Consider the following 85,618-nt stretch of genomic DNA (forward strand, 5'->3'; position numbering starts at 1 on the left):
AGAAAAACCTAATTTACCAGAACAAGGACAAGGTTCTTCTAATAATCAACAACTCCCAGCTACAGGACACAATACGAATTACGTTCCATTCATCGGTTTTATGCTTCTGTTACTAGGAATACGTTTAAGATTTATGGCTAAAAATAGCTAACAGATGTATAAAAGGCATCAGAGATATATAATCTCTGATGCCTTTTAAGTGAATACAGATAAAATAAAAATATCTATATGGAATGATAAATATGTTAAGCTTCAATTACGCTAAGCATTCTGTTTATAAATGCAGCTGCGTGAGCACGTTGTGATGGTCCTTTTGGTACGAATTGATTCAATTCATTACCTTTTACAATTCCATATCCATACACTCTTTGTACTTCTTCTTTAGCGTAAATTAAGTTTTGGTCTACGAATGGTAGTTCAACTTGTTTTGCAAAAATACCAGCGTGTTTTAGAGAACGATCGATCATAATAACAGCTTCTTCGCGTGTAATTGTAGTATTTGGGTCAAATGTATTATCACCACGTCCGCGGATTATGCCTGCGCTTGCTGCACGATTAATACCGTCTCGTAACGATGGGTGTACTTGTTCTAAGTCTGTGAAATTAGCATTTCCACTTGGTAATTGTAAAGCACGAGTAATTAATGTAGCAAATTCAGCACGCGTTACAAGACGTTCTGGGAAGTACTTGCCGTTTCCTTCTCCTTGCATAATGCCTCTAGCTGCTAATTGACGAATGTCTTGTTCATACCAGCCACCTGTAATGTCATCAGTTACTGGATTTTTTTGATTTTCTTTATAGTATGTTTCAGTTCCTTTTAAGAAAGCATCCCATTGTCCGCGTTGAATCATAAACGCAGGGCAGTTTTTTCCTGACCAAAATTGGTGTTTTTGGACCTTATCTAGAGAAATATTTAAGTCGTTCATTAAATAAGCTGCCAATTTACGGGCATTTTCTACCGCTTTTTCATAGTTTCCATCTTGATTAACGGCAATTTCAATTCCGATAGATTCATAGTTTCCAGTTTTATTTCCAGCATGCCATCCAACTTCATTTACCGGAAGATGTTGATAAATTTCTTTATCATCTACTGTGAAATGCCAAGATGCGGCGCGATCAGCTGTTCCGCGTGCTTGATTATCTAAGAATTTTGCATGATTTAGAGCATTGGCACCTTTCGCTGTATTAGCCGTTTCGTGAATCGTAATATATTTAGGCACCATCGGGTAGCCAGGTCGAATATCGTCATTTCCTTTTGGGACAATCATTTCTTTAAATGTAACGCCATAAATATTGTTTGTTTGTAGAGCTTCTGGCGATCTCAATAAACTGTTTTTAGCAGTACGACTGTTTTTTAATAATGAAGCTTTTGTACCTTCAAATGTAGCAGAAGGTGCATAAATCCATTTTGCTGTTTCGTTTATTTGGACTTTAAACCAATTTCCAGCTTGTTCAGTAGGAGTAATGACTTGTGGCTCTAGTTTCCCTTCTTCTTTAAACGATTGGAACGGAAGTGCATGTATGGAAGCTTCTTCTTTTACGATTAATTTTTGGTTAGATAGTTTATGAATCTCTTGAACTTCTAAGCTATTATCATTGTTATCTATCCATCCAGCGCCAGTTGGCGTCGTTATGTAGTAAGCATTTCCTTTTTTCTTTGTCGCCGTTACGACTTGTTCTGTAATCTCGATATTCGATTTGTTTTTTAAATCATTCGCGGTATATAATGAATGTTTTTTTGAAGTGTATAGTAGGAATTGGCCAGTAACCTCGATATCTTCTTCATGAGTACTATGCTCATTAACATGCTCCTTAATACTTTTAAAAACTTGATCCTCCGTATATACTTCGGCGGATTTTTCAGCACTCTCTGCAAATGAATAAGTAGGTGCAAGAACAGTTTGTAATGCAAGAGAGAGAGTTAATACACTATAAAATTTCTTTTTCATATTTGTTTTTAACACATTAGATTGTGGAATCTAGTGTTAACAGTCCTCCTTTTCATATTGTATTTTCACTATGTATCGATTTTAACACTAATAAATTTTAACAAGAGAAAATCATGATGTCTATATACATGAGCAATATTCATAAAAAGAATTATTTGAAAAAATGTAAGAGAAACAGGTAAAACCTTCTGTATTGACCTGCAAACGCCCTTCAAGTAAACTAAAGAGAGTTTGCAAATGAAAAGGTGATAATGTTGTTAATTTCAATTAAAACGTTACAAGATGATCGTTTTTTACGTCCGCTACAAAATATTGGCGGCTTATTTTTTGAAGAGAGTACGATTGGATTTGAACAAGAGGAAGCAAATCTTATCGTTGATATACACATTGAAGAGAATGTGAAAGCATCTGCTCGTTTAACAGATGTTGCGACTGGAAATGTGTATGAAGAAACATTCGCAAAAGATTTATCTGCTTTTACAGATGAAAAAGAGCGTATGAAGCAAGTGAAACACGTTGTTTCTTATGTATATCTTTCTGTTCTTCAGCAGTTAACTGGTATTGAACAAAGCTGGGGTATTTTAACGGGAGTACGTCCGACGAAACTTCTTCACAAAATGCTTCAAAATGGTATGTCAAAAGAAGAAGCGCATCAAGAACTTCGTGAAAGTTATTTAATTCATGAAGAGAAAATTGAACTTCTTCAGCGCATTGTTGATTGCCAATTAGCAGTTGTTCCGGATTTATACCGTTTGAAAGAAGAAGTAAGTATTTATATCGGTATTCCGTTCTGCCCAACGAAATGTGCATATTGTACATTCCCGGCTTATGCAATTAATGGACGCCAAGGATCTGTTGATTCGTTCTTAGGTGGTTTACATTATGAAGTTCGTGAAATTGGTAAGTTTTTAAAAGAAAAAGGTGTAAAAGTTACGACGATTTATTACGGCGGCGGTACACCTACAAGTATTACAGCAGAAGAGATGGATATGCTGTATGAAGAAATGTATGAAGCGTTCCCAGATGTGAAAAATGTGCGTGAAGTAACAGTTGAGGCAGGTCGCCCAGATACAATTACGCCAGCAAAGCTAGAAGTGTTAAATAAATGGAATATTGACCGTATTAGTATTAATCCGCAGTCATACCATCAAGAGACACTAAAAGCAATTGGACGTCATCATACTGTAGAAGAAACAATTGAGAAATACCATTTAGCTCGTGAAATGGGAATGAACAATATTAATATGGACTTAATTATTGGTCTTCCTGGTGAAGGGTTAGATATCTTCAAGCATACGTTAGATGAAACAGAAAAATTAATGCCAGAATCATTAACAGTTCATACGTTATCATTTAAACGTGCTTCTGAAATGACGCAAAACAAACGTAAATATAAAGTAGCAGGTCGCGAAGAAATTACAGCGATGATGCATGAAGCAGAAGAGTGGACGCAAAAGCATAATTACGTACCATATTACCTATATCGTCAAAAGAATATTTTAGGTAACTTAGAGAACGTTGGTTATGCAATGCCGACGCAAGAAAGTATTTACAACATTGTCATTATGGAAGAAGTACAATCAATTATCGGACTTGGTTGTGGTGCATCAAGTAAATTTGTTCACCCGAAGACGGGAGCAATTACGCACTTTGCGAATCCGAAAGATCCAAAATCATATAATGATGGCTTTGTGAAATATACAGAAGATAAACTGAAAATTTTAGAAGAGCTATTTGCATAAGAAGAAAGAGGTTGTTCCGAGTCGGAACAACCTCTTTTTTATCCTGCAGTAACGGACGGTCCGATTATATCTTATCAGTTTTTGTCGGTAAGTCGATATATTCGAAAAATCGCTGATATAAATTGAGTTGTGGTTGATATATTTCAAGTTACGGTCGATATATCTGGAAAATCGCCGATATAATTTCATTTACCGTTTAGCGGTACCGTATGTAAAACTATGTCGATAATAATCAGAAAAATTAGTCAAATCATTAGAGGACAATGTCTACTTATGGACGAAATGATAGATTTATGAAAGAGAAAAGGGGGAAATTGTTGGCATGTATATGACGATAGGGAGAATTTTTGATTTATCAGTTGGTAAGTATCCAAATAAAGAGGCGTTAGTGGAACCTGAAAAAAATATTCGCTGGACGTATAAACAGTGGGATGAACAAATAAATAAAACAGCGCACGCTCTATTAGAAGAAGGGGTAAGAAAGGGAGATACGGTATCTGTTTACTTATATAATTGCCATGAATTTGTAAACGTTTACTTAGCCTGTGCGAAAATTGGAGCGATCTTTAACCCGATTAATTTCCGCTTAAAAGCAAAAGAAGTATCTTATATTCTTCAGGACGCATCCTCGAAAGTCGTTGTCTTTGAAAAAGCAGTTGAGTCAACTGTTGCTATAATTGAAAGAGATTTTCCAAATACATCTTTTTGGTCTATAGAAAACGATAAACCTTCCTATGCAAGTTCCTACCATGAAAAAGTGAATGAAGCATCTTCTGAGAAAGTAAATATCGAAATTGATGAAATGGATTATTGTTCAATGCTTTATACGAGCGGTACGACAGGTCATCCGAAAGGCGTATTACATCGTCATCGCGAAATGACTGAGCATAGTATGATTTGTACGTATTTCCTTAAATATAATAGAGATAGTGTTGGGCTTGTCGTTGCGCCTTTATATCACTGTGGTGAATTAAATGCTGGAATCATACCACGCATTCAAGTTGGCGGAAAGAATGTTATTTTGCATCATTTTGATACAGAAACAGTATTACATACGATTCAAGAAGAAAAGATTACGACGTTCTTTGCAGCGCCGACGATGTGGAATATGTTGTTGCAAAAAGATTTAGCTCAGTATGATTTAACGTCAATGAAAATCGGTATATATGGCGGAGCAGCAATGGCACCGGCGTTAGTGAAGGAATGTAAAGAACGTCTTTATATTGATCTTGTTCAAATATACGGAATGACAGAAATGGGGCCAGTTGTTGCATTTCTCGTAGAGGAGGATCAAATTACGAAAGCTGGTTCAGCAGGCACGCCATGTTTTAGCCATGAAGTTCGTATTGTGAAACCGAACGAGGATGCACCGGCAGAACCAGATGATGTATTACCTCCTTATGAAGTGGGAGAAATTATTTTACGCGGCCCAACTATGATGGCTGGCTATCATAATCGTGAAGAAGCGAATAAAAAATCGATGTATAAAGGATGGTATCATTCTGGTGATCTAGGCTATTTTGATAAAGACGGTTATTTATTCGTTGCTGATCGTGTTGATGATATGGTAATTAGCGGTGGCGTAAATATTTATCCTCGTGAAATTGAAGATTTCCTTCATAGTCATCCAGGTATATTAGATGTGGCGGTACTTGGCGAGCCAGATGAATTATGGGGAGAGCGTGTTGTGGCAGTTATTGTGAAGAAAGATGAAACAATAACAGAAGCTGATTTAGAAACGTATTGCAAAGAAAGTGATGAACTAGCAGATTATAAACGTCCGCGTCATTATTTATTTGTAGATGAACTCCCTCGTAATGCGAGCGGGAAGTTGCAGAAGTTTGTACTGAGGGAGTCGTTGAAAGGTGCGAAAAAATAGAAAATGAAGGATGCCCCATATCTATGGGGTATCCTTCATTTTTCTGTATTAAACAGAAGAAACAATATCTTTGTTAATTCTCATTTTTTCTTGGTGAAGGTTAATTAGCGAATTTGAAATAAGGTGGAAACACAAAGTGGATGTAATACAAAAAGAAAAGACACCCTAAGGTGCCTTTCTCCGACTTGAACCATTTCATTTCATACGAATCGGAATCTATCCGTATTACCATTACCCCTTTGTTATGAGTGTAAACACACACTATAAAGCAGAATCGTCTATATACACTAGATTGTTAGTTCACAAAAGACAAGAGATTTGAGATCAATATCGAAGTGACGCCACATCCCCTATAATAATTGATATGTTACGCCTTTTAAAAGAATCTGCTTTATAGAACGTGCCCACAAGTTATATTTTACTACATGTAATATTCATTCAGTGTATTTTTTGATGAATATGTATAATTACATAAACTGTATGAAAAAAAGAGAGTATACTCTGATGTTGTGTAATAAAGATAAAGCCCGCCTATGGAATAGGGGGCTTTTCTTACTTTTTATAAATATTTATTCCAATTATATTATCAGATGAGTCTAAACGAATATAAACGTCAGCTGATAAAAGGTGTGCATTATATATTCGTTGTTTATATGTTGATATCTCGAAGCGTTTTCCATTTAATTCACATTCTAGAATAATCATATCGCCATGTTCTTTCCAAGTTATTAATTTAGCAGTTGTATTCATATAAACCTCCTCTGAATCATTTTATGAAAATTAATAGAGATAGTGTGAGAAAGGAGTTTATATAACAAAAAAAGACACCTTAAGTGTCTTCTTTGATTACTATAAAAGTCGTTGAATAAAATAGGTTTCTATTTTTATTTGCGTGAAAAGCCTTCTTCATCAAGGTATTCCGCAGCTTCTGGATAAGAGTTGAATGTACCGTCTAAGTTTACACCAGCGTACACGTTCCACATGTCATCCTCTGAAATAAGAGTAAGAATATGACCATCTTCGTTCTGCCATTCTTCTTCTTTCGCAGGTTCTACAGGTGCTACTACTTCTTCTTGTGATAGAAGGTCAATTGATTTCTCAATTACTGAACGTAACTCCTCTGCTGAAAACTCACGGATGTTAACCATGCCTTTATCATCTGTTTTATAACCTTTAATACCGCTTGCATATACAAATCCATTTCCATTTGGGTGTAAATGAAATACAACGTTCTTTTTATCTAAACGACTTTCTTCAAAGTGGAAGTTTACACGTTTTAATGATACGTTCTTTCTTTCTAGTTCTGGGAAAGATTCAATAATCGATAATTTTTCTTCAAAAGTTAGCATAGTGCCTCCAAGTATATAGTAAAAGATTTAATTTGTTCATTATAGCATAGTTGCAATTGTTTCCAAAGATAAGGGGAAAACTTTTCGTTGAATACGTTTACGTCACGAGAATGTAAAAAGTGAGCTAACGAATGTATCTTTTTAGGTGTACAATGGAACATGGACTTTATACAAAGGTGGTTTTTTTATGTTTCAAAAAATAGCAAAGGAATGTTTAGCAGGATTTACTGTTGCAATTGTTGCGTTACCACTTGCGATTGCATTTGGTATTGCCGCGACAGGAACGTCTGAGGGAGCGCTTGTTGGATTGTATGGTGCGATTTTTGCAGGTTTATTCGCAGCGTTATTTGGCGGGACACCTGGGCAAGTAACAGGGCCAACTGGACCAATTACCGTTATTGCAACAGGAGTTATTGCGACGCACGGGTTAGAGGCAAGTTTTATTGCCTTTATGATGGCAGGGTTATTTCAAATTTTATTCGGTGTATGTAAGCTCGGTTCTTACGTTCGATATATTCCGTATCCTGTCGTTTCGGGATTTATGAATGGTATTGCATTAATCATTATTTTAGGCGAAATAAAGCACGTACAAAATAGTTTTTTACTTGTTGTGTTAACGATTATTGTAATGATTGTTTCTGGTAAATGGATTAAGGCGATTCCGTCTAGTTTAGTAGCACTAGTCGGTGTGACAGCTTTGCTTCCTTTATTTTCTTCCTTACTCGAAGGACTTACAGTAAAGTTACCGATTATCGGAAATCTTTCACTAAATAAAGTAATTGAAAAGATTGGAACCATTCCAGAAGCGATGCCTACGCTTCATATTCCATCTTTAAGTGGAACAGGAATAGCAGCACTTATTTTGCCAGCGCTTAGTATTGCTTTATTAGGATCGATTGACTCGTTGTTAACATCGGTCGTAATGGATAATGTGACAGGTACACGTCATAAAAGTAATAAAGAACTGGTCGGACAAGGTATCGGTAATATGATGAGCGGATTGTTTGGCGGATTAGCAGGTGCAGGTGCGACTGTAAGGTCTATCGTGAATATAAGAAGTGGCGGTAAAACGGCACTTTCGGCATGTATGCATAGTGTTATCTTATTTATTTTTATTATGGGTCTTGGTTCGGTCGTACAATATATTCCACTTGCTGTATTATCAGGTATTTTAATTTTAACTGGTATTGGAATGTTCGATTGGGGAAGCATGAAAAAGATGCATGTCGCTCCTAAAGGTGATGCCGTTGTTATGCTCGTAACGATGATTGTAACGGTGAAGTTCGATTTAATGATTGCTGTTGCATTCGGTATTATTCTTTCGTTCATCATATATATGGTGAAATGTAAAGAACGCAAAACTTCTATCGTAAAAGAAAAAGAAGAAACGTACACAATTCAAGGACCGCTCTCTTTCCTATCAGTAGATCGTATTTTCTCTACTTTACAAGATGTGAAGTCACCGGTTGTTTTACGTATGAAAGATGTGCGTTATATGGATGTATCAGGAGCTATGGCATTATTAAATTTTGTTGAGCAATCAAATAAAGTAGGAGCAAGTGTAAAGCTTGAGCAAGTACATCCGAGTATTGAAAAAACAATCGCAGTAATGGCAAGCAATGAACAGAAAGAGCAATTGAAAATTTTAAGTGTTTAGATGGTAATTAGAATATCTCACAATCTTACATAAATTATAATGTAGAGTTGTGGGATATTTTTATAATGTTTTTAGTAATATGTATCGCAGTGATAGAGAGGAAGGGCTCTTTTGAGTAATAGAAACGGTTATAGTGTGTACATATATAATGGAAGGAATTAGAAAAAATATTGTGAAGAGACAGGCTTAAATGGGTTCTCTTTTCTATTTTGAAAAAAAAACCAAGTATTCAACCTATAATAAATTTGTTATGATAACCAATGGGATAAAGTGAATTCCTATCGTTTAAAACAATATGTTTGAGAGTATATGTATAAAAGAAAAGAGAAAAAATATGAATAAAACATTTGTAAAAGGAGCAGCAATTTTAACCATTACAACTTTTTTGTCGAAATTGCTGGGTAGTTTTTTTCAAATTCCATTACAAAATATTGCAGGAGATGAAGTGCTCGGTATTTTCCGCCTTGTTTTTCCTGTATATATGATTGCTCTTACATTATCGGTAGCCGGAGTTCCACTTGCAATTTCGAAACTAATTGCAGAGTTGAACGAAAAAAATAAGCAAAAGGAAATTGCGAAATTATTTAAATCAGCGTCAATTATTGGGATAGCATTTGGCGTTTTCGGCTGTTTAGTCATTGTATTATTTTCTATTGAAATTGCAAATATGCTTGGTGGACAAGAAACTAGAATGCCGTTGCTTATTACTTCATTAGCGTTACTCATTGCGCCATACATGGCGGTGTATAGAGGGTATTTTCAAGGTTTCGGTGATATGAAACCAACAGGGGTATCACAGGTCATTGAGCAATTTGTACGTGTGTTTTTTATGTTAATAATTGCTTACATACTAGTATCATGGGATAAGAGTAATACTGTTATTACTAGTGGTGCGATGGTTGGCTCTTTTCTTGGAGTCATTAGTTCGCTTATATATTTGCGTATAAAATATAATAGAAGTCCATACTACAATAAAAGCAATTCCTATTCGCTCCGAGATTTAAGAGAAAACGGCAAAAAGATATTGCGGGTATCGATCCCAATCGCTATTGGAGCTTTATCAATGCCACTTTTAAATTTAGTAGACTCGCTTACAATACCGCATGTATTACAAGGATCATCAACAGAAATTCAAGAACAATTTGGAATATACAGTCGCGGTTTTGCATTCACGCAAATAATTGTTATTTTTGCAAGCGCAATTGTATTTCCGTTAATACCACTCTTAACTTCCGCATTGGCCAAAAGAGATATAAATTTGGCGAAAATAACAATTCAAAATACAAATCGACTAGCGCATGTTTTGACAGCACCGTTAACAATATGGTTGATGGCATTAACAGTACCGTTAAATGTCGGATTGTTCACAGATGTAAAAGGCAGTAGTATGTTAACAGTTATGATTGGCAGTTCGTATTTTACTGCGGTTATGGTATTATCAATAGGTGTTTTACAGGGCATTAACCGTTCTGCACAAGCTGCATGGATTGTTATTGGTGCGAGTTGTGTGAAAGTCGTGTTAAACATAATGTTCGTGCAGAAGTTTGGCATAGATGGAGCGGCGTATAGTACATTCATTACTTACGTATTGGTTTGTATTGTAAATCATTTGTATATTCGAAGCTATATTGCCTATTCTATTCATTTAAAAAGCTTTTTTGGTGTGCTAGCAATAGCATGTATTTTGGGACTAGGATTGTATGAACTATGTAATGTGATAAATATTACATCTTCAAGAATTATGACGTTATTATTCAGTGGTATAGCATTAAGTATTACAACCATTTTGTATGGTGTATGTGCTTTGAAATTAAAATGGATATCAATAAACAAAATACCATTTTTGAAAAGATAAATATAGAAATTTAATTTTTTATTATAATTCATATGAACTGATAAAGAGGAAACTATGTAGGGTATCAAGTGTTTAGGTAAGGAATGGGTACTAGTTTATGTTAGATGAAATAAACGGTTACCTAGTTTTGGAGGAGATTTAGGGTGCGTTTAGTCTTATCAGGATATTATGGTTTTTATAATGTTGGAGACGAGGCGATTCTACAATCAATTATTGAATCGTTAAGTAAAGAGAACCCGGATATAGAACTAGTAGTACTATCAAATGATTCTAAATATACAAAGGAAATGTATGGTGTAGAATCGGTAGATCGCTGGGATATAAAAGCTGTTTATCATGCAATCAAAAACAGTGATGGAGTTATTAGCGGTGGCGGGAGCCTTCTTCAAGATCAGACAAGTACGAAGAGTATTCTATATTATACGGGTATTATGGGACTCGCTCGATTATTAAAAAAGCCGTATTATATTTATTCACAAGGAATAGGTCCAATTACAAAAGGATATAATCGTCTATTAGTAAAATGGAACTTGTCAAAAGCTTCCTATGTATCAGTTCGAGATGAGGATTCGTTTTTATATTTAAAAGAACTTGGCATAAAAAACGATATTGAAATTGTTCCAGACCCTGTTTTAACATGGAAACGGACAAAACAATCGGATTGGTTGCAAAAGCATTCGATACATGGAAAAGTAATTGCGGTTAGTGTGCGTTATTGGAATGCAAAAGAAGATTATATAAAAAAATTAGCTGCGGCATTAAAAAAATTAAAGCAAGAAGGATACCAAATTCTATTTGTTCCAATGCATGAGCCATTTGATCAAAAAGCTTCGCGTGAAGTAGTAGACTTAATGGGAGAAGAGACGTATATGCTTCCATATAAAATGGATATCGACGAGAAAATATTCATTTTATCACAATGTTCATTACTAATTGGTATGCGTCTTCATGCACTAGTTTTTTCTGCTGTAGCCAAAACTCCAATGGTCGGGATTTCATACGATCCGAAAATTGATTCGTTTTTAAGTCAAGTGAATCAGCCAGTTATAGGAAGTGTGGATGGCGAATGGAGTGCTGAATATTTATATGAGATTGCGAAAAAGCAATTAATGCAACAAGGAACTGTGCAGCAAGAGTTACAATTGACAATAGATGAGCTTCGGTTGCAAGGCAAACAGGCAACAAAGAAACTCATTGATCATATGGAAAAAGGCACTTTATTAAAAAAGTAAAGTGCCTTTTATTTTGTTTTGAATGTAATGAAAATTCTAATTAAAAAACGTTTTATTTTAATTCCTATTTATTATGCTAAAATGATTGTGATTATTATATAATCAAATTTGTGATAATAAATTCGTAGATTACGAGGAGGATAACCTTGAAGACTTTTTCAAAAGGTATAACAGCAGTGGCATTAACGGGATCATTACTTTTAACTCCTATTTCAAGTTATGCGGCAAATGATGATATTACAGGACATATGTTTGAGACGCATATGCGCTCACTTATTACTAAAGGAGTTTTAATGGGGTATGGAGACAATGTATATGCGCCTGATAAATTAGTAACAAGAGCAGAGTTTGCTACATTCATAGCAAGGGCTTTAAATTTACCGAAAGCTGATTCGAATTTCGAGGATGTGCCGAAGACTTACGGTTTATATGATGGTGTAAGTAGAGCATATGGAGCGAAAATTATTAATGGTCGTACGAACGAGACGTTCTCACCAAATGATGTGATTACACGTGAAGAAATGTCGATCATGGTAAAGCGAGCGTTAGACTATAAAAATATTAAAGTAGCTGTAAGTCCGCTTACCTTTACTGATAAAGATAGTATTAACTATAAAGAGCATGTGCAAGTTATGGTGGCTACTCAAATTATTAAAGGGTATCCAGAAGATAATACATTTAGACCACATTTATCAGCTACAAGAGGGATGGCTTCAGCTATGTTGGATCGCATGCTTCAGACGATTGAAAAAAACGGAAATACCAATCCTGTAGAAACTAAGAAATATGTTGTGACAAATGTAAGAGAAAACGGAACAGAGCAAGAAGTAGAGCGCTATAATACGTATAAAGAAGCGGTTACGGCTGCTCAAAATAAAGGTATGAATGCGGTAAAATATGAGAACGAATTTTTATGGATTAAAGATGGTTTTGCAAGTGCGAAAAGAATAACTGGGCAAAACATCATTAATATTTATGATGAGAATTTAGCAACAGTATATACGTATATTCAGTATGGAACAGAATTGAAAGTGTTAGAAGTTGGCGAAGATCGTGTGAAAGTTCAACTTTCTGGTTTGACAGGTTATGTGAAGAAGAATGAAATCACTTTAATTCCTACAAATGAAATGAAACAGTCTTCTTATTATGTGAAAACAGATGGATATTTATACCATAAATATTATACATATAATACAAGTTCACCTGGATATACAGAATTTAGATATGGTGTGGCACCTTCTTTCATGAAGCAAGGACAGCAAATGTATAGTGTAGATGGAAAGACATTCGGAGACGAAACTTTCTATCAATATTTCAATTATTTATCACTACGTTCGAAAACAGATTATACAGCTGAACAACTAGATAGTTATGTGAAATCGATTAAGCCAGACTCTCCATTAATTGGTTTAGGAAAGAAATTTAAAGAAGTAGAAAGCAAGTATAATGTAAATGCATTATTCTTATATTCATTAGCAATTCATGAAAGTTATTATGGAACAAGCGCTCTTGCAAAAGACAAAAATAATTTATTTGGTTTAAAAGCAACAGACGATAGTCCATATGGTAACGGAGAAGCATTCAATTCAAAAGAAGATTGTATTGAACATGCAGCAAAATTATACATGAATGAAGGATATTTAAATCCAGGACATTGGCGTTATACAGCAACATATACAGGTGATAAAGCTGCTGGTTTAAATGCGAAATATGCATCTGATGCGAACTGGGGTAAAAAAGTAGCGGGGCATATGAACCGTTTTGATTCTTATTTAGGTAAAAAAGAATACAACAAGTACAAACTTGCACGTGTGATGAATAACGTGGAAGTGAAAAAGAATCCTAGTATATCAAATGAGCGACTGTATCGTTTAAATACAAATGTAGTTGTCACAGTTACTGGTGAAGAAATAATAAATGGAAAAGCGTGGGTTAAAGTTATTTCAGATAATCCTACTGTAACAGAAGCGTATATTGCAAAAGAAAGCTTAGAGTACGTAAAACATTAATTAAATAAAAAAGAAGGTGCTACTAATATTTCGTAGCACCTTCTTTTTATCCCTCTATTTGCCGGGCAGTAATCCCCCACCTCAAAATTCAGTGGAAGCAAGGAAGTTAGGTGGGGGATGAACTGCCCGTAAAAGCCCGATTGGTTCAACTAATAATCAGTGGGGGATGAACAAAATCCCCACTGATTAAAGTTTCACTTTATTCAATTTCAAAATCAACAATGATATAGGCGAGTATAACAACGAAGAAAATGCTAACGGCTGGCGCTGTTAATACGTGGCCAGACATAAAGCCAATGCCAAGTGATAGAATGAGTGTGCTCGCTAATAGCATATACTTTACGGTCATGATTTTCTTAAAGTTTGTGATCATGCGGATGAATAATTTAATACCAAAGTATAGAAGTGGTATTAAGTAAATAAGGAAACCGACAATGCCAAATGCGAAAAATAGGTCATGGAAGTCCATTTCAATTAATTTAATTTTATCTGTGTAGTTACCAGCGTAACCCATTCCGAATAGTTTTTGTGAAAGCGGTGCGTCTTTATAGTACTGTTTGTATGTTTTTAAGAATTTGTCGCGATCGCTGTAAATTAAACTTTTTACTTCAGAATCTGTAAGTTCACCTTTTGCATGTTTTTTTGCATCTTCTGGATCTTCTTTAATTACTTTTCCTTCTTTTCGATCTTTTTCTTCTTGTACTGATTTTTTGTATTCGTATATTTGCATGTGAATGCCCATATTTTTTGCGATAGGAGTATGCGGTGTAAGAACAATTAAACCTCCTAGTATAACAGCGGCAACAACGGTATTTACAATATGTGTGAATCCTTTTCCTTCTTTTTTACGATTTATCATGTACTCAATGAATGAGAAGAAAAGTGCTACGCCTAATGTAATAACAATTGCGCCATATCCGACTTTCGTTCCGACCATAATACTTGCATACATCGCAAGTATTGTTGGAATCCAGTAATATATTTTCGAGAAAGAAGTTGTTTTATGAATCGAATATAAGACAATGATTGGGAACATAATGGCGAAAAGAGAACTTAAATCATTTCCAGCGAAGAACCAACCTCTTGAACCGATTTTTGAATGAGGATAGCTTGGGAAATCCGTTCCAGTTTGCATTGCGACAATCATTGTGATGCTTAAAATTAAAGTTGCATATAAGAAATATGTAATGATTTTATGAAATACATACTCTTTATTTTTTAGCTCTTTAAAGGCGATAATATATCCAAACAGTAGCACAATTGGATATATGCTCTTTAAAATGAATTTAACTTCTTCTCCAAATGAAACTGGAGATTTAACCATCATATTATTTACAAGACCGATTGCGAGTGCGATTCCGAGTAAACATAAATAGAGGATGTACTTTTTCGCATCTTGTTGTTTGTGATGAAGAAGTAGGTATCCTAATGCAAGAAGCATAAAGGCGAAACGGACTACAACTCCAACTGTTGCGCTCATGTGTAGTATATAGATTGAAAAAGATGTTAATAAATCTAAAATTGGTTGAAACACAATGAATAGCAATAGGAAATGTGGGAAGTAGTTATCCGTTTGTTTCAACTTATTAACCATATGTTCCTCCAGTTCTTCATTCCTTTATTACAACACCCAAAAGATGGGTATAAAGCCTTTTTTACATAGTAAGGCGAATGAATTTCAATATTTGTTTTTTTATCCCGCATTAACGGGCAGTAAGATCCCGCCTCAAAATACAATACAGCGGAAGCAAAGAAGTTAGGTGGGGATGAACTGCCCGTAAAAGCCCGATTGGTGAGGACTAATAATCAGTGGGGGATGAACACCCCCCACTGATTAAAGTCTCACTTTATCAAACTTAAGAATACACCATTTCATTGTAATGGTAAATAGATGAAAAGCATGGATAAACCGACTTTAATTTCTATATTTTTCAACGGAATTGTATGTTTTATACGGTATATGTACAAATTGCGAGATTATTAGACAGAAAATTGAGAAAAAAGAAGGATTTTTCAGTGGTTTTCTATAATTATATAAGTATAATCTTTATGGAGAAAAGAGGGGTATATATAATGGAAATAACAAGTAAAACAGAATCTGTCGTTGTGAAATATGAAGGCCACGTTGCAACGGTTATGGTCAACCGCCCAGAGGTGTTAAATGCGTTAGATGAGCCAACCTTAAAAGAGTTATTACAAAAGTTGAAAGAAGTAGCGGAAAGTTCTGCGCATATCGTTGTGTTATGCGGGAACGGCCGTGGTTTTTCTGCGGGTGGGGATATTAAATCGATGCTTTCAAGTAATGATGAAAGTAAGTTTGATGGTATTATGAATACCATTTCTGAAGTTGTCGTGACATTATATACGATGCCAAAGCTTGTTATTAGTGCAATTCATGGACCAACTGCAGGTCTTGGATTAAGTATTGCGTTAACAGCTGATTATGTAATGGCGGATATATCATCTGTTATTGCAATGAACTTTATTGGAATCGCTTTAATTCCAGATGGAGGCGGTCATTTCTTCCTTCAAAAGCGTGTCGGTGAAAATATGACGAAGCAAATTATTTGGGAAGGTAAGAAATTATCAGCGACAGAAGCGCTGGATATCGGCTTAATTGATGAAGTAATCGGCGAAGATTTCCAAACGGCTGTGAAGCAGAAGATTAATGAATGGTCACAAAAACCGATTAAAGCAATGATTCAAACGAAGCAAATTTTGTGTGAAGTAAATCGCTCTAATTTAGAGCAAACATTGCAATTAGAAAAGCGTGGTCAATATGCAATGAGACAAACAGCGGATCATAAAGAAGGTATTGCTGCGTTTTTAGAGAAACGTTTACCAGCATTTAAAGGGGAATAAAGTTTGTCCATTCCTCACTGATTATTAGCTCGTTAATTCGGGATAAAGGGGAGAAAGTGCTAACACATTTTAGTATAATTGTGTTAGCACTTTTTTTTAGGAGTAATACATGAAGAAAATGATCGGTGTTATCACTATTATTTTGCTTACATATTCTGCTTTGCATAGTACACCATCTTTGGCAGTTCGGACTGCGTTATTTTTTGAGGGACATCCAAGTGTTGCATTTTCTGACGGGGTGACGAAAGAAAAAGATGTGAAAAAAGAAGCGATTCCAGATGAGTATCAAACTCTATATGGTAAGGACGAAGACTTAGAGCACTATTTCTTTCCACATGTAAGAGCACATGGATCAGGAATTGATATGTTAAGTGCATGCGTGAAGAAAAAATGGTTTTTCTATAAAGCAGAGCTCGGATGTTATTAAATATAGGAGGATGAATGATGTCAGCATATAACAAGTTAGTAAGAGATCGTGTTCCAGAGAAGATTTTAATGTCTGGAAAAACGTATACAGCACAAAAATTAACAGGTCAAGCATACATACAAGCTTTAGCGAAAATTGGAACGGAAGAAATTCGTGAATTTGCTTCTATGAAAGAACGCGAACATGCACTAGATTCTCTTGCAGATGCGCTAGAGGTTATCATTTCATTAGCACGTGCAGAAGGTGCATCGATTGAAGATGTGGAACGCCTTCGTAAGCAAAAAGAGATAGAACGCGGTGGATTTGAAAGAGGGATTTATTTATTAGATGTTTCAGAAGAATAGTTTTATAGGAAAAGCATAGCGTTACTGAGTAACGCTATGCTTTCTTGTTGCAATGAAGCTAATAATGAAGAAGATAGCTGTTAATATCCAGCCGATTGTAATAGAAGTAGTAGTATGAATGGCATAAGAGATTTGTAAACAAAATAATGATGCTAAAAACCAAATGAGTGCAATGTGTATATGTTTTTTTGATATATTCATATTTCAGGACTCCTTTTGTATACTAAAAAGAATTTTACTACAATTTAGAAAATTAAGCTATATAAGTAGAGGTTTTCTGGCGAATTTTGTATACTGAATAGTAGAGAAAATGAGGAGGAAACGACAATGGCACATCATACGAAAGAAACGATGGAACTGATTAAGGAGCTTGTCTCTATTCCGAGTCCATCTGGAAATACAGCAAAAATTATTAATTTCATTGAAAACTATGTCAGTGAGTGGAACGTAGAAACGAAACGTAATAATAAGGGAGCTCTTATTTTAACGGTAAAAGGGAAGAATGATGCGCAGCACCGTTTATTAACGGCACACGTTGATACGTTAGGTGCGATGGTGAAAGAAATTAAGCCTGATGGTCGCCTGAGTCTTTCTATGATTGGTGGATTTCGCTGGAACTCTGTAGAAGGGGAATATTGCGAAATTGAAACAGCAAGTGGCAAGACATATACAGGAACGATTTTAATGCATCAAACATCTGTACATGTATATAAAGATGCAGGTGAAGCAAAACGCGATGAGAAAAATATTGAAGTTCGTATTGATGAGCGCGTATTTTCAGCTGATGAAGTACGCGAATTAGGAATTGAAGTAGGAGACTTCGTTTCATTTGATCCGCGCGTTCAAATTACAGAGAGTGGATACATAAAATCACGTCATTTAGATGACAAAGTAAGTGTTGCGATTTTATTAAAATTAATTAAAAGATTACAAGATGAAAACGTAACATTACCATATACGACGCATTTCTTAATTTCTAATAATGAAGAGATTGGATACGGTGGTAACTCTAACATTCCAGAAGAAACTGTTGAATACTTAGCAGTTGATATGGGAGCGTTAGGTGATGGACAAACATCTGATGAATATACAGTATCTATTTGTGCAAAAGACTCTAGCGGCCCGTATCATTACGCACTGCGTAAACATTTAGTAGAGCTTGCGAAAACGAATCATATTGAATATAAAGTAGATATTTATCCATACTACGGATCTGATGCATCAGCTGCGATTCGCGCGGGATTTGATGTGAAACACGCTTTAATTGGAGCAGGTATTGATTCTTCTCACGCATTTGAACGTACACATGAAAGTTCTATTGCACATACAGAAGCATTAGTGTATGCATATGTAATGTCTAATTTAATTGAAGAATAATTTCATAGATAATAGAGAGCTGATTAAAAATATTATTTTTAATCAGCTTTTTATTTGGCGAAGCGATTAGGAGACATGTCCTAATCGTTTTTTTATCCCGCTATTTGTGGGCTGATTAAAGTTTTATTTTATATACATTCATTATAAGTTATATATATGCGATTTTTGTTATAAGGCCGGAAACGTATTTACTATAGATATATAATGTTATACACTATGAAAGGAATTAATTAATAGTTAATATTTTTTAGTTAGCTTGATTAAAAAAATGTATGAATATGAAGTTTTGAGAGGAGATTTATTTTTCATGAAGTACAAAGCAATAGCCGCAGGTTTATTAGCAGCAAATTTACTAGCACATCCAATTAGTAGTTTAGCAGAAACGAAGAAATTTCCTGATGTTTCAGATAGTGCGTGGTCGAAAGACGCAATTTATTATTTAGTAGAGAGAAATGTAATTAACGGTATGCCAGATGGTAACTTTATGCCATACGGAAATTTAACACGTGCCCAGGCAGCAAAGATTATCGCAACAGCAATTGGTGCTAAAGTAGATCCGAATGCAAAGCCGTCTTATAATGATGCAAAAAATAATTGGGCAGCTTCATTTATTGCAGCCATGGAAAAAGAGAATATTATTAAAGGGCGAGAACCAGGAGTATTTGATCCTGAAGGAAAAGTAACTCGTGCTGAAATGGCAGCTATGCTTGTAAGAGCATATAATCTGAAAAGCAAAGTAACAGGACCAGTTCCTACAAAATTCGCTGATTTAGAGAATCATTGGGGTAAAGAAGAAGTTAATATTTTAGTAGAATTAAAACTTTCTTTAGGTACAGAGAATGGCTGGAAACCGAATGATTCTATTACGCGTGAACAAGCAGCTCAGCTTACTGCGCAAACAGATAAATTTAGCAAGAATAGTGATCGTCCAGTAAAAACTAAGAAAATGTACATAGATAGAAAATTCATTACATATCACGCACCATCATTAAGTTCTGGGATTAGTGCGAATCAGCATAATCCACAAACGGTAGAAATTAAAGAAGAACGAGATGGATGGATCAAAATTGCAACAAGTAACGGTGATAAATGGACACCTTTAGTAGAGAAAACAGAAGTTATTAATGAAGGATTCACTACTTATGCAGAAGCTTCTTCTTCGTCAAAAGTAATGGGAACACATAACGCACAGCAAGTAACTGTTATTGAAGAGAGCGGCAGTTGGATTCGTATCCGCATGGGCGCTGGTTTCCAATGGGTTAATAAAAATCAATTAAATCCAGTGAAGCAAGGTAACTTCTTAGAAGGAAAAGCGATTATCATTGATCCAGGTCATGGTGGAGTTGATTCAGGTAATCCAGGTTATTATGAGAAAGAAAGTGAAACTGTATTAGATGTATCATTGCGATTACAGAAAATATTTGAGAAAAAGACACCATTTACTGTGTTATTCACTCGTACAGATGATACACGTCCAGGAACAAGTGGTCCGGATTCTTTAAAGAAACGTGTAGAATTTGCTCAAAAAAATAATGGGGATATTTTTGTAAGTATTCATGGTAATGGTACGGAAAAGAAAAATGGACAAGGTACAGAAACATTCTACTATGAATCAGCGACAGCAAGAGGAACAAATCCTAACGTATCAGAAAGTCGTTTATTAGCAGAAAAAATTCAAGAGCGTCTTGTAGATGCACTGGGGACAAAAGATCGTGGTGTGAAAAAAGGCGATTTATACGTAATTAGAGAAAATACAATGCCAGCTGTATTAGCAGAATTAGCATTTGTAGATAATAAAAGTGATGCAGATAAAATAGCTACACCAGCGCAGAGACAAAGTGCAGCGGAAGCTATTTATCAAGGTATTTTAGATTACTATGAAGAAATGGGTAACAACGTGTCTTCTTTCCGTTAATAAATAATAAGAGATTGCCATTGGCAGTCTCTTTTATTTATTAACGTTTCTCTTTATTTCCGGCATATGATATCATTTAATTTTATATACAAAAGAAAAGTATTTGAGTAATTGTAATCATAACAATTTTAAACGATAGAGGATGATAATAGATTGAATAATTATAGAAAAACACCTGCCTGTATATATACGTATGCATTTCGTGAGGAGGAGCGTGCTTTATGTTACTTGGAAATGCGCTCGTTCTTTGGAATGGAGTCCCACGTTAATATTTTAAAAAGTGATGTCAAAATTGACCCGAGTAGAAGTGCGTTTATGAAAGAGCGAATTGAAGTTATGTATGAAGGAGACGACTTAGAAAGTATCTTAAAACAAGTGGAACAAATTGACTTGGCAGGAGCGACGTTCAAAGTCATCTTCGTTAAAATTAATGACCTTGTTGGAGAGAATAAAATTGAATATGGAGAAAGACGTCTTATTGAACGAGACCTCGGCATGCATATTGAAGGAGAAGCGGATGTTCGTAATCCAGAGCGTGTATTCGGGATTGTTCCTCTTGGAGGACGCTGGTACTTCGGGCACTATGTAGAAAGCGAACCAGTTTGGTATCATCACATAAAAAAACCGCATAGTTATTCGACATCTCTTAGCACACGTGTTGCGAGATCAGTTGCAAATATCGCTGTACCAAATCCAGAGGGAGTACGAGCAATTGACCCGTGCTGCGGTATTGGAACAGTAGTAGTAGAAGCACTTTCTATGGGGATTAACATCGTTGGTAGAGATATAAATCCACTTGTAGTTCTTGGAACGAGAAAAAATATCGCACATTTCGGATTTGAAGGAACAGTAACAAAAGGTCCGATCGAGGAAATTACTGAGAACTATGACGTTGCCATTATCGATATGCCGTACGACTTATTTACGCATGCCACACCAGAAGACCAGCTCTCCATTCTTTCAAGTGCGCGCCGCATCGCTAAAAAGGTAGTCGTTGTAACGATGGAGACAATGGACGACATGATCCATGAAGCAGGATTTGAAATTACAGATCGCTGTATTACCAGAAAAGGGTCATTTACTAGACAAATTCTTGTTTGTGAATAAGAAAGGAAGGTCACCCGTTTGGGTGACCTTTTTAGTGTAGTTTGATGTGTGATTGATTGGCAGTTTGTAGGCGGCGATAAGTTGATATTGTGATAGGAGAATCTATTACTGTTCTTTTAATTTTTCTTGTTGTGCGATTAATAAATTGCGTAATACGTGTCCGCGGTAACTTTCTAATTTTCGTCCTTCATGATAGCGTACGCCTAATTTTTTTAGTTCAGCTACGTACCAGCCCTTTGTTCCGTAATACATGGGATCACTTCCTTTTTGCTTTTGAACAGTATATGTTGGGGGACGAAGTAACTTTACATTGAAAATAATAATGGTAAAAGGAATTTTGCATGTGTGTACCAGTGAAATTGCAAAGTTATCGAGGTGTTTTATAACGTAACGTCCAAGCCGTGTATAAAAAAGTAGACAGTTGTATATGAATTTGTTGAAAAAAGAATACACATTGCTGAGGGGATTTGAAAAAAGTAATGCTATACGCTTTGGCATGATACTTGCGTTGGAAATAGTATCAACGTATAGGGGAGAGATTGAAATGAAGGTTAGTAAAATATATACAACGATTGATGCACACGTAGCTGGGGAGCCGCTTCGAATTATTACGGGTGGTGTGCCAGAAATAAAAGGAGAAACGCAGCTGGAAAGACGCGCCTACTGCATGGAACATTTGGATTACCTTCGTGAAGTTCTGATGTATGAACCGAGGGGGCATCACGGGATGTATGGTTGTATTATTACCCCGCCTGCAAGTGCTCACGCTGATTTTGGCGTATTGTTTATGCACAATGAAGGCTGGAGTACGATGTGTGGTCACGGCATTATCGCCGTTATTACAGTCGGAATTGAAACAGGCATGTTTGAAGTAAAGGGTGAAAAACAAAAGTTCATTATTGATAGCCCAGCCGGAGAAGTTATTGCGTATGCAACATATAACGGGAGTGAAGTAGAATCTGTATCATTTGAAAATGTTCCTTCCTTTGTATACAAAAAAGACGTTCCTATTAGAATAGATAACTATGAATTTCAAGTAGATATCGCGTTTGGAGGAGCATTTTACTCTGTAGTAGACTGTAAAGAATTTGGTCTGAAAGTTGATTTTAAAGACTTGCCTGCTATTCAAACGTGGGGAGGTAAAATTAAACATTATATAGAGAGCAAAATGGAAGTGAAGCATCCACTTGAAGAAGGTTTAAAAGGAATATACGGCGTTATTTTTTCAGATGAACCGAAAGACAAAGGTGCTACGCTACGAAATGTAACGATTTTTGCTGATGGGCAAGTAGACCGTTCTCCTTGCGGTACAGGAACTTCTGCGAGAATCGCAACTCTTTTTGAAAAAGCTGCCTTGCAAAAAGGAGAAACATTCATTCATGAATGCATCACTGACGGGAAATTCCAGGGAGAAGTATTATCCGTAACAGCGGTAGGTACATATGAAGCTGTCGTTCCGAAAGTAACGGGGCATGCATTTATTACAGGGTTTCATCAGTTCGTTGTAGATCCGAGAGATGATTTGAAACGGGGATTTTTGTTAGGATAAAGTGAAACTTTAATCAGTGGAGGGGTTCCCCACTGATTATTAGTTGAACCAATCGGGTTTTTACGGGCAGTTGATCTCCCGTGTAACTTCTTTGTCCAACCGAATTTTTAGATGGGAGTCTTACTGCCCGTTAATACGGGATAGAAGGAGGAGGTGGAAAGATATGCTAGTTATAAGCGCGAACGAACAAAGAAACTTAGTAAATATGAATGAAGTTATTGAATACGCGGCGCTTGCTTTAAAAGAATTTTCCGCAGAAAGAACGATTACACCAATAAGAGGCTCATTACCATTTGCGAACGAGCAAAATACGGCATTAATTATGCCTTCAGTAGCGGAAGGACTTGAGGCACTTGGAGTAAAAATAGTAACGGTAGTCCCGCAAAATAAACAGATAGGAAAGAAAACGATCAACGGGATTGTGATGCTATTAGACTTTCAAACGGGAGAACCGCTCGCACTTTTAGAAGGATCGTACTTAACGATGATCCGAACAGGCGCCTTATCAGGAGTAGCGACAAAATATTTAGCTCGTCATAACGCAAAAACTTTATGCATTATCGGAACGGGTGAACAAGCGAAGGGAATGGCCGAAGCAATATTTGCGGTTAGAGATATCGAAAAATTCATTTTATACAATCGCACAGAAGAAAAAGCATATGCATTTGCGCAATATATACAAGAGAAATTAGGCAAACCAGCTTACGTCTACAGAGATTCAAATGAAGCAATACGTGAAGCAGACATCATCGTCACAACTACGAACGCAACCACACCAGTCTTCTCAGAAACACTACAAAAAGGCGTCCACGTAAACGCCGTCGGCTCATTCAGACCAAGCATGCAAGAACTACCCTCACATGCCATAGCGAAAGCAAACAAAGTAGTAGTCGAATCAAAAGAAGCAGCACTAGACGAAACAGGAGACCTTCAAGTTCCGATAAAAGAAGGTCTATTCAAAGCAAACGCCATTCACGCTGAACTTGGTCAAATTATAAGCGGAGAAAAAGCTGGGCGCGAAAATGATGAAGAGATTACTATTTTCAAATCAGTTGGTTTGGCGGTAGTAGATATTATCGTTGCGAAGTATTTGTATGAGAAAGCGTTGGAGCAAGGAGTAGGGAATAAGATTGAGTTTTGAGACTGCCTTTTGGTGGTCTTTTTTTCAATTCATCAAATGTCATGATAACCTCCTAAATGTGTTTTTTGTCTTTAATTTCATTCTACATTTTCGGTCATATATAACAATCATTTTAGAGTTTTTTTGTAAGCTACTAGTTTTTTAACTCATTTTACGAGGTAACCTATTCGTGGTTTTCTTTTTTAATCCTCCTTATAAATATATTTTATGGCAAGAATGTATTAGTAGATTTCAAACTTTCCACATTTACAAAAAAGTTTGACTTTACATACAGGTAGTGGTAATTTAAAACTTATAAGAAAACTCGGGATTAATTCCGAGTTTTCTTATGGGTATAACTAGTTTGAGGGGGCCGAAAGATGAAACAGAAGTTATTTGCATTACCATTTGTTCTAATACTACTTATTGCATTAGCGGCTTGTTCTGGGGAAAAAGATTCTTCAAAGCAAGCGGGCACTAGTAAATCAGGGACTCCGAAAGATGGAGGAACGTTAACGATTGGTGTTAGCGATAATCCAGATACGATGAATCCGCTTTATGCGAATGATCGTGTGTCATTAACTGTGCAGCAAGCTTTATATGCGCCGCTATATCATATGGAAGATGGTAAGAAAAAGTTTGTTCTTGCTGAGAGCTTTACGCCTTCAGAAGATCAATTAACGTGGACATTGAAATTAAAAGATAATTTGAAATGGCATGATGGTAAGAAAATTACATCAGACGATATAGCATTTACATTCCAATCTATTTTAGATGAGAAGCAAAATAGCTCAAGTCGTGAAAACTTTATTTTTAAAGGAAAGCCGCTTGAGGTGAAAAAGGTAGATGAGTTAACAACTCAATTCGTTTTACCACAAGTAAGTGCATCTTTTGAAGGTGTGATGAATGATTTCTTCCCAATTCCGAAACATGTATTTGAAGGGGAAGCAGATTTAGCGAAGAGTAAGAAAAACTTACAGCCTGTAGGGTCAGGTCCGTTTAAGTTTAAAGAATATAAATCAGATGAGTACGTTGCATTAGATCGATTCGATGATTATGTAGGTGGGAAAGCTAAATTAGACTCTATCGTATACCGAGTTGTAAAAGACCGTAATACAGCAAATGTTTCACTGCAAAATGGTCAAATCAACATGAAGATGATTGAGCCGCAAGACTTTAAGAAATTGGATAGCACTGGGAACTTCTCAATGGTGACATTCCCTGAAGGTAGATTATTCTACTTATCTTATAACATGAATACAGATTTGATGAAGAAAAAAGAAGTGCGCCAAGCAATTGCGCATGCGTTAGATAAAAAAGAAATGATTAACTCAGCATTCGTTTCGGGTGAATTTGCAGAACCAGCAAATTCAATCTTAACGCCAGACGCTATGTATTATGCGAAAGATATTAAAGACTATAAGTATGATAAAAAAGAAGCGAAAGATTTATTAGCAAAAGCTGGCGTGAAAGATAAAGAAAAAGTACGTGTGATGTATGTAACGAATAACAAAATCATGGAAAGCTTAGCGCTTTATACACAACAAAAATTAAAAGAAGTTGGCTTAGAAGTTGAACTAAATGCATTAGATGCTAGTGCAGCAAGTGAAAAAGGCTTAGATAAAGAGAATAAAGAATATGACATTACATTTGGTGGTTACATAATGGGACCTGAGCCAGATTCATATAAGAGCTTATTCCTAAGTAATGCTGAATACAATTATGCACGATATAAAAACGCTGATTTCGATAAGTTATGGGAAGAAGCTGCAGTTGAAACAGATAAAACAAAACGTGCAGAGCTATACCATAAAATTCAAGAGACAGCGAGAGAAGACGTACCTTATCTACCAATCGCGTATCCGAAAGCAGTTATTGCAGTAGATAAAAAGTTTGATGGATTAAAAGAAGCGAAAGCAATTCCTGTCACAATGTTTGAAGATCTATCTAAGATTTATGAAGTGAAATAAGAAACAATAAAGAAGCTGGTGGAAATCAGCTTCTTTAGCTTGAGGGGGGAAGTTTGTGTATAAAGTAATTGCGAAGAGGCTTTTAAATGCAATTCCGCTTTTATTTGTTATTTCTATTATTTCTTTTCTATTAATAAAACTAGCACCGGGGGATCCGGTTCGAAACTTTGTAACGCCAAACATGAATCCAATTGATGTGGAGCGTATTCGCAAAAGTTTAGGACTAGATCAACCAATTTACGTGCAGTATTTTTTATGGTTAAAAAACATTTTAACAGGAAACTTTGGTTACTCACTTCAAAATCATCGTCCTGTTTTGGAACTTATCACAGAAAGATTACCTGCAACAATTGGATTAATGGGATCATCTTTACTCGTCTCATTCGTAATCGCAATACCGCTTGGACTATTTACAGGTGTGAAAAAGAATTCATTCTTTGACCGCATTGTAAACTTTATTTCATACGTTGGTATTTCTATGCCGGTTTTCTGGTTTGCACTACTATTAGTCTACTTATTCTCTTTAAAATTGAACCTACTTCCGAGTATGGGTATGCGCACAGTAGGTAAAGACTCTGTCTGGGATATTGTGCAACACGGCATTTTACCTTGCATGGTGTTAGCGTTCCAAAACGTATCTGTTTATATGAGATATATTCGTTCAAGTACGATTCAGCAATTAGAAGAAGAATATGTACAAATTCAATATGCGTACGGCGCTTCAAAGAAAACAGTGTTATTTAATCACGTACTTCGAAATGTATTAATACCGATCATTACAATTTTCGGATTATCGATTCCAAGTTTAGTAGGCGGAGCGTTTATTACGGAAACAGTATTTTCATGGCCGGGTCTTGGTTCACTTGGGGTAAATGCTATTTTTAGATTTGATTATCCGATTATCATGGCAATTACATTACTATCATCATTCATGTTAATTCTCGGTAACTTAATTGCTGATATTTTATATGGCGTAGTAGATCCGCGCATTCGAATGAGGGGGTGATTTGGAATGAATAATAGGAGATTTCAAACGATAAAACATAGCTTTACGAAAAATAAGTTTGTTGCAATGGGAGTTATTATACTTGCGATTTTAACGGTCGCATCAATTTTCGCATTCGTGTCGCCGTACGATCCTAGCAAAATGTCGATTCCAGATCGCTTACAAGAACCGAGTATGAGTCATCCTTTCGGAACGGATGATTACGGAAGGGATTACTTAACGAGAGCGTTATATGGCGGACGAGTTTCACTTGCGGTCGGTTTCCTTGCGATGGTTGTTTCTATTACAATCGGTACTGCAGTTGGAACAATTAGCGGGTATTTTGGCGGAAAGTTAGACAACTTTTTAATGCGAGTTGTTGAAGTGCTTATGTCAATTCCATCATTCTTTTTAATGCTACTATTAAATGCGTATTTAAAACCAGGAATTACGACGTTAGTTCTTATTATCGGATTACTAACATGGATGGACACCGCCCGTATCGTAAGGGCAGAAACGTTATCTGTAAAAGAGCGTGAGTACGTTTTATACGCAAAAGTATCAGGACAAAAATCACTTATGATTATTGTAAGACATATCATTCCTAACATTGTATCAACCATTATTATCGCCGCGACATTAACAATTGCGACATCGATTTTAATGGAATCATCACTTAGTTTCCTAGGTTTAGGTATTAGAGAACCAGATTCTTCTTGGGGCAGCATGCTAAACAATGCGCAAGGATATATTGGTGAAGCTTGGTATTTAACGCTCTTCCCAGGATTCCTTATCCTTTTAACGGTACTTAGTTTTAACGTAATTGGTGAAGCATTGAAGAAAGCTTTCGCACCAAAAGGAGCTGGACATGAAAACTAAAGTATTAAGTGAAAGGAGTGAGAAGCGTGTCTGAAAAACTACTAGAAGTGAAAAATTTAAAGACTTCTTTTTTCATAGAAAGTGGCGAAGTTGAAGCAGTTCGCGGCGTTACATTTCGCTTAAATAAAGGAGAAGTAGTCGGTATCGTTGGGGAATCTGGAAGCGGGAAGAGTGTAATGGCGAAGTCTGTTATGTCTCTCGTTACGTCACCAGGAAAAGTGAAAGAAGGGGAAATCTTTTTTCATAATGAAAACATACTTTCTAAATCTGAAAAAGAATTACGTTCTATTAGAGGAAATCAAATTTCACTTATCTCTCAAGACCCAATGTCAGCGCTAAATCCGGTCGTGAAAATTGGGAAACAAATGATGGAAATAATTATACGTCATCAAAAAGTGAAAAAGAAAGAAGCAGAGCAGATCGCGATTAACTTGTTAAAACAAGTCGGTCTTTCGTCACCAGAAGAAAGGGTAAAACAATATCCGCATGAACTAAGCGGTGGTATGAAGCAGCGGGTTATGATCGCAATGGCGATGTCTTGTAACCCAGACCTTCTTATTGCTGACGAACCGACGACTGCACTTGATGTAACGATACAGGCGCAAATACTAGATTTAATGAAAAACTTAAAGAACGAAACGAATATGGCGTTACTTCTTATTACGCATGACTTAGGAATTGTCGCGCAAAACTGTACGCGCGTCATCGTTATGTACGGCGGGCTTATTATGGAAGAAGGACCTGTACTTGATATTTTCCAATCGCCGAATCATCCATATACGAAAGGGCTATTAAACTCTCTGCCAAAAATATCGAACGGCGTAAAAGAAAGACTCGCTCCTATTCAAGGTGTAACGCCAAACTTATTAAATCCACCACAAGGTTGCCCATTCGCAGAGCGTTGCCCGCATGCGATGGACATTTGTGAAAAAGAACGTCCGCCATATTTTGAAATCGGAGACGGAAGGCGTTCCATGTGCTGGTTAAATGATAGGGCGGTAGGTGATTCCCATGCATGAAGAAAACTTAATTGAAGTTCGGAACTTAAAAAAGTATTTTCCTATTAAAAAAGGACTATTCGGTAGAAAAACAGAGCAATTAAAAGCAGTCGATGACTTAAGCTTTACAATTAAAAAAGGTGAAACATTCGGGTTAGTAGGAGAATCTGGCTGCGGAAAATCAACGACAGGAAGAAGCATCATTCGTTTACACGACGTCACTTCAGGTAACGTTTTATTCGACGGAAAAGATATCGCAAGTTTAAAGGAAAGTGAACTAAAAGAATATCGAAAAAGAATGCAAATCATTTTCCAAGATCCATACGCATCATTAAACCCGGCAATGAACGTATTCCAAATTATTAGTGAGCCAATGAACATTCATGGATCTTATGAAAAAGAAGAACAAAAAGAAATCATATTAGACCTGCTTAAAAAGGTAGGCCTAAAAGAAGAACATTTATATCGCTACCCGCACGAATTTAGCGGGGGCCAGCGCCAGCGCATTAGCATCGCGCGCGCACTATCTGTAAAACCAGACTTTATCCTATGTGACGAACCAATCTCAGCACTAGATGTCTCAGTCCAAGCGCAAGTCGTAAACATGCTGCAAGACATTCAAGAAGAAACAGGCGTCACATATTTATTCATCGCACATGACCTATCGATGGTAAGACACATATCAGATCGAATCGGAGTCATGTACTTAGGAAACATAGTAGAAATTGCCGACAGCGAAGACTTATACACAAAACCGGCACATCCATACACACAAGCACTACTCTCATCTATGCCAGAACTAGATCCAACAAACACAGGCAAAGAACGGATCATCCTAGAGGGGGAAGTTCCAAGCCCGCTCAACTCACCGTCCGGCTGCAAATTTAGAACGCGCTGCAAATTCGCCACTGAAAAATGCGCACAGGAAGTACCGAAGATGGTTGAGATTGCGAAAGGGCATGAAGTGGCTTGTCATTTGTTTTAGAGGGAGAGCACTAGGGGGGACCTGGTGCTTTTTTCTTTTGTGCTGGGGTGTGGGATTGGTTGTAGACTAATGGTCAGTGATTGTTTATAGTTGCATTTCCTGTTATATAATTTTCCTTATTTTTCAACTATAATTGTAATGATATGTTAGATTGTATATTTTATCCTTAATATATTTAATGGAAGGGGGACTCTCTATGAAATTGCTTCGTTCATTTCTCATTTTCACTCTTGTTGTATTGTTAAGCGCATGTAATACAGCAACAAAAGTCACAAAGGTTCAAAAAAATGGCGAAACGACTTTAACAATTGGTTCTTTGCAGGGGTATTACGATGTACAAACGCTTAAAGCTGAAAAAGGAAATGTGGAAATTCCTTATGAGGCAGCAGTTGAAGAAGGTACGATTTTATTGCAAGTCACAAAAGATGATAAGGTCATTTATGAAGAAGAAGTCACTTCTCAAAAAGAAGGTTTGCTTTCTTTTGAAGCGCCAAAATCCGGATCATATGATTTAATTGTACGTGTGAAGGGTGAAGAAGAGAAAGCGAAAGGAATTCAAATACATACGAAGCTATGAAAAAACGGCAAGCGGAGTATACTCGCTTGCCGTTTCCATTTCCAGTTGGTTCTAGCATAACAAATGCTCATCAATTCCAAGAAGTGAACGTAAAGTAATTCCGAAGTATACAATATTTTACTTTCAGCGATGTAATCCCTAATAAAAGATTCAATAAATTTTATAATATAAATATTTAATTCTAATCATTAAAAATCCTACTTTTTCTTACTTTAATTGTTTCTAAAATATAAAGAAGAATACCTAAACCAAATATTTTTTCAGCATTAGAAATATTATTACCTAATCTAATAATCGGTACATTTAAGCCAAATCTTTCACTCCATTCTAAAGGCATATATCCCCTCTTGCAGTTTATTAATATACGATCATCCATTGTACGAAAAGACGTTTCGAAAAAATCAAATTCCACTTCTATCTCAGAAATTTTTATCTCTTTTTCATTCATCAAAGAACCACGTACCATTCCAAATCCTTGTATCATATTTTCTTTAAACATACCTACACAATTATAATTCGAATCATAAATAGCCCAATCATAATTTTCAACTTCACTTTGAAAATATGCAAGGATTTCTCCATCACTTGCTTCCAATCCAAAAACTTCTTTATTTTTTAAAATAGGTAATGTTGAAGAAATCATCTTTGTTCCTGCTACATATCTTCCATCAGGAGTATATAAACCTAAATGTTTATTATTGCCGGGTAATTCTAACAAAACATAAGTATCAATATCCCAAAATGTTAAATCATTTTTAATTATATTTTTTTCTAGTAAATTTCCTTTTCTTAATTGCCAAAATCCAATACTAAAAAATACAAGAGAAGCTATAATAATTAAGATTACTGGTCCCCAATTAATATTACCCCAAGTATTATACATACCAATTAATCCATAAAGAAAAAGCCCAGTTCCAATTAAACACTTCAACTTTCCCTTTTTTTTATAATACTCAAATAATTCCACATAAACACCTCTATCAGTTGGTCTTAATATTTCAATTACCTTTCAAATAGGGGGCACATTACCGAAAGTGAAAAATTGTATGCTAAGGGTGTAAAAACCTATTATAGCAGGTTTTATAGACGTTATATTTACCTTTATAATAAAAGAGGACGTGGAGTAACTTGATTATTCTTAATCATTCGACAAGATACAACAATTTAAGATCATATTTTTTGCTATGATAAGTAAGAAATTTACATATCGTGTTATTGGGGGATAAAAAGAGATGTTGAAAAAATTTACTACATGTATTTTAGGTGGCGCTTTAGTATTCAATTTATCTGGTTGCGGCAATACATCCGACAAAACTTCTTCAGAATCTAAAGAAACCAATTCTAAACAAGAAGAAAAGAAAGTGCAAACAACTGATGAGGCGAAAACGAAAGAGAATACAAAGCAGAAAAATACAGAACAAACAAAAGAGAAATCAAAAATAAAAGAAAAAGAGTATGCTGTAAACAAGGATTTTCATACACCTAAATTTGATGTAACTGTAAAAAGAGTTGTAGAAAGAGATAAGGTTGGTAAAGAGAGTATAGGATTCCAAAAACCTGAAGATGGACATGTCTTTATTGTTGTAGAAGCAGAAGGGAAAAATATCACAAACGAACCGATGAAATTAGCCGTTTTACCATCAGTGGATTTAGTGGATGAAAATGATAATGCTTATCAAAGTGATGTGTTAGCAGCTAGTAGTTATGCGGTTGAAAAAGGTGAGACCTCTAGTATTACTAAGGAATTAAAACCAGGGGAGGTAAAGAGACAAAATAAAGTTTACGTGATTAATAAAGAAAAATTTGATACAGGAAAGTGGTATGTAGTTGTTAACCATGAGTATAAGGAACAAATTAAATAGTGTTTATTTATGAAGAGGAGATGGCTCCTCTTTTTTTTTTACAAGTTAACACAGAATTTCGTTATAATGTAGAAATTTAATGTTTTCGAAAAAAAGAATTGACTTCTATATTAGTTGTAACTAAAATAGTTACATAAAGATGTAATCAATTTAGTTACAACTAATATCTGCTAAAAATATGATTTATATATTTAATTAAGGATGGTGGTCCATACGTTGCCACCCGGTGTAGAAAGTTACTAACACATTCAAATCGATGCATATTCTAAGCTTTAGTATTTTCTGTTACGGGGCAATAAGGTGAAACGTTATCTTTTGTTAAAAACCTTGGTGGATCTTTCTTTGGAAATATTAGTTTTGGGGAAATATAGTAAGGTATCTAAAAAAGAATAAGGTATAAAAAGATGTACCTATATAAACCAAAAATTTAGTTGAGCTGGATAATAAAAAAAAGGTAGGAGATTTAAATGGAGACGAAACAAGATAATCTTATTTACGTATGGGATGCATATTGTGGATGGTGCTATGGTTTTTCAGAAAGTATTAAAGGATTTTACAAAAAACACACTGAAGTGCCATTAACGGTTTTATGTGGAGGGTTATTTTTAGATAATTTACCAATGAAAAACTTTTCATATATAGAAGAAGGAAATAAAAGAATTAATCAACTTACAGGTGCTGAATTTGGTCCTTCCTATCAAAAATTGGTGGAGGAAGGGACTTTTAAAATGAATTCGAAAGATGCTGCAATTGGTTTTTCAGCTTTACGCTCATTAGCGCCAGACCGTTTATTAGAATTCACTTCGGCTATGCAAAAAGCGTTTTATTATGAGGGCCAAAGTCTGAGTGATCCTGAAACATATCGTAAAATTGCAATCGAGCATGGTTTGGACCCTGAACAAGTATTAGAACGTTTAAACGCTCAAGAAACAATAATAGATGTCCAAAATGATTTCAATAAAGTTCGACAGCTTGGTGTTAATAGCTATCCTTCCTTACTTTTACAAAAGGATAATCAAATTATTCCTATTGGTGGTGGCGTAATGACGCCGGATAAAATTGAAGCACGTTTTAAAAATTTATATTAAGAAAATTTAGGATATAGTAGCAAACATGTTATCTTAGGGCACCTAACATTTATCTCCGGAATATTCGCCAGTACTATTACACTTTCAGATAAATGGGAGTGGGAGATTTTATCCCGCTTTAACGGGTAGTAAGCCCCCCACCTCAAAATTCAGTGGAAGCAAAGAAGTTAGGTGGGGGATCAACTGTCCGTAAAAGTCCGATTGGTGTGGGCTAATAATCAGTGGGGGATGAACAAAACCCCCACTGATTAAAGTTTCACTTTATCGGAACAAGATAAAAATATGATAATTAGTTCATAACTTTAACAAAAGGAGAATAACATACTATGTTTAAAACAATCGATACAAATCAAAAAGATGTGAAATTAACGGTGTTTAGTTCGGACGAAAAAAGCTTTATGGTCACAGCAACATTAGTTGAGAAAGCAGGACATGCATTTTTAATAAACTCAAAATTTACTCAATCTGATTCGAAAGAAATTGTTGAGTATCTGAAAAAAAATGACTTATCTTTAGATAAAATCTTTATTATTCATGGGGATCCAGACTACTACTTTGGATTAGAGAGCATTAAAGCCGTTTACCCAGAAGCTATAGCGTATGCAACAGAGTCTACTGTTGAACATATCGTTCATTCTGTCTTAGGGAAATTAAAAGTTTGGAAAGACATCCTTGGAGAAAATGCACCAAATAACGTGATATTACCTCAAGTGTTTAAAGAAAAAGCGATTGATTTTCAGGGGTTAACATTTGAACTAGTAGGCTTAGATCATTACAGAACTAGCCTATTTAATAAAGAACTAAAAGTATTAATTGGTGGTATTGATGTCTTTAACGAAATACATGTATTCTTAGCGGATACTAGCTCAAAAGCGGCTATGGAGGCGTGGATTGAGAACTTGAAAGTATTACAAGCATTACATGCTGACATAATTGTACCTAGCCATGGATCAATCGAAAAATCCCTAAATAATCAAGCACTTACTGCGACAATGGATTATCTAAGAAATGCGGTTCAAGCTTCTGAGGAAAGTGGAACTTCAAAAGATTTTGTGGCAAAACTTGAAGCAGCATATCCAGGCTATGCAAATAAAGGTGTATTAGAATTAAGCGCAAAAGTTGTAACAAAAGAAATGCCTTGGGGTTAATGATATGAATAAATATCAAAAACTATTACATGAAACGTATGTGTTAACTGGCGAAGGGAAATTGGATGCGTTCAAAACGTATTTAAGTGAAAATGTATCTTGGACAGAAGCTGCTGGGTTTCCATATGCAGGTACTTATATAGGTCCAGATGAAGTAGTGAAAAACGTACATGAACGTCTTGGCACAGAATGGGATGACTATAGCGCTAAAGATGAAATTTACGCTTTTAATAACAATACTGTTATCGTGTATGGAAAATATAGTGGAACATATAAAGCTACAGGGAAATCGTTCATAGCAGATTTTTGTCACCTTTATAAGTTTGATGAGAACGATAAGGTTAAGAAGTTTATTCAAATTGTGGACAGTGCAACTGTTAATGAGGTATTAAGTTAGAATTAATCGTTTTTAATATGCCTTGTATAGGGGGAGGTTAGGATAAATGAAATTCCTAACATTACCCCTGACATTACATTTTGGGGAAGGTTTCTCCTTCTTCAAGCTTTTTATAGAAGAGAACTTATTTAAGTAGAAGAGGTAGGTATATATGAAATTAGAGAAAAGTTTAATCATAACAATTATTTCTGTGTTTATTTTAGGAATTGTATCGACTTTGATATTTCAAGCTTCCACCGGTAATAACAAAGGTAACTCAATAAAGAGCGAAAATGTCACTTCTGTATCAAAAGAAGTGAAAGAAAATGAAAAGAATAAAAAGATGGTAGTTGATTTCTATAATGAAGTTTTTAACAAACATAATATCGATATTATCCCTAAATATGTTAGCGAAGATTATAAGCAACATAATCCTTTTGTTGCTGATGGACGAAAAGCCTTCATGGATTTCTTTAAGGATGATTTTGTTAAAAATCCTAATTCCTCTGCAGAGATTAAACGTGTAGTAGCTGAAGGGGATACAGTTGCTCTTCATGTACATTCTCGTACTAATTCTCAAGATAAGGGAGTTGCTATAGTGGATATATTTCGTATCAAGGATGGAAAGATTGTCGAACACTGGGATGTAATTCAAGAGATTCCAAGTGAAGCAGCTAATGATAATACGATGTTTTAGATAGAAGATATATTTAATAATTGTTTAATTGATAGTGCTGTATAGAATTTAGAAATTTAGATAATAAGTTATCAAATTTGGAAAACATTTAAAAATAGCATATTAAATGATGGCATAAATTAATACGAAATAGCTCTTTAATAAAAAATCCTATCCATTAAAAAATGAGTAGGATTTTTTATTAAAGAATAGTGCTAATTTTGTGGTTCGGCACCATCTAAATTTGGAAACCATGAAAGTATAGGTACTCTATATCCACGTAAAGTAAAATCGTAATTTTTTCCTTCTTTTATGTTTGCTTGCAGATCCACTGAATGAAACTTCATCATAAGAAGGCTATCTTCATTAGAAATAATTTTTTCGGTTCCATTTTTTTGCTCAACCTAGTACAATCTCACCAGTTTAAAAAAGACCACCATTACTGGCAGTCCTTTTTTGGTAGTTTTAGAAATTAAATTATAACATATTAATATACAAATTATAAATATACTTTTACAAAAGATACTATAAGTTTTTTATAATTCTTGATTTCTCAATTTTCATTGCATAATGAATTTTTCTATGGGTATTAACAACTAACATTAAAATTATCAATTCACTAGATTATTAGAAAAAACTGGTTATCTATATAATTATTTGGTAAAATATAGATATAATTTAAGAGGGTAAAGTTAATATAGATCAACTAAGTAATGCTAAGAAAATGTTTTATTGCATAAAAAAAGGCTCCATTGCTGGAGCACTCAAAATAAACAAACGAATTAAAACAAGAAACAGACAATTTAACTATATAGATAAAACATAAATAAATCTATATATATGTAAAAATGCATATAAAAACTCTATTTATTGATGCTATAATAGGTTTACTCGATGATTGTTATATTTTTTTATGGTTTTTAAGCAATAAATACCTTCTTAACACCAAGTGTACAAGTAAAAGAAGACATCTTAAGCGATGTCTTCTTTTCTTGTATAATAACAACACAATAAAATTAAGATGGTTCAAGTGGGAGGAGATCGCATTAGTAGAATATTCTTCCAAATCGAAGGAAGCAATGGTGGTAAAAAAGGCGTCTTTGAGTGGATTGTTGAACCAAATGGAAATGTAAGTCATAGAAGATTTATTGAAAATGGTACTGTTACAGGGAAACCAAATCAAGTTCCAAAAAAGTAAAAGGAGAATTATATGGATTTAATAGATTTTAAGAACAAAGGTCTTAAGTATGATTGGAAAACTATTTATGCCGGTGTAAATAAAAAATATTTCGAACCGAATGTCATTTCTGATTATGCGGTGGAACTAATGGAAGCCGGTGATGATGAAGCTTTTGTTAATGAACTAGCTTGGGGAATAGATTCTAGTGATTTAGATAAAATTTTGTTTGAAATTAAAGATTTCCACTTTCCTAATCTAGAAGAAAATAGTGAAGAATTACAGAATGAGATAAGTAAACTCAGATTCGTTTACTTATCTAAGTTAAAAGAAAAGATTACTGATGAGGATGAACTATTAAATAGAATTGCAGAGTTTTATGATAGACATGATTATCCTGAAGATATGACAAGTTTTATTACTTATATGCCCCAAGATACCCCAACTACGAAGGAAGATTTGTTAAATAGGTTTTATAAATTTTTGGATTCAGAGAAAAAATTTATTGAATAGCTACTTTGCTAGATTCTGAGGGCAAGAAATGAATTTTTTGAAGAACAAGCCTTCTTTAAGGTTGAATATTTCAATGAACCATGTTATCTAGCTTGGAGTAAGTGAAGAGAAAGTTACATATGGAGAATGATCAACAAAAGAGACCTAACATTTGCGGTCTCTTTTGTTGATTTAAATTAAAAAGTATCATTTAAGTGGATGCCCTTTTGTACCTCTTACTTTACATATAAATAGGCTTCAATTGCTGATACATAGTATCTTTTATCCTTGCTGTTATGTACTTTGTATTGTGGTGCTCCATTCACAGTTACCTTTACATCAATGGTAAATCCTAATTTCACCTCTAAAGCACCAACAACATCTTTATCCTGCCAAGAAAGAGATTCATCGAGTTCAGATTAACGAAAAACATAGAATACATAATTTTAACTAGACTTATTATTAACTAATGTATCCCCACCACCAAGCTCCGCCTCGATCTGCGAAGTCTTCGATGACTCATCCATACGCCAATACGTAATAAAGCTGATCGCGATACATCCAGCTACGTAGAAGTAGAATAGTGATTCCATTCCGATACTTTTTAGCCACAATGCGATGAACTCGGCTGTTCCGCCAAATATCGCAACTGTTAGAGCATATGGTAAACCTACGCCGAGTGCACGAATTTCAGTTGGGAAGAGTTCTGCTTTTACAATTGCGTTAATTGATGTGTAACCAGTAACGATAATGAGACCGACCATCATGAGTAAAAATGCTACGATTGGTTCTGTCGTTTTTTCCATGAAGAAGAAGATCGGTGCTGTTAGTAACGTTCCGAGAATACCGAATGCCATTAATAGTGGGCGGCGTCCAATTTTATCGGATAGTAGCCCTGCAATCGGTTGAAGTACGACGAAAATAAGTAGTGCGACAAAGTTAATCCAGCTTACAACTTCTTTCGGAAGGCCGACTGTGTTTACCATGAACTTTTGTAAATATGTTGTGTACGTATAAAATGCAACAGTGCCTCCTAATGTTAGGCCGACTACTGTTAATACAGCTTTCGGATGTTTCATAAGAGCGCGAACGGTTCCTGCACTTTCGCGTTTTTGTGATTTTATGTTTGCAAATTGCTCCGATTCATCCATCGTGCGGCGAAGCCATAATACAGCTACTGCGCCCATCGCTCCGATAATAAACGGAATACGCCATCCCCAAGCTTTCATATCTGGTTCGCTTAGTAATTGCTGAAGAACAATTTGAACGCCTAACGCAACCATCTGTCCCGCAACGAGCGTTACATATTGGAAACTTGAATAAAAACCACGGCGTCCACTACTAGCCATTTCAGATAAATACGTTGCGGAAGTTCCGTACTCTCCGCCGAGTGACAACCCTTGAAGTAAACGAGCAAGAACTAAAATAATTGGTGCCATAATACCGATGCTTTCGTAACTCGGTGTACAGGCGATAATTAAAGAACCACCGGCCATAACCGTAATGGAAAGGGTTAATGCCGCCCGGCGTCCGTGCCGATCTGCATAGCGTCCCATTAATAAACTTCCGATAGGGCGCATTAAAAATCCAACTGCGAAAATAGCTGCTGTGTTCAGTAACTGACTCGTTGGATCACCTTTAGGAAAGAACTCTGCTGAAAAATAAACAGCGAAAGCAGAGTAAACGTACCAGTCGTACCATTCAATTAAATTACCGACAGAACCTTTGAAAATATTGCCGGCGACTCGATTAGATTTTGCTTGAGCCATACTAATTCCTCCTCTTGCTTAGTAATAAAAGGTATATATGAAAGCGTGTTCATTATAGTTGAATTGTAATGTCTACGGAATGGAATCTCAATATTATGACAATTTTATTCTTTTTGTACTTTATGTACATGGAGAGTTTTAATAGTTGCTTCATTATTAGTTTTGTCATAATAATAGAAAAAGGAGATTGATAGTTTAGAATATTTTATCAAAGGGTATGAAGCATGAAGAAATCACACAAAGTGTCATTGCAAACGAAAATAGTAAGCTTAATTATCGCGTTAATTTTATTTGTCGTTCTCCTATTAGCGGGAATATTTGTGTACATTCAGTCCGTTGATACGAAGCGCCAAGTGGAGCAACTAGCACTGCAAACAGCGAAGTCGCTTTCTTTTATGCCTGCTATAAAAGAAGCTTTTCAAAATAACGAGCATAAAAGTACGATTCAATCTATTGCGGAACAAGTTCGTGAGCAAGCTGGTGCAGATTATGTCATTATAGAAGATCGCTTTGGGGTTATGTATTCCCATTCTAATTCGGAGTTAATTGGCACAAAGAGTAACAACCCGTATAACTATGAAGCGCTCACTTTTGGCGGATACTATACGCTCGAAGGGAAGGGTTCAAGTGGCCCGGCTTTAATGGCGAAGGCACCTATTATTGTTCATAACGGAGATTACGATCAAGTAGTAGGCGTTGTGACAGTAGAGTTTTTAATAAAAGGTATTGAATCTAACATATTGAGTAGAACGAAAGAAATTATCCTCTTTTCATTAGCAGTATTATTAGCCGGCATTGTTGGTGGCATTCTTTTAGCGCGTAGCATCAGGAAAGATACACTCGGTTTAGAGCCGAATGAAATCGCAGCGTTATACCGGGAACGAAGCGCAATACTACTATCTATAAAAGAAGGGATTATCGCCATTGATCAAAATGGTTTTATTACGATGATGAACACCTCAGCAGAAGAAATGCTTCATGTAAATGATGATTATATGCAGCAGCACATTTCAAAAGTTTTACCGAATTTTAATATGGAAAGAGTGCTAGAAAACGATCAAGAAATCGCGTTTCAAGATAAAGTGTTTATTTTAAACATGACACCGATACTCGAAAATAATAGTACGGTAGGCGTTGTATGTAGTTTTAGAGATAAAACAGAACTGCAAAACTTAGTGAATACGATATCTGAGGTAAGAAAGTATTCAGAGGACTTACGTGCTCAAACGCATGAATTTACAAATAAACTTTTCGTCTTATCAGGATTACTTCAGTTAGGACATTACAAGGAAGCGATTGAATTTATCCAACAAGAATCTAACATTCATCAAAGCCAAAACCATATTTTATTCCATCAAATTCATGATGCAAAAGTACAAGCAATTTTATTAGGAAAAATCGGAACAGCATCTGAGAAGAAAATCGATTTTCATATTGAAGGAGATAGTGCGCTGCATCCGTTACCAGACCATATAAAAGTTTCGCACCTTATTACGATTCTTGGAAACATAATCGACAATGCATTTGATGCGGTGAGTGAACGAGAGGAAAAGAGTGTTTCCTTCTTCGTTACGGATATTGGACACGATATTGTGTTTGAAGTGATAGATAGTGGAGCAGGGATACTGGCACAAAAAATCACGTCCATTTTTCAAAAAGGATTTTCAACGAAAGGAAATAATCGTGGTTACGGACTAGCAAACGTGAAAGAAATGGTAGATCTACTAGGGGGAACAATTGAAATTCAAAACGAGAAAAACGGGGGAGCTATTTTTACAATTTACCTTCCGAAAACATTGAGAGAAAGTACATAACAAACAGGGGGATGAACATATGTTGAAGGTTGCAATTGCAGAAGATGATTTCCGCGTCGCGCAAATTCAAGAAGAGTTTTTATCGAAAATAAAGAACGTAAAAGTGATTGGAAAAGCATTGAATGCGAAAGAAACGATGGAATTACTACAAAGAGAAGAAATCGATTTGCTTCTATTAGATAATTACTTACCAGATGGGATCGGAACCGACTTATTACCAAAAATCCATGCTGACTTTCCAAGTGTTGACGTCATTATGGTAACGGCGGCGAATGAAAACTATATGCTAGAAAAAGCAATTCGAAACGGCGTAAGCAACTACCTTATAAAACCAGTCACGTTAGAAAAATTTGTTCGCACAATTGAAGACTATAAAAGAAAGAAGCAACTATTACATAGTAACAATGAAGTAAATCAAGCACTCATCGATAATTTCTTCGGGACTTCGCAAACACAAGACATAAAAAACTTACCGACAGGTGTTGATCCGTTAACATTGCAAAAAGTGAAAGGAATTATAAAAGGATTCGACGAGGGCATTACAATAGAAGAAATGGGAGAACAAATGGGTGCCTCCAGAACAACCGCAAGAAGATATTTAGAATACTTAGTAGCGACCGGCGAATGCACAGTAGAGTACACATACGGCATTATTGGACGACCAGAACGAAAGTACCGAATAGGACGAGGACTATGAAAAAACGATTATTACTATGTATATGGATCATGACAGGAGTAATAGCTGGTTGTTCCTCGGAAAAATCCAATACGAATACAGTGAACATAGACAAAGTAGAAATCATTGCGCCAAACGTTCCAGGAGCCGGATGGGACTTAACAGCGCGGGCGATGCAAAAAACGCTGACAGAAGAAAAAATCTTCACAAAACCAATCACAGTCACAAACAAAGTAGGTGGCAGTGGTGACGTCGGATGGAAATATACGAAACAAAAAGGCGGTCACGTACTGGCGATTAACTCAAGCTTACTCATAACGAACAACCTACTAGGCCACAGTAAACTAACATATAAAGACTTTACGCCGCTCGCAACTCTCGCATCGGACTGGGAAGTCGTTGTCGTATCAAAAGACTCTAGCGTAGAAACCGCAAACCAACTAATGAAACAACTAAAACAAAACAAGAAAAACTTCAAAATCGGTGTTGCCCCAGGCCTAGGAAACGACGATCACCTATCCTTCGTACAAGTAAGCAAAGCATTCGGCATAAACCCTGCCGAACTACAATTCTTCGTCTACGAAAACAAAGAAAAAATCATAAACGCCCTAACGAACAAACAAATAGGCGCCGCAACCATGACCCTATCCGAAGCCGAAAAACAATACAAAGCCGGCAAAATAAAAATACTAGCCGTATCCGCATCAAAACGACTAGACCGACTACCAGAAATCCCAACATGGAAAGAACAAGGAATCGACGTCATATTCCAGCATTGGAAAGGAATTATGGGCCCAAAAGATATGACGGAGGAAGAGGTTGCTTATTGGGATGGTGTGATTAAGAGGATGGTTGAGAGTGATAGTTGGAAGGGGATTTTGAGGGAGCGGGGTTGGGAGGGGGTTTATAAGGATAGTGGGGAGAGTAGGGGGTTTTTGGAGGAGAGTTATGAGTGGTATGGAGAGATGGTGAAAGTTAGTGATTAATACTCTTCTATTGGTTTAGTTGTAAGTAATGATATATGTGACGTAAATAGTACTGGATTTCGGTTTATAATTTTGTAATAACAAGTTATAAAAGGTCATTATTGCTACAAATTTTATTAAAATACAAAAATAATAATATATGTATAGGAGATTTATCAATAATGAAATTAGCAAAAACACAGTTAAAACAATTGAAAGTCTGCGAGTTGAAAGAAATAAACGTCGAGTTCGCAGTACGAGGGCTGGATTTTGATCCGAACATGTTTATTCGTGCGGGAGAGATGGGATTAGAAATAGGGTTCCATAGATTAGTATGGAATAGTCCCGCTGTACCAGATATGACACGGTTTACGCATCATATATTATTATGGGAACATCTAGAGGAATTAAGTAACAGTGAGAAAGCGGTAGAAGTTCAAGAGAGTATTAGTATGGTTGCTGATTTTAGGAAGAGGCGGTATCAGGAGTGTGAGTTTTGTAATACAAAGACTTTGCCAGAACATCTTGATTGGGATGGTGTATGTCAGGGGTGTGCTACTGTGCATTTTGGGGTAATATATTGATTTTTTTAGAAGTAATTATAGAAATAATTTAAAAGATAGTTCTATTCTTTTATACTTGAATGAGGATGGATGAATAGAAACGAGGAGTTATATGAGTAAATTAAGTAATTGTCTATATATGATCGAGCTCCTGCATGCGAGAGGGAAAATGAGAATTGGTGAATTGGCAGAGTTATTAGAAGTAAAAGAGCGAATGGTCCGCATTTATCGTGATGATATCGAAATGGCAGGTATTAAAATTGAAACAACGAAAGGAAGATATGGTGGCTACTCCCTTTCAAATACATCGTTATTTCCTATTAAAAATATGTCCCAACAAGAGCTGGATGCGCTAACGTTCTCTATTCAAAAACTAGTTTCAAAGGGTAATGACATTTATGCAAGGGACGCACAAGTAGCGTTAGATAAATTGAATGCCGTTCGGAAAGTGGAAACGAATAAAGATCGTCATATTTATTTTGTGCAAAGATCGAAGCCGAATCATGCGTTTTCGAATGAAAACCAAAAATATGTACAACTACAAGAAGCGTTATTTACAAGAAGCAAGGTGAAAATACAGTATGAGAAACGGTCTGGTGAAAGATCAGAACGAATTATCGATCCATACGGCTTTGTACACTACAACGAATTCTTTTATTGCCTAGCCCTGTGTAATGATAAAAAGGAAAAACGTATGTTTAAACTATCTCGAATAAAAGATATTAAAACTTTGTATGATACATATAAAATACCCGCTGATTTTGATATTCGAGAAGAATTTCCGAAATTCGGCATTATGAAAGAACCGTTAGAAGTAGAGTTACTCATCTATCCACCATTCGCCGTATCCGTACCAGAATCTATTTGGGGAGAGAATCAAAAGATAGAACATAATGATGATGGTAGCATCCTTTTCCGCGCGATGATGAGCGGGAAAGAGTCGATTAAGAAGTGGATTTTGGGGATGGGTGCTTCGGTTAGGGTGTTGGAGCCTAGGGAGTTGAGGGAAGAGGTTGTTGAGGAAGGTAGGAAGTTGTTGGAGATGTATGGTTTATTTTAAATGAATGGATTGGATATACGAATTAAAATTAAAAGTGACGTTATAAGTACCGGTTTTAATGTTACAATTAATGTATATTAAGATTTACATATATTTTTAAAAATTTCTTATAAAATATATATAGTAACTGGGAGTATGGTTGTATATTTGGATATTTTATGTAATTCGCACACGGTTATTAATTAATTATAAAAGAATATGATAAAATATTATTAAAATACTAATGAGATGGCGTGAGGGATAGTAAATATGTCTGAAGAAAAATATTTTTTAAGTTTTATAGAGCATATTAACCAAGTTGCAGCGGTTAATGCGAAAAAAATGGAAGAGTTAATATATGAAGACCCAGCAAGTGCAATTGTGAAGGCTAGGTTATTTGCTGAGGCTATATTGAATGAGGTATTTGCTCAAGAAGATATAAAGGTGCCATATATTTCATCACTTTATGATAAAATTTCCTATCTTGCAAAAGAAGGTTATATAACAGCGGAAGTACAGAGGGACTTTGATACAGTTCGTTTTACCGGTAATAAAGCAGCGCATGATGGCTCGTTTAATGATATTAGTGCAGCTTTTAAATTGCATAAAGTCATGCATAATATTGCGGTTTGGTTATATGAAGTATATTCACCTGAACAATTAAAAATACCTGCATATGAGCATCCAAGACCAGCACAAAGCAATGAAGCAGATATACAAGAAATGGTGAAAGCGCAAGTAATGCAATTAATAGGTATTACTAATAAGGATGATGTAAAAAAAGAAGAAACTATTATTGAAGACTTAGCGGAAGAGAGCATCCTTTGTAAAGACCTTCCTGAGGGAGAAAGTTATTTATTGAGAGAGCTAAAAAGGTTACAAGATTCATCACAAGAGGCTATTGAAAACGCAAATGCATTTAGCCAATTTAAAAAATATATGCACGTAGAGAGAAAGATTCAAACTGACCTAGAGCGTATTTTGGTGAAAAATAAGGAACTTAATTCCTCTAGCTTAATTCTCCTTTGTGGTAGTGTTGGAGATGGGAAATCCCATTTATTAGCGTATTTAAAAGAGAATAAACCAGAATTATTAGAAGGGTATCAAATTTTTAATGATGCTACAGAAAGTTTTTCTCCTAACAAAAATGCAATGGAGACTTTAGAAGAAATACTTCAAGATTTCTCCGACCAATCGATTGGGCAATCAAATAAAAAAGTTATTTTAGCAATCAATATGGGAGTTCTTCACAACTTTATAACGTTAAACCATGAAGAATATACATACGAAGCTTTAAATAGATTTGTTGACGGCAGTGGTCTATTTTCTTCAAGCATCACTACTTGTTATAGCGAAGATCATTTTGACCTAATTAGTTTCGGTGACTATCACTCGTATGAACTAACAGAAAAAGGGCCACAATCAACTTTCTTTTTAACTTTATTAAATAAAATATTTAATAAAGAAGAGGGAAATCCTTTTTATTTGGCTTATCAAGAGGATACAAAAAACAATATTCGAACGATGGTTCATGAGAATTATAAATTTATCCAGGAACCTTACGTGCAAAAACAAATTGTTAATTTAATTATTCAAACGTTAGTGAAATATAAATTAGTTATATCTGCTCGTGCATTTTTAAATTTTGTAGCTGACATTATTATTCCAGATAAATTAGAAGTAATTGAAGTTCTCTCAGAATTTGAAGTGTTAGAACAAGCGGTTCCTAATCTTATGTTTAAACGTAAAGAGCGTTCTCCTATCCTAAAGACTTTACATGAATTAGACCCAGTTCATAGAAGATCCTCACACATCGATCAAATTATTATTGATTTAAGTACTTTAAATGAATGGGATACTATATTAAATCATTGTGTAACATCTGATCAAGGTAGGGGGTGGTTAAATCCTTTTATTAGTGAAGAGAAAGTAGATGGCCCATCATTTATTGGTTTCTCGGAAACTGTTATTCGAATTACATATTTAACGAATGAAGACTTCTCTCAAAAGATTGAGGATGAGACGTATCATAAATATGTAAACAAATTGTTTGATTTCAATTCGGGTAATAAAAAAGAAATTAAAGTCTTTTATGAAGAAATAAAAGAGGCGTTATTTAAATGGAAGGGAAGTCCGAAAAAAGGATATATTTATCTTAACAAGCCAAGTGATAAGTATAGATTAGCCCAACAACTTAATTTAAAGCCATCAATCGATCATTTGAAATTTAATCAAAATGATGTACTAGACTCGTTTAAATCATCGCTTGTGTTAGCATATCATGATGGAGATATAAAAAATATTATTGAATTGGATATTGATTATCAACTATACAATTTATTAGTAAAAGTTTGTCAGGGATATTGTCCAAATAAAAAAGATGAAGAAGATGCAATTAAATTTACAGAGTTTGTAGAGAAAATCATGAAATTTGGAGAGAAAGAGAATGAGTTATTGATACATTTTCCTAATGATTCTCGTTTCTATAAATTAAATCGAGATGATTTTGGTGCGTTTGTGTTTGAAAGGGAGTAGTGATTAATGGATACACTATTAAAAATAGATAAATTAGAACAGTTATTGGGGAATAACAAGCATGATGTTGGTAAAGTTGTAGATATTTTACCATTTGTTACAAAAAGAACGAAATCAATACGTGGAAATTTTAATGAAGTTTTAGGTGAGTACGTCCGAAATGTTTGTGGTTTACGCCTAGTTGATAAGAAGAGTAGTGAAGAAGAGGACTTGTTTTCCTCTAGAAACCCTTTTGTAGATCAAATTATGGAAGAAATTGAGTATACGCAGGAAGCGGAATATGATTTAGAACGATTTTTAAATCAATATTTATTTGGTCAAGATAATAAAATTAAACCTATCCATCCATATTTATTTAACTATATGGCTACACCTAAAGAGAAGAAAGATTTACCGAAATATGGGCAATTTATAAAAGATACGCTAGTTCATGATGAAGTAAGTATTAGTTCTATATTTAAGAATAAGGAAAGTGAAGATATATTAACAGAACTCATATTAAATAAATTAGATATTCCAGCTAAAGATCCGGTCAAACAATATCAACCTTTAATGGGATTTTTAGCGAATTTCTACCAGGAAGACTTGCTATTTTTAAGTCAATACAAAGATTACTTCTTGAAATCTTTCCCATTACTTACGCATTTTTATAGCTTTATGTATGTTTGTCAATTAGTTGTGAAGTTTGAACAATTTGATGAAGCGGATTATACGCATTCTAATCCTTTATATTTCGCTTTAGAATGGGAATCTATTAGTAAGAGAAGAAAAGCTGCGGATGAACTAGAAGGATTTAGAAGAATAAAAGATAAAGCACCAAATTTATTTGTGCATATACACACGATGTCTCAATTAAGTTATAACGAGCTTCAAGATGAAGAAGCGGATGAAAAGCAAAGTTTTCAATTTATGAATTATAGATACTTAAAAGATTTAATAAATGAAAAAGGATTGGATGTTTCAGAGCAATTTTTAACAGATAGTAAACAATGGATTAATAAATATAGTGAGCTTTGGGCAAAGCGAGTAACACCTAAAGATGCACCAGAAGATATATCTGAGGTTTTTAAAACATTGTTTAGTTGTCTAAAAGAGGGAATGAATACAGATGCATGTAAAAAGTTTGGAGAGAACATTGAAGATTTAGGGGCAGATGTTTTTCTGAAAAATCGAGGCAGCATAGGGGCTGTTTTTAATATGAGTCATGAAATGCTGTTACTCTTAACAGCTGTATGTGTAAAAGAAGAGAGAATGCCGTTAAATCGTTTGTTTGAGGAATTTTCAAAAAGGGGAGTAGCTTTTGATCGTCATTCGAAAAAGATGATTATCGAACTATTTGATTCTCATAATATTCTAGATAAAAAAAGTGATAGTGGTGATGCACAGTATGTCAAACGAATTTTATAATTATATATGTGAGTTGTTATTGGGGGATTTTAAAAATCGTTCAATAAAAGCCGGTGATAGATTTTATTTACAGCTAGATAAAGTAGAGGATGTAGAGAATTTAGTAGAAGCATTCCAAGAGCAGAAAAATGTTAAGCAATTTGTATATAAGCATGAATTAGGTGAGCCGTATAAAACATTTTCAGTTGAAATACAAAATATTCAACTTGTTATTGCCTATACAAATGAAAATGTTAAACCAGATTTCTTAGTTACTTTACGAAATCAAGTTGGTGAACAAAAAGGTGTATGGAAAGATACAGCTTTATTGAGTATAGTTTCAGAGCAGTTGGATTCAATTCAAGGTGGAAGTAGTGATCTTCAAAAGGATGGAATGCCGTTACACCCTAATTCTATAGTAAAGGGATTAAGACAAGAAATTGAAAGCAGTATGTTAGATAAAACTGCTCAAATTATCCTTATAGAAAACATGGAGATGATTAAGCAAGAACAGGCACATCAACAAGTTACTTTTTTTGAGTTTGAAGAAATCTTTTCTACTCTTGCAAAGGGTACGATAGAAGATAAAGACTATCAAAAATTTGCAGTTTTTAAAGATGAAGAATTAGCTACTTTTAAAGGGAATAAGCAAAAAGAACGTTTAATTGCAAATAGAGAATTATATGAATTTGTTAGGAAAATTCATGATTTCGGTTTAGGAGCAGAAGAATTAGAAAAGAAATTCACCCCTGAGGGAGCTAGTAAATTAAAACGTGAAGAGTGGCAAGAAATTAATTTTGCCGATGTTAATCGATTTCATCAGGATTATTTAGATCTTAATAAAAAGGCATCAATCAATTTAAAAGAGTTAACAGTTAAAGAAGGATTACAATTTTGGGATAAACCTCAAAAGGAAACCGCAGCAGGGGAAAGAAAAAGACACTTAGTTATATTTAATCCAGAAGGTAAGGAAGAAGTACATTTAAATGTGGCATTTTCAATTCAAGGTGGAAATGTTAAAAGTTTATCGAATAAATACGTAAAAGTACCTCCGAAGTTTAAGAAAAATGTAGAAGTATCGGTAGGGAAAATAAACCTTAGTGCGGTTATAAAAACAGAGGGTAATCAACCTACATTTGTTAGGTTGGCTTATAAGCATGATGATAAATCAACTTTAGGTGTAGAACTATTTATTGTGGTACTACCAATTGACCCATATGTATTAGATGCTTTTAAAACAACATATTTGATAGCTCCTAATAAGTGCCTGATTGAACTTCAGCATGAAGATAATGAGCTTTCATTTGGACAAGGCTATAACAAAAAATCAATGGAAGTCTATGAGGAAAATGCAACTATTGATTGTAGCGTAGATGATGAACTTACTATTCTCCCTCAACCAGAAGCGTATAATGATGAAGAAGAGATGCGAGTTAACATTCGCTTGACGGAGAATGGAACAATCATTCCATTTATATTGAAAAATGAGTTACCGGAATCTACCCCCATTAATGGCGCGCGAATTTGGAAATTAAAGCGTGAGCAGCAAAGAGATTTTGAATGGATAAATAATCGATTGCGTTTTGGAAATAGAGAATTCTATTTAAGCCCGGAATATAAAAACTTATTCGAGTGGGAGTACCAATGGATTGAAAATGGACTTAGATGTGCCGTAGTAGAGTCCGATGCATTGGTCCCTGAAGAGGTGTCCATTAGCGATGAATTAAGAGAAGCTTATAGTAGATTTTTAACTTACTTTAAAATTAAAAGAGGTATACCAAGCTTATGTTATTACAGTGAAGAGTTAGTTAAAAGGGCAGAAGAATATTTGAATGCTTTTATACAAGAGATTAAAAGTTTTGAAGAAGGGCATGAGGCCGGCAAACGTGGACGAGATTTATTTAAGTTAGGGACAGTTATGGGGAATAATGTAATTAAATTTACACCATTCCATCCAGTTATGGTCGCTTTCCAATTAAAATTGAATAATTTACTTTTAAATGAAGAAGTAGATAATAGTATTTTACAGCGATTAAAACCAGATGGACTAGTTCCATATATTTATAATGAGCGAGATCAATTGTATAGACCAGATAATCAGAATATAGCATTAGAGTGGATGGACTTTAAACCAGTTAATCAAGTTTCAGTATCGGATGCTAATCAATATTTAGCAAAAGTAATTGAGGATAAAATTCAGCAGTTTGAAGGACACTTTGGTTATTTATTTAGTGAGTACTCTAAGGCACCGTTGCAAATTAATTTAATCAATATTGAAAACGATTATGAAACCTTTAGAGGTATCGTAAATTGGATGCTTGAAAGAATTAGATCAAAAGGGCCTGAAGGTTTAAAAGCTGTTGAAGTTACACTTTATAAAGAAGAAAGCCAGGACAGTGCATTTGATAATTTCTCAAGAATAGAATCGGTAGAGGAGTTTCAAACAAAATTTAATATTAATTTAGGCGCAAAACAGCAGCATGAACCTCAGGATATATTGCGATTTATTCGTGAAAAGCTATTTTATTATAAAAAAGAAATGGGCGAAGAATATAAGTATGCTCATATTTCTTTCTATAAAATGCAAGCGCAAGAGCGATATGCATTACAATCTATGGATGAAATGTTATCAGGTTTAGCAATTGATGGGTTATACACTACAGTACCTTCAATGAAGAGTAATGAAAACTATAAGAGTGGTTTCGGTGTTAAAGCATATGCTGTAGAGGAAGAGAATCTTTTAACACAAACAACGTATTATTTTAATGAATTATGCGCAAACCTTCATAATGGTGGAAATAATACGTATCGAAAAGGTGAAGCGATTTTTTCTAGAACAACGAGTGCTGATGAAGAAACTCTAGAAGAAATTTTCAAATCATCTTATTGGGTAACATTTGTAGACCCAAGTTTTGATCTGGAGTTCTTTAATGATTACGAGCAAAATCTAGTCGTTATTCATTATAGTGATCAATATTCATCTTCAAGTAGATATGATGCTATTACTGTAACGGACAAATCGCAACAATATCATTTTGTTATTGAAGAATTTTTAAAGGAAAAACAAGTAGAGAGTAAAAAAGAAAATGTAGAAAGTACTATTAAAGCATTTAATACTTTTAATGGTGAATGGTTACTTCGTGTTATTGGTAGTAAGGGCCATTATTCTAGAGAGAAGTTAAGTATTATTTCTGCTATAAAATTCTCTTTAGCATATTTTGAACATCACGACATTTTATGGGTGCCAATTTCTCTAGAAGAAGTTTTAAGAGTTGCAGGTGCTGTTAATTTAAAGAAAGCAGATGGCATATTTACAGCTAAAAACTTAGGAGTAAAAGGTGTTCATAGTGATGATTTACTGTTAATAGGTTTGGAACAAGTAGAGAATGATGTAATGATGCATTTTTATCCTGTCGAAGTAAAAATCGGAGCTAATAAAAACGATGTATTAGAAAAGGCGAGAAAACAAGTTAAACATACGAAGAAATTAATCAATGATGCATTAACAACTAATTCTTTTGCTAGCCGTTTCTATCGTAATTTCTTTGCTCAACTTTATATTTCTAATGCTAATAAAATATTGAAAAGTAAATTCTGGGAAGAGAAAAATTATGAATTGAATAATAAAGTGGTTGAAAAACTGTTGAAAGATCAATTTATAATTTCCAACGGAATAGAATCATCGATTGGTGAAGGAGCTATTTTATCCTTCCAGCGAGACGCTTATCATAGAAGTGCTAAACTGGATGAAGGGATTACGCTATTAAACCTTCCAGAGTTTGATGGATATAGTGGCCTTATACAACCAATGGAAGATATGAAGAATTGGATTCAAGAAACAGAAGGCGATTTTATTAAGGAAGAATTACTTTCTCATAAATATACAGGTGCCTGTAGCGAAGTAGAAAGTGCGTCATCTTTCAGCTCAGAAAAAAATGAATTAGAGGTTGATGTAGAGGTAGAAGTAAAGCCTGAAATTATTGATTCTAATGAGGTTACTAAAGAGAAAATCGATAATACAATAGAAGTTCTTGAAGAAACAAAAGAAAGAGAGTCACAAAAATTAGAAGAATCCCGAATTCTAATTGGGAAGGCAGAAAACTCGAATAGAAAGATTTATTGGGAGTATGGTAATAAAGGATTGGCGAATAGACATTTGTTGATCTCAGGTAAATCCGGACAAGGTAAGACATATTTCATGCAGTGCTTATTATTAGAAAAGTCGAAGCAAGGTATTCCAAGTATTGTTATTGACTATACAGAAGGATTTTTACCAAACCAATTAGAAGATGAATTTGTACAAGCAATGGGTACAAAGTTAAAACAAAAGATTGTATATAGTGAGCAGCTTCCGATTAATCCGTTTCAAAAGAATGAAAGGGATATTGGAGGAATTACGCTTCCAGAATCTAATACGGATGTTGCTGAAAGAATTAAGAGTGTATTTGCTGCTGTATATAGCACGTTAGGTGTGCAACAATTAAATGCGATTTATGAAGGTACTCTTAATGGATTGGATAAGTATGGGGAAGATATGAGCTTAATAAAGCTTAGAGAATGTTTAGAAGAAGATGGTTCTAGCTATGCTAAGACGGCTTTATCACAAATAAGACCGCTAATCGATCGTAATCCATTTAGCCATGAAAATACAATAAATTGGAAAGATGTTGTAGATAGTGATGGTGAGATTTTTATTATTCAGTTGACTGGATACCCTCGAGATGTTCAATTAATGATTACAGAATTTATTTTATGGGACCTTTGGAATTATTCCGTAAGGTTTGGAAATAAAAATAATCCAATGCCTGTCATAATGGATGAAGCGCAAAACCTTGATCATACGGAAAAATCACCTTCTGCACGAATTTTACAAGAAGGACGTAAATTTGGATGGTCAGCATGGTATGCAACTCAATTTTTAAAATCTCAATTGGCTACTGATGAATTAGCAAGGCTACAAAATGCTTCACAGAAGGTTTATTTTGCGCCGCCAGAACAAGAGATTTCTACAATTGCTACTAGTCTATCTAACGATTCTTCAGAGAAAAAAGAATGGGAGAATAGACTTTCAACATTGAAAAAAGGTCAATGTATTGTACATGGACCTGTGTTACAAGTAAATGGTGAATTGTCTCAACCAACTGTAACGGTGGTTGATATTATATCTTTATCTGAGAGAATATAAAAAGGAACCACCTTGGTGGTTCCTTTTACTTTTAGTTTAATACAATAATACGGTAATCTTCTAATGAAGATAAATTGTCTATTTCTTGTTTGATGACCTTTAGCCCATATTCTATATACAAAAGCATGCTATGTGTGATTTCATCTTCATTTAAAGCAACTTGCATTTCATTAATAATTAAATGTTTAAAGAGTAAAAACTCTTTATCTTTAATTATATTATCTGGGATTGTCCATTTGGTTTTTCCGTCTTTAAAGTCATCATTTATTTTTCCTGTAGCGTTAGCAATACCTTTTGCTAACGCTATTTTTATCCCCTGTGGTCGATCAATCTCAAGTACTTCACAGAGTAGGTCAAGGGTTTCTTTACCTGTTCCTGAGAGGTTCATTCTTCTATTTGCCATAATATCACACCTTTATAAAATCAAAATATCCATCGCGGATAACTGTATATTTCTTTGATTGGTCATAATCAAGCATGTATTGCTTATATGAATGCTCTTGCATGAAATTAATATAGTCTTGGGTAATTTCTGTATCTGTAGATAAGATAATTACTTGTTCACTAAGCTCTTTATAGTAATGGTTAATTAAATGATTTCGATGATAACTGTCTAAGCGTCCTAGTGGTGTATCGATTACCATAGGAAGAGCTAAATCAGAGGCTTTTGTTAGGGCCCAAATTAGTGACGAGGAAATCATTTGCATTTCACCAGCAGATCGGTCTTGAATACTAATTTCTTGATTACGATCGTTGTATAATCTAACAGTATACGTTGAAATATCGAATTCAATTTTTCCAAATTCATCTTGTTTACGGAATAATCGACTTAACATTGAAGAAAATTCTTCGCGAATAAAGCTTGCTTTTAACTTTGTCATTTCATGTACATATGAATTCATAGTATGAATCAACTTTTTGACATAAATTAATCGTTTATTTAGAGCATCATAATCTGCACCTTGATCAGAAAGACGGGTTAACTGGTTTACAACGGCTGTTCTTTGTTCTTTAATTTTATTTAACTTTGCCATAATTGATTTATATTTTAAGTTCAGTTCTCCTAATTTTTTAGTTAGGATATCAATACGTTCATTTTCTGCGCTAATATCAATCGTTTCAGGTGCATTTCTAATTTCAATTTCTAATGCCTCTAATTCAAGGTTCAGCTTCTCAATTTTATTTATTAAATCTATAACATAACTATTATTTCTAGCAGGGAGATTTACAAGGTAGTTATAGTCTTTATTTGAAATGTCGTGAATATCTACGTGATCTTCGGATATATCTTTTTCGATATTATTTTCTTTAACCCAAATTTCTCTCCCGATTTCCTTAAGTTGATTTAATTGCTCATTTGAAAGGGGAGGAGTGAATGATTGGTTTAATAATTCATCCATAAATTTTTCATAAGGCATTAAAGAAGCGTCTTGTATCATTTTCTTTTGACGAATATCATACTCTAATTTTAATCTGTTCTGTAGTACTTTAGTTTTTTCTTTTAGAATGATGTTTATAGCATTATTGTTGAAATAGTTTTCAAATTGCTCTTTAGCTAGACGTAACTCAGTTGCTAGCCCTGATTGTTTTTTTACAATAACCTCTCTTGATTTGGAGTTAGTTGTAATTTTTTCATTACGTTCATTTTTTACTTCATTGATTAGACCGTCGAATTTCTTTCGTTCAGAAGAAATAAGTTCTTTTCGTTTTTCTAGATGTTGAATTTGCTCTTCGTATTCTTTTAAATTGGCATCTAAACTTTTTAGTTTGTTTTGATCAACCGCTTTGGCTAAATTCTTCTCTATGCCAGTCTTAATAGAAGAGAGGTCAGATAGTAATAATTTATAGGTTTCCATCCCAGTAATTTTGTGAATAGCTTCTTTCATTTCTTCACTATTTTGTCGTAAAATGATATCTTTAATTTCTTCACCATCAAAAATGAAAAAGGGTGCAGCATGATATGGAATCATTTTATCCATAAAGCGATTAAAAGTATCTATATTATCAATACGTACAGTTTTACCAATCATTGCACCAGGCTTTTTCACAGTTAAATCACGGTTTTCACTAATTAACCTTTTGTTGTGATCAAAGCCCCATTTAACTTTAAGAGTCCATTCTTCATTTTTATCCGTTTCAATAGCAAGAGTTACAGAACAATCTCTCCCACCTTCGTCAAAGAAGGTATTGTTAATAACATTAGAAAATACACGTTTATGCTCAGCAGGTGAGAACCCTCTTTTTCCGAATAAAACATATAAAATTGCTTTTAAAATTGTAGTCTTTCCAGCCCCGTTTAGGCCGCCTAATAAAATAATATTTTTTTCGCCTTCTGCACGTACCTCTTTTGGGATATAGAAGTCAACTTCTTGATGTCCATAATACGTTTTATAATTATCAAAAATAAGTTTTTTAAATAACATTATGTAGTCACCTTTACTTTATTTTGCATAAAAATCAATTAAATCTAGGTAATCTTTTTTTCTGTGATTTTCACTTGTGTTTTCATATGAAAATTTTTCAGCCGAACGCAATAAGTCATATGCTAGTTTTGTTGATAGTTCATTTTCTTTACAAATTTTTGCTAGTAATTCTAGCTCTTGTTCTTTTAATTTATTCATTTTTACCACCTTTAATATGAGCATGAAGTATAGGGATACCCTGTATGTAATTGTAACATATTTCAATAAGAGTGAAGTGATATACCACCTAACTTTTATTGGAAAAGAGGTGATTGAACAGATAGTGGAGAAGGATAATTTTTGATAAAATATATTAGAGAACATAAAGCATATTATAATTCTGCATTTAAATAAATTTAGTACACTATTCCGTTTGGAATTTAGTAAGTAAAATTCTTCTTTAGAAGGGAGGAGAAATATGGATTTCAAAGATTTAGATATTAGTTATCAATATAGATCTGGTGATGAGGAACAAAATATTGTAAATGATTTTTATATACCTACGTTAGCTCAGACAAAGGTATATAAGCGTGCAGTAGGTTATTTTACGAGTGCTTCCTTAGCTATTGTAGGAAAAGGGTTAAATGAGATGATTAGTAATAACGGGAAAATGTACTTGATTGCATCACCTTATCTTGAAAAGGCAGATATTGAAGCGATCGAATCTGGATATAAAGCACGTAATGAAGTGATAGAGGAATCCTTATTAAGAGCTTTAAATCAGCCAGCAGATTTAGTTGTTAAAGAACGACTAAATTATTTAGCATGGTTAATAGCAAATGGAAGGTTAGAGATAAAAATTGCTACTCTATCAAATAGCGCTACCTATGGTTTATATCATGAAAAAATCGGTATTATGGAGGATGGAAAAGGAAATAAAATAGCCTTTTCTGGATCTGCTAATGAAACAGAGGGAGGTCTATATAATAATTTTGAATCTATTGATGTATTTTGCTCGTGGAACAAAAACGAGTTGATAAGAGTAGAGAGAAAAGATAGGGACTTTGATTTGTTATGGCAGAATAAAACAAATAAAGTTCAGGTTATCGATTTTCCTCAAGCTGCTAAGGAGAAATTATTAAGCTTTAAAGAATATACAATTAAGAAGGTTGATCCAGAAATCCAGTCTAATATTGTTATTAAAGAAGATAATCAACGTTGCTACTTTCCGGATATTCCTAAAGAGTATACAATCAGAGATTATCAAAAGGAAGCTATAAAGAGTTGGTTTGAAAATGAATGTAAAGGTCTACTCGAGATGGCAACGGGCACAGGAAAAACTATTACGGCATTGTCAGCGGTATCATTCTTATGGAAAGCGTTATCAAGCAGATTAGCGGTTATTATAGTTTGTCCGTATACACATTTAGTAGATCAATGGGTAAAAGACATTAAAAAATTTAATATGAACCCATTGGTAGCGAAACAATCTCGAAATTTATGGGAAGAGGATTTGAGGTTCAATATTAGTGCGTTTAAAAATGGTATTATTAATCATTTTTGTTTAATAACCACAAATAAGACTTTTTCAAGCAAGACGATGCAAGATTTATTATCTCAATTAAAAGGAGAAGTTGTATTTGTAGCGGATGAAGCCCATCATCTAGGTGCTATTAATAATAGAATGAATCTTATGGAGCATTTCCCATATCGCTTAGCTTTATCTGCAACACCTAATCGTTGGTATGATGAGGAAGGCACTGAAGCGTTGCTAAAATATTTTGGAGGAAAAGTAGTTTTTGAGTTTGGTTTAAAAAAAGCTATAGGAGAATTTTTAACAGAATATTATTATTATCCTCATGTGGTTTATCTAGATATAGATGAAAATGAAAAATACTATGAAATTACAAGAAAACTATCGAATTTTTATAGTCCTAATGGAGAATTAGACTTAAAGGGGAATGAGGGATTACAAAAATTATTGATTGAAAGAGCGAGGATTTTAAATAGTGCAAGAAATAAACTTATTAAATTAAAAGAGTTGATAGAGAAAAATAAAGAATCTAAATATAACATTATATACTGTGGAGATAGCTCAATAGATAACGAAAAACAGGTTAGTGCAGTTGTGAAATTGTTGGGGAATGAATTAAATATGAGAGCTCATACATTTACATCTAATGAAAGTAGTTTACAGAGACAAGAGTTATTAAAAAGATTTGAATTAGGAGAGCTCCAAGCGCTTGTAGCTATAAAATGTTTAGATGAAGGTGTAGATGTACCAGCTACCCAGAATGCTTATATTCTTGCTAGTAGTACTAATCCAAGAGAGTTTATTCAAAGGAGAGGAAGGGTATTAAGGAAACACCCTAATAAGCGGTATTCATATATTCATGATTTTATTGTTATTCCAAGAGAGATTGATGAGATTGAATATTTGGAGCCCAGCGTTTTTAATATAGAACGAAAAATGGTGAAACGTGAATTAATAAGGTTTGTAGAATTTGCAGATTTAGCACGTAATAATTCACAGGCACATGAGCAATTAGTAGAGATAAAAAAATCATACAATTTATTAGATATATAATAGGGAGGATACTATGGTTAAAGAAAAAGAACAGGTGGATGTAATTCTGAGTAAATTATCGCAAGAACGTGTACTAATTTTAAGTGAAATTTTGCAGGCAGAAAAGAGTATTTTGCACCGGAAAAATTTACAGGGAACTGGAATTATTAATAGTATAGTAGACATTGTTAAAGAGAGGGTGAAGTAAAACATGATTTTAGATTCTATTACTTTAAGGAACTTTAGACAGTATTATGACTCACAAACTATTGAATTTTCACAATCTAATACTCGAAATGTAACAGTTATTCATGGAGAAAATGGTGCAGGTAAAACAGCTCTCCTTAATGCATTCAGTTGGTGCTTATACGGGAAACTTAATTTGCCTAATTCGAGTAACGTTATTAATGAGCATGCTTTAAATGAATTAAAAGTAAATGAAGAAGTGAATGCCTATGTCATTATTAAATTTAAAGAGAAAGTGAAGGACTTAGGTGGATATGAAAAACACTATTCACTTACTAGAAGTGTAAAAGCAAAAAGAGTTAGTGCCGATAATATTAGTTATTTCGAACCAGAAGTAAAGTTAGAGTATAAAGATGGTGGACAATCAAAACTTGAAATTGCTAATATCGGGATCGAGATTAATAGAATTTTACCTGAACAACTTTCGTCTTATTTTTTCTTTGACGGGGAACGAATTGATAATTTATCAAAAGAATCTGGAACTGAAGAGGTAAAAGAAGCTATAAAAACCATGATGGGATTAGAGATTTTAGAACGTTCTATTTCGCATACAGAAGGAGCAAAGAAAAAGTTTTTGGGGGAATTAAAAAAATATGGAGATATAGAAACTGTAAATCTAGTTGAAGAAATTGAAAAATTGCATAAAGAAAAGGAAGGTTTAAGTGAAGAAGAGAAAGAATTTCAGGAGTATTGTAAATTAATAGAAAAACAAATAAAGGAACTGGAAGAAAGACTAAGGCAGATAGAAGATTCAAAACATCTACAGGAACAACGTGATTTGAAAAATAAAGAATTACATACTACGGAAGAGTTGCTTATGAGTACACGTAAAAAGTTAGCGGAGTTGATGAGTAAACAGGGGTATTTAGCATTTAGTTTTTTAGCAATAGAAAAAGCTAAAGATTTGCTAGCTAATAAAAAATTAACTACAGATACTTATACAGGAATTAATGCGTCATTTATCGATCAGTTGATTGAGCAAAAGGAATGTATTTGTGGTACACATTTAAATGAAGGAGCTGTGGAATATAATAAGGTTATTGGCACAAAAAATTATTTAGCACCAGTAAGTTTGGAACATGCTATTGCAGAATTTCAAAGTGATATTAAAGTAACTCGAGATCGGAAACGACAATTATTTGAAGGCATGGATGAATTACGATTACAAGAATATAATGCAAAACAGAGAGCAAGGTTGTTAAATGAAGAAATTGAAGAAATTGGGAAGAAAATTTCGGATAAAGACTCTGAAGAAATTGTGAGTCTTGAAAATAAAAGAGAACAACTAATTGTAAAGAAAGAGGATACGTATAAGAAATTAGGTGTTATCTTGCATCAGTTGAATGAAGCAAGTGAAAAACTAGAGCAGAAAAATAATGAGCGAGAAAAGCTAAACCAAAAAGCAGAAAAGGCAGCATTAACAGAAAGAAGAATTAAAGCGTGTGATGAATTAATTGTTACAATGATGGAGATTTACAAGCTACGCGAGAAAATTGTAAAAGAGCAGCTACAAGAACGAGTTTCAAAAGTTTACTCCAACTTTTTAAGAAAAGGTTATAACATAAAATTATCTGATGATTATAAGTTAGATGTTATAAATAATAATGGAAATAAAGTTGGTATGTCTCAAGGAGAGCGACAAATTACTAGTTTATCTTTTATAGGAGCTATTGTGGATATTGCTAGAGAACAGTTTAATCAAAATGGTGTAAGTAAATTTGAAGAGGGTGGGATTTATCCGATTGTAATGGATTCACCCTTTGGAGCATTAGACTCTGACCATCGCGAAAGAATAGCAAAGGGAATACCAGATTTATCGAATCAGGTAATTGTTATTGTTTCTACTTCTCAATGGAAAGGAGAAGTAGAGGAAAGAATGGGTGGGAAAATAGGAAAAGAGTATAAATTAGTCTATAATGATCCACGTACTAATAAGGAACAACAGTATGAGTTTACTGAGGTTGAGGAGGTTGCAAATAGATGAGCCGTAGGAGAATTAGAAGGCCTAAAGATCAAGAAGAGATGTATAAAGTATTGACAGATCGAGATGAACTAGGAGGAATATTCTCCAGTTTTAAAGATATATTTATGTTAGCTGGTATAGTAGGATTTATGAATAAGAAAAGAAAAACATTCACTAGTTCTCTGGAGCAAATACATTGGAATGTTTTTAATTCGGAAACGGATGAAACGGTTATTAATGCTGTTGCTTTAGCAGAAACAGGGGATCTTACAATTATTAATACAGATGATGAGGCTTTTGATCGGAAAATTACAATTTATGAAGAATATGCAGCCGGTGGGCTTGAATATTTATATGATAAAATAATGGAGAATCCAAGGTATGCTTTAGATAATTATTTCGATTTCCTAAAAAGCATGGAAAAAGAAGTGTCGATAGAAAAGAAAAACTTAAAAGATATTTACAATATTTTATCCATATAAATATCTTTTAGGAAAGGGCACTGATATATAGATGAAATTAATTATGTGTTAGCTTGTTAAAATCTGTTTAGCAATGATTAAAAAGAAGCGATTCGTTAAGAGAATCGCTTCTTTTTATGTGGAATATTATAGATTGTTAAAAACATCCAACTCTTCTAAACTAGTAGTAGAAGAAAGTGAGAACCTAATAGTAGAACGTAAATCATCCATAGATAATCCGATAGCTTGTAATACATGACTTGGTTTACTTGAGCTACAAGCCGATCCAGTAGACACGGCAGCTACTGGAGCAAGAGTCCTCACAAGCGTTTCGTTGTTTACACCTTTAAATATAACACTTAATATTCCAGGTATTTTATCTTTAATATCATTGTTAAACTCAATATGATTTTGAAATTTGGTTTTTAGAATATCAGCTAATTTGTTCTCTAGTTGCTCTAATTTATAAATATTTTGTTCCAAATTAATATATGCGATTTCAGCAGCTTTTCCCATTCCAACAATATTATGGACGGGTAGTGTGCCACTACGTATATCAAGTTCTTGTCCACCGCCGTGAAGTAGAGGAGTAATTTGGATTGGTAATCCTAAATTATCTTTACCTATTATGGTTACCCCAACACCTTTTGGACCATGAAACTTATGAGAAGAGCAGGATAAAAAGTTTATACCGTCTATATCTGAAAGAGAGAATGGTACTTTTCCAACTACTTGTGTAGCATCTGTATGGAAGAATACTTCATTCTCTTTACAGATTTTTGCGATCTCGTTCATTTGGTTTAGAGAACCAAGTTCGTTGTTTCCCCACATAATTGAAACGAGAAGAGTTTTTTCTTGTTGAATAGCTTTAGTTAGTTCTTCCAAATTGATTCTGCCATATTGATCTACATCAAGATATGTGACCGTATAGCCATTCGCTTCTAAAAATTTACAAGTTTCTATGATAGAAGGGTGTTCTACTTTAGAAGTAATAATGTGATTCCCTTTATCTTTATGGTAATGAGCGATGCCTTTCAAAATAAAGTTGTTACTTTCTGTAGCACCACTAGTAAAGATTACTTCATCAGTTTCACAGCCTAATAATTGAGCTACATGTTTTCTTGCTGTTTCAACAGCGTCTTTAGCATTTTGGGCTAATCCGTAATATTTACTTGAAGGATTTCCGAATTCTTCAAGTAAATATGGCAACATTGCTTCTTTAACTTCAGGTAATAATTGTGTTGTTGCACTATTATCAAGATAAAGCATAGAGATCACTCCTTACCGTATTTTAGCAAGTTCATTGTGAATTTCTCGTTGTTTCCAGCATGTTTATATTCGCTGTCTAATAAGTTAATTCCGCGTTCTAAGTGAGCGTTGAATAGGGTAGGGAAGTATTCATTATCAGATACTTCACGTCCCGCATGCTGAGTGATTAGGCATTTATAAATAAAATCATATTCTCCAGTTAATGTGTGGCGATTGATTTCTAATCCACCGGCTTCTTTATCTGTTAAAACCTCAGGGAAAGTTGGATCAGTTAATGATAACCCAACTGCTAAACGAGCTAAAATGTTTGGTGTTAAATTAGTAGGAGCTTGTAATTCTTTTAGTTTATCTGATACTCTTTTAGAAATCTTTAAACGGTAGTTCATTTCGCTTGCTCCTTATTAAAGTTGAAATATTGATCTGTAACATTCACTTTTCGTAGTTCTGTATCAAATTCTAATAAGTATCCATGGGATACAAAATTTTTCAGTAAATTATAGTGTTTTTCATCAACTTCAGAGTTAGTTGACAAGATTAAGACTTGCTCACCACATGCAGGGATGAAATCTACTAAGATATTATGTTTATGTGTTTGATCAAGGCGGCCTAAAAGTGTATCGAATATGAATGGAACACGACGACCAGAACATTTGAACATTGCCCAAATTAATGATAGTAAGAGAATTTCTTTCTCACCTGCGGATAATGTTTCTTTTGCTACATGGTCACGATTATTATCATATAAAGTTACTTCAAACGTGCTAGAATCAATGCGTAAAGAAGAAATATATTGGTGTTTACGCATTAATTTATTCAACATTTTTGTAGCTTCGATTTGTACTTGTTGTAATTTCTTTTGATGTTGTAACATTTGAAACTCTGTACTTAATTTCATAATGCTTTGGGCAATTAAGAATGTATTTCTCGTCTTATTGCTTTGTTGTACAATATGATGTTTTGAATCAATTGTATTTTTTAGTGCTGCTAAAGTTTCTTGGCGTGTTTCTAAAATACTCAAGTTTTCTTCTACTTCTTTTTCCAACTTAAAGATTTTCTCTTGTGTTTGAGTCATATTTTCTAACATTTGTGTAAACTCATTTGTAGAATCATTAGTAGAAATTTTCTTTCTTAGTTCTTGTGCTTGAAGTAAGCTTTTTCTATTTTCTTGAAGTAATTGAATATATGTGTCATGAGATTCTTTTTCAACTTGTTGTGCCGCTACTTCAAATTGTGTGCGTTGTGTTGGTGAAACTCTATGGATATACTCAACATCTGCATTATTAGGTTTAATAATATTGAAGATTTGTTTTCTTAATTCAACAGCTAAATCATTAGGAGATGAAACTCCAGGTAAACTCTTAGCTAATTCAAGCGCACGGTCATCAGTTAACTCTGATGTTAATTGATTTGCTAATGATAATTTTTCTTCATTTTGTAATTGATTTTTAGTAGAGAGTAACAAGTCTTTGTTTAGATAGAAAGGTAAAAGAGTTTGAATAAATTCTCGAACTTTTTCAGAATTAGCTTTTCGATGTGCTTCAATTTCTAAGACTTGTCTATTTAATGTTTCGCGTTCTTCTTTAATTAAACCACCATGTGTTTCAAAATCCTTTTTCAGTAAAGAATAAGATTCCTTTGATTCTTCTATTTGTTGTTGAGCGGCTTTGATTGTGTCTTCGAGATCTTTAATGTTTAAAGACTGTTCTTTTTCTTGACGCTGAAGGGTAAGGATTTCGCTTTCTATAGAAGAAAGATGTTCTTGGTCAATTTCTTGTTGTAAATAGTTGGTCAAATCACCTTCTAAATTTCGGAATAAATCTAAGTTGAATATAACAGTAGATAATTCTTTTAAATAAGATGATAATTTATTTTCATTTATTATTTTTGAAATTTCTTCGCCATCAAATAAGCATAGATCAAATAATTTAGGCGGGAAATTCTCTCGTAGTCTTGATTCGAAAATATCTTTTTCAGCATCATTTAAATAATGACCATCTTTTTTTACAGTGAATTTTTCTTTTATGGCGCTGTTTAAAATGTTCCAAGATCTTTTGAATGTATAAACATGGCGTTTGTAATTTTCTACTTCACTAAAGGTAATTGTAATACTAAAAGGATTTGTTTCATTTTTACGAGCAGAAGCATTTAAATATCCATGGACGCGCTTATAGTAATCATTATTCTCTGTCTTATATCCATAACCAAAACAACCAAATAATCCTAGTTTTATGGAATTTAAAAATGTTGTTTTCCCAGCACCATTTTCTCCACCTATTAAAATTACTTTCTTTTTTGGGGAGGAGATAGACAGATCGAAGGTATTTCTTTCTGTATAAGCTCCTATGTTTTCTAATTCTAGTTGTTCAATTAACATAAATTTAACCTCACCCTACAAATGTAAGTAGTCTTGCTTTAGTACTTTTTCAATTTCATTCATTAATCCACGACGAACTTTATAACCTGAAAAATCTTTTTCAAGTGATATAAGTTTTTTTAATGCTTTAAAGTCTACGTTGTGTTTGCTACATAATGATTCTAAATCTGTAATTTGTTCATTATCAAATAAAGGACGATCATCATACTCCCAATTTAGGTCGTATCCCATTACCTCTTTAAAAATGCTAGGTAAAGAATCTTCCCAATCACCATTTTCTAACCAGTAACGACGAATAACACGTAATTCTTCTTCTTTAATTAATTCAAAATCCTCTTCTTCAGGATGTTGTAAATCTCTTTGGACAATAAGAAGTCTACGTAAAATCTCTTTTCGTGCGTTCAGTGTAAAGGGACCTAAACCAAGCTGTCCGATTTGATTATCATCAAGCTTTACTAAAATTTTTGGATCCTCAGGAGAACTCAAATCAATTTTGTTTATTGCTAAATAAGATTTTAGTTCATCCCTTTCTAAAATTGTAAATTCTTCTAATTTAATCATTTGTTTAGGGCGACTAGATTTTTTCGGAATGATTACGTATTCAGTATCATCTTTTAATTCAGTTTTTAGTGGATTAAAGTAAATTTGACCACCTTTACGGTATTTCATACGAAATGTTCTATCATCACGAATTCCAGCTAACCAATTTCTGAATTCTAATAAAGGTTTCATCCAATCTGATCCACTAAGAATGAAGCCGTTTAATGCTTTATCTTCATTTACTACTGTACATACCCAACAACCAAAGCGACTATTTCCACATGAACCAGCACTATCTTTAGTGGTTTTATCTACAACAAGAGGGCATTCACCACTACTTGAATCTTGATAAAGCTTATTTAATTCATGGTTATCGTTCCCCCAAGGAGACGGGTTTTCTAGTAAGTAGTCCCAGACGTTATTTAAACTAAACTGTCTAATCGGTGCAAAAACATATGCATTTGTTAGGGTCGAATGGCGCATTAAATCTTTACCTTCAACAGTATGGGACTTAAGAACGTTATCACGAGTAGCACTTTCATTTTCACGTACGCCAAGGACCATAATTACTTCACCAAACGTAGAAACTTTGTCCATTACAAACGCATTTGCAGGTTCAATTTTTAAACGGTCAGTACACCAGCGAAATTGTTGATTTGGTGATGGATAGCCTTTTCCGATAATATTAGCCCAAAATGATTGTTCATATTTTGGTTTTACTTTATGTGTTTCGATAGGAAGATCACGTTTTAAAGCTTCTTCTTGGATTCGGTGTAAAGTAACATTGATAGACTGAATAATTAACGGTGTTTCTACAAGTGTATCTGATGAGATTACGTATACTTTCTTGTGTAATTGTTCTGTAGGTAATTCGCTTAAAGCTTCAAAAACAAGCTGAACGACAACTGTGGAATCTTTTCCACCACTATAACCAACAACCCAAGGGCGGTCGTCAGCACGATAAACTTTTTTTATATGATCTTTTGCTTCAGAGACAAAATCATTTTTATTATTTATTAAATCAGAAATGAGATTATTTAACATTATCATGCTCCTAACTGGAATTTCTCTTCTATCTTTTGTTCTCCTTCTGTCAAAGGAAGACCTAATTTTTCTTTTAGTTTGTTTGCCGTTAAAGTGACTGTTTCTTTTGTCTTTTGTATGCGACCATTTGGATTGAAAGCTCGTCCTAACCAATCGGAAGAATTAGAACGACTGTAGTCGATGTCCGCTAAAAGAGAAATGTATTTTTTCCAATCTTTTGGATGATTTTCAAAAACATATTTTCCTACTAAACCAACAGATTCAATGAATACTCCATGCCCGACAATATAATGCATTCGAAGTTCACGAGGGTTTAGTTCTTTTTTGTAAACTAAATTCCATTCGACTATTGTATCACAAAGAATGTTCCAAAATTCTTTTAAGAATTGTTCTTCTTTTTCTGTAATTAAGTCACCCTTTGTCTTTCCTAGTAATCGAAGGTTTGTATTAAATATGTGATTTAAAGCGAGAATCTTTGGTGAGTTTTTAGATAAATTGACTTTTTCTTTGTCGGTATATCGAGATAGTAATTCATTTTCCTCGACAATTTCTTTTGTAACTAATGCTAACTTATCCCTATGATCATATAAAATACCGATAGATGAAGTGGTATTGACTGCGTGTCGATTAAGATCTGAGAAAATTTGTTGGGAATTTCTTAAACCTTGATCATGATAGAACACAACTGAAATCGTTTCGTGTCCTAACTCTGGTGAAAGCTTTATCGCCTCTTCGATAGCTGCTCTTCGGTGTTGTCCATCATTAATCAGGAACTTAGAATCCAGTGAGATACGAAGTTGTCCTAAATCTTGAAACGACTGATCAGAACTAAATGGCTGGAATTCGATATCACCATCTATAGATGCTGTTAGGGATGAAAAAACATAATCATTTTGGTTCTCAATGATATAATTTGTGATTTCTGGGATTCTAATTTTATTTAATATCCTTTGCGCACGATGTTCAGCAGGGATTTCTTCCTCGTCAAATAGAAATATTTTAGGAATTAAGCGTAAAGGGCACATTACAACAAAGTACTCTTTACCACCTTGTTTTCCACGTAAAGCAGGGAAGTTATAGCTAAAACCATAATCCATTCATTACATCTCCATTCTTTACGTACGTAATTTATATTTTTTATTATAAAATAGATACAAGTGTTCGGCAAGAATAGTAGCTCGATTATATGAAATTTAATATTTTCCATTAATGGTGCTTGAATCTCCCCCAACGTCACCCCCTAACCTAAAGAAGACAAATCAAAAAGAGGGTACCAAACAACTCATGAAAACCACTACAAAAGAAAAAAGAAACACCATCATCATGCTACTACTCTCAGCCGTAATAGGAATCTTTTCACCACTACTCATGTACATCACACTGGCACGTAAAAATGAGGTGTACAAATACCATTGCCGAAAGGCGTTCAACTTTCATTTGTTAATCTTTCTTCTATTTAATGTTAGTTCGCGTATTAGTGATGTTTTATTTTGGAGTGTGTTTGCCTTTGAGATCGTTCAAGTGATCATTGTTGCGTGGAAAGTAATACGCGACGAACCATATCGTTATTTCATTCGAATTCCGTTATTTAAAGAAGATAAGTATGCATTGGAAGGAGAATAGGCGATGAAACAAGAAGGGGAGATAAGGGGAAAGCAAATTTTTATTATAATTGCAGTTTTGTTTAGTGCGATTTATATTGTTTTACGAAAAAGAAAGTATGAGTACTTTTATGATGGTATTAGTGAGTATGAAAATCGTTATAGAGGGAATGTTCCTTTTTTGTTACTTGTTGTAGGTTTGTTTCAATATTGTAGGCAGAATGAGATGAGTTTTTCTCATATGCTTCAGTATGTGAAAGAGAAGTTAGCGGAGTAGGTGATGATATAGCTTGGATGATTAGTGAGTTTGCAAGTGTTGGGGATGTTACGGTGCGGACGCTTCGTTATTATGACAAGATTAATTTATTAAAGCCGAGCGATTATACTGAGGGTGGGCATCGGTTATATACAAAAGATGATTTGTATGTGCTGCAGCAAATTCAATCGTTTAAGCATCTCGGTTTTTCTCTTAGTGAAATTCAAAATATTATATTGCAGCGTGATATAGAGACGGAAGAATTTTTAAGGCAAATGCATTTTCAAAGGGAATTGCTTTTGGCAGAGCAAGAAAGAATTGCGAAGGTACTTTCACATATGGATGGGATGACGAAGAGGTTTCAAGAGGAAGAACGAGTGGATGTTACTTTGTTTTCTTCATTTTTGCAAACCTTCATATGGGAGAAAGAAAATAAGGAATGGTTAGAGGAACACTTTTCAAAGGATAGTGTTCGAGCGTTTTATAACAATAAGGATTTAAAGGAAGAATTTGAGCAACGTTTTATGGATGTAATAGGGAAGTTGAAAAAGTATAAGGAAGAAGAGAAAGATCCGAGTCATCATGATGTTCAAGTTACCTTGAAGGAATTTTTTAATTTAATAGAAGAGGTAACAAACTATCTTGATACACCTCAAAGTGATATAGAGGATATAATCCAAAAATCAAATCTCCCACTATCCGAATTCCCAACCCTCTTCACAACCGAAGAAGAAAAATATATAAAAGAAGCAATTCAGCAGTTTAACACCTAGTTAAACTGCTTTTCCATTATAATAGAAGAAAAACCAAACGGAGGGAAAATTCCATGCCAACCTACAACAAACTAATCCGAAACAAAATCCCACAAATAATAAAATCCAACGGAAAAACACCCACAACAAGAATCCTAAACGAAGATGAATACATAGAGGAACTCTGCAAGAAAACACAAGAAGAACTAACAGAATATCTAGAAGCAAAAACAAAACCCGATAAACTAGAAGAACTATCCGATCTACTAGAACTAATAAACGCCCTAGCTGAACACGAAGGTACAACACTAGAAGAAATCAACAACATCCGAAAAAAGAAAGCAGAAGAACGAGATGGCTTCTCAGATCGAGTCTTTTTAATCGAAGTAACCGATAAATAGCCCCTCCTAAGCCCCTTACAAGCCCCTACCAAGTAATAAATCACTAAGAAAAAACATAACAAAACAAAAACACCAACAAACACCGTAGTAGTAGTCAAAAAAATTTAAAATAACACGCCAAAAACCCGCTTAGTCTCCCATATATATTATGAAGGGGCTTTTACTTTTGAACGGAGACGGGAGGAATTAGGATGGCGGTGTATCGTAATGTGCAGGTGAATTTTTGGCAGGATGATTTTGTTTTGGATTTGACGCCGGAGGAGCGGTATTTTTATGTGTACTTGTTGACTTGTTCGAAGACGACGCAGTGCGGGATTTTTCCTTTTCCCAAGCGGTTAGCTGAGATGGAGACGGGTTATAATCGGGAGACTGTTGATAAGCTTGTGCAGCGTTTTATTGATTATGGAAAGATTCTTTATGATGCGGATACTCGGGAGCTATTCGTTTTGAATTGGCTTCGTTATAATCCTGTGACGAATACGAATGTGGAGAAGTGTGTGCTTCGTGAGCTTAAGGGTGTGAAGAATAAGGAGTTTGTACATATGTTTCTTCAGAAGTGCGCTGAGGAAGAGCTGAGTGTTCCGATGCTTTTAGCACATTTCGGTATGCCTGATGATTTGGCTGTGGATGATGTTGAGCCAGTTTGCGAGGAGGTAGCGGAAGAAGCGGTTGTAGAGGAAGAAACGGGAAGTCGTGTGTTTTCTTTTTATGAGCAACATTTCGGTAGTTTGTCTCCTCATACTGTGGAGGAACTGAGTGCGTGGATGGAAGATTTGTCAGAGGAGCTTGTGCTGAAGGCTCTTCAAATTGCGTTTGAGAATAATAAGCGGACGGTTGCTTATGTGAAGGGGATTTTGAGAGGCTGGCACGGGAAAGGATTTACGAAAGTGTGTGAGGTTGAGGCGGATACAGCTAAGTTTAGGAAGAAGGAGTCGTCTGTTAGTACGGGGGAGACGGAGGAGTTTTTGGCGAGGTGTGAGGAGTGGGAGAAGAATGCGCCGTCTGAGGAAGAGTTGCAGCGCTTTTTAGCGGAGCGCGGGTGGCGTCCATGAGTATTCAAAATGTGGAGGCGGAAAAGACGGTGTTAGGTTCTCTACTACTTGATGGAGAGCTTATTAAGGAGTGCCGTTTGACGGAGCAGTATTTTTCTCTGTCGGTGCATAAGTCTATATTTCAGTTAATGCGAAAAATGGAAGAAGAGGGGCAACCGATTGATCTTGTGACGTTCATTTCTAGGGTGGATCCGAAGTTTTTAGAGGGGATCGGGGGAATGGAGTATTTTATAGGGTTAATGGATAGTGTGCCTACTATTAGCAATTTCTCTTATTATGAGGGGCTTGTTCGAGGTGCGTGGAAAATGTATCAGGCTGGTGTTCTCGGGCACAAGATGGGGGAGCGTCTTATTGCGGAGAAGAGTGAGAAAGTTATCGGTGAGACGATTACGGCACTTTGTGAGTTAGAGGAGAAAGATTCTGTATGTGAGTTTGATTTGAAGGGTGCATTAGTTGATTTGTATGAGGAGCTTCATCAAGATGGGAAAGAGATTACTGGTATTGCGACTGGTTATACATCGTTAAATAAAATGACGTGCGGATTGCAGGAAGGTGATTTTGTCGTTCTTGGTGCGCGTCCTTCTATGGGGAAGACTGCGTTTGCGCTTAATGTTGGACTGCATGCGGCGAAGTCTGCAGTGGCGGTTGGATTGTTTTCGTTAGAGATGAGTAGTAAGCAATTGTTAAAAAGGATGGCATCTTGCGTAGGTGAAGTGTCAGGAGGTAGGCTGAAAAATCCGAAGCATCGTTTTGCGATGGAAGATTGGGAGAAGGTAAGTAAGGCGTTTGCGGAGATTGGTGAGTTGCCATTTGAGATTTACGACAATGCAGGCGTTACGGTACAAGATATTTGGATGCAAACTCGTAAGTTAAAGAGGAAGCACGGTGATAAGAAGGTTTTAGTTATTGTAGATTACTTGCAGCTTATTACGGGCGATCCGAAGCATAGGGGTAATCGATTTCAAGAGATTAGTGAGATTTCTCGTAAGCTTAAGTTATTAGCGCGTGAATTAAATGTTTGTGTAGTAGCACTGTCACAGTTATCTCGTTCTGTAGAGTCGCGGCAAGATAAGCGTCCGCTTTTATCTGATTTAAGAGAGACGGGCCAAATTGAGCAAGATGCGGATGTCATTATGCTTATGTATCGAGAGGATTATTACGATAAGGAAACAGTGCAGAAAGAGATGACGGAGATTCATGTGGCGAAGCACCGGAATGGGCCTGTGGGGAGTTTTAAGCTGAGGTTTTTGAAGGAGTTTGGGCGGTTTGTGGAGATTGGATGATAAAATAGAAGAAGGCATATAAAAAGGTAAAGGAGTGGTTACGGATGACAAAAGTAGGTCGTTTATATGAACAAGAGAAGCAAGAAGAAATTGATAAAGCACTTTCGGCAGCTGGAATGCTTTTTAAAGGAATGAGTGTAGAAGAAATAGCTAAAAAATTAGATGTAACAATTGAAAAGGTGAAAGAGTGGGAGAAGCGTTTATCTCATTAATCGCTGGGGTAATGGCAGCGTCTGTATAAACTTATACAAAAATAGCCGAATATTTATTATATAATAGTCGGCTATTTTTGTACGGAGAAGTTGTTAGGTTTAATACGCAAATCTTTTGGTTTGCTCTTGAATATGTTCCTCATTTCCCCATAAAGAAAGACTTTCTCTCTGCAGTAATCCACTGCTGCAAATCATCTTGGTTACGTCGGACAAGTCGATTTACTAACACATCATGCCATACATAATCCTCTAATAAGTATATATGAACGGGATCATCTGTATAAAAAGCAATATTACGCTCTTCAAGTGATGGTCCATAAATCATCTCTTTAGAATCTATCGATAAAATAAACCAATGTTCTGTAGACAAGGTCTCTGTATAAGGTGTTATGCGGTGGGCTTCTAGATTTTTAATGGGATTTTCAACATGCAGGGTAATACCTTGTATTGTAACTTTATCAGCTACTTCAGATAGATCTTCTTTTAACGCTTCATACATCTCATCCCACATTGAAATGACAATACGTCGTTCTGCTTTTTTTATTAATGCCTGACAATAGCTAATGATTGTTTTATTGTCTTTTAAAGTAATCACTCGATTATCCGTTTTTTCCTCGGAAGTTTCTAGTTTTTTTAATGAATCACTTATTCCTTCGTAAGTAGATTGCCATTCTGTTTGCGCTTTCTGTAAAAAGATTTCAACAGGTAGAGGTGAATAGCGGGTGGTGTCATTTATTTCTTCTTTCATGACAATTCCTCTTTCTACAAGGTTACCTAAAATCTCATAAATTCGCGCTCTTGGGACACCCGAATCTTTACTCACTTGGTAGGCTGTGACAGGCCCTTGTTTAACAAGAGATACATAAGATTTAGCTTCATATTCATTGAAACCAATTTTTTTAAGCTGTTGCACTATGTAGTCCACTTTTTTCGTCCTCCGATGTTTGCTTTTATCCCGCTTTAACGGGCAGTAAGACCCCCACCTCAAAATTCAGCGGAAGCAAAGAAGTTAGGTGGGGGCGGGCTGCCCGTAAAAGCCCGATTGGTGAAGGCTAATAATCAGTGGGGGTGAACAAAACCCCCCACTGATTAAAGTTTCACTTTATATTTCAACGTTACAATAACTGTTTACATTTAGCAAATTATTAGTTACTATTCGAATAGTGACTAAAGGGGAGGTTAATAGTATGGATTTTTATTTAGACCCATCTGTATTAATGATTTTGATTGCTTTTGGATTTTTAGCTGCATTTATTGATTCAGTTGTAGGTGGTGGTGGACTCATTGCTTTACCAGCTTTATTATTTACAGGACTGAATCCAGCAAGTGCAGTAGCCACAAATAAACTAGCATCGACAATGGGAAGTGCAACTAGTAATATTGTGTTTTATCGTTCTGGTAATCTTGATTTGAAATCGGCGTTTAAATTAGTTCCGCTCACTTTCATAGGTTCCATAATAGGGGCATGGACCGTTCATTTAATGAATCCAGAAGTACTGAAGCCATTGATGTTGATTATGCTTGGTGTGGTCGCTATTTATACGATATTCAAGAAGGATTGGGGTAGTATTTCCACTCATAAAAAATTGTCTGGTCGACACGTCATTATTTTTACCTTTTTTATTTTTGCTATTGGTTTTTATGATGGATTTCTAGGTCCTGGAACAGGTTCGTTTTTAATGTTTTCTCTTTTATTTATTGGATATGATTTCTTAAAAGCAGCAGGTACTGCGAAGTTTCTTAATTTAGGAAGTAATGTTGGTGCATTGTTGATGTTTATGTATGTAGGGCAAGTAAACTATGCATATGGTTTTATAATGGGGATTGCTCAAATTGCTGGAGGGATTGTTGGCTCCAAATTTGCTATAAAAAAAGGGAGCGGGTATGTTCGTGCTCTTTTCATTACAGTAACTTGTTTATTGTTAGCGAAAAATCTGTATGACTATATTCAGTAAGTAATTCAAGAACGTAGAAAAGGTCAAAGATGCCTACATAGAATATAAGAAGATACCAGGAGAAAATTCCTTTTAACATTTTTTAGATGCTACCTTGTTTGAAGATAGCATCTAAAAAGAAAATCTAAGTGAAGAAAATGAAAATAATATAAACTCATATTTTTCTGGGGTATGTTTATTGATCATAGTGAAATGTTTATTCTATATTCTTCTTATAATTAGGCCTCAACAAACTCTTAAAATCTAACTCAGCAATTAGCACACTCAGCAATATAAGCGTAGCCCCTAAGTATCCTTTTCCTGTCAGCGTTTCACCTGTGAAGACGAAAGCAAAGCCTGCGGAAAAGACAGGTTCTAATGAAAAAATAAGACCTGTATGGGTAGGTGTAGTGTATTGCTGGGCAATTACTTGCACGATGAATGCGACTGCGGTGCAAAATATGCTTAAAGCTAATATGATGAGCCATGAGTTGATCGTACTAGGAAGTTTTGGTGTTTCCATAATGAATGAAAAAATAAGACTAAATAGGCCGACGAAACCGAGTTGCACTACTCCAAGTGCAATGGAATTCACATGTTTCGTTACGCTTCCAGTAATGATGACGTGGATCGCATAAAACAGGGCAGACAGTATGCAAAATATATCGCCGTTACCGATTTTGAATTCGCTCGTTAATGTTAATAAACCAATTCCTATTATCGTTAAAATGATTCCTACTATAACTTTCTTTTCTTGAATGTGTTTTAAAAATATAGCTGATAATATTGGAATGAAAATGACTGTGAGACATAGTAGGAAACCAGCATTAGAAACACTTGTATACTTTGTACCGAAAGTCGCGAAAATGTAAACGATAAATAAGACAGAAGCGAGTATAAATGCATATTTTACAGTTTTAAAATCAATTTTGAATAAATGTTTGTAAAATATTAAACCTGATAAAAGAAAAGCGATAATAAATCGTAATGCGATTAAATTATATTCTTCTATGCCATCAAGTCCAAGTTTTGTAAGTAGGATGGATGCACCCCAAAAAAATGTAACTAGTAGTAACATTAAATCCGCTTTTAATTGTAGTTTCATTTCTATTCCCTCGTTATGTATAAATTTTATAAGCCCATACCCCTATCCCCATTTTTAATTTTAATATTAATTCTGAATATTTGTAACTTAAATTTATCGACGTTTTATTTCATTGATTTAATGTTATCCGCCGCGAAAACATTAGCGGAGTTAAATCCAAACATGACGTTCATTTACGTATCTGGTAGCGGAACAGACAGTACAGAATCAAGACGTACGATATGCGCGAAGTTTCAGCGTATTTTTTGCGGAAGCAACTTCTGGATAAGGACAACAAAAAAACCACTCCGCGCCGTCACAAGCAAAAGGGTGGGTTCCGTAAAAAGAAATAGCTTATAATAACCACCACCCTAAGCGGTAGCAGTTAGGGAAGAGATGTGAGCGCATCTCTTCTTTTTATTATATGCCATTTTATTTGATGTCATACTTATATAGTATTCTACGGAAAATATATCATATTCCTATTTTGTGGTCAATTTGATTGAATGATTGAAGAGGTGTAGTCTTATTCCTTTTCAAACTGAAAAATATCCCGATTAATAAGTTGATGGAGATACCTATCCATTTCAGCAGCAGAAACTTTTTTTTCACTTTTAAACCACCATGCGCTTAATGAGGTGATTGCCCCTGAATAAAATTCAATGATTAAATCATTGGGCATCGTATGATTTTTGTGCAGTTGATTTAACGCTTCTATTTCTTGTTTTCTCGTTTCGTGACTTAAATATTGTGTTCGGTTAATAAATTGTTCATCAGACATTTGCGTTTCTAATATTTTACCGATTTCTTCATGGTGTAGAAATTGTTCCATTACTTGAAATGGTTTACTTAATCGATCTGAAATCGGTATTTCAGCAATCATCTTGCTATATCGTTTAAATCCAAATGCTAATAAAGCATCTTTATCTTCGAAGTGTTTATAAAAGGTTGTTCGGTGTACCATTGCGCGGTCACATATTTGGTTAATCGTAATCGTACTATATTTCTGTTTTGATTGCGTCATTAATTCAAATAAGGAATCCCACAGTAATTTATGTGTACGTCTAATACGTAAATCAAGTTGTTTTTCGTTATCATTCATCTACAATTCTCCTTTTTTGTAGATTAAATATACAGTGGTTGAAAATTGATTCTCCCTTTTTAATCTACATATGTATATTATATTACATATGTTCTGGTGTATTTAAAGTTTTTTAAGTAAGAAACAGGAGGAGAATCTGTAAATGAATATGACAACTAAGAGCCCCGCAAGTGGCAAAGTTGATACTTCTAATATGAAACATACCCCCATTTTAATTGCGTTACTTTTAGGGGCAATGGTTGCATTATTAAATGAAACATTACTTGGTAATGCGTTAACGGTATTAATGAAAGAATTTGACGTAACAGCTTCAACGATTCAATGGCTTTCTACAGCTTACATGTTAGTAGTTGGGGTTTTAGTCCCAATTACAGCGTTACTTCAGCAATGGCTCACAACGAGACAAATGTTTTTGATCGCTATGGTAACGTTTTTAGTCGGTACATTAATTGCGGGATTCGCACCGACATTTTCCGTTTTATTAATTGGCCGTATCGTCCAAGCTGTAGCGACGGGGTTAATTACACCGTTATTAATGAATACGATTTTAATCATTTGTCCACCTGAAAAACGTGGTGCGACAATGGGATTAATCGCACTCGTGATGATGGCAGCTCCGGCAATTGGCCCTACATTATCTGGAGTAATTGTGGATTCATTAAATTGGCGCTGGTTATTCTATATTGTTATTCCTATCGTGATTATTTCCATTATGATTGGGATGAAGTACATTCAAAATGTTTCAGAGTTAACAAGGCCAAAAGTAGATTACCCATCTATCCTTTTATCGACATTAGGATTTGGCGGGCTTGTGTATAGCTTTAGTGCATCGGGTGATTTAGGATGGTCCGATGCAAAAGTATATGGCACTTTAATTGTTGGGCTTATCTCATTATGTATTTTTGCCGTTCGACAATTGAAAATTGAGAATCCAATTTTAGAATTACGAGCATTTAAAGTTCCGATGTTTACATTATCAGTTGGATTAATTGTCATTGTGATGATGTCGTTATTTTCAACGATGACTTTATTACCGATGTTCCTGCAAACCGTTTTACTCGTTACAGCTTTTAAATCAGGAATTATCATGCTTCCGGGAAGTGTTATTAGCGCCATAATGGGACCAATCGCAGGTAAACTATTTGATAAATTTAGTCCGAAAGTTATTATCGTTCCCGGCATTGTGTTAGTAGGAATTGCAATGTTCTTATTTAAAGGCATTACTCCTGATACATCAATGGTACAAATTATTATCATGCATAGCGTATTAATGGTTGGACTCATGTTTGTCATGACAGCACAAACATACGGTTTAAATCAATTAACACCAGATTTATATCCGCACGGAACAGCACTATTTAGTACGTTGCAACAAGTAGCTGGTGCAATTGGTACAGCTATCTTTATTTCGAAAATGTCTTCAGGAACAACTAAGTATATGGAAAGCTCCGCAAATCCACTGGATCCAGTAGAGAAGTTAAACGGTTTAACTTCAGGGTTCCAAGGTGCATTTGCACTTGGGTTAGTCTTTATCATTGTTGCATTTATCGTATCGTTATTCTTAAAAGAAGACAAAGAAGGAGTAAAGGAAGCGAGAGTTTTACAGAACGAACATTAAGGTTTATATAAAAAAGACATCTTTTCCTAGAAAAGATGTCTTTTTTATATTTTTTTCGTAACACTTGTTTTAGTTGTCTTCATACATAAGAATTGGTATGTAAAATATTGTATTTTTTGAACGTGAATAATTATTGAGAATAACGATGCAAAGCTGTGCTAATAACTAAAAGTCCAATAATGAGAGAAAGTGTTCTTATAATAAGTTCTGCCGCTAATAGTTCACCAGATGATTTAGTGACATCGTATATAGATCCTGTTATGGGAATAGGCATAGTCATGATTGTGAAGTTGTTATATTGGTATTAAATGATTTATACGTTTTTTATAGTAAAAATTAGAGACACTTCAATAAAAAGGAATTAAATATGGTACTCTTTAGTTAAGATATTTAAACGAAGACAGGGGAAATGAAGATGGACAAAAAGCTAACGTATTGGCTAGCATCTATTATAGGGGGAGTAGTACTTGCAACTGGTATGACTTATGGAATGTTACAGTTTGCTGAAGTCCCGCTTGAGAGTGAGGACCATGTTTTTGCAGAGGTTAATAAAGAAGACACACTATCGAATGAAGCAGAAGTGAAAGGCTCAAATGCACAACTTCACATTACAGTAACTTCTACTGAAGAAGAAGTTATTTCAGCTATGCATAGCATGACTCATCAAAAAGTAAAAGCGTGTGAAGGAAAGGGAGCAACCCCTATGTCCAAAAAGAATGCAGAGAAAGTAAGAAACATTCTAAACGGAAACAATTTCAAGAACAAAGAAGAGCTATTAGCAATTACTGAAAGATGGTCAAATAGAGATTTTAGTGAAATTTTAGAAGAACATAACTATTTTATTAAACTTCAAGGTGGCAAGATAGGTGAAGCTACAGTAATGGATAAGGTAGACGAGCAAGTATTCTGTTTCAATACTTTCGGTGATGATGTAACGGCCGCATTATTTAAATCAGGAGATCTTCAAGCGCTGTAAGGTGTTTTTTCTTTGATATAAAGAAAGCCTCAAGTATTCATATACTTGAGGCTTTTCCAATGGAAAGATAGGAATGATCCGAATTCCTTACATTAAGAACAAAGTGGAATTACTCCTAAACCAATTAATAAAGCTGCAGCAACTGCTGGAATTGGTACAGGAATTTGAATACCTTCTACAAACAAGAAATACTGACCACTCACTATTTTAAAACAAACTACTTGCATGGCTATTCCTCCCTTCTTTTAGAATTAATACATTATATTAATTAATCTATTTATTGATATAGTTAAATTATTCGTTTTTAAAAATATAGTTAATATGTGAATAGTTTTCGAAAGGACCTGCTCAATCAATGCGGAAAAACATAAGATGAAACGAATCCATTAAAATACATGAGTGAACCTTAGTTTTCCCCTCTTATCTAAAGGAGGAACTATTATGGGTTATGGTGGTAGTTGTGGCGGTTGTGGCTTCTCGGGAGGCTTTGCTTTATTAGTTGTGTTATTCATTTTATTAATCATCGTTGGAGCTTCTTGCTTCTGCTAAAAACTATTGGAAAAGACACTCATATAGAGTGTCTTTTCTTTCGTGCAAAATGCTTCCTGATATTATCCAACTGTATATAGTATACGGTATACTTTTTCCTCATTAGACATATAAAAAGGTTGGAGGGATGTTATGAAACTAGTAGGGAAGCACATTTATATTCGGCTTTATAAAACTGATGATGCTAACGAGTTAGCTAACTTACATATTAGAAATCGCGAATTTTTTCAGCGAGTTTGTCCATTGCTCCCAGAAGTTTTTTATACAGAAGAACATCAAAAAATACGTCTTGAACAAGCGTTAAAAAAGACAGCTGAAGGGCAAGTATATCCTTTTGGAATCTTTTTAAGAGAAAATGATAAGCTTATCGGAGACATTTCATTAACCCAAATTGTTAGGGGAGACCTCCAAAGCTGTTATACGGGATTTACTTTAGATAAGGAGCATAATGCAAAGGGCTATACAACAGAGGCTCTTCAACTTGTTGTAGATTTTGCTTTTAGGGAATTAAAGCTACATAGAATTGAAGCAGGAGCGATGCTTGATAATATAGCATCTATTTGCGTATTAGAAAAAGTCCTACATAAGAGGACTTTTTTGTATATATATAGATTAAAATAATAATAGAAATTTTTTATTTTTTTCCACAACTATTAATTAAATCATATTGTTTAGAAATCATTTCATTCCGAATTTGATCGAGATGTTTATGTAATGTTTCTTTTATTGCACTACCTGTTTTGCTTTCAAAACTTTTGTTTAATTCAATTCCTTGTTCAGATAAACTTTTGCATACATCATGAAATGCTTCTTTGTTTTTTTGAATGGCATGTTTTTGGCTTGCTACTATGCTATTTGTTTTGAATGCTACATCAGTTTTTAAAAGTGATTGTTGCATTTCTTTTTCTAATTGCTTTTTAACAGCTTGCAACTCATCTATAATAGTTCCAACTGCACCAACTGTAGCTTTTTCTATTTCTTTCTCTATTTTTTGAATTTCCCCTATAAAATCCATCATATTATCTCGCCGCCAGTCCTTCAAAATTTGTTCCTAATTGATTATCTTTATCGCGTAATGAATTAGCTGCATAAGCAATATCATCTCCAAAATGAATCAATTCTTTTTGTTTTTTCCGTAAAAGATGAATTAGTTCTTCTGCTAGTTGTACATCATGAAAATAGTCTCTTCCGTTTTGGGATATTTTTGCAACCTCTCTAATTGCTTCATCTACTTCATGTTCTTCTAACAGATGATATTTTCCTCCAGGGCCTGTCTCATGCTTCAATTGACTCTTTAATTTCGCAACTTCCTCTTCTTCTTGTTGTTGAAATCTTTCTATATTTCTAATAATATCAGATAATATATCGCTTATTTTTTGTATCTCTTTTGCATGACGAATGATATCATCTGGTTCTAATTCTAGTCGAACACTACCATTATTGTGGAACATTTCTAGAAATGTTGACATTGGATGTTGTCCCATAAATACAGCCGCGAGAATACTATCTGTTCCATTACTTTTCGTTGTAAATTGTTTACCAATCATAGGTGCTCCAAATTGATTGAAATTTCCTACAGCATCTTCTTTATGAGTATAATCTACTACTTTATTTTCCATTACGCCTTCATCTACTCGTTTTTTTGCTTTATCACTTAGTAATCTATAAATATTTGGTGCAGCATATGTTGTTGCATAACAATTCATTTCTGCTGCTACATATTGAGCCTCCGCAGCACCTTTACTATGTCCGGTAGTGTGAATAGATGTAGGATTATATTTTTTCTTAATTTTTTCTGTAAATTCTAATGCACTATCAAATGATGTCGGAGCTTTTCCGCCTGCTACACCAAGGTTCTTTTTCTGTCCAAGTGTAATTTGAACTATATCTGTGGTTTTATCTCCATCGAATCTATCAAATTCAGTACCACGGAATGCAATGATTACATCGTCATACTGTTTTTTACCAGGCTTATACTTATTTGCAGGTACTACAGCGATTGCTTGTAATCCGTTTTTCACTTTTGTGTCATCTGCATCAAATGTTTCTATAACTTTCCATTCTTGACCATTAGATCCTGTAATTTTTGCTTCTTTATGTAAATATTTCTGTTTATAAACTTTATCCGATAGCTCGAAATAATCTTCATCTGTCGCAATTGGATTCTTTTTAAGTTCATTCATATATTTCAACTCATTTCATGGTATATTTTAACTATATTTAAATACAAGGGGATTTTAAATGAAAAAGAAATTGGTAATTATTTTATCCATTATTTGTATTATAGCAGGAGGATATTTTACTATGGAATACTTAAAACAAAAAGAAAAAGAAGAAAAGTTTTGGAAAGTACAAGAGGCACGAGTAGAAAAGTATATTCATTATAATATCGAAGGTGTAAAATCTATTACGTTTACAAAAAAAGATGTAAGTCCAATGGGAGTTCCTTCTGTAGAAGGATATATAAATAATGATAAGGAATTATGGTTTGATGCAAGTATAAGTACTACAGATAAATTTGAGGATAAGTTTGGTTGTTCTGGGGAATTAGATAAAATGATTAAAAAACCAGCAAAATCGGTATCGGAAATTGAAAAAGAAGAGAAAGAAAAAAGAAAAGAGTAGTCTTTGAACTACTCTTTTTTTGTATCCTATTCTAAGAAAAATGTATTGGTAAATGTTTTTTATAAGGAGAATTTCCAATGAAGAAAGTAATGATTTTGATTGTATCTGCTGTGATACTCATAGTAGGAGGATATTTTACTATGGAATACTTAAAACAAAAAGAAAAAGAAGAACAATTTTGGAAACGACAAGAAGCACGAGTGGAAAAGTATATTCGTTATAATATTAAAGATGTACAATCTATTACATTTACAGAAAATAAGGTAAGTCCAATGGGAGTTCCTCATATAAAAGGTTATATAAATAATAATAAAGAATTAGATTTTATAGCTAGTATAAGTACAACTGAAAACTTTGAAGACAAATTTACGCGTTCTGGGAAATTAGGAAAACTTATAAAAGATCCTGAAAAATCAGTATCTGAAATTGAAAAAGAGGAGAAAGAAAAGAAACAAGAGTAGTTTTTGCACTATTCTTGTCTTCTCTATCCCATTTTAAGAAGAATACATTGGTAGGCTTTTTATAAGGAGATTTCCAATGAAGAAAGCAATGATTTTGGTTATATCTGCTGTGATACTCATAGCAGGAGGATATATTGGAATGAAATATGTAGAAAAAAAGAACAAGAGGAACATTTTTGGAAGAAACAAGAAGCACGGGTAGAAAAGTATATTCGTTATAACGTGAAAGATGTGAAATCTATTACGTTTACAAAAAAAGATGTAAGTCCAATGGGAGTTCCTTATTTAGAAGGCTATATAAATCATAATAAAGAATTAGATTTTATAGCTAGTATAAGTACAACTGAAAACTTTGAAGACAAATTTACGCGTTCTGGAGAATTAGATGAAATGGTAAAAAAACCAGCAAAATCAGTATCTGAAATTGAAAATAAAGAGAAGGAAAAGAAGCAAGAGTAGTCTCTTTAACTACTCTTGTTTCTTTATTCTAGGGATACCGCCCATCACCGTTAAGCTCACAGAACAGGTTGCTTCTAAAATGAACTTCATTATTATAAAAGACTCTAATTTTTCGTTTTGGGGCAAATATTATATAAAATAATAGCTATCTCTAAATCACTAGCTTCAAAAAAGCCTTCACGCAATAATGATTGCATGAAGGCTTTTGATGTTTTCTTATTTTTTTGTCTCGTTAACCCATGTAATAATGTCCTGGATGACGTACTCGGGAATATTAGCAGGGATTTCATATTCACTAGGGAGGCTTAATTCCCCGTCACCCTCCGTGAAGAAATGATTCAATTTCGGGTATTTTTTGAACTGAACATTCCTGCGGTTTGCAAGCCCTTCTTGCCATTTTGTATATTCATTTTTTACTGTTACTTGATAATCACGTGCTCCTTGCAGAATGAGTAAAGGCTCTTTTCGTGATTTTGCCTCTTCAACTGGACGCCACCTAGAAACATCATACATAAAATGAGGTGACCCAAAATTGTAGCCAGCTGGAGGATGGTCAGGATTGAAAGTAGGGTCCTGAATAAAAGCAGCCTGTCTTTTTAGTTCATCGATTTCTTCCTTTGATGCCCCAAGGTATTCATACTGATCAATGGCAATGTCAGTCAAAGGGCGTGCAGGTGGTGCGAGTAAGATACTTCCTCGAACAAGTGAGGAAGGCGCTTTGCTCAGTATACGCGGCATTGTACCGGCTCCTTGGCTATGTCCGAGAATGAAAATATTATTTGGATCAATGCCTTCCTGCTGCGCTGCTGACTTTGCTGCATATATGGCATCATCTGTAGTATCACGGTCTAATGTAACAGGTTCTGCACTCATCTTTAATGCATGTTCTAAGGTACGTTTTTCATAGCGCAACACTGCAATTCCGTTGGATGAAAGGCCCACCGCAAGGTCTCGTAAGATTTTTGTTCCCAAATAGGTAGCATCGCGATCATGGATGCCAGCACCATGCACAAGAACAACGACGGGTACCTTTTCACCACGCTGATGCTTCGGAACTGTTAATGTCGCTGGTAACGGATAGGTAGAATTTCCAATGACGATTTCACGTTCTTGATAGGAGTCAGGTTGATCATAGCTAGGATGTGGGATGGTATAAGATTCTTCGGGTGGCCTTTCTCCAATTTCATCTACTTTCCCGCCAGGTGTGAATTTAAGGAGTAGCGGTATGGTAGTTCCTTCGGTAGCTGCTGGAATTTCTACCGTCTGATGGACCAAGTTTCGTTCTTTTATCACGGGGGTTCCCATGCTTTTTATCCCGCTCCAGCCACTTTGTGTCCACCAGTTTTGTAATGTGGTTGCTGTAAACTTGGATTGAAAAGCAGTAGACGTCAACTGTAGTGCCTCTGCATACTTACCTTGCTGGAGATATTCAAAAAATAATGATGTACGCTCCGTTAAAGAGACTAGTTTCTTTTCAGCAGATTGTTCTTCGCGTGTATCTGCGTGAATAGTTGTTGTAAGCGGGAAAGATGAAACGCCTAAAGAAAAGAGTAGGGGAAAGGTAAGTACTGATCTTTGTATTTTCTTTTTTTTATTCATGTTTTAACCTCCAATACGTGATGGTACAAAACAGGTATGGTAATTAGAATTCTGGTGCGAAAACTTCAAAATATTTGCAAGCAATCTCCAAAACTTGGACATACTCATATTATTATTCTAAAAAAACGTAGCTTTCTTCTCTTGTCACATGCATATTAATCCCAGAAATAATCTTTCTTCCTTCACTTTATATTTTGATTATACGAAACAAAGCTCTCGTTTTTCTTACTTGATACTTACAAATTCCTTAAGTAAAGGATATTTTAAAATCTTAGCTTGATGAATATGTAGCGGTACTCCTATGTTAAGAGATAGCTTAAGGACCGAGGATTATATTGTTTTTATAAAGGGTTGATGTTATGTTTGTTTTGTAACATATCGTGTTTTATGCATGTAGGAGGATTTATTGAAGAAATTATTAATATTGTTTTTATTAGCTACATTTTGTCTACAGATTACAGGATGTTCTAATAATATGGGTACACTAAGGGAGAAGTCTAAAACTTCAACAACTGTGAAGTCTAAACGCATCAATAAAGGGTGGTACAAACATATGTAATAGTTTGTATCACCCTTTGTTGATGATAGAAGTCATAAAGAAAAGACACCCTAAGGTGCCTTCCTTCGACTTGAACCATCTTAATTTTAATAATATATTGGACTCCCATCCAACTATTATTTTACCATGTTAAATTGTTTTATTCATTGAGAAATATGCTTTAAATCTATATTTTTAAAAAATATATAGATTTGAACAATATGTATACGAGCCACATATCAAAAAAAGACACTCTCAAGAGTGCCTCTCCTTAGCAGCCGAATCCGCCGCCCCAACAGCTAGCGCCAACGATGATTAATAAGATGAAGAGCACAACAAGTAAGGCAAATCCGCCGCCGAAACCACAGCCACCACCACAACTACCGCCATAGCCCATATTAACTCCTCCTTCCATAAAGACCATTTATTAATGGATTTAATTTAATTTATGTTTTTAAGGGTGAATGGAGCAGGTCCTTAAAAAAATAAAAGGATTTTGGAAGTTAAAAAGAGTTGACGATCTTATTTTTGTCACCGGAATTTTGTCTTCTACATATTGTATTTTATTCTGTGTATTGGGGGAAGGAGGATCTTATGGCTAATTCTGAGATGATTTTACGTTTACTTACGGATTTAAAGATTGAACAACAATTGTTGAAAGAACAGTTAGAGAAAATGCAAACAGCTGTGACTATTCTTGAAGAAAAATCAGTGACGCTTAAAGAAAAACCAG

At 34.6% G+C, this 85,618-nt stretch carries 79 protein-coding genes and 2 pseudogenes; 56 read left to right on the forward strand and 25 right to left on the reverse strand.

Annotation, left to right across the window (positions count from 1 at the left end; all coding sequences use genetic code 11):
- Positions 1–151 (forward strand): LPXTG cell wall anchor domain-containing protein (locus tag MR107_RS09275; protein ID WP_242292320.1); only part of this gene is annotated, 151 nt, incomplete at its 5' end.
- 94 nt (positions 152–245) lie between these two features.
- Here the strand turns inward: MR107_RS09275 and MR107_RS09280 are convergent.
- Positions 246–1,949 carry an S-layer homology domain-containing protein gene (locus tag MR107_RS09280; protein WP_033666542.1) on the reverse strand — a complete coding sequence of 568 codons (1,704 nt, stop codon included), beginning with the start codon at positions 1,947–1,949 and terminating at the stop codon, positions 246–248.
- A gap of 251 nt (positions 1,950–2,200) precedes the next feature.
- On the opposite strand from MR107_RS09280, the gene MR107_RS09285 reads away from it, so the two are divergent.
- Both MR107_RS09285 and MR107_RS09290 read left to right on the forward strand, forming a co-directional pair.
- Entirely contained in the window at positions 2,201–3,691 is a 1,491-nt protein-coding gene (locus MR107_RS09285) for a coproporphyrinogen III oxidase (RefSeq protein WP_002025370.1), read from the forward strand.
- A 322-nt stretch (positions 3,692–4,013) separates the two neighbouring features.
- A complete protein-coding gene (locus MR107_RS09290) occupies positions 4,014–5,570 on the forward strand; it encodes a fatty acid--CoA ligase (RefSeq protein WP_000281993.1) in 1,557 nt (518 codons plus the stop codon).
- A 552-nt stretch (positions 5,571–6,122) separates the two neighbouring features.
- Here MR107_RS09290 and MR107_RS09295 read toward each other — a convergent pair.
- Both MR107_RS09295 and MR107_RS09300 read right to left on the reverse strand, forming a co-directional pair.
- Complete coding sequence (locus MR107_RS09295) at positions 6,123–6,320, reverse strand: hypothetical protein (RefSeq protein WP_001098262.1); 198 nt, start codon at positions 6,318–6,320, stop codon at positions 6,123–6,125.
- Between the two features lie 134 nt (positions 6,321–6,454).
- The gene (locus tag MR107_RS09300; protein ID WP_000954998.1) at positions 6,455–6,919 is read right to left on the reverse strand and encodes a hypothetical protein; all 465 of its coding nucleotides are present in this window, start codon (positions 6,917–6,919) and stop codon (positions 6,455–6,457) included.
- Between the two features lie 187 nt (positions 6,920–7,106).
- Here MR107_RS09300 and MR107_RS09305 point away from each other — a divergent pair, with 187 nt between their 5' ends.
- From MR107_RS09305 to MR107_RS09320, 4 genes are all read left to right on the forward strand, one after another.
- Entirely contained in the window at positions 7,107–8,576 is a 1,470-nt protein-coding gene (locus MR107_RS09305) for a SulP family inorganic anion transporter (RefSeq protein WP_242292286.1), read from the forward strand.
- Between the two features lie 334 nt (positions 8,577–8,910).
- Complete coding sequence (locus MR107_RS09310) at positions 8,911–10,431, forward strand: putative polysaccharide biosynthesis protein (RefSeq protein WP_001044001.1); 1,521 nt, start codon at positions 8,911–8,913, stop codon at positions 10,429–10,431.
- A 143-nt stretch (positions 10,432–10,574) separates the two neighbouring features.
- Positions 10,575–11,663, forward strand: a complete 1,089-nt coding sequence (csaB, locus tag MR107_RS09315; RefSeq protein WP_001241591.1) for a polysaccharide pyruvyl transferase CsaB — start codon at positions 10,575–10,577, stop codon at positions 11,661–11,663.
- A gap of 146 nt (positions 11,664–11,809) precedes the next feature.
- Positions 11,810–13,672 carry an S-layer homology domain-containing protein gene (locus MR107_RS09320; RefSeq protein ID WP_226368407.1) on the forward strand — a complete coding sequence of 621 codons (1,863 nt, stop codon included), beginning with the start codon at positions 11,810–11,812 and terminating at the stop codon, positions 13,670–13,672.
- A 199-nt stretch (positions 13,673–13,871) separates the two neighbouring features.
- On the opposite strand, the gene MR107_RS09325 is transcribed toward MR107_RS09320, so the two are convergent.
- The gene (locus MR107_RS09325) at positions 13,872–15,266 is read right to left on the reverse strand and encodes an O-antigen ligase family protein (protein ID WP_163093106.1); all 1,395 of its coding nucleotides are present in this window, start codon (positions 15,264–15,266) and stop codon (positions 13,872–13,874) included.
- Positions 15,267–15,721: 455 nt separating this feature from the next.
- On the opposite strand from MR107_RS09325, the gene MR107_RS09330 reads away from it, so the two are divergent.
- The 3 genes from MR107_RS09330 (at position 15,722) to MR107_RS09340 (ending at position 17,305) form a co-directional block, all read left to right on the forward strand.
- A complete protein-coding gene (locus tag MR107_RS09330; RefSeq protein WP_001999174.1) occupies positions 15,722–16,534 on the forward strand; it encodes an enoyl-CoA hydratase in 813 nt (270 codons plus the stop codon).
- Positions 16,535–16,643: 109 nt separating this feature from the next.
- Complete coding sequence (locus tag MR107_RS09335) at positions 16,644–16,961, forward strand: hypothetical protein (RefSeq protein WP_000738198.1); 318 nt, start codon at positions 16,644–16,646, stop codon at positions 16,959–16,961.
- 17 nt (positions 16,962–16,978) lie between these two features.
- Positions 16,979–17,305 carry a nucleoside triphosphate pyrophosphohydrolase gene (locus tag MR107_RS09340; RefSeq protein WP_001277350.1) on the forward strand — a complete coding sequence of 109 codons (327 nt, stop codon included), beginning with the start codon at positions 16,979–16,981 and terminating at the stop codon, positions 17,303–17,305.
- Positions 17,306–17,326: 21 nt separating this feature from the next.
- Here the strand turns inward: MR107_RS09340 and MR107_RS09345 are convergent, their stop codons facing one another.
- On the reverse strand, positions 17,327–17,506 hold the full coding sequence (locus MR107_RS09345; RefSeq protein ID WP_242292287.1) for a hypothetical protein: 180 nt from the start codon (positions 17,504–17,506) through the stop codon (positions 17,327–17,329).
- A 126-nt stretch (positions 17,507–17,632) separates the two neighbouring features.
- On the opposite strand from MR107_RS09345, the gene MR107_RS09350 reads away from it, so the two are divergent.
- From MR107_RS09350 to MR107_RS09360, 3 genes are all read left to right on the forward strand, one after another.
- Positions 17,633–18,682 carry a M42 family metallopeptidase gene (locus MR107_RS09350; RefSeq protein WP_053565141.1) on the forward strand — a complete coding sequence of 350 codons (1,050 nt, stop codon included), beginning with the start codon at positions 17,633–17,635 and terminating at the stop codon, positions 18,680–18,682.
- 307 nt (positions 18,683–18,989) lie between these two features.
- Positions 18,990–20,597, forward strand: a complete 1,608-nt coding sequence (locus MR107_RS09355) for an N-acetylmuramoyl-L-alanine amidase (protein WP_242292288.1) — start codon at positions 18,990–18,992, stop codon at positions 20,595–20,597.
- Positions 20,598–20,750: 153 nt separating this feature from the next.
- Entirely contained in the window at positions 20,751–21,704 is a 954-nt protein-coding gene (locus tag MR107_RS09360) for a TRM11 family SAM-dependent methyltransferase (RefSeq protein ID WP_242292289.1), read from the forward strand.
- Between the two features lie 105 nt (positions 21,705–21,809).
- On the opposite strand, the gene MR107_RS09365 is transcribed toward MR107_RS09360, so the two are convergent.
- Positions 21,810–22,040 carry a YflJ family protein gene (locus tag MR107_RS09365; protein ID WP_130055420.1) on the reverse strand — a complete coding sequence of 77 codons (231 nt, stop codon included), beginning with the start codon at positions 22,038–22,040 and terminating at the stop codon, positions 21,810–21,812.
- 208 nt (positions 22,041–22,248) lie between these two features.
- Here MR107_RS09365 and MR107_RS09370 point away from each other — a divergent pair, with 208 nt between their 5' ends.
- The 8 genes from MR107_RS09370 to MR107_RS09405 all read left to right on the forward strand — a co-directional run bounded on the left by MR107_RS09370 (position 22,249) and on the right by MR107_RS09405 (position 30,767).
- On the forward strand, positions 22,249–23,253 hold the full coding sequence (locus MR107_RS09370; protein ID WP_242292290.1) for a proline racemase family protein: 1,005 nt from the start codon (positions 22,249–22,251) through the stop codon (positions 23,251–23,253).
- Between the two features lie 163 nt (positions 23,254–23,416).
- Entirely contained in the window at positions 23,417–24,394 is a 978-nt protein-coding gene (locus MR107_RS09375) for an ornithine cyclodeaminase family protein (RefSeq protein WP_074554173.1), read from the forward strand.
- Positions 24,395–24,753: 359 nt separating this feature from the next.
- Positions 24,754–26,343, forward strand: coding sequence for an ABC transporter substrate-binding protein (locus tag MR107_RS09380; protein ID WP_000810663.1), 1,590 nt, complete (start codon positions 24,754–24,756; stop codon positions 26,341–26,343).
- Between the two features lie 55 nt (positions 26,344–26,398).
- Positions 26,399–27,349 (forward strand): ABC transporter permease, encoded by a 951-nt coding sequence (locus MR107_RS09385; RefSeq protein WP_106822993.1) that lies wholly within the window; start codon positions 26,399–26,401, stop codon positions 27,347–27,349.
- Between the two features lie 6 nt (positions 27,350–27,355).
- A complete protein-coding gene (locus MR107_RS09390) occupies positions 27,356–28,207 on the forward strand; it encodes an ABC transporter permease (protein WP_242292291.1) in 852 nt (283 codons plus the stop codon).
- Positions 28,208–28,233: 26 nt separating this feature from the next.
- Positions 28,234–29,226, forward strand: a complete 993-nt coding sequence (locus MR107_RS09395) for an ABC transporter ATP-binding protein (protein WP_242292292.1) — start codon at positions 28,234–28,236, stop codon at positions 29,224–29,226.
- Positions 29,219–30,190 (forward strand): ABC transporter ATP-binding protein, encoded by a 972-nt coding sequence (locus MR107_RS09400; RefSeq protein ID WP_000544123.1) that lies wholly within the window; start codon positions 29,219–29,221, stop codon positions 30,188–30,190. The genes MR107_RS09395 and MR107_RS09400 overlap by 8 nt, the downstream gene beginning before the upstream one ends.
- Positions 30,191–30,386: 196 nt before the next feature.
- A complete protein-coding gene (locus MR107_RS09405) occupies positions 30,387–30,767 on the forward strand; it encodes a BA_1872 family lipoprotein (RefSeq protein WP_000771854.1) in 381 nt (126 codons plus the stop codon).
- Positions 30,768–30,948: 181 nt separating this feature from the next.
- Here MR107_RS09405 and MR107_RS09410 read toward each other — a convergent pair whose 3' ends face one another.
- The gene (locus MR107_RS09410; protein WP_071740892.1) at positions 30,949–31,734 is read right to left on the reverse strand and encodes an ABC transporter ATP-binding protein; all 786 of its coding nucleotides are present in this window, start codon (positions 31,732–31,734) and stop codon (positions 30,949–30,951) included.
- A gap of 265 nt (positions 31,735–31,999) precedes the next feature.
- Between MR107_RS09410 and MR107_RS09415 the strand changes: the two genes are divergently transcribed.
- The 7 genes from MR107_RS09415 to MR107_RS09445 all read left to right on the forward strand — a co-directional run bounded on the left by MR107_RS09415 (position 32,000) and on the right by MR107_RS09445 (position 37,607).
- On the forward strand, positions 32,000–32,629 hold the full coding sequence (locus MR107_RS09415; RefSeq protein WP_048538044.1) for a DUF4352 domain-containing protein: 630 nt from the start codon (positions 32,000–32,002) through the stop codon (positions 32,627–32,629).
- Between the two features lie 467 nt (positions 32,630–33,096).
- The gene (locus MR107_RS09420) at positions 33,097–33,717 is read left to right on the forward strand and encodes a DsbA family protein (protein WP_017656894.1); all 621 of its coding nucleotides are present in this window, start codon (positions 33,097–33,099) and stop codon (positions 33,715–33,717) included.
- 326 nt (positions 33,718–34,043) lie between these two features.
- Positions 34,044–34,865: an MBL fold metallo-hydrolase gene (locus MR107_RS09425; protein ID WP_242292293.1), complete on the forward strand. Its 822-nt coding sequence runs from the start codon at positions 34,044–34,046 to the stop codon at positions 34,863–34,865.
- A 4-nt stretch (positions 34,866–34,869) separates the two neighbouring features.
- Positions 34,870–35,262 carry a nuclear transport factor 2 family protein gene (locus tag MR107_RS09430; protein WP_001046359.1) on the forward strand — a complete coding sequence of 131 codons (393 nt, stop codon included), beginning with the start codon at positions 34,870–34,872 and terminating at the stop codon, positions 35,260–35,262.
- Between the two features lie 151 nt (positions 35,263–35,413).
- Positions 35,414–35,938: a nuclear transport factor 2 family protein gene (locus MR107_RS09435; protein ID WP_242292294.1), complete on the forward strand. Its 525-nt coding sequence runs from the start codon at positions 35,414–35,416 to the stop codon at positions 35,936–35,938.
- 1,009 nt (positions 35,939–36,947) lie between these two features.
- Positions 36,948–37,115: a hypothetical protein gene (locus MR107_RS09440; RefSeq protein WP_242292295.1), complete on the forward strand. Its 168-nt coding sequence runs from the start codon at positions 36,948–36,950 to the stop codon at positions 37,113–37,115.
- Between the two features lie 12 nt (positions 37,116–37,127).
- Positions 37,128–37,607 carry a DUF2247 family protein gene (locus MR107_RS09445; RefSeq protein ID WP_242292296.1) on the forward strand — a complete coding sequence of 160 codons (480 nt, stop codon included), beginning with the start codon at positions 37,128–37,130 and terminating at the stop codon, positions 37,605–37,607.
- Between the two features lie 215 nt (positions 37,608–37,822).
- Here MR107_RS09445 and MR107_RS31685 read toward each other — a convergent pair.
- Both MR107_RS31685 and MR107_RS09450 read right to left on the reverse strand, forming a co-directional pair.
- Positions 37,823–37,993: pseudogene (locus MR107_RS31685) on the reverse strand (N-acetylmuramoyl-L-alanine amidase); the annotation flags it as partial.
- A gap of 39 nt (positions 37,994–38,032) precedes the next feature.
- A complete protein-coding gene (locus MR107_RS09450) occupies positions 38,033–39,355 on the reverse strand; it encodes an MFS transporter (protein ID WP_000035824.1) in 1,323 nt (440 codons plus the stop codon).
- A 224-nt stretch (positions 39,356–39,579) separates the two neighbouring features.
- Between MR107_RS09450 and MR107_RS09455 the strand changes: the two genes are divergently transcribed.
- The 8 genes from MR107_RS09455 (at position 39,580) to dptH (ending at position 53,518) form a co-directional block, all read left to right on the forward strand.
- Positions 39,580–41,169 (forward strand): ATP-binding protein, encoded by a 1,590-nt coding sequence (locus MR107_RS09455; RefSeq protein ID WP_242292297.1) that lies wholly within the window; start codon positions 39,580–39,582, stop codon positions 41,167–41,169.
- Between the two features lie 19 nt (positions 41,170–41,188).
- Positions 41,189–41,866 (forward strand): response regulator, encoded by a 678-nt coding sequence (locus MR107_RS09460; protein WP_000921569.1) that lies wholly within the window; start codon positions 41,189–41,191, stop codon positions 41,864–41,866.
- Complete coding sequence (locus MR107_RS09465; protein ID WP_242292298.1) at positions 41,863–42,831, forward strand: tripartite tricarboxylate transporter substrate binding protein; 969 nt, start codon at positions 41,863–41,865, stop codon at positions 42,829–42,831. Before MR107_RS09460 ends, MR107_RS09465 begins: the two co-directional genes overlap by 4 nt.
- Before the next feature lie 161 nt (positions 42,832–42,992).
- On the forward strand, positions 42,993–43,394 hold the full coding sequence (locus MR107_RS09470; protein WP_242292299.1) for a hypothetical protein: 402 nt from the start codon (positions 42,993–42,995) through the stop codon (positions 43,392–43,394).
- 91 nt (positions 43,395–43,485) lie between these two features.
- Complete coding sequence (locus MR107_RS09475; RefSeq protein ID WP_242292300.1) at positions 43,486–44,433, forward strand: helix-turn-helix transcriptional regulator; 948 nt, start codon at positions 43,486–43,488, stop codon at positions 44,431–44,433.
- A gap of 249 nt (positions 44,434–44,682) precedes the next feature.
- The gene (dptF, locus tag MR107_RS09480) at positions 44,683–46,947 is read left to right on the forward strand and encodes a DNA phosphorothioation-dependent restriction protein DptF (protein WP_242292301.1); all 2,265 of its coding nucleotides are present in this window, start codon (positions 44,683–44,685) and stop codon (positions 46,945–46,947) included.
- 6 nt (positions 46,948–46,953) lie between these two features.
- Complete coding sequence (dptG, locus tag MR107_RS09485) at positions 46,954–48,354, forward strand: DNA phosphorothioation-dependent restriction protein DptG (protein WP_242292302.1); 1,401 nt, start codon at positions 46,954–46,956, stop codon at positions 48,352–48,354.
- Positions 48,335–53,518, forward strand: a complete 5,184-nt coding sequence (dptH, locus tag MR107_RS09490; RefSeq protein ID WP_242292303.1) for a DNA phosphorothioation-dependent restriction protein DptH — start codon at positions 48,335–48,337, stop codon at positions 53,516–53,518. Before dptG ends, dptH begins: the two co-directional genes overlap by 20 nt.
- 31 nt (positions 53,519–53,549) lie before the next feature.
- Here the strand turns inward: dptH and MR107_RS09495 are convergent, their stop codons facing one another.
- From MR107_RS09495 to MR107_RS09505, 3 genes are read right to left on the reverse strand one after another with little or no spacing between them, the layout of a single operon-like run.
- A complete protein-coding gene (locus tag MR107_RS09495) occupies positions 53,550–53,921 on the reverse strand; it encodes a hypothetical protein (RefSeq protein ID WP_242292304.1) in 372 nt (123 codons plus the stop codon).
- 4 nt (positions 53,922–53,925) lie between these two features.
- Positions 53,926–55,941 carry a DNA sulfur modification protein DndD gene (gene dndD, locus MR107_RS09500; RefSeq protein WP_242292305.1) on the reverse strand — a complete coding sequence of 672 codons (2,016 nt, stop codon included), beginning with the start codon at positions 55,939–55,941 and terminating at the stop codon, positions 53,926–53,928.
- A gap of 18 nt (positions 55,942–55,959) precedes the next feature.
- Complete coding sequence (locus tag MR107_RS09505; RefSeq protein ID WP_001037504.1) at positions 55,960–56,139, reverse strand: DNA modification system-associated small protein; 180 nt, start codon at positions 56,137–56,139, stop codon at positions 55,960–55,962.
- Between the two features lie 259 nt (positions 56,140–56,398).
- Between MR107_RS09505 and MR107_RS09510 the strand changes: the two genes are divergently transcribed.
- The 4 genes from MR107_RS09510 to MR107_RS09525 are packed head-to-tail and all read left to right on the forward strand — an operon-like array spanning position 56,399 to position 61,177.
- A complete protein-coding gene (locus MR107_RS09510; RefSeq protein ID WP_242292306.1) occupies positions 56,399–58,507 on the forward strand; it encodes a DEAD/DEAH box helicase family protein in 2,109 nt (702 codons plus the stop codon).
- 13 nt (positions 58,508–58,520) lie between these two features.
- Positions 58,521–58,694, forward strand: coding sequence for a hypothetical protein (locus MR107_RS09515; protein ID WP_170959944.1), 174 nt, complete (start codon positions 58,521–58,523; stop codon positions 58,692–58,694).
- 3 nt (positions 58,695–58,697) lie between these two features.
- Positions 58,698–60,716, forward strand: a complete 2,019-nt coding sequence (locus MR107_RS09520) for an AAA family ATPase (RefSeq protein ID WP_242292307.1) — start codon at positions 58,698–58,700, stop codon at positions 60,714–60,716.
- Positions 60,713–61,177, forward strand: coding sequence for a DNA phosphorothioation-associated protein 4 (locus MR107_RS09525; RefSeq protein ID WP_000091210.1), 465 nt, complete (start codon positions 60,713–60,715; stop codon positions 61,175–61,177). The genes MR107_RS09520 and MR107_RS09525 overlap by 4 nt, the downstream gene beginning before the upstream one ends.
- Before the next feature lie 126 nt (positions 61,178–61,303).
- Here MR107_RS09525 and dndA read toward each other — a convergent pair whose 3' ends face one another.
- Genes dndA through dndB form a run of 5 tightly spaced genes read right to left on the reverse strand, consistent with a single transcriptional unit; the run spans position 61,304 to position 67,480 of the window.
- Positions 61,304–62,425, reverse strand: a complete 1,122-nt coding sequence (gene dndA / locus MR107_RS09530; RefSeq protein WP_227601514.1) for a cysteine desulfurase DndA — start codon at positions 62,423–62,425, stop codon at positions 61,304–61,306.
- A 5-nt stretch (positions 62,426–62,430) separates the two neighbouring features.
- A complete protein-coding gene (gene dndE, locus MR107_RS09535; protein ID WP_001109533.1) occupies positions 62,431–62,811 on the reverse strand; it encodes a DNA sulfur modification protein DndE in 381 nt (126 codons plus the stop codon).
- A complete protein-coding gene (gene dndD, locus MR107_RS09540; RefSeq protein ID WP_227601513.1) occupies positions 62,808–64,799 on the reverse strand; it encodes a DNA sulfur modification protein DndD in 1,992 nt (663 codons plus the stop codon). Before dndD (MR107_RS09540) ends, dndE begins: the two co-directional genes overlap by 4 nt.
- Before the next feature lie 15 nt (positions 64,800–64,814).
- Positions 64,815–66,383, reverse strand: coding sequence for a DNA phosphorothioation system sulfurtransferase DndC (dndC, locus tag MR107_RS09545; protein ID WP_242292308.1), 1,569 nt, complete (start codon positions 66,381–66,383; stop codon positions 64,815–64,817).
- Between the two features lie 2 nt (positions 66,384–66,385).
- Complete coding sequence (gene dndB, locus MR107_RS09550) at positions 66,386–67,480, reverse strand: DNA sulfur modification protein DndB (RefSeq protein ID WP_242292309.1); 1,095 nt, start codon at positions 67,478–67,480, stop codon at positions 66,386–66,388.
- A gap of 187 nt (positions 67,481–67,667) precedes the next feature.
- On the opposite strand from dndB, the gene MR107_RS09555 reads away from it, so the two are divergent.
- The 7 genes from MR107_RS09555 (at position 67,668) to MR107_RS09585 (ending at position 71,940) form a co-directional block, all read left to right on the forward strand.
- A complete protein-coding gene (locus MR107_RS09555; protein ID WP_242292310.1) occupies positions 67,668–68,006 on the forward strand; it encodes a magnetosome magnetite crystal formation protein family in 339 nt (112 codons plus the stop codon).
- Positions 68,007–68,009: 3 nt separating this feature from the next.
- Complete coding sequence (locus MR107_RS09560; RefSeq protein WP_016122015.1) at positions 68,010–68,261, forward strand: hypothetical protein; 252 nt, start codon at positions 68,010–68,012, stop codon at positions 68,259–68,261.
- An 8-nt stretch (positions 68,262–68,269) separates the two neighbouring features.
- Complete coding sequence (locus MR107_RS09565) at positions 68,270–69,013, forward strand: MerR family transcriptional regulator (RefSeq protein WP_242292321.1); 744 nt, start codon at positions 68,270–68,272, stop codon at positions 69,011–69,013.
- A gap of 53 nt (positions 69,014–69,066) precedes the next feature.
- Positions 69,067–69,393, forward strand: coding sequence for a nucleoside triphosphate pyrophosphohydrolase (locus tag MR107_RS09570; protein WP_242292311.1), 327 nt, complete (start codon positions 69,067–69,069; stop codon positions 69,391–69,393).
- Positions 69,394–69,584: 191 nt separating this feature from the next.
- Positions 69,585–70,445, forward strand: coding sequence for a DnaD domain-containing protein (locus MR107_RS09575; protein ID WP_242292312.1), 861 nt, complete (start codon positions 69,585–69,587; stop codon positions 70,443–70,445).
- The gene (dnaB, locus tag MR107_RS09580) at positions 70,442–71,728 is read left to right on the forward strand and encodes a replicative DNA helicase (RefSeq protein ID WP_242292313.1); all 1,287 of its coding nucleotides are present in this window, start codon (positions 70,442–70,444) and stop codon (positions 71,726–71,728) included. Before MR107_RS09575 ends, dnaB begins: the two co-directional genes overlap by 4 nt.
- Before the next feature lie 44 nt (positions 71,729–71,772).
- Positions 71,773–71,940: a hypothetical protein gene (locus MR107_RS09585; protein ID WP_000169783.1), complete on the forward strand. Its 168-nt coding sequence runs from the start codon at positions 71,773–71,775 to the stop codon at positions 71,938–71,940.
- A 139-nt stretch (positions 71,941–72,079) separates the two neighbouring features.
- Here MR107_RS09585 and MR107_RS09590 read toward each other — a convergent pair whose 3' ends face one another.
- Positions 72,080–72,865, reverse strand: coding sequence for a TrmB family transcriptional regulator (locus MR107_RS09590; RefSeq protein ID WP_242292314.1), 786 nt, complete (start codon positions 72,863–72,865; stop codon positions 72,080–72,082).
- Positions 72,866–73,127: 262 nt separating this feature from the next.
- Between MR107_RS09590 and MR107_RS09595 the strand changes: the two genes are divergently transcribed.
- The gene (locus MR107_RS09595; protein ID WP_242292315.1) at positions 73,128–73,895 is read left to right on the forward strand and encodes a TSUP family transporter; all 768 of its coding nucleotides are present in this window, start codon (positions 73,128–73,130) and stop codon (positions 73,893–73,895) included.
- Between the two features lie 196 nt (positions 73,896–74,091).
- Here MR107_RS09595 and MR107_RS09600 read toward each other — a convergent pair whose 3' ends face one another.
- Both MR107_RS09600 and MR107_RS09605 read right to left on the reverse strand, forming a co-directional pair.
- Positions 74,092–74,979, reverse strand: a complete 888-nt coding sequence (locus MR107_RS09600) for a DMT family transporter (protein ID WP_242292316.1) — start codon at positions 74,977–74,979, stop codon at positions 74,092–74,094.
- A 505-nt stretch (positions 74,980–75,484) separates the two neighbouring features.
- A complete protein-coding gene (locus MR107_RS09605) occupies positions 75,485–76,060 on the reverse strand; it encodes a TetR/AcrR family transcriptional regulator (RefSeq protein WP_242292317.1) in 576 nt (191 codons plus the stop codon).
- Between the two features lie 142 nt (positions 76,061–76,202).
- Between MR107_RS09605 and MR107_RS09610 the strand changes: the two genes are divergently transcribed.
- Both MR107_RS09610 and MR107_RS09615 read left to right on the forward strand, forming a co-directional pair.
- Positions 76,203–77,678 (forward strand): MDR family MFS transporter, encoded by a 1,476-nt coding sequence (locus MR107_RS09610; RefSeq protein WP_242292318.1) that lies wholly within the window; start codon positions 76,203–76,205, stop codon positions 77,676–77,678.
- Between the two features lie 415 nt (positions 77,679–78,093).
- The gene (locus MR107_RS09615) at positions 78,094–78,654 is read left to right on the forward strand and encodes a PRK06770 family protein (RefSeq protein ID WP_025687788.1); all 561 of its coding nucleotides are present in this window, start codon (positions 78,094–78,096) and stop codon (positions 78,652–78,654) included.
- Positions 78,655–78,746: 92 nt separating this feature from the next.
- On the opposite strand, the gene MR107_RS31355 is transcribed toward MR107_RS09615, so the two are convergent.
- Positions 78,747–78,881: a hypothetical protein gene (locus MR107_RS31355; RefSeq protein ID WP_001198456.1), complete on the reverse strand. Its 135-nt coding sequence runs from the start codon at positions 78,879–78,881 to the stop codon at positions 78,747–78,749.
- A 214-nt stretch (positions 78,882–79,095) separates the two neighbouring features.
- On the opposite strand from MR107_RS31355, the gene MR107_RS09620 reads away from it, so the two are divergent.
- Together MR107_RS09620 and MR107_RS09625 are read left to right on the forward strand one after the other, a co-directional pair.
- Positions 79,096–79,203 (forward strand): YjcZ family sporulation protein, encoded by a 108-nt coding sequence (locus MR107_RS09620; RefSeq protein ID WP_000540375.1) that lies wholly within the window; start codon positions 79,096–79,098, stop codon positions 79,201–79,203.
- Between the two features lie 132 nt (positions 79,204–79,335).
- Positions 79,336–79,824 carry a GNAT family N-acetyltransferase gene (locus MR107_RS09625; protein ID WP_242292319.1) on the forward strand — a complete coding sequence of 163 codons (489 nt, stop codon included), beginning with the start codon at positions 79,336–79,338 and terminating at the stop codon, positions 79,822–79,824.
- Between the two features lie 13 nt (positions 79,825–79,837).
- On the opposite strand, the gene MR107_RS09630 is transcribed toward MR107_RS09625, so the two are convergent.
- Together MR107_RS09630 and MR107_RS09635 are read right to left on the reverse strand one after the other, a co-directional pair.
- Positions 79,838–80,221, reverse strand: coding sequence for a hypothetical protein (locus MR107_RS09630; protein WP_000968628.1), 384 nt, complete (start codon positions 80,219–80,221; stop codon positions 79,838–79,840).
- 1 nt (position 80,222) lies between these two features.
- Entirely contained in the window at positions 80,223–81,386 is a 1,164-nt protein-coding gene (locus tag MR107_RS09635) for an alpha/beta hydrolase family protein (protein WP_025688084.1), read from the reverse strand.
- Between the two features lie 58 nt (positions 81,387–81,444).
- Here MR107_RS09635 and MR107_RS09640 point away from each other — a divergent pair, with 58 nt between their 5' ends.
- The 3 genes and pseudogenes from MR107_RS09640 to MR107_RS09650 all read left to right on the forward strand — a co-directional run bounded on the left by MR107_RS09640 (position 81,445) and on the right by MR107_RS09650 (position 82,748).
- A complete protein-coding gene (locus MR107_RS09640; protein WP_025688086.1) occupies positions 81,445–81,828 on the forward strand; it encodes a DUF1433 domain-containing protein in 384 nt (127 codons plus the stop codon).
- 77 nt (positions 81,829–81,905) lie between these two features.
- A complete protein-coding gene (locus MR107_RS09645; protein WP_100618081.1) occupies positions 81,906–82,289 on the forward strand; it encodes a DUF1433 domain-containing protein in 384 nt (127 codons plus the stop codon).
- A 76-nt stretch (positions 82,290–82,365) separates the two neighbouring features.
- Positions 82,366–82,748, forward strand: a pseudogene (locus MR107_RS09650) (DUF1433 domain-containing protein).
- Between the two features lie 216 nt (positions 82,749–82,964).
- Here MR107_RS09650 and MR107_RS09655 read toward each other — a convergent pair.
- Complete coding sequence (locus MR107_RS09655; RefSeq protein ID WP_025686910.1) at positions 82,965–84,347, reverse strand: alpha/beta hydrolase; 1,383 nt, start codon at positions 84,345–84,347, stop codon at positions 82,965–82,967.
- A gap of 406 nt (positions 84,348–84,753) precedes the next feature.
- Between MR107_RS09655 and MR107_RS09660 the strand changes: the two genes are divergently transcribed.
- Positions 84,754–84,906: a hypothetical protein gene (locus MR107_RS09660; protein ID WP_000734755.1), complete on the forward strand. Its 153-nt coding sequence runs from the start codon at positions 84,754–84,756 to the stop codon at positions 84,904–84,906.
- A gap of 250 nt (positions 84,907–85,156) precedes the next feature.
- Here MR107_RS09660 and MR107_RS09665 read toward each other — a convergent pair whose 3' ends face one another.
- A complete protein-coding gene (locus tag MR107_RS09665; protein WP_000540377.1) occupies positions 85,157–85,282 on the reverse strand; it encodes a YjcZ family sporulation protein in 126 nt (41 codons plus the stop codon).
- Between the last annotated feature and the right edge of the window lie 336 nt (positions 85,283–85,618).

Source organism: Bacillus cereus group sp. BfR-BA-01441, from assembly GCF_022663075.1.
Taxonomy (GTDB): domain Bacteria; phylum Bacillota; class Bacilli; order Bacillales; family Bacillaceae_G; genus Bacillus_A; species Bacillus_A cereus.

Coding starts and splice junctions, on each gene's coding strand:
- MR107_RS09460 (WP_000921569.1), top strand. CDS start 41,189: ATGTTGAAGGTTGCAATTGCAGAAGATGATTTCCGCGTCGCGCAAATT.
- MR107_RS09555 (WP_242292310.1), top strand. CDS start 67,668: ATGAAAACCACTACAAAAGAAAAAAGAAACACCATCATCATGCTACTA.
- MR107_RS09620 (WP_000540375.1), top strand. CDS start 79,096: ATGGGTTATGGTGGTAGTTGTGGCGGTTGTGGCTTCTCGGGAGGCTTT.
- MR107_RS09645 (WP_100618081.1), top strand. CDS start 81,906: ATGAAGAAAGTAATGATTTTGATTGTATCTGCTGTGATACTCATAGTA.
- MR107_RS09370 (WP_242292290.1), top strand. CDS start 22,249: ATGAAGGTTAGTAAAATATATACAACGATTGATGCACACGTAGCTGGG.
- MR107_RS09585 (WP_000169783.1), top strand. CDS start 71,773: ATGACAAAAGTAGGTCGTTTATATGAACAAGAGAAGCAAGAAGAAATT.
- MR107_RS09310 (WP_001044001.1), top strand. CDS start 8,911: ATGAATAAAACATTTGTAAAAGGAGCAGCAATTTTAACCATTACAACT.
- MR107_RS09340 (WP_001277350.1), top strand. CDS start 16,979: ATGTCAGCATATAACAAGTTAGTAAGAGATCGTGTTCCAGAGAAGATT.
- MR107_RS09465 (WP_242292298.1), top strand. CDS start 41,863: ATGAAAAAACGATTATTACTATGTATATGGATCATGACAGGAGTAATA.
- dndD (WP_227601513.1), bottom strand. CDS start 64,799: ATGTTAATTGAACAACTAGAATTAGAAAACATAGGAGCTTATACAGAA.
- MR107_RS09595 (WP_242292315.1), top strand. CDS start 73,128: ATGGATTTTTATTTAGACCCATCTGTATTAATGATTTTGATTGCTTTT.
- MR107_RS09635 (WP_025688084.1), bottom strand. CDS start 81,386: ATGAATGAACTTAAAAAGAATCCAATTGCGACAGATGAAGATTATTTC.
- MR107_RS09445 (WP_242292296.1), top strand. CDS start 37,128: ATGGATTTAATAGATTTTAAGAACAAAGGTCTTAAGTATGATTGGAAA.
- MR107_RS09430 (WP_001046359.1), top strand. CDS start 34,870: ATGAATAAATATCAAAAACTATTACATGAAACGTATGTGTTAACTGGC.
- dptF (WP_242292301.1), top strand. CDS start 44,683: ATGTCTGAAGAAAAATATTTTTTAAGTTTTATAGAGCATATTAACCAA.
- MR107_RS09575 (WP_242292312.1), top strand. CDS start 69,585: ATGGCGGTGTATCGTAATGTGCAGGTGAATTTTTGGCAGGATGATTTT.
- dndD (WP_242292305.1), bottom strand. CDS start 55,941: ATGTTATTTAAAAAACTTATTTTTGATAATTATAAAACGTATTATGGA.
- MR107_RS09525 (WP_000091210.1), top strand. CDS start 60,713: ATGAGCCGTAGGAGAATTAGAAGGCCTAAAGATCAAGAAGAGATGTAT.
- MR107_RS09615 (WP_025687788.1), top strand. CDS start 78,094: ATGGACAAAAAGCTAACGTATTGGCTAGCATCTATTATAGGGGGAGTA.
- dptH (WP_242292303.1), top strand. CDS start 48,335: ATGTCAAACGAATTTTATAATTATATATGTGAGTTGTTATTGGGGGAT.
- MR107_RS09450 (WP_000035824.1), bottom strand. CDS start 39,355: ATGGCTCAAGCAAAATCTAATCGAGTCGCCGGCAATATTTTCAAAGGT.
- MR107_RS09355 (WP_242292288.1), top strand. CDS start 18,990: ATGAAGTACAAAGCAATAGCCGCAGGTTTATTAGCAGCAAATTTACTA.
- MR107_RS09290 (WP_000281993.1), top strand. CDS start 4,014: ATGTATATGACGATAGGGAGAATTTTTGATTTATCAGTTGGTAAGTAT.
- MR107_RS09420 (WP_017656894.1), top strand. CDS start 33,097: ATGGAGACGAAACAAGATAATCTTATTTACGTATGGGATGCATATTGT.
- dndA (WP_227601514.1), bottom strand. CDS start 62,425: ATGCTTTATCTTGATAATAGTGCAACAACACAATTATTACCTGAAGTT.
- MR107_RS09295 (WP_001098262.1), bottom strand. CDS start 6,320: ATGAATACAACTGCTAAATTAATAACTTGGAAAGAACATGGCGATATG.
- MR107_RS31355 (WP_001198456.1), bottom strand. CDS start 78,881: ATGCAAGTAGTTTGTTTTAAAATAGTGAGTGGTCAGTATTTCTTGTTT.
- MR107_RS09280 (WP_033666542.1), bottom strand. CDS start 1,949: ATGAAAAAGAAATTTTATAGTGTATTAACTCTCTCTCTTGCATTACAA.
- MR107_RS09455 (WP_242292297.1), top strand. CDS start 39,580: ATGAAGAAATCACACAAAGTGTCATTGCAAACGAAAATAGTAAGCTTA.
- MR107_RS09475 (WP_242292300.1), top strand. CDS start 43,486: ATGAGTAAATTAAGTAATTGTCTATATATGATCGAGCTCCTGCATGCG.
- MR107_RS09560 (WP_016122015.1), top strand. CDS start 68,010: ATGAAACAAGAAGGGGAGATAAGGGGAAAGCAAATTTTTATTATAATT.
- MR107_RS09345 (WP_242292287.1), bottom strand. CDS start 17,506: ATGAATATATCAAAAAAACATATACACATTGCACTCATTTGGTTTTTA.
- dndE (WP_001109533.1), bottom strand. CDS start 62,811: ATGAACTACCGTTTAAAGATTTCTAAAAGAGTATCAGATAAACTAAAA.
- MR107_RS09640 (WP_025688086.1), top strand. CDS start 81,445: ATGAAAAAGAAATTGGTAATTATTTTATCCATTATTTGTATTATAGCA.
- dptG (WP_242292302.1), top strand. CDS start 46,954: ATGGATACACTATTAAAAATAGATAAATTAGAACAGTTATTGGGGAAT.
- MR107_RS09390 (WP_242292291.1), top strand. CDS start 27,356: ATGAATAATAGGAGATTTCAAACGATAAAACATAGCTTTACGAAAAAT.
- MR107_RS09520 (WP_242292307.1), top strand. CDS start 58,698: ATGATTTTAGATTCTATTACTTTAAGGAACTTTAGACAGTATTATGAC.
- MR107_RS09405 (WP_000771854.1), top strand. CDS start 30,387: ATGAAATTGCTTCGTTCATTTCTCATTTTCACTCTTGTTGTATTGTTA.
- MR107_RS09330 (WP_001999174.1), top strand. CDS start 15,722: ATGGAGAAAAGAGGGGTATATATAATGGAAATAACAAGTAAAACAGAA.
- MR107_RS09415 (WP_048538044.1), top strand. CDS start 32,000: ATGTTGAAAAAATTTACTACATGTATTTTAGGTGGCGCTTTAGTATTC.
- MR107_RS09605 (WP_242292317.1), bottom strand. CDS start 76,060: ATGAATGATAACGAAAAACAACTTGATTTACGTATTAGACGTACACAT.
- MR107_RS09375 (WP_074554173.1), top strand. CDS start 23,417: ATGCTAGTTATAAGCGCGAACGAACAAAGAAACTTAGTAAATATGAAT.
- MR107_RS09325 (WP_163093106.1), bottom strand. CDS start 15,266: ATGGTTAATAAGTTGAAACAAACGGATAACTACTTCCCACATTTCCTA.
- MR107_RS09505 (WP_001037504.1), bottom strand. CDS start 56,139: ATGAATAAATTAAAAGAACAAGAGCTAGAATTACTAGCAAAAATTTGT.
- MR107_RS09625 (WP_242292319.1), top strand. CDS start 79,336: ATGAAACTAGTAGGGAAGCACATTTATATTCGGCTTTATAAAACTGAT.
- MR107_RS09515 (WP_170959944.1), top strand. CDS start 58,521: ATGGTTAAAGAAAAAGAACAGGTGGATGTAATTCTGAGTAAATTATCG.
- dnaB (WP_242292313.1), top strand. CDS start 70,442: ATGAGTATTCAAAATGTGGAGGCGGAAAAGACGGTGTTAGGTTCTCTA.
- MR107_RS09470 (WP_242292299.1), top strand. CDS start 42,993: ATGAAATTAGCAAAAACACAGTTAAAACAATTGAAAGTCTGCGAGTTG.
- MR107_RS09425 (WP_242292293.1), top strand. CDS start 34,044: ATGTTTAAAACAATCGATACAAATCAAAAAGATGTGAAATTAACGGTG.
- MR107_RS09610 (WP_242292318.1), top strand. CDS start 76,203: ATGAATATGACAACTAAGAGCCCCGCAAGTGGCAAAGTTGATACTTCT.
- MR107_RS09305 (WP_242292286.1), top strand. CDS start 7,107: ATGTTTCAAAAAATAGCAAAGGAATGTTTAGCAGGATTTACTGTTGCA.
- MR107_RS09630 (WP_000968628.1), bottom strand. CDS start 80,221: ATGATGGATTTTATAGGGGAAATTCAAAAAATAGAGAAAGAAATAGAA.
- MR107_RS09335 (WP_000738198.1), top strand. CDS start 16,644: ATGAAGAAAATGATCGGTGTTATCACTATTATTTTGCTTACATATTCT.
- MR107_RS09300 (WP_000954998.1), bottom strand. CDS start 6,919: ATGCTAACTTTTGAAGAAAAATTATCGATTATTGAATCTTTCCCAGAA.
- dndB (WP_242292309.1), bottom strand. CDS start 67,480: ATGGATTATGGTTTTAGCTATAACTTCCCTGCTTTACGTGGAAAACAA.
- MR107_RS09350 (WP_053565141.1), top strand. CDS start 17,633: ATGGCACATCATACGAAAGAAACGATGGAACTGATTAAGGAGCTTGTC.
- MR107_RS09495 (WP_242292304.1), bottom strand. CDS start 53,921: ATGGCAAATAGAAGAATGAACCTCTCAGGAACAGGTAAAGAAACCCTT.
- MR107_RS09570 (WP_242292311.1), top strand. CDS start 69,067: ATGCCAACCTACAACAAACTAATCCGAAACAAAATCCCACAAATAATA.
- MR107_RS09665 (WP_000540377.1), bottom strand. CDS start 85,282: ATGGGCTATGGCGGTAGTTGTGGTGGTGGCTGTGGTTTCGGCGGCGGA.
- MR107_RS09400 (WP_000544123.1), top strand. CDS start 29,219: ATGCATGAAGAAAACTTAATTGAAGTTCGGAACTTAAAAAAGTATTTT.
- MR107_RS09435 (WP_242292294.1), top strand. CDS start 35,414: ATGAAATTAGAGAAAAGTTTAATCATAACAATTATTTCTGTGTTTATT.
- MR107_RS09380 (WP_000810663.1), top strand. CDS start 24,754: ATGAAACAGAAGTTATTTGCATTACCATTTGTTCTAATACTACTTATT.
- MR107_RS09510 (WP_242292306.1), top strand. CDS start 56,399: ATGGATTTCAAAGATTTAGATATTAGTTATCAATATAGATCTGGTGAT.
- dndC (WP_242292308.1), bottom strand. CDS start 66,383: ATGTTAAATAATCTCATTTCTGATTTAATAAATAATAAAAATGATTTT.
- MR107_RS09600 (WP_242292316.1), bottom strand. CDS start 74,979: ATGAAACTACAATTAAAAGCGGATTTAATGTTACTACTAGTTACATTT.
- MR107_RS09655 (WP_025686910.1), bottom strand. CDS start 84,347: ATGAATAAAAAAAAGAAAATACAAAGATCAGTACTTACCTTTCCCCTA.
- MR107_RS09285 (WP_002025370.1), top strand. CDS start 2,201: ATGTTGTTAATTTCAATTAAAACGTTACAAGATGATCGTTTTTTACGT.